Here is a 115343-nt window from a genome sequence, read left to right on the forward strand (position 1 = left end):
GGCCGCCAAGACAGGAAGGAGGAACGTACAGTATGCGTTTTTTTCATATATCCGATCTTCATATCGGGAAACACCTGCATTATTATGATCTGAAAGAAGACCAGAGATACATCCTCTCACGGATCGCTGACGCGGCGGAAGAACAGAGGCCGGATGCCATTGTCATTGCCGGGGACATCTATGACCGGTCTGTTCCCTCCGCTGAGGCAGTCTCCCTCTTTGACTGGTTCCTCACCAGACTGGCGGACATCCGGCCAGCCATCCCGGTGCTGGCCATTGCCGGGAACCATGACTCGGCGGAACGCCTGGACTATGCCAGTGCCATCCTTGGAAGGCAGCACATCCACGTGGCCGGCATGCCTCCTGCCAGGGAGGAAGAACGGATGAAAAAGGTGACGCTGCAGGATGTCTACGGAGAAGTGTGCTTCTACCTTCTCCCCTTCGTAAAGCCCGGTTATGTGCGCCCTGCCTTTCCCCAGGGCCAGGCGCCGGAGGACTACGACGGGGCGGTCCGGGGACTTGTGGAGAGGGAGCAGATCGACACTTCGGTGAGAAATGTCATTGTCACCCACCAGTTCTATATAGCGGCAGGGGTTCCTCCTCTGGCTGCCGGGTCGGAGAGTGTCCGTGTGGGAGGATTGGACAATGTGGATATCTCGGCTCTGGCGGACTTTGACTACTGCGCCCTGGGGCATATCCACAGAAGGCAGCAGGTGGGGGAAGGGCCTGCTTGGTACTGCGGGACGCCTCTGAAATACTCTGTGTCTGAGAGTAGAGATCAGAAGACGCTGACCATAGTGGAGCTGAAAGAGAAGGGCACGCCCCCTGTGCGCACAGAGATCCCACTCGAGCCCCTGCATGAGGTGCGGGAGATTAAGGGGACGCTTGAGGAGGTCCTTGCCGGCGCCGGGGAGGAGATCCGTCAGGACTATGTGAGCGTCACGCTGACAGATGAGAAGGCTCTCTATGAGCCGGCAGACCAGCTGGAGCGCATTTTTCCAAGGCTGCTCCAGGTGCGCCTGGAAAGTCTCCGGGCCCGGCTGAATGGGGAGGAAGGGACACAGGAGCCGGATTTAGACCTTGCGGATCCTCTGGAAGTGTTTGGACAGTTCTTTGAGGAGATGCAGGGCCGCCCTATGGACAGGGAGGAAGAATCGATTATGAGAGAGATGTTTAAGGAGGGGATAGAATGATTCCACGGCGGCTGGTTATGTCAGCCTTCGGCTCCTATGCGGGGAGAGAAGAGATTGACTTTTCACAGGCAGGGCCAGGTATCTTTCTTGTGACCGGGGACACGGGAGCCGGGAAGACCACCATTTTTGATGCCATCACCTACGCGCTCTACGACCAGGCAAGCGGAGGGCGAAGGGATGGACGGATGATGCGCAGCCAGTATGCGGCGGAGGACACCCCCACTTTTGTGGAATTTTCCTTTCAGTACAAGGGGCAGGACTATAGGATCATGCGGAGTCCGGAATACGAGAGGGCAAGCAAAAGAAGGGGGAAAGATGGAGAGAGAAAACGGACTCTGGAGCGGTCAGCGGTCACCCTTTTTCTGCCTGACGGCACGGAATATCCGGGGAAAAAGGCGGAGACCAACCGGAAGATTGTGGAGATCATCGGCCTGGACGCGGGACAGTTCACCCAGACAGTTATGATCGCCCAGGGAGAGTTCCTGAAACTTCTGTCTGCCCGCTCCGATGAGAGGAAGGAGATCTTCTCCAGGATCTTTCAGACAGATCTTTACGCCCGGATGCAGCAAAGGCTCCGTGAGGAGGCCGGCGCTCTCGGGGGACAGATGAAGGATATGGAGAGGCAGGAGGATCAGGAGATGGCCCGCCTCTTCTGCCCGGAAGAAGAGAGCCTGCTTGGCAGGCTGGAGAGCGCGGCCCTGCCGGAGGAGAGACTTGAGGCGGTCCGGCTGATCCTGCAATACGGGAAATCCCGGGAGGAGGCTGCCAAGAGGCAGATCGGTGAACTTGACAAGGAGCTGGAGAAGGTGAACCGGGACCTGGCGGTGGCTCAGGAGCTGAACAGACGGTTTGACTATCTGGAGGAAGCAAGAAAAGGGCGCGCCGCTCTTTTGGAAAATGCCTCTGCCGTGGAGGAGCGGCAGCGTCGGCTGGAGCGCAGCCGGGAGGCCCGCCTGGTCTGCGAGACTTTCAAAAAGAGGGAAGAGGCAGGCCGGCAGAAAGCACTGCTGGAAAAAGGGATCCGGGAGACGGCGGAGAAGATCCGCCAGGCAGGCCAGCAGAAAAAAGAGCTGGTAAAGAGCCAGGAGACAGCCCTTTTGGAAGAGCAGCGCTGCCGGAAGGAGTACCAGGTCCTGATCGGGCAGATCACTCAGGTGACAGACCAGGCGGCCCGGCTTGCCGGAAGCCGCGCTGCACTCCAGAAGTGGGAGAGCCAGGAAGAAGCGGCAAAAGACAGAAAGAAGAGTCTGGAGGAGCTGAGAAAAAGGCTGCCGCTCCTTCGGAAGGAGGAGACAAAAAGGGATATCTGCGCACAGGCTTTTGAGAAGAGCAGGAGGGACTACCAGCAGGCTGCCGACGCCTACCTGGCCTGCAACGACGCCTTCCTTCAGGCCCAGGCAGGTATTCTGGCAAAGGACCTGCGGGAGGGAGTTGCCTGCCCTGTGTGCGGCTCTTTCAACCATCCTGCCCCCGCTCCTCTGCCGGACCGTGCACCGGACCAGGCGGAGGTGAAGGCGGCCAGGAAGCGAAGGGACGAGGCGGAAAAGGAGAAAGACAGAAGACAGCAGCAGCTTCTGGAGGCGGGACAGCACTGCGCCGCCTGCCTGCAGGGGCTCCTCACAGAAGGGAAAAATGTGGTGGGGGAGGCGTTTTCATTTGAGGGAGAGGGGCCGGAGCCCATCCTGGACAGAGAAGAAACCATAAGAGAGAGGGAGCTGCAGGAATGCCGGAGGAAAAAGGAGGAGTCCAGGGAGCAGGTCAGACAGTGGGAGGAGCTGGAAAAGAAGAGGCAGTCCCTCACTGAAGAGCAGGCCGCCTGCTACGCCCGGCAGGAGGAGCAGCAAAAGAAAGCGGCCCTTGCCGGTGACAGGCTGCGCCTGCTGGAACAGACGGTCAGCCAGGCGGAAGGAGAAAAGAAAGCCCGGCAGGCGCAGAAGGAACAGGCGGAAGCACAGGAGGAAGCGCTTGCCCTGGAAGCGCAGAAGGCTCTGGCAGTCTCTTCCTTTGAGACGGAAGACCAGTGCCGGGGCAGTCTTCTTACGGAGGAAGAAAAGGAAGAGCTGGAGAAAAGTCAGGAGGCGTACCGGCAGAAATGCATAGAGGCCGATGCCCGGGTCAAGACCCTGGAAGAACAGCTGGAGGGGAAACAGCCTGTGGAGACCCAGGGACTGACAGAGCAAAAAGCTGGCCTGGATGAGAGAAGGCAGGCCGCAGAGCAGGAGCAGAGAAGATGGTACAGCAAAAATGAGAACAACAAGGATGTGCGGGAGCATCTGAAAAAAATCTACGAAAAGAACAGAAAGCTCAAAGAGCGCTGCGCAAGGCTGCGCCTCCTGGACCAGACCGCAGGGGGCTCCCTCCCCGGACGGCCCAAGATCGATTTCGAATCGTATGTACAGCGCCGCTATTTCCAGCAGATCATTACCTTTGCCAACCGGAGGCTGGAAGCCATGACAGGCGGGAACTTTATCCTGCGGTGCCGCTCCATGGAGCAGCTTGGCAACCGTGGCAGCGTGGGGCTGGATCTGGACGTGTACAGTTTGGACACAGGGAAGATCCGGGATGTGCGCACCCTCTCCGGAGGGGAGTCGTTTATGGCCGCGCTGGCCATGGCGCTTGGCATGGCGGACGTCATATCACGCAGCGCCGGGGGCATCCAGATGAAGGCCATGTTCGTGGACGAGGGCTTTGGCTCTCTGGATGATTATTCCAGGGAGCAGGCTATAGGCGTGCTCAGTGAGCTGGCAGGCTCAGACCGGATGATCGGCATTATCTCCCACGTGACAGAGCTGAAAGAGAGTATTGACAGGCAGCTTGTAGTCACCAAGACAAAAAAGGGCAGTCATGTGCGCTGGAAGCACTAAAATCTTTTGCTTATCCTCTCTGTGTGAAGTATAATAAAGACAGAAGATAAAGAAAGGAGCTGATCCATATGACAGATCATACCATCATAACCATTGGACGTCAGTTTGGAAGCGGCGGCCACGAGATCGGAAACAAGCTTGCCCAGCGGCTGGACATTCCTCTCTACGATAAAAATCTGATCCATATGGCGGCCCAGGAGATCGGCATCAGCAACGAGGCTGCGGAAAATATCAACGAGACATCTCTTGGAAAATTCCTGTCCTCCTATGTGACGAGTCTGGGAGACTACACCGCTTTTATGAGCGGGGAGAGTGTAGAACCTCTCAGTGACCAGATGTACCGGGTGCAGACAGAGCTTGTCAAGAAGCTGGCGGCCCGCAGTTCCTGTGTGATCGTGGGGAGATGTGCGGACTACATTCTGGGAGATTACAGCAACTGCATTCACGTGTTTATCCATGCCTTCAAGGAGGATCGGGTCCGCCGGATTTCCCGGATCTATAAGCTGAACGAAAAGCAGGCCTGGGATAAGATCAAACGAACGGACCGGGAGAGAAGGATGTACTATGAGACCCACGCCGGAAGGCCCTGGGGAAGCATTGAGTCCCACCAGATCCTCTTTAACGCCAGCCTTCTGGGAGTGGATGGGATCGTGGATGCGCTGGAGGCGATCTATCGGTCCAGGCAGAAGTAACACATAAAACGACAAAAGGAGACAGAACATCATGCTTTTTATTGAATATCCAAAATGCAGCACCTGCAAGCGGGCAAAGAAATATCTGGAGGACAGAGGGATCGCGTTCCAGGACCGGCACATTGTGGAGGAAAATCCCACGGAGGAGGAACTGACAAAGTGGATCGGGATGAGTGGCCTGCCAGTGAAAAAATTTTTCAACACAAGCGGCATGAAGTACAAGGAGCTGGGACTTAAGGATCGGCTTCCGGATATGAGCCAGGAGGAACAGATCCGTCTTCTGGCCAGTGACGGCATGCTGGTAAAGCGGCCCCTTCTCATAGACGGGGACCGGATCCTTGTGGGATTTAAGGAAAAAGACTGGACATTTTAGGAGAGGATATCCCATGAAAAGTATACTGCTTGTGGAGGACGACAAAAGCCTGAACCAGGGCATTGCACTGAAACTGAAAAAAGAAGGATACCGCGTTTCTTCTGCCTTCTCCCTGGGGGAGGCAGAAGAACTTTTTGACTCTGCGGCATGGGACCTTATCATCTGCGACGTGGGCCTGCCGGACGGCAGCGGCCTGGATTTCTGCCGGACGGTGCGCCAGGTCAGCGATGTGTTCATTCTGTTCCTGACAGCCCTGGACTCGGAGATCGACATGGTGACAGCCTACGACCTGGGGGCGGACGACTATATGACAAAGCCCTTCAGCCTCATGGTACTTGTCTCCAAGGTCCACGCTTTCATGCGGCGGGCAAAAGAGGCTCCTGCGGTCAGGATCCTCTCCGGTGACATCCTCTTTTCCCTCCGGGAGATGAAGGCTTTTCGGCAGAGACAGGAGGGGGGACCGGAGCCTATCCCTCTGAGCAAAAAAGAGCTGCAGCTTCTCCTGTGCCTGATGGAAAACGCCTGCCAGATCCTTACCAGGGAACAGATTCTGGAGCAGGTGTGGGGCATGGAGGGCCAGTTTGTGGATGACAACACAGTACCTGTCAATATCAGCCGCCTCAAAGGAAAGATCGGAGGCAGCTACATTCAGAATGTAAGGGGGATTGGCTATATATGGACAGAAGAAAGCTTCAGAGAGTAGCCCTGCTTGCAGGGCTGCTCTTTCTTATACTGCTGGCTATTGGCACGCTTCTTCACGCGGCGGGGGAAGCGGTGAAGGAGGAGGATCAGCAGAAGCTGGGGGCTCTTGTCAGGGAGCACCCGGAGTACGAGGACAGCTATGCCCGGATCATGGGCGGGGATGCCCCGAATGAGACGGCAGATCTGGGGGAACAGATCATGGAGAAATACGGCTATAACGCCCGGGACGGCGGAGCCTACAGGGCAGTCCGCCAGTATCTTTTCCTTGCCGGAGGCATTCTGGCAGGTGGGGTGGCGGCTGCTTCCCTGGCGGTGCTGCTGGCCCTGCGGGCCCAGAAGAAGGCGGAGGAAGAAAGGGAGCGTCTGGGGGAGAGCATAGAGGAGCTGAGACTCAGGGAGGAGGGCGCAAGGGAGCGACTTGTCCGGGAAGAACAGGAGACAAAATCCCTGGTGACAGATATTTCCCACCAGCTCAAGACACCTATTGCTGCCCTGCGGATGAGCCTGGAGATCAAAGAGACTACAGAGCTGACAGAGGAGGAGAAAAAGGAATGGTCCGGCAGAGAGCTGGAGGAGGTGGGAAAACTGGAAGAGCTTCTGAACAGTTTTACCCAGCTTTCCAAGCTGGAGGCGGATATGATACAGATCCGTCCCCGGATGGAGGAGATCAGAGGGACGCTGGCCGGAGCGGTGGGGGCTGTCTATATGAAGGCCTTTCGCCGGGGAATAGACCTGTCTCTGGAAGAATCTGAGGACCGCAGGATCCCCCATGATCCAAAATGGACGCGGGAGGCTTTTGCCAATATTCTGGACAATGCGGTGAAATACTCCCCGGAGAACACCTCTGTCACAGTGCGGGTTTCCTGGCTGGCCTCCGCTGTGATGATCGAATTTGAAGACCAGGGCATAGGCGTGCCCCAGGAGGAGGCCCACCGGATCTTTCAGAGATTTTACAGAGGAAATGCCCGGCAGGTCCAGGAGGGGGAAGGAGCCGGTGTGGGGCTCTATCTGGCCCGACGCATCCTGGAGGCCCAGGGAGGCACCATCTGTGTAAAGCGGGGCAGGAGGGGAGGCAGCGATTTTATCGTGACGCTTCCTTACAATTCTGTTATGCATTCTGTAAGCGTCCTGTAAACCGGGCATACTATACTGATACCAGAGTCGAGAAAAGGAGGCTGAACAGATATGAAACCAATATTAGAGACCATCGACCTGGTAAAGTATTACGGGTCCGGCAGCAGCGTGGTCAAAGCCATTGATCACACGGACCTTGCTATCTGGCGGGGCGAGTTTACCGCCATCGTGGGCAGGAGCGGTTCCGGAAAGAGTACTCTGCTCCACATGCTGGGAGGACTGGACCGGCCGGACAGCGGGAAAGTCCTCATAGAGGGAAAAGACATATTTAAACTGAAGGAAGAGCGGCTGGCCGTGTTCCGCAGGAGGAAAATAGGGTTTGTCTTCCAGAGCTACAATCTGGTCCCATCCCTGAATGTGTGGGAGAACATCGTCCTCCCCATCGGTCTGGACGGCCGGAAGGTGGACCGGGAGTTTGTCATGGGCATCATCCGGCGGATCGGCATGGAGGACAAGCTCCACGCCCTGCCCTCCACCCTGTCTGGAGGACAGCAGCAGCGGGCGGCCATCGCCAGGGCTCTGGCGGCGCGGCCGGCCATTATCCTGGCCGACGAGCCCACAGGCAATCTGGACTCCAAAAACGAGCTGGACGTGATCAGCCTTTTAAAGAGCTGCGTCAGCGAGTACGGGCAGACCCTTGTGATGATCACCCACGATGAGACCATCGCCCAGATGGCGGACCGGATGATCCTCATCGAGGACGGCAAGGTGGTGAGCGCATGAAGACAGTGACAAAGACAGCCCTTGCCAATCTGAAGCTGAATCGGGGGAGAAACCTTATCAGCGGTTTTGCCATTTTACTGACAACTCTTCTTATTTTTTTTACGATCACCATAGGGATGGCTGCCGGATCTGTGGAGCTGGCTGCCGTCAATGTCTACTATCCCACCTACCACGCCATGTTCCGGGGCGTGACGGAGGAGAATGTACAGAGGCTGGAAAGCCAGAATGAGATCGAGACCATGGGACTGAGGGAGGATTTTGCCTACGGCGTTGACGATGACGCAGACATTGGGTTTTATGCCATGGACGAGGAGGGGATTCGTCTCAGCAAGATCGAGCTGGAGGAGGGACATTTCCCCAGGGAGGGGAAGGAGATTGCCCTCTCCAGGGGGCTGCTTGCGGAGTACGGCCTGGAGGCCGGCATCGGAGACCAGGTGACTTTGCCCTTTCAGCTGGTGGAGGATGGAGGTCTGGGGTGGCAGCAGGAGGACACCTTCCGGATCACCGGTTTCCTTGAGACGGACACAGACCCGGAGAACAAAGCCTACGGTGTCATCTGCTCCCTGGACTATATGCGCACATCCGTCCCTGCGGAGGACAGGGCGTACCGTGTCCTGCTCAGGCTGAAGGACACCCAAGAGAAGGGGGATGGGATCGAGACTGTGGACGCCCTGGAGGAGAGGGCCTGCGAGATGGGAGAGGACTTTGGCGTTGACCGGGACAATGTAGTTGTCAACACCACCTATCTTCTTGCCAACTATACGGACCCGGGCCTTTACACCGGGATCGGGGCCATCATCCTGGTGGTGGTCGTGGCCGGCGTCCTCTGTATCTACAGCATCTACTATGTGTCCATGGTGCCCAAGATACAGGAGTACGGGCGGTTCAGGGCCATGGGAGCTACCAGGAGGCAGGTGCGGCAGGTCGTGTTCCGGGAAGGGCTGGCAGTGGCCTTTGCAGCCCTTCCCGCCGGTCTTCTTCTTGGCAGTATCCTGGCCAGGCCGGTGCTGCTCACTATCTATAAAATGGCGGACAATGTCGAGACCGCCTACACGGAGCCGGGCATGCACCAGCTCTGCGTCGAGCTGCTGGAAAAGGGACAGGTCCCCATCCTTCGCTGGTGGATTTACCTGCTGACCATCCTGGCGGTCCTTGCCACCGTCTGGCTGTCCCTCGTAAAGCCCATGCGCCTGGCAGCCAGGGTTTCCCCTGTGGAGGCCATGCGCTATCAGGGCGGCAGCAGCCGGAAAAAGGACAGGAGGGGATATGAGAGCCTGAATATCTCCAGGCTCACAAGAACCAACCTGGGGAGAAACAAGAGGCGGACCGTTCTCACAGTCCTCACCCTGGGCTCCATCGGCATTCTTTTTATGGCTGTGGCTACAGTCCTCTCCTGCGCATCGCCGAAGGAGATTGCCCGGCAGGAGTTTGAGGGGGATTACCAGATCTACGTGGACAGCTGGGAGGGGGACAAGATGAACCCGGACCGGGCCTGGGCAAGCATTATGCAGGACAATCCTCTTTCTTCTGCTTTTATAGAGGAGGTGCGCTCTGTCCCGGGCGTGGAGGGGGTGAAGGTCCGCTCCTGGCTGCAGGGCAGCCTCTCGGATCTGGACCCGGAGAGGCAGATCACAACGGCCAATCTGGAGGGCTATGAGGACTCTTATAAAGAAGTCATTCTGTCCGGCATTACAGAGGGGACAGCAGATTGGGATGAGCTGAAAAAGGGGGAGAAGATCATCATGAACCAGCGCCTTCAGCACTGGTTCCCGGATCTGACGGCAGGCAGTCAGGTGAAGCTCCTTCTTGAGACAGAGCAGGGACCGGTGGAGAGAACCTTTGAGATCGCTGCGGTGGGAGCATATCCATCGGGGATCTGCGGAGGTAACTTCCTTCTGCCTGCAGAGTCTCTTGTCCGGTTCACTTCGGCCAACCTGAGCCAGACTTTGGTCATCACGGTGGACAAAGAACAGAAAGAAGAGGCTTTCCAGGCGTTGGATGCTATGGCACAGATCAGCCCCTACCTGGCCACAGACACCTACGACACCCATCTTCAGACATGGGAGAGCGGCATGGGCATCATCGCCCTCCTCGGATATGCCTTCCTCATCGTCCTGGGAGCTATCGGTATCATGAACCTTGTGAACACCATGATCAACAGCATCTACACAAGGAAGAAGGAGCTGGGCATGATGCAGGCCATCGGTCTGTCAGAAAGGCAGCTCCTGGGCATGATGCAGATGGAGGGCCTGTTCTACACGGCGGGGACCCTGGCGGTGGCGCTGGGTATCGGCAGCCTTGCGGGCTACGGCGTTTTCCGGTACATGAAGGCGGAAAATATCATGAATGTGACCAGCTATCATTACCCGGCTCTTCCGGCTGTGCTCCTGGCTCTGGTTGTGGCGCTCACCCAGGTACTCCTCACCGGTGCTGTCTCCCGCAGCTTCCGGAAGATGAGCCTGATCGACCGCATACGGTACTCGGAATAAAAGAAGAGAGAAGAGGGAGCTTTTGGGCTGCGGCTGGACTTTGCCGGCCTGTTTTGATAAAATGGACTGCATATGCAGGACCCGAGAGAATCCTGCGGGCCTGCTGTAAGGAGGATGGTAGTTATGTATGAAGTGATGAGTGCTGACGAGGCGATCCGCCTGATCCGGGATGGAGACTGTATATGCGTCAATTCGTTTGTGGGGATAGAGAACCCGGTAGAGCTCCACGAGGCGCTGTACAGAAGATACCAGAGGATGCAGTCTCCCAGCCATCTGACGATGATCTCCAGCGCAGGCTTTGGCGTCTGGGACGAAAACAGGAATGCGGAGGGGTACATACGGGAGGGCGCGGTGGACCGCCTGATCTGCGGACATTTCGGAGCTATGTTAAGCACAAAGAAGCTGGTGCTTGAGGACCGCTTTGAGGCATATAACCTGCCCCTTGGATGTATCTCCCACGCCATCCGCGCGCAGGCGGGAGGACTGCCGGGGGCGCTCTCCAAGGTGGGGCTTGATATTTTTGTAGACCCGAGAAAGGAAGGACCTGGTATCAACCGGCTCTCGATCGACGACTCTCTTGTGAAATACGTGGAGGTGGACGGGGAGGAGTTCCTCTACTACAAGCTGCCGAAGATCACGGTGGCTCTCATAAAGGGTACTGCCGCGGACAGGAAGGGAAATATTTCCTTTGACGATATGTTCATGTCCGGCGACGCCCTGTCCATTTGTCAGGCGGTCAAGGCCAACCACGGCAGGGTGATCGTCCAGGTGGACCGGCTGGTGGACACACCCTCAAGGCCGAGGAATGCCATTATCCCGGGCTGCCTGGTTGACGCCATCGTGGTAGTGGAGCCGGAGGAGAGGAACGAGGCTTACACTGCGCTGACAGGAAGCTTTGAGATTCCCTATGCGCAGTGGAGCGCGTGGAATGAGAAGATAGACACAGTATCCGCAAAGACGCGGGGCAACAGCGCAGCCGGCAATATCATCGGCAGAAGGGCGGCCAAGGAGCTGCGGGTGGACGATATTGTCAATATCGGGATCGGGATCCCGGAGATGGTGTCCAGACACGCTCGAAAAAACGGCATGCTGGATATGGTGACTCTTACAGTTGAGTCCGGAGGCATCGGAGGCTTTCCTGTCTCGGGGGAGGCGTTCGGAGCTATGATAGGGGCGGCCTCCGTGTACGACATGGCAAACCAGTTCGATCTGTACGACAACGGAGGGCTGGACATATGCTTTATGGGAGCCCTGGAGGTGGACCGCCAGGGGAATGTCAATGCCCACCGTGGACCGGGAGCCTTTGCGGGAATTGGCGGATTTGCCAACATCACAGCCAAAACGCCCACGGTGGTGTTCTGCCTGACCTTTGATACCAAAGGACTGGAGGTCTCTCAGAAAAAGGGGACCGTGACCATTGAAAGAGAGGGGACTGTCCCCAAATTCGTGGAAAAGGTGAAGAGTGTCAGCTTCTCGGCGGAACGGGCCATTGCAAACGGACAGAAGGTCCTGTACGTGACGGAGAGATGCGTGTTCCGGCTGACGCCCAAGGGGCTGAAGCTTATTGAGACCTACCCGGGGGTAGACGTGCAGAGAGATATCCTGGACCGCCTTCCTTTTGAGGTGGAACTCTGAGTGTATCCTCCGGACAGGAGCGGGCACTTCACAAAAGAAAGGTTGATATTGACAGAACGAAGTGCCGGATAGTATCCTGAAATCAGAATACTTTATTCAGTGAGGAGGAAAAATTATGAGATATCAAATTCAGGGTGAGACGCTTCCGGTAGTTATCTGTGAACTGGAAGGCGGCGAGACGATGATCACGGAGGGCGGCGGCATGGCATGGATGTCTCCCAATATGAAGATGGAGACGTCCACCAATGGCGGCGTAGGAAAAGCTTTTGGCCGGATGTTTTCCGGAGAGGCAATGTTCCAGAATAACTATACGGCTGTAGGAGGAGCTGGAATGATCGCTTTTGCGTCCAGTTTTCCCGGGTCTATCCGTGCTTTCGAGATCAGTCCGGGCAATGAGATGGTCTTCCAGAAGAGTGCGTTCCTGGCAGGCGAGGCGGGAGTGGATGTGTCCATTTTCTTTAACAAGAAGGTCGGTGCCGGATTATTCGGCGGAGAGGGCTTTATCATGCAGAAATTCAGCGGGAACGGTACGGTCTTTGCGGAATTTGACGGACATGTAGTGGAGTACGAGCTCCAGGCAGGACAGCAGATCGTGGTTGATACGGGACATCTGGCCGGCATGACGGCCAGCTGCAAGATGGAGATCAGGACTGTCCCGGGTGTGAAAAATATGATCTTTGGAGGAGAGGGCTTCTTCAATACAGTCGTCACCGGACCGGGCAGGATCTGGCTTCAGACCATGCCGATCAGCAATGTGGCGGCAGTGCTCCGCAATTACATAACAACGGCCAAATAGGAAAAACGCAGGATTTTTATAGGCAGAAATGCTAAGAGCAAACAGACAATAATCTGAATATTGGGCAGTTTTCACAGCAGTAGTCAGGAGAGATTGCATTTTCTGGAGAGTGTGATATAATATTGACGACTTAAAACAGGAACGGCATAAAGAAAAAATATTGTAAGCAATAAGATCTAGGAGGAATTGAAATGGCTACAAAAAAAACAGCAGAAACAAAAGTTGATGAAAAGAAAGCAGTAAAGAAGACATCAACCAATGTTGGAACTGCTGCGACAGCTGCTGCAAAAGAGACTGTAAAAGAAGCGACAGAGAAAACATCTTCCGCACCGGTAAAGACCGCCGCTGTAAAGAAAGCCGATGAGCCGAAGACGGCAGAGAAGAAGACCGCACAGAAGAAAGCCCCGGCAAAGAAGCCTGCAGCTAAAAAAGAGATCAAGGTAAAGACCTATGTTCAGTACATGGGCAGGGAAGTGGAAGAAAAAGACATGATCGCCGCTGTTAAAAAGAGCTGGACAAAAGCATTTGGGAAAAAAGTGGCAGACATTAAGTCTATCGACCTCTATGTAAAGCCTGAAGAAGGCGCAGTTTACTATGTGGTGAACGGAACAGATACAGGTTCGGTTGCTTACTAAGAACATAACGAAGGAAGTCGGGGAGAAAACTCCGGCTTCCTTTTGGCAATAAGACAGGAATGTTGCGGATAAAAATCAGAATATTCTAATACAATAAGAAAATTAAAAGAAAATAAAAAATATTACGAACTATATATTGACAAATTGAAGGGATGGTGTTAATATTAAGTTACAAAATAATAAACGAGATAAAAAATAGAATATAAAAAGTTTTTTATAGGTTTATTATTTTAACTTTGAAAGACAGATGATTTCTATAAGTTTAAAGAGACTGAATCATTAACTTATTACAGTTGGATAATAAGAATTGATATCTCAGAGAAGATTTATAGACAGAAGCTGAATTTCAAAGTCAATAGTTTAAGAAAAGGAGGTACGGACCGCCAAAAAATTAAACTATCTATACTGATCATAATTAAGGAAATCCAAAAAGGCTGATATTTGAAAGCCAGAGTACTGAGAAAAGATTTTATTTCAGGATATGAAAATATCAGAGAAAAAGATTTTAGTATCAGGAAAATTATAGCAGACAGATAAAGGTCATACGATGAAATTAAAGAAGATCAGTATAAAAAAGAAATCATTTTTTACTACATGTGTAGAGAAAGGAAGAAAAATGATTGAACCAGGAAAGTAGGGACGGGTGTCAGTTTCGTATAAAATTGATGCCCGTCTTTACTGTTTACGTTGCGCTATATTGTGCGTAGGGTCTGTCGCACCGGAATGGAAAAATATGTACTTAACAGGCAAAGAAAAAGATGATATAATACTTCTGGATAATTAATAAAGGGACAAAGGAGAAAGTTATGGACGAATTAATGTCGATGATGTATCAACTGGCCGATGGGGAGACGGCGCAGGTCGTACAGAGCATACAGGAGACCATGCAGGTAAGCATAGTTCCGGCTGTTGTTGCTGCTGTTCTGGGACTTGTCATCTGTTTCTTTGGATTAAAGCTGATCCGTATACTGGCAGCCATAACAGGTGTCTGCCTTGGAGCTGGAGCGGGCCTGGCCCTGTCTTTTGCATTTGGACTGCAGGAAGCAGCAGTTCTGGCAGCAGCGGCCGTGGGGGCTGTATTGTTTGCCTGCCTTGGAGCAATCCTTCGGAGAGTGGGAGGGTTCCTTTTCATATGGGTTCTCACAGCAGGTGCGCTGGAATGGATCCTGATGCCGGGCACACTATCCTTCCATCTTATATGCTTGGGCGTGGGACTGGTACTTGCAGTGATCGCGGCTATACTGATGGATCCCATCATCATTGTATTTTCTTCCATTGGAGGCGGCATTATGTCCGGTGTGGCGGTGTCGGCCCTCACTGGACTTGACCTGAATATCCTCATTACATACGGGACATGTGCAGTTCTCGCCATACTGGGAATGGTTGTTCAGTTTATGATGAAGTCCAGAGAAGTTGGAAAGAAGGAAAAGCGTTTTTCTGAAGCCGTGAAAGAGGAAAAGTCAGTGGAGACGGAAGTTGAGAAGGCCAGGATGCTGCTTGACGATGATCTCACAGATCTTGATGACGGGGAAGAGACAGAAAATAACACGGAAGAAAAATAACGAGTCGTATTTATAGGACACCTCATCTGCTATGGTATACCCATAGGAAGAGAGGTGTTCTTTTATGTACAGAATAAGTCGGATTTTATTGATGACAGCAGGTTTTGTTTTGGCGGCAGGGGCATCACTGATATTTGGTTTCGGAAATTCGGGAATACATGGATCCGTGTATATGGCGGCCTGCCTCCTTGGACTGGCGATGATCTATTGCTCAAGCAGAGGACTGTCAGAGCAGCAGTAAATGGCCGTCTGGTTCCAGTAAGGAGCGGTGCATTGGTTTTTTTCCTTCTTTGTGCTATAATAAAATCATGTTAAAGGGACATATTAAAGTGCAAAGGAGGCTTACTGATGAAACTTGATATGCATTGTCATGTGAGAGAAGGTTCGCTTGACAGTAAAGTAAGCTTGGATGACTATATTACAAAGCTGAAAGAGAATGGCTTTGACGGGATGCTTATCACAGACCACGACACATACAAAGGGTACAGGCACTGGAAATATGAGCTGAAGGGAAAAGTGCACGAGGACTTTGTTGTGCTGAAAGGGATTGAGTACGATACCTGTGATGCGGGACATATTATCTGTATCATGCCTGAGGGAGTGAAGATGCGTCTTTTGGAGCTGAAGGGGATGCCTGTGCAGATGCTGATTGATTTTGTGCACCGGCACGGCGGTATACTGGGACCGGCTCATCCCTGCGGGGAGAAGTATCTGAGTTTTACAAACACGAAGAAATATTATAAATCTCCTGAGACGATCAAGCGGTTTGACTTTATCGAGGTGTTCAATTCCTGCGAGTCGGAGGAGTCCAACACCAGGGCGGCCAGGCTGGCACAGAAATACCAGAAAGTGGGGATTGGAGGCAGTGATTCACACAAGATTGAATGTGTGGGAAAAGGATACACGATCCTGCCCCAGATGGTGACATGTGAGACGGAGCTGATCACTTTGATAAGGGAGAAGGCCAATATAGAGGCGGGAGGCACTCTGTACGGTAAGACCACAAAGGAGAAGCTTGGGAAAATGAATAAGATCCTGCCCTATTCATTCTGGTTTTACAATAAGGGGGGAGCCCTCCTGAAAAAGTGGAAGAGAACGCAGAAGGGCAGGATCGAGAATCCGGTAGATCCCATTGATCCTATCGAAATCCCTTATCTGGACGGGATGAACAAAAAGTAGGGAACGTATCTGCGGGAGAATGAAAGGCCGAGAAGGGACAGGCTGTGTAAAGCCTGTCCCTGAACTGTGTTCCGGCCAGGCCGGACTTCAGAAAAGAGAAATGACAAAGGAGAAGAGAGAAGATGTATGTTTTATGGTGCAGACTTTTTCAGAAGGTGATGAAATTTTTTATGGATATTGTCCCTTTCTGGCGCAAGCCAAAGATGATCACAGGGAGGGACAGCCTGAAAAAACTCCCCGGCATGCTGCGGCACAAGGGGATTAAAAATGTGATGCTGGTGACAGACCCCGGGATCGCGGCGCTGGGTCTCCATCACCAGCTCCTGGAGTGGATCCGGGAGGAAGGGATCGAGTGCGTGGTGTACGACAAGACAACAGCCAACCCCACGATCGCCAATGTGGAGGAGGCCCTGGAGCTCTACAGGAAGCACAGCTGTCATGCACTGATCGCTTTCGGGGGAGGGTCTCCTATGGACTGTGCCAAAGGAGTGGGCGCCAGAGTGGCTCGGCCCCACAAGAAGATATCCTCTATGCGGGGGGAGCTGAAGATATTAAAACCCATCCCTCTGCTCATAGCTGTGCCCACGACAGCGGGAACAGGAAGTGAGACGACGCTGGCGGCAGTGCTGACAGACGAGAAGACCCACGAGAAATACGCACTCAACGATTTTGTGCTGATCCCCAAATATGCGGTCCTTGACCCGGTGCTGACCAGAGGGCTGCCGCCCTTTATCACAGCCACTACTGGAATGGATGCGCTGACGCATGCGGTGGAGGCATACATAGGAAAGAGCAATACGGCCCAGACCATAGAGGACAGTGTGACGGCTGTGAAACTGATCTTTAAGAATCTGGAGCGGGCTTACCGTGAGGGAACGGACATGGAGGCAAGAGAGAATATGCAGAAAGCCTCCTTCCTGGCAGGTGCCGCATTTACAAGGGCTTACGTGGGATATGTCCATGCCATTGCCCACAGCCTTGGAGGGGAGTACGGGATTCCCCACGGACTGGCAAACGCAGTGATCCTGCCCTATGTGTTGGAGGCCTACGGAAGTGCGGTACACATGTCTTTGGCCGAGCTGGCTGACATTGTGAAGATCGGACAGGATCTGGAGAGCGATCAGGAGAAGGCCAATGCGTTCATTGCCGAGATCAGGGCCATGAATAGGCGGATGGGCATTCCTGACAAGCTGGAGGGTATCAAAGAGGATGACATTGACATGCTGGCCAAGAGGGCGGCAAAGGAGGCTAATCCTTTGTATCCGGTTCCACGGATCATGAAGAAAGCCCAGCTGAAAGAAATCTATTATCAGATACGCGCTTAGGAGGAGAGAGAAGATGGCAGAGTACAGGGAAATGATGCAGAAGCAGAGAGAATATTTCCGCACCGGAGAGACAAAAAACGTGGCTTTCCGGATAAGGCAGCTTGAGCGGATGGAAAAGTGGATCATCCAGAATGAGGAGGACATCATGGAGGCTTTGAAGCAGGACCTCCATAAGTCCCCCTTTGAGGCCTACGCCACAGAGATAGGGATTGTCAAGGAGGAGATCCGGTACACCCTGAAACATCTCAGGAGCTGGACAAAGCCAAAGCGGGTGCCAACCCCCATCACACAGTTCCCCTCCAGATCCTTCATCTACCCGGAGCCCTACGGGGTGGTGCTGATCATGTCGCCCTGGAATTATCCCTTCCAGCTGACGATTGCTCCTTTAGTGGGAGCCATCTGCGCCGGTAACTGTGCGGTGGTGAAACCTTCCGCCTACTCCGCCGCCACTTCGGCCCTCATAGGCCGGATGATCCGGGAGCTGTTTCCGGCGAAGTATGTCCATGTGATCGAGGGAGGAAGAAAAGAAAACGAAGCCCTCTTGAATGAGAAGTTTGACTATATTTTCTTTACGGGAAGCGTGAATGTAGGGCGCTATGTGATGGAGAAAGCGTCCGCCTACCTGACGCCTGTCAGCCTGGAGCTGGGCGGAAAGAGCCCCTGCATTGTAGACGAGACAGCGGACATTGCTCTGGCAGCGAAGCGGATCGTCTGGGGAAAATTCCTGAACAGCGGTCAGACCTGCGTGGCGCCGGATTACCTTTTTGTCCACAAAAATGTAAAAGAGAAACTTCTGAAGCAGATGGCAAAGCAGATACGGAAAATGTATGGAAATGACCCCTGCAGAAATGAAGAATATCCGAAAATGATCAACCAAAAGCACTTTGACAGGGTGCTCGGCCTGATCCATGATACCCATGTGGTGTGCGGCGGGGGAAGCAGGCAGGACACCCTCCAGATCGAGCCCACCATCCTGGACCAGATCACGTGGGAGCATCCGGCTATGCAGGAGGAGATCTTTGGCCCGGTACTGCCGGTCCTGACCTTTTATGACCTGAAGGAAGCGGTGGAGCAGGTGAACGCAAGGCCAAGACCTCTGGCCCTCTACCTGTTTACAAAGAAAAAGGAGAGGGAGGCTTACGTGCTGAAGCATGTCTCCTACGGCGGTGGCTGCATCAATGACACGGTGGTGCATCTGGCCACCTCCTATATGCCTTTTGGGGGTGTGGGAGACAGCGGTATGGGCGGATATCACGGGAAGGCAAGCTTTGATACGTTTACCCACCAGAAGAGTATCATGAAGAAGTCCTGCCTTATCGATATACCTGTCAGATATGCTCCCTTTAAGAAAAAACTGGACCTCCTCAAGAAGATCCAGTAAAAGATGCTGAAAATGGGGATTACAGCAGCAGACCGATGTGGTAGACGAGAAAGCTCATCACCCAGGCCACGGCAAACTGAAAGCACACGAAGCAGGCGGTAAGACGCCTGCTTTCTGTTTCCCTGCGGATGGTGGCGATGGTGGCTGTGCAGGGTATGTAGAGCAGGCAGAAGACCATCAGGGCATAGGCGTTTGTCGCGCCAAATCCCATGCTCCCCAGCGTGGCTGCCATGGCGGTCATACCGTGGGATGTGGTAATGTTCTGAATGCCAAAAAGTACGCTGCAGCTTGAGACGACCACCTCTTTTGCGGCGATCCCGGCGATGAGTGCCACCACGATCTGCCAGTAGCCAAGTCCCAGAGGCGTAAATACCGGGACGATGGCTTTTCCGATCCAGGCGCCAAAGCTCGCGCCTATGTCTGTCACGTAGCCTGTGGGACCGAAATTGAGCAGCACCCACATGATGACAGATGCCACGAAGATGACAGTCCCTGCCTTTGTCAGGTAGTCTTTGATCTTCTCCCACACATAGATGGCAATGGTACGGGCGTTGGGAGATTTGTACTCCGGAAGCTCGATGAGAAGGGTCTGCTCTGCCTTGCTGCCGTCAAATTTTGAGATGACAAAAGCACAGACGATCGCCACCAGGATGCCCAGCAGGTACATAGAATAGCACACCAGCATGGCGTTCTTTCCAAAGAACATGGAAGAGAACAGCACGTAGATGGGAAGCCTGGCACTGCAGGACATAAAGGGAGTAATGAGGATCGTCTTCAGCCGGTCTTTGCGGTGCTCCAAAGCTCTCGAGGCCATGACTGCGGGAACGGAGCATCCAAACCCCAGAAGCAGGGGGATGAAGGCTCTGCCTGAAAGGCCCAGGTGGCTCATGATATCATCCATGACAAAGGCCACGCGGGACATGTAGCCGCTGTCCTCCAGAATGGCCAGAGCTAGGAACAGGATAAAGATGTTGGGAAGGAATGTCAGTATACCGCCCACGCCTGAGATGATTCCGTCCACGATCAGGGATGTGACCATGGACCCTGTGCCTGCGGCGGCAAGGCCGTTTGACACAAGGGAGGAGAAAGCATCCAGCCCAATCTCAAAATAGCCCTTCAGGAAATCGCCCACGGTGAAAGTAAGGAAAAATACAAAGGCCATGATGGCCAGAAAAATGGGAAGTCCCAGCCATCTGCTTGTGAGATACCTGTCGATGCGGTCTGTGCGTGCCTCGTTTTTAGACTTGTTGACAAGAACTTCCTGGATGATTTCCTCGATAAAATTGTATTTCTGGTTAATAATATCCTTCTCGTAGTCCCGGTCAATGAGATCGGACAGATCCAGAGGATACTGGTCGCTGACATTTTTGTCCTTTTCCAGGTATTTGATGGCATGCCATCTCTTGTTGCTCATATCCGGATAGGATCTGTTCAGACGGTCCATGACCTGGTCGATCTTGTCCTCTATGTAATCTTCATAAACCATGGCATATTCCTGATGATGGTCATGCTTGTGGGCAGAGTGCTCTCCGTGATGATGGTGGATAAAGGGACTCTGCTTTGCATGGTCCTTGTGATGAGCCACTGCGTGGAGCAGGATGGACAGCCCGGATTTTTTCCTGGCGGAGACAGGGATGGCCGGAATGCCCAGCATCTCCGGAAGACGGTGCAGGTCGATCTCCATGCCCCGCTCCTCCACGATATCCATCATGTTCAGCGCCAGCACAACGGGTTTTCCCAGCTCAATGAGCTGGAGAGTCAGGTACAGGTTTCTCTCCAGACAGGAGGCGTCCACCACATCCACGATGACATCCACCTCGTCGCTTAAGATACATTCCCTGGACACGGTCTCTTCCATTGTATAGGAAGTGAGACTGTAGATGCCGGGCAGATCGATGAGGCGAAAATCCTGCCCTTCGTAGCTGGCCCGCCCTTCTTTCTTTTCCACAGTGACCCCAGGCCAGTTGGCCACTTTCAGGTTGGCGCCCGTGAAGGCGTTGAAAAGAGTGGTCTTTCCGCAGTTGGGGTTGCCGATAAAAGCTACATTAATTGTTTCTGCCATCTTCCGGCACCTCCTTCACATCGATATTGTCAGCGATCTGCCTCCCCAGTGCAAAGCGGGTGCCCCTGAATTTGGCTGTCAGGGCGCCTTTCTTGTCGTTGTTTAAAATGGTGATCAGAGCGCCCTCCGTGAGACCCAGGGCCTCAAGACGGCGCTCCAGCTTTTTCTCGGTATGTATTTTGCACACCTGATATGTGTGGTTATTTTTCCCCTGTTTCAGTATCATTTGTAAGTCTCCTTTATTGAGAAAAATTATCTTCTGGGATACAATTATAGCATTATTTGACGAGGCTGACAATGTGAAGTATAATCATCCTGTTGCCCCCTTGTCCCGGGATGAGGGATGCTGCTAGGTTTTTAGAGTGCCGGGGAGGGGAAATGCGGGTGGCGAAAGGAGATTTCTATGCAGATATATGAATTGCTGCTTTATTTTTTTATATACAGTTTCCTGGGGTGGTGTACGGAGGTGGCTTTTGCCACAGTCAAGGAGAGGAGATTTGTCAACAGGGGTTTTCTCAATGGCCCCCTGTGTCCCATATACGGAGTGGGCGTGTCCTCTGTAGTCACGCTGCTGGCAGGCTTTCAGGATAATCTTTTGCTTCTGTATCTGTCCTCCCTTGTACTTGTGACGGTGATCGAGGGTGTGACCGGATATATCATGGACAGGATCTTTCACCATAAGTGGTGGGATTACACAGGCCTTCCGCTTAATATCGGCGGGTATGTGTGCCTGCCCTTTTCCATTGCCTGGGGAGCAGCCTGTGTGCTGATCGTAAAAGGGATCCATCCGCTCGTTGCAAAGCTGGTCAATGTCATTCCCGTTCCGGCTGGGATCACTCTGATCTGTGCTCTTCTGGCCGGGCTGGCCGCAGACCTGGCTGTGACCTCGGCAAGTATACTGAAGCTGAACCGGCGGCTGGATATGCTGGAGAAGATCGGCCTGGAGCTTCATGAGCTTTCGGATAAAATGGGAACAAATATCCACGAAAATGTCATGGATGCCATGGAAAAAGCGGAAATGCTGGGCGATGCTGCTCAGGAGAAGAAAGAGCAGCTGGATGCTCTCTCCGGGGAGGCTAAGGAGAGGCTGGATGTCCTGTCGGAAGAGGCGAAAGAGCGTGCTGAACAGCTTAGGGTGCATTATGATGAACTGAAGCAGCGCTACGCGGAATTGACAGGAGCTACCCTGCAGTCCAGCCGGCGTTTTGTGAAGGCGTTCCCGAGGATGGAGTCCAGAAAGCACAAAGAGCTCCTGGATGATATGAAGCGGAGATTGGAAGAGTTGAGTCGCAGAAAATAAGCGGGCGATCCCGGGTCTTGCAAAGGCCCGGGCGCCCGCTCTGTTATTTTTCTATTTATATATTACGGTGTGCTCAGATGTGAAAGAGTGCCTTCAGACCGCACAGGATCATGGCGCCATGGTCAAAAGCCAGCCCTTCACTGTTTCTGGCAGTGCAGGAATCCTCATCAAATACCGGGGGACAAAAGAGGGAGGAAGAAAGAACCGTGTCTCCATCTTCAAGACGGAGTTCGTACAGCAGATCTTTCTGGCAGCCTTCACCTTTCCGGTTCAGTGTGACGGTGAACCAGCGGGTCTCGCTGGCGTCATCCCCGGCTTCTGTGGGGATCTGGCCTGTATCCAGAACGGCAAGGTGAGCGCAGCTCATGACCCAGGTGCGGGGATCACGTCCCGGTTTTGAAAAGGTGTAGAGCTGCCGCAGAGGGATGCCTTTCACATGGGTTTCCTCCAGAAGCTCCCTTGCTGCCGCCTGCATGACCGTTTCGCCGGGACTTACAAAGCCGCCGGGCAGGGCATAGCAGCCAAGGCAGGGATGCCCGCCTCTTTTCACCATAAGAAGTTTAAGTGTGCCATCCGTCAGAAAATGTTCTGATGCGGGCGGAATTTTTCCGTCTGCGCCACAGGAAGAAGCAAGTCCCGGGGCAGCGAAGATAAGCATGTCCACTGTCACGGAGGGCCGGGGATAGTTGCCGGGCTGGTACCGTGACAGGAATTCTTCCTCTGTCAGACCGTTTTTGTCTCGAAACTTTTCTGGCATAAAGTACCTCCTGTCAGGACTGGAGCTGCCGGTAGGCAATCAGTTTGTCCAGATTATTCAGAAACAGAGCGTTCTGGCTGGTGATCTTTTTCTTTTCCAGCGCAGATTTGCACTGTTCCAGATAGCTGTCATACATGGAGTAGAGCAAAGGATAGGGAAGATCCCTGTTCTGACTCCACTGGAACAGAAGCCAGTTCATGGCGTGGGCAAACCAGTAGCGCCGCGGTATTTCCCCGTCTTTTAATACAAGGATGTGGGGCTGAGCTTCCTCGGCCATGGCGGCCAGTCTTTCGGCGTCCGGCTCCTGCCTGCTGAATTTTCTGGGCTTCAGAAGGACGGCGCTTTCACTGACCAGGCCGTTCAGTTTGTTGGCAGCTTCCCAGTAGGGGGCGAAATTCGGTGAGAGAGGACCGGTGCGCTTCATTTCCCGTTCCCTTTCCCGCTCAGCCCTGGTTTCTCTGCGGATAGGATTGCGTATCCTTCTGTCGTAGACCCTGCGGCTGTCCGGATCGCTTAGGATCCGGTAGGCGGTCAGTACATTCTGAATATAGGATGTAGTGTCAAAACTACTGTTTATATTTTCGTCCGGATGCATTTTTTTCACTAAAAAATTCTTGGCGTCTGCAATCTCTTTCTCATCTGCATCCATGGAAACGCCAAGAAGATCATAGTAAGTACAATCTTTCATATACATCTCCCCTTACAAATTCTGTTTATAAACTCCCACTTATTATAATACTTCAGCAGAACCGGGAAATCAACCGGAAATCCATCGGACAACTGTATTGGAATTTATCAGATATCTGCTTCAGAGAGGATATTGCATGATGTGTCCCTTTGCGGTATTCTTATGTCCGGAAGGAGTGAAATGGATCATGAAACGTGTGGAAAAGAAGAATTTGTCCCGGATCACTGACTGGTGCCAGGCGGTGATGGAGTCCCGTGCTCCCCGGGGAGGACTGTATATAGATGCCACCATGGGAAATGGCAACGATACGCTTTTTCTCTGTCAGATGGCAGGAAATGAAGGGCAGGTGCTTGCCTTTGATATTCAGAAAGAAGCCCTGGAGACGACAAGGGAACTGCTGGAAAAACATGGAGTACACAGCCGGGCCAGACTGATCCTGGACGGCCATCAGCATATGGAACGGTATGCCGGGCCGGAGAGCGCGGATGTGATCTGCTTTAATTTCGGATATCTTCCGGGAGGAGATCACCGCATTGCCACTAGCCCCGCGACCAGTGTGGAAGCTGTGGAGCAGGGGCTGCGTATTCTGAAAAAAGGCGGGATGATGAGCCTTTGTATCTATAGCGGGGGCGACACAGGTTTTGAAGAAAAAGAGGCGCTTCTTGCTTTTCTTGGAACTCTGCCGCCCCGCAGATATACCGTTATTGTGAACACTTATTATAACAGAGGAAATCATCCTCCTGTCCCGGTGTTTATCTTCAAGGAGTAGTTACCCGGGAGCCCGGGGAAGCCAGAGACTGCCGTCCGCCGGAGGCAAGCCAGTCTTTCCAGCTTTCTTCCACGGTCTGTGTTTTCCTGGGCTTCAGAAAATCATACATGTCCTGTATATCCGGTATTTCTTCCTCGAGACTGTCGGCAGTGGCTGAAAGACTGCAGCCTTTGGACAGTTTTTTGTAAATCTGGACAAACAATTTATGCTCTGCACCTTCCACACGGCCCTCGGCCACTCCTTCCTCCCGGGCCCGCCTCTGCTCGATGACCTTCTCTTCCCACTCCTGCATATATTTCACTCCAATCTCTTCGCTTGATTTGATCATGGCTATCCTGCGCTGCAGCTCCCGGATCTTTCCGCTCCTGCAGGAACTGCTGACCTCCTCTGTGGTGTGCTCTATGTACCGGAGCAGTTCGATCAGCTCCTCCGACACGCCCAACGGATCCTTTCCCCGGGTGTTCAGAAAGATCCGGGCCGCCCCGTCATCCAGGGCGATCCCCGGATCCTCGTCGCACCTCATGCGGAACGTGTACCGGTACAGGTCTTTCCCGAACAGATCAAAGGGCGCGATCATGCTCTGGTACAGACGGCTGCGCCTTGGAAGATTTTTCGTATCCTCCTTCTGCACTTCCGCGTCATAGACGGTGTCCTCCATGTCCATGGCCCACACATCCATGCGAATGAAGCGGAAGAGGGGCGAGCTGCGCTTTTCCTTCTCTGCCTGGGGAGGATATTTAAGAAGAATATCCTTTCCAAGGATGATCTCCAGGATAGTCTGCATGATAACAGGATCTTCCATTGCCTCCGCAAACAGAAAGCGGTCCAGCAGATTCAGGTCTTTCAGTGCTTTGTGAAACGCCATTCGTATTCTCCTTTCATTATAAACGGCAATGTACAAGTTGACAATAAAAACATGAAAAAGCAAAATTTTCCTGCCATACCTGTACGTCAGAAAGTGATGTGAGGGGTATTGACATGTCGGAAGACACTCCTCGAAATAAAAAGATTTTATAAGATAGTGTAAGAAAAAATCCCCGCCCGGAGATTTTTACATAATGAAGCATATAAAGATTAACATATGTCTCCTGGAAAGTCAATTGTGTAAAGTGACATTTTTGGTAATATAAAATGCAGATTGTTCCTGGATATGACAGCAGAGACTTGTTGTACAGGAGAAAGAGTGGTAAACTGGCCATAAATACGCAGCCTGGCTGTGGGAGGCCGGGACTGCCGGTTAAAGATTATGCAGAAGGGAAAGGAAGAGACGGATATGAGAAGGCCAAAGAGAAAGATGACAGATATGGGTGAGATTACCCGGATGATCGATGAATGCATGGTGTGCCGGATCGGCATGGGAAGCCAGGGGAAAATTTATGTAGTGCCCATGAATTTTGGATACAGCTGCCAGGAAGAGAAGCTTACATTCTATCTCCACAGTGCAAAGGTTGGTCGAAAGATCGAAGCGCTTAAGGAGGAACCGGAGGTGTGCGTAGAGCTGGACTGCCGCCACGGACTGATGGAAGCGGAGGAACCCTGCAGTCACAGCTATTACTACGCCAGTCTGATCGGCACCGGAAAGGTGCAGGTTTTAAAAACCTTCGAGGAAAAGCTGGATGGCTTGAAGAAAGTGATGCGCCACCAGACCGGAAAAGACTTTGATAATTTTGATGAAAAATGGGTCAATGCCGTGGAGGTACTGAAGGTGGAACTGGAAGAGTACACCTGCAAATACCACGACGGGACAAATTAGGAAGCGAAGAATGAAAAAGAGACAGAGGCATCCCTGCGGGGATGCCTTTTTGGCATCTGCCCGGTGGGAGATAAAAATAAAAAGATTGCGAATTCTATTAACTTTTTGGCGGTTTTATTGAAACGCCGGGAGAAATGTGCTAAGTAATCTTTGGAAAAACAACAGTGTTACGGCAGGGGAACGGCTGTCAGCGGAGGAGATCGGAGGCGTCTATGTTCGGATATATCGGATGTGTAAAAGAGAAACTGAGTGAGGAGGAACAGAAGAGATATCAGAGTATCTACTGCGGGCTGTGCAGAAATCTGAAGGAGAGGTACGGGCAGGTGGAGAGACTGTGCCTCTCCTACGATATGGCTTTTCTGATCCTGCTTCTGTCGTCCCTCTATGAACCGGAGGAAAAGAGCGGCAGATATGACCATCATTCTGTCCTACTATAAATGCCGGGACGACTGGAAGGATGAGGGAAAGCATCTGCAGCGCTGGTATGCGGGAATGCTGGAGAAAAAGTGCGGGGAGCTGAAAAAACAATATCCCAGGCAGTGGAGGGCTGTCGCCGAAGGGATCGCCGGACTGGAGGAAGTGGAGAAAAAGGCAGCCCGGGATTTTGACAGGGCCATCAACTGCTCGGGGAAAATGCTGTCAGAACTGTTTGTCTGTGAGGAAGATTTCTGGAGCGACAGTCTGCGTACACTTGGATACGAGATCGGCAGATTTATCTATCTGATGGATGCGGCCATGGACTATGAGAAAGACGGGAAGAAGGGCAGCTACAATCCTTTGTTTTACATGGGTAAGAAGCCGGAAGAGATGAAGGAGATCATGGAAATACCACTGGGAAATGCCATGCGGATCTTCGAGAAGCTGCCTCTTGTGCAGGATGTTTCCTTGATGCGGCATATCCTGTACGGAGGTGTGTGGCAACAGTATTACGCAAAGTTTCCGGGAAAGGAGCAGAAAAGATAATGGTGGACGATCCATACAAGGTGCTGGGCGTATCCCGGGACGCGACAAAAGAGGAGATTAAAAAGGCATACAGGGCCAGGGCCAAGGAGTATCACCCGGATCTTCACCCCGACGATCCCCAGGCTGCCGAGAAGATGAATGAGATAAATGAAGCCTATGATATGCTGAATAATCCGGAAAAATATAAGAAGAGAGCCCGGGAGGAACAGACGCGGGGAGACGCCGGAGGATGGCAGGAGTACGGAGATTTCCGGGGATTTGGAAGTTTTGATGACTTCTTCGGCTTCGGGGGAGCCGGCAGGGAACCGGAGCGTCCCCAGCCCCGCCCGGGAGACAGCGGCGATATCCGGCAGGCCATTGATTTTATCAATATGAGACAGTACCAGTATGCCAGCAACACTTTAAACAGCATCCTGAGTATGTACAGGGATGCCAGATGGTTCTATCTGAGCGCCCTTGCCAATTATGGTCTGAACAACCAGGTGCTGGCGGTGGAGCAGATCCAGAAAGCCATAGAGAAAGATCCGTCAGAACCTCTCTACAGGCGTACGCTTGACATTATGCGCCAGTCGGGTACGGAGTACAGGCAGAACAGTGAAGAATTTCAGAATTACGCGGAGAGTATGGGCAGGTTCTGCCAGGGAATGTGTCTGGCTCAGCTGTTCTGCATGTTCTGCAGGTGCTGACGGGACAGGATAAGATAGATGTATTATTTCTGTATGCGTACAGGTTGAAAGGAGATAGAAATTATGGGAAAAGTAATTGGGATTGATCTTGGGACCACAAACAGTTGTGTGTCTGTCGCGGAAAATGGGGAGCCTGTCATTATTCCGGGAGCCTCCGGCAGCATGACCACTCCCAGCGTGGTGGCTTTCACCAAAAAGGGAGAGAGACTGGTGGGGGAGGCTGCCAGACGCCAGGCGGCCACCAATCCGGAGAGGACCATCAGTTCCGTGAAACGGCATATGGGCACAGAGTGGAGCACCCGCATTGACGGGACAGACTATAAGGCGCAGACCATCAGCGCCATGGTGCTGATGCAGCTTAAGAAAGACGCGGAGGATTTCCTGGGGGCACCGGTGACAGAGGCGGTCATCACAGTGCCTGCCTACTTTAACAACATCCAGCGGCAGGCCACCAAGGATGCAGGGCGGATTGCGGGCCTTAACGTAAAGCGTATCATCAACGAGCCTACAAGCGCAGCCCTGTCTTACGGGCTGAACCACGGGGAACCCCAGAAGGTTATGGTGTACGATCTGGGCGGAGGCACCTTTGATGTCTCCATTATCGAGATCGGGGAGGGAGTCATTGAAGTTCTGGCCACCGCAGGGGACAATCACCTGGGCGGGGATGATTTTGACGAGCGGATCACCCAGTGGCTGGTACGCCGTTTTAAAGAGGAAAACGGAGCGGATCTCACCCGGGACTTCGCTGCCATGCAGCGGGTGAGGGAGGCGGCTGAGCAGGCCAAGAAGGAGCTGTCCGCATCTGAGAGCGCCCATATCATGCTGCCTTATCTGACTCAGCACAGGGGAGAGATGCTGCATATGGATCTGACCTTTACAAGAGGGCAGTTCCAGGATCTCATAGAGGATCTCATTGAGCGTACTGCCCAGCCGGTGCACAGTGCCCTCAGCGACGCGGGCATCGCCCCTGCGGAGCTTGGACGAGTGCTTCTTGTGGGAGGTTCTACCAGGATCCCGGCTGTCCAGGAGAAAGTGCGGGCGCTGACAGGTAAGGAGCCCTCCAGAAATATCAATCCGGACGAATGTGTGGCCAAGGGAGCGGCTATTCTTGGAAGTACGCTGGAAGGCAACAGCCTTGTGGCGGCAGGTACGGACAAGAACCTGCTCCTTCTGGATGTGACGCCGCTGAGTCTGTCCATTGAGACGGTGGGAGGTGTGGCCACCCGTCTCATTGAGCGCAACAGTACCCTTCCTACCCGGTATTCCAGGATTTTCTCCACGGCAGCCCCCTACCAGCGGTCTGTGGATATCCACGTGCTCCAGGGCGAACGCCCCATGGCCAGGGACAACAAGACCATCGGAAAATTTAAGCTGAAAGGCATCAAGGCGGCGCCGGCAGGGGTTCCCCAGATCGAGGTTACCTTTGATATAGACGCCAACGGCATTCTGAAGGTGTCTGCCCGGGATCTGGACACAGGAAAGCAGCAGTCCATCACCATTACTTCTAATGACAGTATGTCTGAGGATGAGATCCAGCAGGCCATCCGGGACGCGCAGGTTTACGCCGGACAGGACCAGACAAGGAAAGACGCGATGGAGGTGCTGGGAGACGCCCAGCGTCTGATGGCAGAGACAGAGCAGAAGCTGAAGGAGAAGAAAAAAGAGCTGGACAGAGGGACAAAGAAGCAGGTGAAGGCGGATGTGAACAGGCTGAACAAACTGACCATGAAGTGCCGCCTGGACAAAGTGACAGAAGCGCAGCTTGCGGAGATCAAGGAGGCCATGCGCCAGCTTGAGGAGAGTGCCCGGAGCCTGTAAGAAGAGCGGACAGGCGTTTCCTGAAAGATAAATTTTGAAATTTTTCGCAAATTAATGCTTTAACTTGCGAAAGTAATGTGCTATACTAAGGGAAGCACGACGCGAAAGCGTGAAAAAGGAGGAAAAGTCATGATCTGGTCGAAGGAAGAGACCCTGTCAAGGAGCGAAATAGAAGAGATTCAGCTTAAGAAACTGAAGGAGACCGTGCGATATATCTATGAGAAGGTTGCTCCTTACCGTCAGAAGATGGACGAGGCAGGGGTGAAGCCGGAGGACATTCAGTCGCTGAGGGATCTGACAAAGCTGCCCTTTACCTATAAAGCGGATTTCAGAGATAATTATCCCATGGGCCTGTTTGCCGTGGACAGAAAGGATCTGGTGCGGTTTCACGCCAGTTCGGGAACCACGGGAAAGCCTACAGTGGTGGGCTATACAAGGAACGACCTGGAGATGTGGCTGAACAATGTGGCCCGGGTTGCCTGCATGGGCGGCGCCACGGCTGACGATGTGGCCCAGATCTCCTTCGGATACGGTACATTTACCGGGGCGCTTGGCCTTCACGGAGGGCTGGAGAAGATCGGCGCTTCCGTGATCCCCATGTCGTCGGGAAACACGAAGAAGCAGATCATGTTCCTTAAGGATATGGGTGTGACCCTTCTGGTGGCGACACCCTCCTACGCTCTCCATCTGGGAGAGGAAATCCGGGCAAAAGGGATGGACCCGGAGAAAGACTTAAACGTACATATCGGCCTTTTCGGCGGCGAGGGCATGACAGAGCCCATGCGGGAGGAGATGCACAAAGTGTGGGGCGAGGGTTTCTTCTGCACCCAGAACTACGGCATGAGCGAGCTGTGCGGGCCTGGCGTGGCAGGAGAGTGCCAGGAACTTGCGGGCATGCATATCAATGAGGACTGGTTTATACCGGAGATCATTGACCCGGAGACGGAGGAAGTACTTCCGCCCGGCGAGAAGGGGGAACTGGTCATCACCTGTCTTGGAAAAGAAGCCCTTCCCCTTGTGCGCTACCGCACCGGGGATATCACAAGGCTGATGTATGAGCCCTGCAGGTGCGGCAGGACGACAGTGCGGATGGAGAATATCTCGGGGCGTGCCGACGACATGCTTGTCATCCGGGGCGTCAATGTGTTCCCCACCCAGATCGAGGAAGTGCTGCTGCAGATCCCGGAGATCGGTCCTCACTACGAGATCCTTGTGGAGAGGAAGAACCGCCTGGATGTTATGACTATTACAGTGGAACTGGTAGACGACAGGCTGCTTGACAGCTACTCCCAGCTCAGCGAGCTGGAGATGAAGATAAGGAAGGGACTGAAGTCCCAGCTCGGCCTTGCCACCCAGATCAGACTGGTGGCTCCCTACTCCCTGAAGCGGTTTGAGGGAAAGGCAAAGAGAGTGACAGATTTGAGAAAGGATGGACTGTAAAATGTCAGAGTCAAAGAGAGTGATCATGCTCGGCAATGAGGCCATTGCCAGAGGTGCCTACGAGGCGGGAGTGAAGGTGTCAGCCGCCTACCCGGGCACGCCGAGCACGGAGATAAGCGAATATCTTGTACAGTACAGAGACGACCTGTACTGCGAGTGGTCTCCCAACGAGAAGGTGGCCACAGAGGTGGCGATCGGCGCCTCCATAGCGGGGACGAGAGCTATGTCCTGTATGAAGCACGTGGGCTTTAACGTGGCGGCAGACCCGGCCTACACCGTCTCCTACATGGGAGTGAACGGGGGCCTTGTCATCGTGGTGGCCGACGATCCGGGACTTTACAGCTCCCAGAACGAGCAGGACACAAGGATGGTGGCAAGGGCGGCCCACCTGCCGGTGCTGGAGCCCTCCGACAGCGCGGAGGCAAAGGAGTTCATGAAGCTGGCCTTTGACCTGAGCGAGCAGTTTGACCGGCCCTTCGTGTACCGGACCACTACCCGGCTGGCCCACTCCCAGGGGCTGGTAGAGCTGTGTGAGAGAGAGGAAGTGCCGGATAAGCCCTACGAGAGAGACCCGGCCAAGAACGTCATGATGCCAGGCAACGCGAAGGGGCGCCATGTGGTCATCGAGAGGCGGATGGAGGAGCTGGCTGAGGCAGCCAACACACTTTCCATCAACAGGGTGGAGATGAACGATACGAAGATCGGCGTCATCACAAGCGGTATTCCCTACCAGTATGTAAAAGAAGTGCTGCCGGAGGCATCCGTGCTGAAACTTGGCATGGTCAATCCTCTGCCGAGAAAGCTGATCGAGGACTTTGCGTCAAAGGTGGAAACGCTCTATATCGTGGAGGAGCTGGATCCGGTGATCGAGGAGCAGGTGAAGTCCTGGGGCATTAAAGCCATCGGCAAGGAGATCTTTACCGTGCAGGGCGAGTACAGCGCCAATATGCTCAGGGAAGCCATCCTCCATGAGGACCTGCAGCTTGATGCGCCGGCCCAGGTGCCGGGACGCCCGCCTATCCTCTGCCCGGGATGTCCCCACCGCAGCGTCTACTATGTGCTGAACAAGCTGAAGATACACGGGGCAGGCGACATCGGATGCTATACGCTGGGAGCGGTAGCGCCGCTGAGCGTGGTGGACACCACCGTCTGTATGGGCGCCAGCATTTCCACTCTCCACGGAATGGAAAAGGCGAAGGGCAAAGACTATATTAAAAACTGGGTAGCCGTCATCGGCGACTCCACATTTTTACATACAGGTGTCAATTCCCTCATGAACATGATGTACAACAAGGCCACGGGAACGGTGATCATCCTGGACAATTCCACCACCGGAATGACAGGGCATCAGGACCACGCGGCCACGGGCAAGACGCTCCAGGGCGACCCCACCTACGCCATCGACATCCCGGGACTTTGCCGGGCACTGGGCGTGAAGCACGTGCAGGAGATCAATGCTCTGGACATTGACACTCTGGAGAAGGCCATCAGGGAAGAGGTGGCAAGGGACGAGGTGTCGGTTATCATCACAAAGACCCCCTGTGTGCTCCTGTCCAAGGAGAAGAAGCCTCTCTACACTGTACATGCGGACAAATGCAAGAAGTGCGGCATGTGCATGAAGCCGGGATGTCCGGCCATGACGAGAAACGAAGACGGAACCATCCATATTGACGATACGATGTGCACCGGATGCGGACTGTGCCAGTCGCTGTGCAAATTCGGGGCGATCGAACTGGTAAAGGAAGGTGACAGATAATGGCAGTAAAAAATATTATGATCGTAGGCGTGGGCGGGCAGGGAACACTGCTCACCAGCCGCGTGCTGGGAGGGCTTGCCATTGCCGGAGGCTATGATGTGAAGCTGTCGGAGGTACACGGCATGGCCCAGAGGGGCGGAAGCGTGGTTACCTTTGTGCGCTACGGAGACAAGGTGGCGGAGCCCATCGTGGAGGAAGGACAGGCGGACGTCATCATTGCCTTTGAGAGGCTGGAGGCCCTGCGGTATGCCCACTTCCTCAAAAAGGACGGCGTCCTTGTGGTCAACGACTGGCGCATTGATCCTATGCCTGTGGTGATCGGCAATGCGTCCTACCCGGAGGGCATTCTGGAGGATCTCAGAAAGGACCACAAAGTGTATGCGGTCAACGCCACGGAGGAGTCCAGAAAGCTGGGCAATCCGAAGGTGTTCAATCTGATCGTGCTGGGCGTGGCCGCGCAGCACATGGATTTCAGCAAAGAGGACTGGTACAGCGTCATTGAGAAGACTGTGCCGCCAAAGACAATAGAGATCAATAAGAAAGCATTTGACACAGGATATCACCTTACTGCAAGATGATATAGAAACAGGAACCAGAAAAAAGGAGGTGTCGCATGATCAAGCAGCTATCAGTTTTCGTGGAGAATAAGCCGGGCAGCCTGATGGAAGTTACGTCAAAACTTACAGAAGCGCATATCAACATCCGGGCCGTCGCGTCTTTTGATACTCCGGAGTTTGGTATCCTTCGTCTCGTAGTCGATAAGCCAGCAGAGGCGAAGGGTTATCTTACTGAGAAGGGATTTGTCGTACGGGTTACCGATGTCATCGGCGTGGAGCTTGAGGACAAAAAAGGCAATCTCAATCAGATGTTGGCAATACTCGCGCAGAACGGTATAAATGTGCGCTACATTTATTCATTTGTCATCCGCGAAGGACGCGCTCCGGTTCTGGTTTTCAGCACCGACGATTATGAGAAAGCAGCTTCCATTCTTAAGGATGCAGATGTGAAGATGGTAGATGAGTCAGACCTGTAGGCCTGGCTGTACCGGAAGAATTAAGAATAGGAGTATAGAAAAAATGGCAGGAGTATCATTAGAAAATTGGCAGGAAAGGATCAGAGATCCGAAGATCGAATGTATGAGCAGGGATGAGATGAGCGCCCTGCAGAGCGAGAAACTTGTAAAACAGGTAAAGAGAGTGTATGAGAACGTACCTTTCTACCGGAAGAAAATGCAGCAGAAGGGTGTGGAGCCCGGCGATATTAGAGGAATTGAGGATATCGGAAAGCTGCCTTTCACCACAAAGGAGGACCTGCGGGACAATTATCCCTTCGGTCTTCTGGCAGTGCCCCAGGAAAAGATCGCCCGGGTGCAGGGTACATCCGGCACAACAGGCAAGCTGACCCTGGCCTCCTACACAAAGTATGACGTGGAGGTGTGGGGCGAGTGCGTGGCCAGAGCCCTGACCATGGCCGGCATCACCAGTGAGGACCGCATTCATATCTGTTACGGGTACGGGCTGTTCACGGGAGGACTGGGGCTGGATTACGGCGCCATGCAGCTTGGAGCCATGGCAATTCCTATGTCCGCAGGCAATACCCAGAGACAGATGATGTGCATGGAGGATTTCGGCGCAACTGCTTTCGCGTGCACACCTTCCTACGCCCTTTACCTGGCGGAGTCCATCCAGGAGGCGGGACTTGTGGATCACATGCAGCTCAAAGCAGGTATCCACGGCGCAGAGCCCTGGACGGAGGAGATGAGAAAGAAGATTGAGAATATCCTCCATATCAACTGCTTTGATATTTACGGTCTCTGTGAGATCACAGGACCCGGCGTGGCCCTGGACTGTATCCATCACGAGGGACTTCACGTATATGAGGATCATTTCTATCCTGAGCTGATCAACCCTGCAACTTATGAGCCCTGCGCGGACGGCGAGACAGGCGAGCTGGTGTTCACAACTCTCTCCAAAGAAGGAATGCCGCTGATCCGCTACCGCACAAAGGACCTTACAAGCATTAACCACGGAAAGTGCAAATGTGGAAGAACGCTGGCAAGGATCAACAAGTTCACAGGCCGTACCGACGATATGAAAGTCATCCGAGGCGTCAACGTATTCCCAACCCAGGTAGAGTCAGCCCTTCTGTCCATGGGCGGCGGCGTGGCTCCGCACTATCTGATGATCGTGGACAGGGAGAACAACATGGATGTGCTCACGGTCATGGTGGAAGTGGACGAGAGATATTTCTCCGACGAGATCCGCAAGCTGGACGAACTGAAGAACAAAGTGGCAGCCGTGCTGAAGCAGGCCCTTGGCGTATCTGTCCGGGTGAAGTTGGTGGAGCCCAGGACGATCCAGAGAAGCGAAGGCAAAGCAAAACGCGTCATCGACAACAGGCAGATGTAAAAAGGAGGGGAATATCATGGGAATTAGTAATACAGTACAGCAGTTATCCGTATTTCTGGAGAACAGGGAAGGACGTCTGGACGAGGTGCTGGCAGCGCTGGCAGGGGGCGGCGTAAACATTGTGGCCCTCAGCCTGGCAGACACGTCCGAATATGGTATGCTCCGCATGATCGTCTCTGACCCCCACAAGGGAAGAATGGTCCTTAAGGAGGCGGGGATCACAGCCATGTTGACGGATGTGGTGGCTCTTCGTGTGCCCCACGCCACAGGCTCTCTCTCAAAGGCCATGCATCAGCTTGTGGAGGGCGAGGTCAACATTGAGTATATGTACGCCTTTGCCAACGGAAGCGATGCGGCGGCGGTGCTCAAAAGCGATGAGCCGGGAAGAGTCATTGATATTCTGAAAGGAAGCGGATTTGATGTGTACACCGCAGACGAGGCGTACCGCGCCAATGTATAGAGAACAGGCAGCCGTGTGAGGACGGTTGTCACAGAGACAGAAGGGGCAGGGAGAGGCTGATCCGGCACAGATCAAAGCGGTTTCTCCCTGCTTTTATCTGTCTGATCCGGATTATATGCCTGGGGAGCGTCTGCCGTGAAGGCAGGTGCAGGAACAACAGGAAAAGGAGGAAGAAAATGATGATGCTGGAGAGAAAGACAACAGAGTTCCTTGAGGAGCTCTCTTCTAAGGCTCCTGTGCCCGGAGGGGGAGGAGCCAGCGCTGCCGTGGGAGCTTTCGGGGCTGCTCTTGGCATGATGGTGGCAAATCTGACTGTGGGAAAGAAAAAATATGCGGAAGTGGAGGAGGAGATCCTGGATGCCAGAGAGGAGATGGAGAAGCTCCGTGACAGGCTGGTCCTGCTGACGGACCGGGATGCCCAGGCCTTCGAGCCCCTGTCGAAAGCATACGGACTTCCGAAAAATACAGAGGAGGAGAAGGCCGCCAGGGAGCAGGTCATGGAGTCCGCTCTCTATGAGGCCAGCGTGGTTCCTATGGAGATCATGGAGACTGTGCTTTCCTCCATGGATCTGCTGGAGGTCCTGGGGGAAAAAGGCAGCACCTTGGCCCGCAGCGATGTGGGAGTGGGGATCCTTTTTGCACAGGCTGCGCTGGAGGGTGCCTCCCTGAATGTATTTATCAATACCAGGCTTATGAAGGACCGGATCCGGGCAGAGGAACTGAATGCCCGGGCGGAGGAATTGATCCGGACAGGGAGAGAGAAAAAAGAGCGTATTTACAACAGTGTGCTTCAGAGTGTAAAATAGAGCGATAAGGAGCGGGTGGCTGCGGCGCCCGGATAACAGACAGAGACAGGCATACACAGGAGGGACATACAATGGGAACAGTCATGTTGGGAACAGAAGTAGCAAAGGCCATGAAGGAAAGGCTGATACAGAGGGCCGAAGCCATGAAGGAGAAAGGCGTCATGCCGAAGCTGGCGATCCTGCGGGTGGGAGCACGGCCGGATGATCTTTCTTATGAGAGAGGCGCAAAGAAGCGCATGGAGCTGACAGGGATGGCCAGCCAGGTGGTGGAGCTTCCGGAGGATGTCTCCCAGAAAAAGCTGGAGGAGACGCTGGAAGCGCTCAACAGGGATACTTCTGTACACGGCATTCTTGTGTTCAGACCTCTCCCCGGGCATCTGGACGAGGAACCTTTAAAACAGATGATCGACCCGGTGAAGGATGTGGACTGCATGAGTCCTGTCAATATGGCAAAGGTCTTTGCCGGAGATGACAGCGGCTACGCGCCCTGCACAGCGGAGGCGGTGATGGAGATGCTGGATCATTACGGCATTGACCCGGAAGGAAAGAAAGTGACGGTTGTAGGCCGGAGTATGGTGGTGGGGAAGCCCCTGGCCATGCTGCTTCTGAAGCGCCACGCCACAGTTACCACCTGCCACACCCGCACGGCGGATCTGGCAGGCACATGCCGGCAGGCCCAGATCCTGGTGGCGGCTGCGGGAAAGGCAAAGATGGTGACAGCGGATATGACAGGAGAGGGAGCGGTTGTCCTGGACGTGGGCATCAACGTGGACGAAGAGGGCAATCTGTGCGGCGATGTGGACTTCGAGGCAGTGGAACCGAAGGCTTCCTTTATCAGCCCGGTGCCCCGGGGCGTGGGCAGCGTCACAACTTCGGTGCTGGCGGGGCATGTGCTCCGCGCGGCGGAAAGTATAAGCGGTGTGAAATAGGCGGCGGCCCTGTCAGAGATTTGACAGGGCCGCCTTTTCCATGTATAATTACTAATAAAGTTAGCTATTTGACCAGACAGAAGAAAGGAGACGATTATTGAGCAGAAGTAACACATCCTATTCAGAAGAATTTCACAAAGCCGAAGTAAGAGAAAGGCTGAAAGAAAGACTGAACGAAAAACTGAAAGAGGCTGTCAATGCGGTGCTTCCCATCATCGTGATCGTGATGGTCCTCTGCTTTGCCATCGTTCCCATATCGCCGGACATCATGCTGGAATTTCTTGTCGGGGCAGTGATGCTGGTAATCGGAATGATGTTTTTTACCCTGGGGGCTGAGATGGCCATGAGTCCCATGGGGGAGCGGGTGGGAAGCAGTATAACCCGCTCAAAGAAATTGTGGGTGATGATTGTCCTTGGGTTCATCCTTGGATTTGTCATTACAGTATCAGAACCGGATCTGCAGGTACTGGCGGAGCAGGTTCCGGCTGTTCCTAATATGGTCATTATCCTTGCTGTGGCAACCGGAGTGGGGATCTTCCTTGTGGTGGCTTTTATGAGGATCCTGTTTGGTATTCCGCTTTCCCGCATGCTTGTATTTTTCTACATTATCGTGTTTGCCCTGGCGGCATTTACGCCAAAGGAGTTTCTTGCGGTGGCTTTTGACTCGGGCGGGGTGACCACCGGACCTATGACAGTTCCCTTTATCATGGCGCTGGGTATCGGTATATCTGCCATCCGAAGCGACCGGCATGCAGCAGATGACAGTTTCGGACTTGTGGCTCTTTGTTCCATAGGCCCCATCCTGGCGGTGCTGATCCTGGGCCTGATCTATGAGACGGACGGGGGAGCCTACAGTATGTCTTCCATCACGCAGATAGAGAACTCTGTGGAGCTTGGAAAATTATTTTTACACGCACTTCCGGAATATTTTGGAGAGATCGCAGTTTCACTTCTACCAATCGTTGTTTTTTTCGGATTGTTCCAGATTTTTTCACTGAAATTGAAAAAACGTCCTCTGATCAAAATACTGGTGGGACTTTTCTATACGTATATAGGTTTAGTGCTGTTCCTGACAGGAGTGAACGTGGGATTTATGCCTGCAGGAAATTATCTCGGACAGATGATCGCATCTCTGCCCTACAAGTGGATTATCATACCGATCGGAATGCTGATCGGCTACTTTATCGTTATCGCCGAGCCGGCAGTGTACGTGCTGACAAAGCAGGTAGAGGAGCTGACGGATGGAGCCATTGAAGGCGGCGTCATGAAGACGGGTCTGTCCATCAGTGTGGCTGTCTCAGTAGGTCTTGCCATGCTGCGTGTGCTGACAGGGATCTCCATTTTCTACCTTCTTGTACCGGGTTATCTGGTGGCCATCGTGCTGTCGTTTTTCGTGCCGAAGATCTTTACGGCTGTGGCTTTTGACTCGGGCGGAGTGGCCTCCGGCCCCATGACGGCCACCTTTCTTCTGCCTTTTGCCATAGGGGCATGTACCTCCGTGGGCGGGGATATCGTGGCGGACGCTTTCGGCGTGGTTGCCATGGTTGCCATGACACCGCTGATCACCATACAGGTGATCGGACTGATCTACAAACTGCAGGCAGGACACGCGGAAGCGGCAGCGGCTGAAGGCCAGGTTACATCCCTGGAAGCGTACGCGGATGACGCGATTATCGAATTGTAAAAGAGGGCTGAATTATGAGTGAAGTATATATGATGGTGACGATCACTGACTGGAAAGAGGCGGCCGTGGATTTTCTGGAGTTTTACCAGGCAAACCATGTGGACGCCAACATGGTCACTCTGGGAAGGGGAACGGCAAACAGTGAGATGCTGGATTACCTGGGGCTGGAGGAGTCGGAGAAGACAGTGATCCTGAGCGTTGTGACGGGAGAAGTGTGGAAGACGCTGAAAAAAGGGCTGCGCCAGCAGTTCAAGATCGATATCCCGGGGACAGGCATTGCCTTTACTGTGCCTGTCAGCAGTATCGGTGGGAAGAGAGAGCTTCTGTTTCTTCTGGATAACCAGAATTTTGAGAAAGGTGAGGAGACGGTATTGAAGGATACAGCACATGAACTTTTGATCGTAATTGCAAACCAGGGGTACAATGAGATGGTGATGGCCGCGGCCAGGAGCGCTGGGGCTGCGGGCGGCACTGTACTCCACGCCAGGGGAACCGGCATGAAGAGAGCGGAGAAATTCTTCGGGGTTTCCCTTGTCTCCGAGAAGGAGCTGATCCTGATCGTGACAAAGACGGAGAATAAGAACGCCATTATGCAGGCTGTCATGCAGCAGGCCGGTATGGATACCAAGGCAAAGGCCATTATATTCTCTCTGCCGGTGACAGACACGGCGGGACTGCGGCTTGTGGAAGAGGAAGAAGCAGACGAGTAGTCTGACAGAATAAAACGCTGCCCGGGGCAGACGGATGGAAATCCGAGCCCCGGGCAGCGTTCTTGTGTTTCACACAGTGTTTAATCGCATTCGCATGTATTGCTTTTAAATATCTAAATGAAATTGCCGTTTATATAAATAAAAGGTACATCTTATTCCGATTAATGTTTTTCAGTTACAGCTTGACAACATTGACAGCCTGCGGTCCCTTTGTACCTTCGGTCACATCAAATTCTACTGCCTGGCCTTCTTCGAGGGATTTGAAACCATCCATCAGAAGTCCGGAGTAGTGAACGAAGATATCATTCCCTTCTTCGTCTGAGATGAAGCCATAGCCTTTCTGGTTGTTGAACCACTTTACAGTACCTTTGTGCATATGCTACCTCCATACCAATTGAATAAAAAATAAAAGGTTCATAAATCTACAGAATTGTCTGTAAATTTACTCTGACAGCGTAGCATAAATCTTTGAAAAAGTCAATTGATATGACAGAAATATACAGAAAATTCCCATAAAACAAATATTCAGCTGTACAATTCGGCTTGTATCTAGGGGGCAAATCATTTATAATGAAAAAGTATCTATTGAAGGAACTGTATTGGATAAAAGAATGCTGAATAAAGGAGGAAAAGTACATGGGAGGACTTTTCGGTGTGGCGTCCAAGAAGGACTGTATACTGGAGTTGTTTTACGGGGTGGATTACCACTCTCATCTGGGAACAAGAAGGGGCGGCATGGCTGCTCACGGGAAGGAAGGATTCTGCAGGGCGATCCACAATATAGAGAATTCTCCGTTCCGCACGAAGTTTGAGAGAGATGTGGAGGAGATGAAAGGAAATCTGGGGATCGGATGCATTTCGGACTATGAGCCCCAGCCGCTTCTCATACAGTCCCATCTGGGCAGCTTTGCCATTGCTACAGTGGGTAAGATCAACAACCTGGACGATATCCTGGACAACGCATACAGAGAAGGACATTCCCACTTTCAGGAGATGAGCGGAGGAATGATCAATGCCACAGAGCTGGTGGCGTCCCTGATCTGCCGGAAGAGTTCTTTTGCGGAGGGGATTCGCTATGCCCAGGAGACCATCGACGGTTCTCTGACCATGCTGATCATGACAAAGGGCGGAATCTATGCGGCCAGGGATCTGATGGGGAGAACACCCCTTGTAGTGGGCAGAAAAGAGGGCGCTTACTGTATTTCCTTTGAGAGTTTTGCCTATATCAATCTGGGCTACAGCGATTACAGGGAGCTGGGGCCCGGGGAGATCGCCTATATTACGCCGGAGGGTGTGGAGACGGTGCTCCCGCCGGGAGAGAAGATGAAGATCTGCTCCTTCCTGTGGGTGTACTACGGCTATCCGACATCTTCCTACGAGGGAGTCAATGTGGAGGCCATGAGATACAGATGCGGAAGCATGCTGGCAAAGCGGGACTGCGGAACGGTGCATCCGGATATCGTGGCTGGTGTTCCTGACTCCGGAGTGGCCCACGCCATCGGATACTCCAACGAGTCCGGCATTCCCTATGCCCGGCCCTTTATCAAGTACACGCCTACTTGGCCCCGCTCATTCATGCCTCAGAACCAGAGCCAGAGAAATCTCATTGCCCGTATGAAGCTCATACCGGTGCGGGAGCTGATCGAGGATAAGAAGCTGCTCCTCATTGACGACTCCATTGTCAGAGGAACTCAGCTGCGGGAGACCACAGAGTTCCTGTACAAGAGTGGTGCAAAGGAAGTGCATGTGCGGCCCGCTTGCCCGCCTCTTGTGTACGGCTGCAAATACCTCAACTTTTCCCGGACAAAATCGGAGCTGGAACTGATCACCAGGCGGGTAATCCGGGAGAAAGAGGGGGAGAACTGTCCTAAGGAAGTGCTGGAGGAGTACACAGATCCAGATTCCTGCCGCTACGCGCAGATGATCGAAGCGATCCGCCAGGAGCAGAATTTTACAACTCTCAGATATCACCGGCTGGACGATCTCCTTGCCTCCATCGGCATAGAGCCGTGTAAAGTGTGTACGTACTGCTTTAACGGAAAAGAGTAGCCGCGGGGCAGAGCGTAAGATGAAGATATCGACAAAGGGCGTCTACGCCATGGAGATTGTGACAGACCTGGCTCTGCATGCAGGGGAAGAACAAAAGGAGAGCCTGGGAAATATTGCAAGGCGCAGAGGACTGTCAGAAAAGTACCTGGAGAGGATCATAAAGGCGCTGAAAGAGAATGGCATTGTGGAGAGCGTGCGGGGGGCCAGAGGCGGGTACCGCCTCCTGGTATCCCCGGAACAGCTGACGGCGAGAATGGTGCTGCAGGCTGTGGAAGGCCCGCTTGCTCCCGTGGGCTGCCTGACAGGGGAGACGGACTGTCAGATGGACTGCGATGCCTGCCCCACCAGACCTCTGTGGCAGGAGATGTGGGACTGCATTCTGGATGCGGCGGACCAGGTGACGGTTGGCAATATTCTTGAAGAGACAAAGCGGGAAGAAAAAAGAGGGATTGACAGGACAGCGCAGATATAGTATAACTAGACCCATATAATACTTATTGAATTGGTAGGAAATAAAAACAGATCATAAGGCGGTGCAGGAGATGAAAATATCTACAAAAGGGAGATATGGCCTCAGGGCTCTGGTGGATCTGGCGTCCAATGTCAGGGAACACCCGGTTCCTCTGACGGCGATTGCCGCAAGACAGAGAATGTCTGTGAATTATCTGGAGCAGGTGTTTGGTCAGCTCCGCCGGAGCGGCATACTCCAAAGTACAAAGGGGGCCGGGGGCGGCTACAGTCTTTCCCGGGACCCGTCCTGCATCACAGTCAGAGAAATACTGGAAGTGCTGGAGGGACCTTTTTGCATTACAAATGCGGATCAGGGCAGCAGGGATGACAAGATCAGCGGAGCAGTCCGCACCCTTCTGTGGGAAGAGATTGACCGCCAGATAGCCTGTCTTCTGGAGGAGAAGACACTGGCTGATCTGATCAGGAAGGGGGCTGATCCTGATAAGGAGGGAAAAGAGGCCCGTGTAGAGATAGATGGCTAGTGAGTCAATTTTCTTTTTAGAATAAATTCCTACTAAAACAATATATTATATTTTGAGAGGCAGTGTCCGGAATGGCAGCTGAAAGATGGCTGGCAAACAGGGCACAGAAACGTGCCAAGAGACAAGAAAGGAGAGAAACAGACAATGGGAAAGATATATAAAAGTGTAGAGGAACTGATCGGCAGGACTCCCCTCCTGGAGGTGGCAAACCTGGAGAGAGAACAAGAACTCAAAGCCAGAGTGCTTGTAAAGCTGGAGTCCTACAATCCGGCAGGGAGCGTAAAAGACAGGGCAGCCCTCTTTATGATCCGGGATGCGGAGGAGAGAGGACTGATCCGCCCGGGGGATACGCTCATTGAGCCAACCAGCGGAAACACAGGCATCGGGCTTGCCTCTGTGGCGGCATCCCGGGGCTATCGGGTGATTTTTACCATGCCGGAAACAATGAGCGTGGAGAGAAGGAAGCTGCTTAAGAGTTACGGAGCACAGATCGTACTGACAGAGGGGGCAAAAGGCATGTCAGGCGCCATCGCAAAGGCGGAGGAGCTGGCAGCGTCCATGGAGGGAGCTGTTGTCCTGGGACAGTTCGTAAATGCCGCCAATCCCAAAGCCCACAGGGAGACCACCGGACCAGAGATCTGGGAGGATACAGATGGGAAAGTAGATATCTTTGTGGCAGGCGTGGGAACCGGAGGCACGGTTACCGGGACAGGCGGATTTTTGAAGGAGAAAAATCCGGACATCCACATCGTTGCCGTGGAGCCTGAGGATTCCCCGGTGCTTTCAGGCGGCAGGCCGGGCCCCCACGGGATCCAGGGAATCGGCGCAGGATTTGTGCCGGAGATCCTGGACACGGAAGTTTACAGTGAAGTGATGAAAGTGAAGACACAGGAGGCCTTCGAGGCGGCCCGGCTGCTGGCTAAGCGTCAGGGTGTACTGGTGGGAATTTCATCCGGCGCAGCTCTCCACGCGGCACTTCAGCTTGCCGGCCAGGACCGGTTCCAGGGCAAGACCATTGTGGCGCTTCTGCCGGACACAGGTGAGCGATACCTGTCCACAGCACTCTTTGAAGAGTAAGGGGGCGTAAGGTGCGGCTGGCACTTGACTGGATCTGCCCCAGCGTGTAAAGTAAAAGACATACAGAACAAAAAAGGGGCAGGAAGTATCATATGATTACATTGACAGGGAAAAAGGTATCAGAAGGAATCGTAATCGGCCGGCTTGTGTTTTTTAACAGAGGGGAGCGGGAGATCCGCAAGATTTATGTGGAGGACGCTGAGAAAGAGCTGGTCAGATTTCAGAAGGCGAGAAAGAAGACAGCGGCGGAGATCCGTGAACTCTATGAAGAGTCGGCCAGTGAGCTGGGTGAGGCCAACGCCACAATCTTTGAGATGCAGCAGATGGTCCTGGACGACGAGGAGTTTGTCAACCGGGTGGTGCGCATCATCACAGATCAGAAGCTGAATGCGGAGTATGCGGTGAAGGAGTCTGTCGAGGATTTCCTGAAAGTTTTCTCCGCCAGACCGGAGAGTTATGTGCGGGGACATGAGGCGGATGTGCAGGATGTGGCGTCCCGCGTCCTGCGCATACTGTCCAGGAGCCGGAAAGACCGCATGTTTATGGATGAGCCGTTTATCATGGCGGCCAGAGATCTGTATCCCAGCGAGGCTGCCAGGCTGGACAAGACAAAAGTCCTGGGATTTGTCACAATGTATGGCTCCATCAACTCCCACACGGCGGTGCTCGCCAGGACAAAAGGCATTCCATCTGTGATCGGTATCGGTGAGGCTCTCAAGAGAGACTATGAGGGCAAAATGGTCATTATAGACGGGTTTGACGGAAAGCTGTATATTGAGCCGGACCAGACCACCATGGAGAAGATGAAGCAGAAAAAGCAGCAGAATCTCCAGAAAGTGGAGACGCTGGAGCGCCTGAAGGGAAAAGAGAATGTTACCCAGAGCGGCCAGAAAATTGACGTGTGTGCCAACATTGGGAGCCGCGAGGACATCGAGAGAGTGCTGCGCAATGACGCAAACGGTATCGGTCTTTTCCGCAGCGAATTTCTCTACATGGAGTCTCCCGGAAAGCTGCCCACGGAGGATCAGCAATTCCAGGTGTACAAGCTGGCGGCGGAGGCCATGGGGACAAAGAAGGTTGTTGTGCGCACCGCTGACTTAGGCGGCGATAAGCTGCCCGAAAATATGGAGATCGCGGGAGAAAACAATCCTATGATGGGATACCGGGGGATCCGGATCTCTCTGGATAAAGAGGAGATGTTCAAGACCCAGCTGCGAGCTATCCTGCGGGCGTCTGCTTTTGGAAATCTGCAGATCATGTTTCCTATGATCACCTCTGTCGAGGAGGTGGCAGGTGCGAAAAAAGTGCTGGAGAAGGCAAAGGCGGAACTGAAGGAAGAGAAGACGGCCTTTGATGAAAATATTAAAGTGGGAGTCATGATCGAGACACCGGCAGCGGTTATGATCAGCGGTGAGCTGGCAAGAGAAGTGGACTTTTTCAGCATTGGGACAAACGATCTGACCCAGTATACCCTGGCTATGGACCGCACCAATCGAAAACTGACAGGATACTACAACGCGTACCACCCGGCGCTTGTCAAAATGATACGCATTGTGACCAACAATGTCCACCTGGAGGGAAAACATATCAGTATCTGCGGCGATCTGGCAGCAGACACGAATATGACGGAGACATTTATACAAATGGGGATAGATGAGCTCTCGGTGGCGCCGGGAAAAGTGCTGCCGCTTCGGAAGAAGATCAGGGAGATACGCTGATCTTACAGGAAATTTGATGTCAGGAGCAGCCTATGAGATATATCAGACCGGTTTATTATGATGATTTCAGATGTGTGGCGGGGAAGTGCCCCGCCTCCTGCTGTGAGGGGTGGCAGATCGTCATCGATGAGGAGTCTCTCCAGAAGTACAGGAACTATTCCGGAGAGTTCGGCGTGCGGATGAAGCGGTCTGTCTCCTGGGATGACGGCACCTTCCGTCAGCATGAGGGGCGCTGCGCTATGCTCAACAAAGAGGGACTGTGTGATCTCTATATAGAAAAAGGGGAAGACGCGCTGTGCCATACATGTACGCAGTATCCCAGACATGTGGAGGAGTTTGAAAATGTGAGGGAGTTTTCCCTCTCCCTGTCCTGCCCGGAGGCAGCCAGGATCATGCTGGAAGCTGCGGATGACCTTTCTTTTGTGGCAGAGGACACAGATGAGGAGGAAACATTTGAGGAGGGCTTTGACTTTCTCTTGTATACCAAACTGGTGGATGCAAGGGAGGTTCTGTATGCACTGCTTGGAAAGCGGGAAGTGACTTTTGAGCAGAAGGAGCGTTTCTGTCTGGCCTTTGCAGGAGGGATACAGGACTTTCTGGAGGAAGGCGACTTTTCTGGTATGGAAGAATGGATACAGGCTGGTATGGAGGGAGAGCAGACGCCTCCATCCGGCGAAAGGTGGCTGCTGCACCGCGGGGCCCTGACCCGGCGCACCATGCTGCTGGAAGAACTGGAGATCCTGAAAGGGCTGGAGAGGCTGGATCCCTGCTGGGAAGAGCTGCTTGGAGAGGAGCAGACTTTTCTTCTTATGGCAGGAGATGAGGAATATGAGAAGATACGGGCCAGCTTCCGCGAGAGCCAGATCAGCTGCGGACCGGGAAAGGAAGAGTGGGACAGAAGTCTGGAAAGGCTGGCTCTGTTTTTTATCTACACCTATTTCTGCGGCGCGGTATACGATGACGCAGTCCATGCCAAGGTGTGCCTGGCGTTTTTCTCAGTTGAGTGGATACAGGAACTGCTGATGATGGAGTGGTATGTTCACGGAGCCAGTGCTGATATGGCGGCGCTGATACAGATGTCTTACCGCTATGCAAGGGAGATTGAGCATTCAGATGCAAATCTGAATGCTCTGGACGACTACTTTTGGAACAGAACGCATACATATAACCTATCAGAGCGCTGAGCCGGTCTATTGCTGTCCGGTCCAGCGCTCTTTTTGCATGTCTGAACACAGGTTTGAATGTGAAAATGCCCGGACTTGTCTGTGCCGGACTATGAGGGGGCTGCCCACTCTGCGGGAGGAGGCTGAGAGAGGCCGGGAAGCGGGAAGGAAATGGAGAGAAAAGTATTTTGAAGAAATATAGTCCCCTGTGTGTTACCTTGAAAAGAGCTTTCTAAGTATACAGCTTATGACGCCTGCAATGCACAGAGGGAGAAGCGTGGAGCTGAGGGATCCGTAGATTTCTACAGCTCCCCTAAGCCCCGTCAGGGGCGTAGGAGATCCGGGGATGAAGCCTGCCAGGATGTAGGCCAGGACAGAGCCGGCACCCATAAGAATGAAAGAGAACATGCCCCTCCCTGTATCACTCTGGAAGCTGCGGCGCCCGTCCCTGGCAACCCGGGGACCCGTCAGCGCCCACAGGAAGGAGATAAGTTCAAAGAGCAGCAGAAAAAGGGCGAATGCTGCATAGGCTCCCATGGTATAATTTCGCTCTGCCAGGGCTGTGGCCGGATTTCCGTAGGTGTAGAGCCCCTCCAGGAAGTGAGCTCCCATAATAAAGGTAATCACTGCGATCAGCACAAGGGATGCGATTTTACACACCATCTGTATGAGCCGCGCTGCGGCCTTAGCGCCTGTCTGCGCTGTCTTTTTTACGGGGGAGAGGATATTGTGTCTGCTTCTGGAACGGGACTTTTCCCGCCTGTCTTGCTGCCTGTCCCGGTCTCTTTTTTTGCTCTGTCTGGAGTCGCTCTCTTTTTTGCCCTGCTTTTTGCGGCGCCGGTCATCGTACTCATCGTCATCAGGATCCTCATCCTCAAGATCTTCATTCTCCAGGAGATCATAATCCTCCAGGCTGTCAGTGTCTGCCAGCTTGTTCGTGCGGGTGTCATTTATATTGATCTCGGGCAGATCTTCCTCATAGATTACCTCAAAGTCGTCATCGAAAAAGTCACTGTATGATTTGCCGTTCATATGTATACCTCCTTTATAACAGGACTATTCTATAATGTATGCCCGGGCGATGCAAGCAAAGACACAGAAGCTTTATAAAGTCATAAGGTTTTCTTCAGAAATCCGAAAAAATGGGCAGGGGCATCAAAAGATGCTGCCTGCCCGGCTGCCCTTGCGCTGCAGTGACACAGGCAGGACAGCGATATATATGATCAGCCTGCACAGCAGGATGGTCCACCAGGTTTTGAGACAGCCCCTTTCCGGGTAACATATCTATTTGGCTGCCTCCCGGGCAAATTCGGTTGTCACGAGATCTTCGTAGGGAGCCCTCTTTTCCAGTTCGCCTGCGTCTTCCAGAATATCCTGGAGCAGATCAAAACTGTCCTCTGAGAAGACCAGATTGTCAGCCCATGTATCCTGGTCGTAGTAGCGGGTTACGATCGTGGTGATCGTATCCAGATCCGTCTCCTCAAACTGCGGAGCTATGATGCCGGCGATCTCTTCCGGCGTATGGCTCTGTACATAGTCCATTCCCTTTTGAAGAGCATTGGTAAATCCCTGGATCACGTCCGGGTTCTCCTCTATATAGCTTTTCTTCGCAGAGAATGCGGTGTAGGGGACATAGCCGCTGTCTGTACCCAGGGACGCCACTACATAGCCTTTTCCCTCCTGCTCCAGGCTGGTGGCTCCCGGTTCGAATTCCACAGTAAAATCCCCCTGCCCCCCGGCAAACGCTGCGGCGGTGGAACCAAAGTCAATGCTCTGGTCTATGGACAGGTCTTTCTGCGGATCTATGCCGTTCTGGCGCAGGATATATTCGAATACCATCTCCGGCATACCGCCCTTGCGGCCGCCCAGAACAAGATGGCCTTTCAGATCTTCCCAGGAAAAGTCATTCATGGGTTCCCGGGCTACAAGGAAATTGCCTGCCCGCTGAGTCAGCTGGGCAAAATTGACAACATAGTCCTCTGCCCCCTCGTTGTAAGTGTAGATGGAGGCCTCGGATCCCATGAAACCAATGTCGGCCTCGCCGGAGAGGACAGCGGTCATCGTCTTGTCGGCGCCAAAACCATTCACCAGTTCGACCTGTACCCCCTCCTCTTCAAAGTAGCCCTCCTCTATGGCGACATACATAGGGGCGTAGAAAATAGAATGGGCTACCTCGTTCAGTACAACCTTTGTCAGTTCTTTGGAGTCGCCGTCAGTCTGGCCGCTGTCAGAACTGACTTCCTTCTCCTTGGCTGAGCAGCCGGCCAGGACAGATAAGGCCAGGACGGCTGCCAGCATTGCGCTAAATAGACGCTTTTTCATAATATCCTCCTTAAAAATTCTGGTGGTTTAGTATATGCGGAAGGAGGAAAAGTGCTAACATACCACAATAATACGCCTGGGCGTGGTCTGGGGCGGCAGGCTCATAGTGGTGGCGGAGTAGTAGACAATGAGAAGCCGTCCGCCCAGACTGCAGTTGAATCTCTGACCGTTGGAGGTCATGATCTGAGTAGAGGGAGCTACATTCAGTTTCAGTGACTGATCCACAGCCAGAAGGTTGTCGTCAAACCACCCGGCATAGATGGTTTCGTTAGAATTCTTGCGGCTGATGATCACAGCCTGATACTCTGGCGGATATACGAGGGGAATGGCCAGATTGCTGTCGTAGAAAGCTGTCACCAGCATACCGGCCCGCAGATGGATCTCCTGGACAACGTAGGTGGAGGGGCTGACGATAAAATTGGATACGCCGCTGTTGTTTACAATGGAGACCTGCAGGGAGCAGCAGTCCTGGGAAAGAGGCGTGATGCGCTGGATCACACCGCTTACCGGGACGAGTGTTTGATTTTCCATAGTGATACAGTCCTTTTTTCCTTACTATATGCCGGGAACAAGGAATGTGTTTCTCTATTTTTCCTTTGGGGGAAATTTGGGCGGGCGATATTGATAGGCATACAGGTCCTGGTAGGATTCTCGCTCTGCCTCGGAGACCGGGGCGGCGGGGATCAGACCGGTACAGTCGCCGGCTGACGCGGCGCCCGCCATGTAGTCATAGGAGTCGATGAGGGACTGGTTTTCTCTGTCTTTTTCTGAAGTGGATACAGTTTTGTTTTTCTCATTCTTCATAGAACTGAGGCCTCCTCTATTTGCTAAATAAAATAGTTTACGTTATAATAATTGCCGGACAGAGGAATTTTATACTTTATCAGAGTGAAGAAAATAGAGACAAGCGACAGCAAATGACAAGGAGGAAGAGATGGAAATTAAAATTGATACCCACACCCACACCATTGCCAGCGGACATGCCTACAATACAATCCGGGAAATGGCTTCTATGGCTGCGCGGAAAGGGCTTGAGGGACTTGCTATTACGGAGCATGCGCCGAAGATGCCCGGAAGCTGCGGACTCTACTATTTCCAAAATCTGAAGGTAGTCCCAAGACAGATGGAGAATCTGCGCCTTCTCTTTGGCGTAGAGCTGAATATCCTGGATGAAAACGGTACGGTGGACTTGCCGGAGAATACGATACGTTCTCTGGATATAGCAGTGGCAAGTATTCATCCTCCATGCTACGGAAGGACCAGTGGGAAGGAGGAGAACACGAGAGCCTATGTCAATGCTATGAAGAAGGAGGTTATCGACATTATCGGGCATCCTGATGACGGGCGGTACGGGCCGGATTACGATATTCTTGCCAGGACTGCCAGGGAGACGGGAACTCTGCTGGAGATCAACAATTCTTCTCTGCGGCCGGGAGGCTTCCGGGAAAATACTTATGAAAATGCGTTGGAAATGCTCCGCTGCTGTAAAAAGTATGGTACAATGGTCACCCTGGGCAGCGATGCACATGTGGATGTGGATATTGTGAACACAGAGTATTCACAGCGTCTGTTGTTGGAGGCGGATTTCCCGGAAGAGCTGGTGGCTAATACGTCTTTAGAGAAGCTGCTGTCTGTTCTGAAACGCAGGGCCTGGCGCTGAGAAACAGGGAATGCGGTATATGGGGCGCATGGAGGAAAATATTCTGCCCGCCTATGGACTTTATGAATTTAGTGTGCTAAAATATACGCATAATGAATTTCACTTCGGAGGAGAGAATAAATATGAGCAAAAAAATCAGGACAGAGGCGGTTGACTATCTCTTTAGCGCCATACTGAGTCTGAAAGATAAAGAAGAGTGTTATATATTTTTTGAAGATATCTGCACGATCAATGAGCTGCTTTCCCTGTCTCAGAGGTTTGAGGTGGCAAAGATGCTCAGAGAGCACAAGACCTATCTGGAAATTGCAGATAAAACCGGAGCATCCACTGCAACTATAAGCAGGGTGAACCGTTCTCTGAATTATGGAAATGACGGGTACGACATGGTATTTGAGAGGATTAATCCTAAAGAAGACTAAATGAAAAAGAAGATTGCGCTGTGCAATCTTCTTTTTTATGCTCTTTACTTTTTCCCTTCCGGATCAGGGAGCTGGTCGATCAGCTTTTCCATGAGAAGTTTTTTTACATAGACATCAAACGCAAGGCTGCAGATAAAAGAGAAAAGCTGCAGAGCCTCCCGGTCTTCTTCCGGAGCGTCCTGGAAGGTATCGGAAGCAGTGCTGTACATTTTAGCAATATCCTTAGCCAGCTGGTCGATCCTGGATTTCTCCAGGCTGCAGACTTCTTCATACACAGAAGTGATGTCAAAGTCCTTTCCGTTGTGGAAGTACTTCTCTGTGAGAGGCTTCAGCAGAGTCTCAATATCCCGGATAGAAAGGATATTTTTAAAGTAGTAGATAAAGATCAGGACCAGCACATGCTCTTTAGAATATTTCTTTTTCACCGGAGGGGGAAGAAGATTGTTCTTTGCATAGTTGTTGATCATGGTCTTTGTCAGGATCTTGTCCTCGTTGTACCGGCGGGTGGAGCCGAGCTGGCTCTCCATAAATGTTGTGACCTGGTCCATATAGAGATCAATATTTGGAATATCCTGAGGTTTCACGTAGTCAATCCGTGACAGACTCTGCAGAATACTGTTCAGCATATCTTTTGTATCAATTGTCATAGTTTCACCACCTCAATATCCCCATTATATAGTATTAAAAACCAGATGACAAGAGCGGCTTGGAAATGTTTTCTGAATATATTTTCCACATTTCTTTCCGCCTTTACTATATCCCGGCAGAAAATTCTGCTATAATAAATAAGAATGCCATATTCAGAACGGAAAACAACGGGGAGGTAACAGGCATGGAAGACAGATTTGCGCTGCTCATTGATGCGGACAATGTATCATCCAAATACATTGAGCCTATACTGGATGAGCTTTCAAAATATGGAAACGTAACGTATAAAAGAATTTACGGAGACTGGACAAGCACCAACAATGCGGGGTGGAAGGATGAGCTTCTCAACAATTCCATTACGCCGATCCAGCAGTTCAGCTACACACACGGAAAGAATGCAACGGACTCGGCCATGATCATTGACGCCATGGACATGCTGTACACAAGTGAGTTGGAGGGATTCTGCCTTGTGTCCAGCGACAGTGATTTCACAAAGCTGGCCAGCCGGCTCAGGGAGAGCGGAAAGACTGTCATTGGAATGGGGGAAAATAAGACGCCGGCGCCTTTCAGAAAGGCGTGTGACATTTTTACCGTGCTGGAGCTCCTTCTGGAGGACAGCATGAGCGAGAATGATGCGGTGGCCAGAAGCCAGATTGAAGAGGCTGTGATCCGGATTATTACCGAAAACCAGAATGATGACAGGGAGACCGGCCTGGGTGAGGTGGGAAGCCGCCTTGTGAAGATGTATCCGGATTTTGATGTGCGGCGGTATGGGTACAGCCTTCTGTCCAGATTCCTTGAGTCTTTCCCCAAGCTGAAACTGATACAGTCCGGATCCCAGATCACAGTGACGCTTTTTGAGGACAAGAGTAAAAAAGAGCGGATCGAGGAGTTTATCCTGAAGCAGATCCGGGACAGCGGAAAACATGGCATTTTCCTGAGTGTTCTGGGGAACAGGATCCGAAACAAGTTCGGGGACTTTAAAGTGAGAGATTACGGATACTCCCAGTTCAAACAGTATATCCAGAGTTTCCCCGGCGTGCATGTGCTGGATGACGGAGAGCATAACAGAGTCATTTACAGCAAAAGGGATGAGCATAAATGAAAATAGACGGACTTTTTGACCTCCAGGTTATGATGTTTTTACTCATGGCTGTGGGGGTCGTCTTAAGAAAAATGAACATTATTACAAAAGAGGGGAAGGGCATGCTGACGGATCTGGTCATTGATCTGATCCTACCCTGCAATATCATATCCGCCTTTTACATGCCTATGGACCACTCTGTGTTTGTGTCAGGAGTGGAGATCCTTATAATTTCTATCCTGATCCAGATTTTCTGCACTTTTATCAGCGGAATACTTTACAGGAAGGTGCCGAAGGAGAAAAGGATGGTCCTGCAGTACGCCACAGTCTGCTCCAATGCGGGTTTTCTTGGCAATCCGGTGGCGGAAGGGCTGTACGGCTCGGTTGGTCTTCTCTATGCCTCTGTGTATCTGATCCCCCAGAGGATCGTCATGTGGTCGGCAGGGGTATCCTATTTTACAGAGTGCCCCAGCAAAAAAGAAGTGGTAAAAAAGGTACTGAAGCATCCCTGCATCGTGGCAGTAGAGATCGGCATTGTACTGATGGTGACCCAGGTACAGCTTCCGGGATTTTTGAGCTCTGCCATAGAAAATGTGGGAGGGTGTACTACAGCCATCACCATGATGCTGATCGGAACGATCCTGACAGATGTGGATATGCGTCATATCCTGACCCGGACCACAGTGGCTTATTCTTTCATCCGCCTGGCCTTTATCCCTGCCGTTGTGTTTGCGGGATGCTGGCTGGCGAACATCGATTCTGTGGTGGCCGGCGTTTCTGTGACCCTGGCAGCCATGCCGGCTGGTACGACCACAGCGATCCTTGCCATGAAGTACCATGGAGATGAGGAATTTGCCACGCAGTGTGTGGTGCTCACCACCATGTTGTCCATGGCTGCGATCCCCATTTGGAGCCTGATCATACACAGCGCGCTGTGACAGTTATATCCATTATTTGACAAGGTCCGGCAGCTCCCGTATAGAAGATATGGATGCAAACGAATCTTCTTCGTTCACCTGTCCAAATCCATACGAGGCGAAGATAAAAGGAATGCCCGCGTAGGCTGCAGCCGTCTGATCCCCGGCAGTATCTCCCACATAGCAGGTACTGCCGGGGATATTTCTGTCTATGACAAGCCGGATGTTTTCGCCCTTTGTCTTTTTCGTATTTCCGAAGCATTCGATGTCGGTGATATATTTTTCCAGTCCGGTCTTGCGGAGAAAGAGTTCAATATAACCGCTCTGGCAGTTGCTGACAATGAAGAGCCGATGGCCTTTAGAAAGAGTGGCAATCGTTTCCTGGATACCCGGGTAGAGGGGCGGCACTTCCAGTTCTTCCAGAAATTCGTCTTCATATCTGCAGCAGGCTTCCATCAGTATATCTCTTTGATCCAGTGGAAGATGAGGAAAGAGATCCTGTGCGATCACGTCCATTGTCTTCCCGAATTCGTTTTTCAGCTGCTCTCCTGTGATGCCGGCGGGAGGATAACCAAGTACCTCCACCGCATAATTCCAGGAGTCGGCTACAGTTTTGGTGGTATCCCACAAAGTTCCGTCCACATCAAATATAATATTTTCAAATTTCATAATGGTTTCCTTTCCCGAAAGTAAAAATTCTTATTCCAGTCTAACATAACTTCCTGTGTTTTGGGAGAAATATTGTGCAGTTTTACAGGGAAACCAGCGTCAGTTTGGGGAGGAGAAATAAAAAAGTTGACAGTGAGGAAAGTTTATAGTAGAATAGCCGGCGTAACATTTTTGTAATATTCGTAATATGCACGAAATAAAATGCATATAAATATAAAATAAATGTAAGAATATTGCAGGAGATCAGGAGGAGTATATGAATTTAATGAGGACAAAAAGGCTGTTTTGTGCTGCGGCTGTTATGACAGCATGTACGCTTTATACAGCTGGATTTACCAGTTATGCTATGTCGCCGGACCAGGGGAGAGATGGAGGCATGCTCACTGGAGATGAAAGTGTGCTTACAGATGAGATCGCTCAGGCTATGACAGCATCTGCCAGACAGATCGCTGAGGAGAAGAAGATCCAGCGAAAAGAGGAGCTGAAAGCACAGGCGGAAGCCGAAAGGCAGGCGGAAGAGGCCAGAAAGGCGGCTGAGGAGGCGGCCCGGCAGGCCAGGGAGGCAGATCAGAGACTGCTGGCTGCCCTGATATTCTGCGAGGCTGGAAATCAGCCATATGAGGGGCAGGTAGCTGTAGGAGCGGTTGTCCTGAACAGGGTGAACAGCGGCGTTTATCCGGGTTCCATCCGGGAAGTGATCTACCAGTCCGGCCAGTTTGGCCCGGCCATGACAGGATGGCTGGACCAGGTTCTTGCAAACGGCAGCTACACCCAGACGGCTATGCAGGCTGCGGCGGACGCTATGGCAGGCAGCGATCCGGTAGAGGGCTGTCTTTCTTTTGGAAATGGAAACTATGGCATCCGCATAGGAGCGCACTATTTTCACTAGTAGAAAAGTAAATACAACATAAATGAGAGAAATTCTCAAATAAATGATTGGTAATCCATCTTTTTTCTGGTACGATACATATAGTTAGTTTTTGCTAACTGTGTGTGAATAAATCATGGATGACTCCTTTTGCTCTTTTCCTTGGCAGGCAGGGCAAAGGGAAGTCCCATGGGAAAGGACAGAAGGAACGATGGATTTTTTAGAAATTGAAAAGGTAAAAGGCCGGGAGATCATTGACTCAAGGGGAAATCCTACCGTGGAGGCCGAAGTACATCTGGCAGATGGCACGATCGCAAGGGGGGCCGCACCCAGCGGCGCGTCCACGGGAGAGTTTGAGGCACTGGAACTGAGGGATGGAGACAAGAGCAGGTTCGGAGGGAAAGGCGTCTCCAGGGCAGTAGCAAATATTAATACAGTGATTAACGATACATTAAAGGGGATGGATGCTTCCGATATCTATGCAGTGGACAGGGCCATGATAGAGGCTGACGGGACAAAAGACAAATCCAGCCTGGGAGCCAACGCTGTTCTGGCAGTTTCCATTGCGTGCGCCAGGGCGGCGTCCTGCGCTTTGGATCTGCCTCTGTATAAATTCCTGGGCGGGGCAGCAGGCAACCGTCTTCCGGTTCCCATGATGAATATTCTGAACGGCGGTGCCCATGCGGCCAACACGGTAGATGTTCAGGAATTTATGATCATGCCGGTGGGGGCACCCGGTTTTCGGGAAGGACTGCGCTGGTGTACGGAGGTGTTTCACGCGCTGGCTGCTCTTCTGAAGGAGAACGGACTGGCCACATCGGTGGGGGACGAGGGCGGATTCGCCCCGGATCTTGCAAGTGATGAGGAGGCTATTGAGTATATTCTGGAAGCAGTGCAAAAAGCCGGATATGAACCGGGCAGGGATTTTGTCCTTGCCATGGACGCGGCATCCAGCGAGTGGAAGAGTGGGACAAAGGGTGAGTATGTTCTTCCGAAATGCGGGAAGAGATTTACCTCAGCAGAGCTGGTGGAACACTGGAGAAATCTCTGTGACAAATATCCCATCTACTCCATCGAGGATGGGCTTGACGAGGAGGACTGGGAAGGCTGGCAGATGATGACAAGAGAGCTGGGCGACAGAGTACAGCTTGTGGGTGACGACCTTTTTGTAACAAACACAGAACGTCTGAAAAAGGGAATTGACCTTGGATGCGGAAATTCCATTCTCATCAAGCTGAACCAGATCGGATCCGTGTCCGAGACCCTTGAGGCTATCAAGATGGCTCACAAGGCAGGCTATACAGCCATCTCTTCCCACCGTTCCGGCGAGACGGAGGATACTACTATCGCAGATTTGGCCGTAGCTATGAATACATGCCAGATCAAGACGGGAGCTCCCAGCAGGAGTGAGCGTGTGGCCAAGTACAACCAGCTTCTGCGGATTGAGGAAGAACTGGGAGGGGCTGCGGTGTATCCGGGATTTGGCGCTTTCAATATCAAAAGATAGATCAGTGATAACATTTTCTCCTTTTGGGCAGGACTGTCTGCGGGGATTCCCGGACAGCCTGCCTTTTCTGCGTCCATTTTAGCAGTTGATTTTATGTATTGCGATTATAATTTAATGTTTATCATTAAAAATATGTTGAAATACATAAATGGAATGCTATAATAAAGATAACTACAAGGCAGAACTGAAAGGGAAGGAGGAATATCTTATGGATGAGAAGATCAGGATGGACTGTAGCAGGGAAACGAAGGTCAGCGGCAGGAGAAGGTTTCGTGTATTGCTTGTGTGCACGCTGCTCTATGTGGTAGTTTTGTCTGTTTCTGTATTTATGTACCTGCCAGATCTTTTTGACAGGAATGCGTGGAGTGAGATGGGGGTAAATATTTTTCTGTGGAGACTGACCGTGTCGCTGCTGGCATGGATCTGGTCGGCGGTACTGATCTGTATCCTTGTGCGGATGCATAAAGGCAGAGGACCTTTTGGAGGAGAGATAAGTCTGGGTATGTATATAACAGGAGCGGGACTCATGCTGGTGGCATTTCTTTTTCCGTTTATAAAGGGGTATACCATTGAGATGGGACTGTTTATACAATTTGGAGAGTATTTTACCATAGATGGTTTCCCGTTCGTTATAGGCCTCCTGTGTCTGATCCTTGGCTATGTCCTCCGGATCGGGGTGGGCTACCAGAAGGAAATGGAACAAACGATATAGATTCAGATAGGAGGTGGAAGAGATGGCTATTATACTTCGGCTTGACAGGGTCATGGCGGACCGGAAAATGTCTCTGAACGAACTGTCGGAAAGAGTGGGGATTTCCAATGTAAACCTGTCCAACTTAAAGACTGGAAAGGTGAAGGCGATCCGCTTTTCCACTCTGGATGCTATCTGTGATGTGCTGGACTGCCAGCCCGGCGATATACTGGAATACCAGCGGGAAGAGCCGCAGGGCAGATAAAGGAGAAAATGATCAGATTGTAAAGGGCGGGCTTCTGTTCCCGCCCTCCTGCATCTATATTATGCAATTATGGGGGTAACTAAGATATTTTGGTTTTCAGATATTCGACGTCAGTCTTTAAAGTAGAAACGACTTCCACCAGCAGATTGATGGTGCTTTGCTCTGACCTTACGACAACTTTGTTTTCCAGATTTCTGATGCGGGTACTCAGTTCAGTATAGTGTTCTTCTGCCCGTTCCTGGATCCGGTCTACCTCAGTGAGTATCATATTCTCTGACTCTCTAAGTTCATCTTTCGTCACCATTTTTTCCTCAAAGTTTTTAAAGCAGACAGCTACGCTGGTTTCAAGAGCCTTCAGTTCATCTTTGGTAGCCATTTTAGCCTCAAGAGCCTTCAGCTCATCTTTGGTAGTAACTTTGGCTTCAAGGGCTTTCAGCTCATCTTTGGTAGCCATTTTAGCCTCAAGGGTTTTCAGGTCATCCCTGGTAGTCATGTCCAGGATATCTTCTTTTGTCACCATATGTTGTGCTATATATCGGAGCAGTTCATCATTTGACATATGTATTCACCTCCTAAAGGGAAATGTTAGCAGGAAACTCAGAAGTTTACGTAAAAATCTGTGAAATAAGTATAGCATGAGCGAGGGAAAAATGCCAGAGATAACCTCTTAAAAATTCCATAATATTTTTTCTGCCTATGGATTTTCAGTTTCTATACGCTTTTTACAAACCCATAAGGAACGCGTCCGGGCTTTCATCTCTATGAGAAGAAGATTGGGAAAGAAAACAGAGACGAAATGATGCAGGCATATGTATTGACGTTGGGAAACACGCTCATTATAATTTACCTTAAGTCTATTTTTCTGGGGAGAGACGGTGATCTTTAGCGATAAGATCACCGTATAAATATTTACGGAAAAGAAGGAGACGGGATGATTCATGCTTCAGATCAAAGACATCTGTAAAGAATACAGGACCGGGAGTCTGGTGCAGAAAGCGCTGGACCATGTAAGCCTGAACTTAAGAGACAACGAATTTGTGGCTATCCTGGGACCGAGCGGATCAGGAAAGACTACGCTTCTGAATATTATTGGAGGTCTGGACCGATACGACAGCGGCGACCTGGTCATCGGATGCGTGTCAACCAAAAAATATAAGGACAGGGACTGGGATTCCTACCGCAATCACACTATCGGTTTTGTGTTCCAGAGTTACAACCTTATTGCGCACCAGACTATTCTGGCCAATGTAGAGCTGGCTCTCACCATATCCGGCATCGGCAAGGCAGAGCGGCGGCAGAGGGCAGCAGATGCCCTGGCTATGGTGGGGCTGGGAGAGCAGCTGCACAAAAAGCCGAACCAGTTGTCAGGAGGGCAGATGCAGCGGGTGGCCATTGCCAGGGCTCTGGTCAATAATCCGGATATTCTGCTGGCAGATGAGCCCACCGGCGCGCTGGACAGTGATACAAGCGTGCAGGTTATGGAACTGCTGCGGAAAGTGGCAAAGGACCGGCTTGTGGTCATGGTGACGCACAACCCGGAGCTGGCCCAGGAGTACGCGACCCGCATTGTGAGGCTCAGGGACGGAAAGATCCAGGAAGACTCAGACCCCTATGAGGTGGATGAGAGCAAAATGGAGGAGCCGGAGCACAGAAATCTGGGGAAGACATCCATGTCATTTCTCACGGCTCTGTCTCTCAGTTTCAACAATCTGCGGACGAAAAAGGCCCGCACCATCCTTACCTCTTTTGCGGGATCTATCGGCATCATCGGTATTGCTCTTATACTGGCCCTCTCTACTGGGGTCAATGATTATATCCAGAATATGGAGGAGGAGACGCTCTCGGAGTATCCGCTGGAGATCCAGAGCACGGGAGTTGACCTCTCTTCTATGGTGGACACGGGAGCTGGAGGTCAGGGAGAGTCCGGGGAGGTGAACGTCATCCAGATGGTGACAGATACGTTTTCCAGGATGGACTCCAATGACCTGGAGTCGCTGAAAGAGTATTTTGAGAGCGGTGAAAGCGGTATTGAGGACTACACAAACGCAGTGGAATACAGCTACAATGTGACGCCTCAGATCTATAAGATAAACGACAGCCAGGTGCGCCAGGTAAACCCGGACCACTCTTTTGACGCTCTCGGGTTTGGCTCGTCCTCCAGTTCCAGCAGTATGATGTCCTCCATGATGAGCACAGATGTGTTTTACGAGATGCCGGAAAACGCCTCCCTTTATGAGAGCCAGTATGACGTGAAGGCAGGGAGATGGCCGGAAAACTACAATGAGTGTGTGGTAGTCCTGACCCAGGGGGGCAGCATCAGCGATATGCTGCTCTACACGCTGGGGCTGCGGGATCCCCTGGAACTGGATGAGATGATCCAGCAGTTTCTGAATGAAGAAGATGTAGACACGCCGGAGAGTGTGGGAACCTACTCCTACGATGACATGATCGGAACAACCTTTAAACTGGTAAACAGTGCGGATTACTATGTCTATGACAGTCAGTATCAGGTGTGGACGGACCGGTCCGGTGATCAGTCGTATATCCGGGATCTGGCAGAAAACGGAGAGGACCTGACTGTGGTGGGCGTCGTGCAGCCTGCAGAGGACGGCAACGCCATGATGCTCCAGTCCGGTATCGGATACCCGGCTGCCCTGACAAAGCACCTGGTAGAGGAGGCCGAGGACAGCCAGATCGTCCAGCAGCAGCTCGCCAATCCGGATATCGATGTGTTCTCCGGCGAGCCCTTTGGAGAAGAGAGCAGCCAGGGGCTGGATCTGGAATCCATGTTCACTGTCAATGCAGAAGAACTGCAGAATGCCCTTTCCTTTGACGCTTCTGCCATGACGGAGGGGCTTTCCGGCTCTATGGGGCTGTCGGACAGTTTGAGCGGAGGAACGATGGACCTGTCCAAAATGATCGACCTGAGTGCCATAGAGGCGCAGCTGCCGGCCATGGATGGTTTCGACCTGTCAGAGCTGGGCGAGTCTATGGATTTTACTGTCACACCGGCACAGCTCAGCAGTCTGGCGGAAGGTCTGCTGAATGGGTATCAGGCCTATGCTTCCCAGAATCCTGCCACAGATTACACAAAGCTTGGAGAAGCTTTTGTCACCTATCTGAACACGGACGAGGCACGGGCCATTCTGGAGGAAAACATCCGGGAGATCATCCAGGCAGGCGGCGGGGCTACTGTCACGGCAGAGCAGCTGCAGGACCTGCTGACAAGGGTGCTGGAAGGATACAGGGCGTATGCCCAGGCAAACGGATGGACGGACAGTGAGCGCTTTGATGAATACCTGATGGTCTATCTGCAGACAGAAGAGGCGCGGGTGATCCTGGAGAGCTGGGCAGGGGAAGTGTTTTCATCTGGTATAGAGATTGACATTACCGAGGAACAGCTCCAGAAGCTTGCCAGCGAGCTGGCTGCAGGGTATCAGCTCTATGCGTCGCAAAATAACCTGCCGGATCCCTCAAAGATACAGGAGAGCTTCCTTGCTTATCTGGGGACAGAGCAGGCCCGGCAGCTGATGACAGCAGCGCTTGCCGGTATGCTGGACACGGAGGCTCTGGAGCAGCAGCTTACAGGCGCAGTCCGGAGTTATATGGCTTCTGTCATGGAGAGTGGGACCGCCCAGGCGCTGGAGGGACAGATCACGGCGGCTGTACAGACCATGATGGGACAGATCACATCCGGCATGGAGAGCGCTATGCGCACGGCGGCAGCGCAGATCGGTAATAATATACAGAATGCCCTCAGCGTTGATCCGGAGGCGTTCCAGAATGCTTTTGAGATGAATATGGATGAGACGGAGCTGGCGGAATTGCTCATGTCCTTCCAGTCCACAGAGACTGCCTCCTGCGATGGGAACCTGACTGCCCTGGGCTACGCGGATTTTGATGAGCCTGCAGGTATCAGCATCTATCCGAAGGATTTCGAGAGCAAGGATCAGGTGGTGAAGATCCTGGATGACTACAACAGCCGCATGGAGGAAGAAGGGAAGGAGGAGCAGGTCATCACCTACTCGGATATGATGGGAACGCTGATGAGCTCTGTGACAGATATTGTCAATGTGATCAGCTACGTGCTCATTGCCTTTGTGGCTATTTCCCTTATCGTATCTTCCATTATGATCGGTGTCATCACTTACATCAGTGTCCTTGAAAGGAAGAAGGAGATCGGTATCCTGCGGGCCATCGGTGCTTCCAAGCGGAACATCTCTCAGGTGTTCAATGCAGAGACCTTTATCATAGGAGGATGTGCGGGCCTGATCGGCATCGGTTTGAGCCTGCTGCTTCTGATCCCGGGCAACATGCTGATACACTATCTGGCCGGCACAGAGGATATCAGTGCTGTGCTGTCTCCTCTACCGGCATTTATCCTCATTGCGCTGAGTATCGTCCTCACTCTTCTTGGCGGACTGATCCCTTCCAGGAAAGCGGCCAAGAGCGATCCGGTGACAGCTCTTAGAGTAGAGTAGGAGCTATTTGAGCGAAAAAGGAAACGGACAATAGATAATAAAAAGGATATATCTGCTTTATGAGCAGTGCATATCCTTTTTTACGCCTTTTTAATCGTTCGTTCATTCTCTATTTGATATGTCGCTTGATGGCCTCAAAGCTCTCGGCGCTGATCACATGCTCCATGCGGCAGGCGTCCGCTACGGCTACATCCGGGGTTACACCCAGGCGGATCAGCCAGGAGGAGATAAGCTGGTGCCGTTCATAGATACAGTCCGCTATTTCGCGGCCAGATTCTGTCAATGTAATGTAGCCTTCCGGGGATACCTGGATGTGCCCGCTTTCCCGCAGTTTTTTCATGGCAACGCTGACGCTGGACTTTTTGAAATCCAGTTCCGTGGCAATATCTACAGAGCGGACAACAGGGTGCTTTTTGCTCAGGATCAGGATCGTCTCCAGATAATTTTCAGAAGATTCATTTGTGTTTATACTCATCAGTTTCACCTCAGTTTTTTTCCTTCTTGCCGACAGCCCGGAAGGAGGACCTATTTTTTACAGTATAACATAAAAAAGCGGCCGGAGTAAACCTGGAAATGATGGTTATAAAGTATGCTCCGGAGAAGATAATATTTTTCTTTTAGAAAAGAATTGACAAACAGAGCGAGTTAGTTTAAACTATCAAATGTTAGAAGTGACAAAAATAAGTTAGTCTTGTATACTATAAATAAAATTATTCATAGAGGAGGCAGGATAAGATGACTTTGCTGGAAGCCGAAGAGGGCAGGGAATATATCGTAAAGGGTATCGCGACGGAGGACGATGAGCTGGAAGCCTTTCTGTTTTCCCTCGGCTGCTACAGCGGCGAGCCCATCACTGTAGTCTCCCGGATGCGGGGAGGATGCGTGGTCTCCATCAAGGATGGCAGATACAATATCGATACTGATCTAGCGAAAGCTATTTCAATATAAATAAAAGGGGCGGCTGTTTTCGCACCGTCTCTGCACAAGAGTTAGTTAATTCTAATTGAATAAGAGATGAAGGAGGAGAAATGTGCTATGAGAATTGCTTTTGCAGGAAATCCTAACAGCGGAAAGACAACCATGTACAATGCGCTGACAGGCAGGAACGAGCGCGTTGGAAACTGGGCCGGTGTTACGGTGGAGCGAAAGGAGAGCCTTATCAGGAAGGCTTATTACGACGGAGCGGAGGAGCTGGTCGCGGTGGACCTGCCGGGGGCCTATTCCATGTCGCCGTTTACTTCGGAGGAGAGCATCACGAGCGGGTATGTGAAAAATGAACATCCCGATGCGATCATCAATATCGTGGATGCCACAAACCTGAGCCGGAGCCTGTTCTTCACCACGCAGCTGCTTGAGCTTGGCGTTCCGGTGGTGGTAGCGCTGAACAAGAGTGATCTCACCGAAAAGAAGGGAACAAAGATCGATGAAAAACTTTTGTCCGAGAAACTGGGTTGCCCGGTCATCAAGACTATATCCACCGCCTCGGGACATGAGGATCTGAAGGAAGTTTTGGCCCAGGCTGCGGCTCTTAAGGGGAAGGGACAGGATGCTCCCTATGTGCAGGCAGACATTGATCTGAAAGATAAAGCTGAGGTGGAGGCTGCGGACAGAAAGAGATTCGCGTTTGTGGGCGGCATCGTCAAGCAGGTAGAACAGAGGAAGGTCTTTACAAAAGATAAGAATTTCCAGGATAAGATTGACAGTGTGATCACCCACAAGATCATTGGTATCCCGATCTTTGCGGCTATCATTTTCCTTGTGTTTTACATATCACAGACAACTCTTGGCACATGGATCGCGGACTGGCTGGTGGCCTGGATCGAGACGTTCCAGGCGTGGGTCGGTGGACTGATGGAAAATGCCAATCCACTGCTGTACGCCATCCTGGTTGACGGCATTATCGGCGGTGTCGGCGCGGTAGTCGGCTTCCTGCCTCTTGTCATGGTCATGTATTTCCTCATCGCCCTTCTGGAGGACTGCGGCTATATGGCCCGGGCCACGGTCGTGCTGGACCCCATCTTCAAGAGAGTGGGGCTCTCCGGAAAATCGGTCATCCCTATGGTGATCGGTACCGGATGTGCCATCCCGGGCGTTATGGCTTCCAGAACGATCCGAAATGAGAGGGAGCGCAGGACAACAGCTATGCTCACGCCCTTCATGCCCTGCGGCGCCAAGATTCCCGTCATTGCCCTGTTCGCGGGAGCGTTCTTCGCAGACGCATGGTGGGTGTCAGCTACTATGTACCTGGTAGGGATCGTGCTGGTTCTGCTGGGAGCCCTGCTCGTAAAGAGGATCACCGGACAGAAATACCGTAAATCATTCTTTATCATCGAGCTTCCGGAGTATAAACTTCCCAGCTTAAAGAGAGCGTGCGTATCTATGCTTGAGCGCGGAAAAGCGTACATTATAAAAGCCGGAACCATTATACTGGTGTGCAATACGGTGGTACAGATCATGCAGAGCTTCAACTGGCAGTTCCAGCTTGTGGCAGAGGGCGCAGAAAGCACCTCAATCCTTGCCAGCATTGCGCATCCGATCTCTATCCTGTTTATCCCCCTGGGATTTGGTGTGTGGCAGCTTGCGGCCGCGGCCGTTACAGGATTTATCGCAAAAGAGAATGTGGTGGGAACGCTTGCTGTTGTGTACGGCGTTACCAACCTGATCGACACAGACGAGCTGGCTCTGGTGGGCAGCGGGAACGAAGTGGCCACCATCATGGGACTGACCAAGGTGGCAGCCCTGGCGTACCTGATGTTCAATCTCTACACACCGCCCTGCTTTGCGGCTCTCGGTGCTATGAACTCTGAGATGAAGAGTGGAAAATGGCTGTTTGGCGGCATCTGCCTTCAGCTGGCTACAGGCTACACGGTGGCTTTTGCCGTATACCAGATCGGCACACTCATTACAACCGGATCTCTTGGAACAGCCTTTGTTCCGGGAATGATCGCGGTCCTTGTGTTCGCGCTGATCATTATATGGAGAATTCGCAAATCTGACCAGGAGTTTGCGGCAGAATACAGCCTACACACCGCATGATCAGCTTGCGGATGACAAAAAAGGCAGTGGACAGAGTTGACTAGACTTTGTTCACTGCCTATATTAAGAACTGGAAGAAAGGATGGGGTGTGGAGTATTATGGCAGATATCATTGCTCTGATCGTCATTGCGGCGATCGTCGCAGCTGCGGTTGCATATATGGTAAAGGCGAAAAAGAGCGGCGCAAAATGCATTGGATGTCCCGCCGGAGGAAGCTGCCCAAGCGGCGGTAAAATGCCGAAGAAGCACCTGGATGGCCGTGTGATCGGCAGAAAGACTATGAGGATATCGGGCATGCACTGCCAGCACTGCGCAGTGGCTGTGACCCAGGCACTGAATCAGATCGATGGAGTCCGGGCAGAGGTTGACCCTGTAAAGGGGAGGGCAAATATTGCCTTTGACAGACAGATTGATGAAGACATTCTAAAGAGTGCAGTGGAAAAAGCCGGGTATCATGTGACAGGCATCTCTTAGTACTTACTTTGCTGTAGGAGGAGTCAGCGTGGACAAAGAAAAAGAACGTATTATTGCCAAATTGAAAGCCAACGGCTGCAGGATCACCAAGCAGCGCATGGAGCTTCTGGATATTATCATGGAGAATCGCTGCTCCAGCTGCAAGGAGATTTTTTACCGTGCGTCAAAGGAGGATGAGTCTATAGGGATTGCCACTGTATATCGCATGGTGAATGCCCTGGAAGAGATCGGCGTGCTCAGCAGAAGGATCGTCTATGAGCCGGAAGAGCCGGGAAAGTGATAAGTTTTATCGTTAATCCTACTTAGAATTGACTAACTGGCTGCCTGAAAACTATCATAATTTATATCAACTCAGTATATTAGCAAAGGTAAGGGAGTGATGAAGATGAAATCCCATAAATTCTGGGCATGGATGATGGCATTCTGCTGCGTCATGCTGTTCTATACTGGTTATAAACACAAATAAGGAGGCAGAAGAGATGTTTGAGATTTCTAAATGTTTAAAATGCGGCAAAGGCCTTGGGATTTTTGCGGGAGGTGTACTGTTTGGCACCGCTGGCGTAAAGATCCTTGCAAGCAAGGATGCGAAAAATGTATACACAAAGTGCACAGCGGCTGTTCTGCGAGCTAAGGAGAGCGTTATGACGACAGTGACTACTGTGCAGGAAAATGCGGAAGATATCCTGGCTGAGGCAAAACAGATCAATGAGGACCGCGAAAAGGAAGAGGCGGCCTGTGTGCAGGAGGATGCAGAAGCTGCATCTGAAGAAAACTAGAACATAAGACCGAGAAGTCTGAAATAGAGAGGAGAAGGCGGAGCCCCACCGACAGATGGCTCCGCCTTCTCCTTATGAAAAATGGAGGGATCAAAGTTGAAATACAGGATCAGACACGAGATAAGAGGGCGCATCCGCCTGCATATGGAGCAGAGACGGATGACCTGCAAAGAGGCGGATACACTTCTCTACTTTTTGGAGACGCTGCCCGGTGTGACCTCTGCCAGAGTCTATGAACAGACGGGGGATGCGGTGGTGTGCTATAGCGGGGAAAGAGAAGATATACTCCGGGCTCTGCGGTCTTTTCAGTATAGAAATGTACATGTGCCGGACAATGTGCTGGAAAATTCCGGGAGGGAGCTGAACAGGATCTACCGGGAGAAGCTGATCGGGAGGACGCTGTTCCATTTTGGCAAGAAATTTCTCCCCTTTCCGGTCCGGGCTGCCTACACAGGGTGCAGGTCTGTCAGGTATCTTGCAAAAGGACTGAAAAGTCTCTCGAGAGGGAAACTGGAGGTGGAAGTGCTGGATGCGGCGGCCATAGCAGTCTCCGTCCTGCGAGCAGATTTTGACACGGCGGGCTCTGTCATGTATCTGCTCGGAGTCGGGGAGATACTGGAAGAGTGGACGCACAAAAAGTCAGTGGGAGATCTGGCCAGGAGTATGTCGCTGCAGGTTAAAAAAGTGTGGCTGAAGACAAAAGAGCAGGAAGTGCTTGTCCCTGCCTCAGTTGTCAGGACCGGCGATGAAGTGGTGGTACATATGGGAAATGTCATTCCCTTTGACGGTATTGTGACTTCCGGGGAAGCCATGGTAAACCAGGCTTCCATGACCGGGGAGTCCATGCCTGTAAAAAAGGAGAAGGACAGCTATGTGTACGCGGGCACCGTGCTCGAGGAGGGGGAGATCACTGTGCAGGTGAAGCAGACGTCCGGCTCCACCAGATTTGAAAAGATCGTCACCATGATCGAGGAGTCTGAGAAGATGAAATCCGGCCTTGAGAGCAAGGCCGAAAGCCTGGCGGACCGCCTTGTACCCTATACACTTGCAGGCACCATCCTTACCTGGCTGACCACGAGAAATATGACCAAAGCTCTGGCGGTCCTTATGGTCGATTTCTCCTGCGCGCTGAAGCTGGCCATGCCTATCGCTGTTCTGTCTGCCATTCGGGAGGCGGGCGCTTTCGGGATCACGGTCAAAGGCGGACGATTTATGGAGGCAGTGGCAGAGGCCGATACCATTGTGTTTGATAAGACAGGCACGCTGACGAAGGCGAAGCCTACGGTGAAGGAAGTGGTGACTTTCAATGGGAGAACACCCCGGGAGATGCTGCGGATCGCCGCCTGCCTGGAGGAGCATTTCCCTCATTCCATGGCAAAGGCAGTGGTGACAGCTGCGAAGAAGCAGGGGCTTGACCACGAGGAGATGCATTCAAAGGTGAATTACATAGTGGCTCACGGCATTTCTTCCTATATAAAAGACAAAAAAGTGGTTATCGGCAGTTATCATTTTGTGTTTGAGGATGAAAAATGCCGGATACTTCCGGAATTTCAGGAAAAGTTCCAGCAGCTCTCAGAGGCGTATTCCCACCTCTATCTGGCTATAGACAATGTGCTGGCCGCGGTGATCTGCATAGAAGATCCCCTGCGGGAGGAAGCGCCGGAAGTGATCCGGGGACTGCGGAAAGCAGGATTTAAGAAGATCGTTATGATGACGGGGGACAGCGAGAAAACTGCCGCTGCCATTGCAAGGAGAGTGGGAGTGGACCAGTATTATGCAGAGGTTCTGCCGGAGGACAAAGCCAGGTTTGTGGAGGAGGAGAAAAGGAAAGGCCGCAAAGTGGTCATGACCGGGGACGGCATCAACGATTCACCGGCCCTCTCCGCAGCGGATGCCGGGATCGCCATCAGCGACGGGGCAGAGATCGCCAGGGAGATCGCAGATATTACCATCGAGGGCCATGATCTTTACGAGATCGTCACACTGAAACAGCTGAGCAGCCTGCTTATGGGACGGATCCAGAAGAATTACCGCTCCATCGTGGGAATCAATACAGCGCTCATCTGCCTGGGCGTGGCCGGCGTGATCCAGCCTACTACATCTGCTCTGCTGCACAATACATCCACACTTGTTATCAGCCTGAAAAGCATGCAGGACCTGATGAGGTAAAAGAATCTGGAAAGCTCATGGAAACTGTGGTATGATATCAGTTACGGATAAAACGAAACGGGAGTATCACCAAAGTTAAAGGAGAAAACATGAGCATATATGAGACATTAAATGAGCAGCAGCAGGAGGCTGTCTATCACACAGAAGGCCCCCTTCTCATTCTGGCCGGAGCGGGATCGGGGAAGACCCGGGTCCTGACCCACAGGATCGCCTATCTGATTGAAGAGAAGGGGATAAATCCCTGGAATATCCTGGCCATCACCTTCACCAACAAGGCGGCCGGGGAGATGCGCGAGAGGGTGGATAACATTGTGGGGTTTGGCTCAGAGAGCATCTGGGTCAGCACATTTCACTCCACCTGCGTGCGCATCCTGCGCAGGCACATAGACCGTCTGGGCTATGACACCAATTTTACGATCTACGACACAGATGACCAGAAGACGCTGATGAGAGACATCTGCAAATACCTGCAGATCGACACAAAGATCTACCGGGAGAGGAATCTGCTGGCCGCTATCTCCGCCGCCAAGAACGAGATGATCTCCCCAAAGGAGTTCCGGCTCCGGGCAGAAGGAGATTTCTCCAGGCAGAAGATCGCCACTGTATATGAGGAGTATGAAAAGCAGATGCAGGCCAACAACGCGCTTGATTTTGACGATCTCCTTGTAAAAGCCGTGCAGCTTCTGAAGACCCAGCCGGATGTGCTGGACTATTACCAGGAGCGCTTCCGCTATATCATGGTGGATGAGTATCAGGATACAAACAACGTCCAGTTCCAGTTTGTCAGCACCCTGGCGTCAAAGTATAGAAACCTCTGTGTGGTGGGAGATGACGATCAGTCCATCTACAAATTCCGGGGCGCGGACATCCGGAATATCCTCAATTTTGAGAATGTGTTTGAGGATGCCAGGGTCATCAAACTGGAGCAGAATTACCGGTCCACCAGCACGATCCTGGATGCGGCCAATGCAGTCATCCGCAACAACAGGGGACGGAAGGACAAGACCCTCTGGACAGACAACGGTCAGGGGGAGAAGATAGAATTCAGGCAGTTTGACACCGGGTATGATGAGGCGGAGTATATTGTGGGCGAGATCCGCGGCGGCGTGGACAGAGGGGACTGTACATACAGTGACAATGCTGTTCTCTACCGGACCAACGCCCAGTCCCGACTTTTTGAGGAGAAGCTTGTCTCAGCCAATATTCCCTACAAACTGGTAGGGGGCGTCAACTTCTACGCCAGAAAGGAGATCAAGGATCTTCTGGCCTATCTGAAAACCATAGACAATGCCAGAGATGATCTGGCTGTGCGCCGGATCATCAATGTTCCCAAGCGGGGGATCGGCCTGACCAGTGTGAATCGGGTACAGGAGTATGCCCTCCAAAGAGGGATCAGTTTTTATGAGGCCGTCCTGGCGGCGGATCTGATTCCCGGCATTGGCAGAGGCCTTGCAAAGATCGAGTCCTTTGCAGCTCTTATAGAGCATTTCAGACAGGAGGCAGATCAGAAGAGCCTTCTGGAGCTGCTGGAAGATGTGATCGAGATGACGGGATATATCGAAGAGCTGAAGACAGAGGGAGAGATCGAGGCGGAGGCCAGGATCGAAAACATCGACGAGCTGAAAAACAAGGCGGCGGACTATGAGGAGAGCTGCCGTGAGCGGGGCGAGGCACCTACTCTCGGGGGCTTTCTGGAGGAGGTTGCCCTTGTAGCGGACATTGACAGCCTGGATGAGGACAGTGACTATGTAGTCCTTATGACGCTGCACAGTGCCAAGGGGCTTGAATTTCCCCGTGTATACCTGGCGGGAATGGAAGACGGCCTATTCCCCAGCTATATGACCATTACCTCTGACAGCCCGGAGGAGCTGGAGGAGGAGAGGCGCCTCTGTTACGTGGGGATTACGAGGGCTATGAAGCAGCTTACTTTGACCTGTGCCAGAAGACGGATGGTGCGGGGAGAGACCCAGTACAACAAAATGTCCCGCTTTTTGAAGGAGATCCCCATGGACCTGCTCTCCACAGGCATGAAGTTTGACAAGGAAGAGAAGGAGGAGGAGACCTCCAGGCAGTCTTCCTGGCAGCAGGCAAGGCAGGCGTTTCACACAAAAGCATTTTCCTCCCCCAGACCTGTACAGCAGTTTAAAGTGGCAGGGGGGACCGGACCGGGCTATGATGTGGGAGACCGGGTGCGCCATGTGAAATTTGGCGAGGGACTTGTGACTGCTATCGTGGAGGGCGGCCGGGACTACGAAGTGACGGTGGAATTTGACAAAGCCGGAACAAAAAAGATGTTTGCGGCGTTTGCAAAATTGCAGAAAATATAACCTGTCCAGCACAATAAAAAATGATTTATCAGAAAATTTCCTACAAAAATAAGTAGTAATATGAACCGGAAGGTGTTATAATAATGCCAACGAATTATACTTGCAGGACAAACTGAAGAAAGGATGTGTGGGAAATATGAGCAAGGTAGAAGATATTATTGCAGCTTCAAAGCTGAACGAACTGATCCGTAAAAAAGATGAGGACGACAAGACATGCAGAACAGTGCTCTGGGTGCTGGCGATTGTTGGAGCTATCGCAGCAGTGGCAGCAATCGCATACGCAGTATATTGTTTCTTTACCCCGGATTATCTGGAGGATTTCGAAGAAGATTTTGACGATGATTTCGATGACGACTTCTTTAACGAAGATGATCAGGTATAAGATCGGGACAAAAAGAAAGAGACAGGACAGCGCAATGTTCTGTCTTTCTTTTTGCCCGGGGATGGGCAGGAAGCGAAGAAGAATAAGAGGAGTTTTGAGCAGATGAAAAAAGGACAGATACTGGAAGGAACTGTTGAAAAGATAGATTACCCCAATAAAGGGCGTGTAAAGGTGGAAGGTGCGGACCGTACTGTGACAGTCAAAAACGCCATTCCGGGGCAGGAGGTCAGGATTTCTGTTAATAAAATCCGAAAAGGCAGGGCGGAAGGAAGAGTGCTGGAAGTGCTGAAGCCATCTCCCCTTGAGATTCCATCCGTCTGTCCGCATTTTGGGCAGTGCGGCGGCTGTACCTACCAGACTCTTCCCTATGAGGAGCAGCTGAAGCTGAAGGAGTCCCAGGTCAGGGGGCTGCTGGATGAAGCCATCAAGAAATGCGGCGGCAGGGAGTACCAGTGGGACGGGATCAAGGCCAGCCCCCTGACAGAGGCCTACCGGAACAAGATGGAGTTTACATTCGGGGATGAATACAAGGATGGACCTATGTCCCTCGGCATGCATAAAAGAGGGAGCTTTCATGATATTGTGAATGTCAGCGAGTGCCAGATCGTGGACGAGGATTTCCGTACAGTCCTGTCGGCTACCCTTGTCTTTGCCCGGGAGACAGGCCTTTCCTATTATCACCGCATGCGCCATGAGGGCTTTTTCCGCCATCTCCTGGTGCGCAAGGCGGCAAAGACCGGCGAGATCCTCATCGACCTTGTGACAACCACACAGAACAGCCTGGATCTTGTCCCCTGGGCGGACAGGCTGCTGGATCTTGAAAAGAAGGGGCAGATCAAAGGGCACATTGCAGGCATACTCCACACCTCCAATGACAGCCTGGCTGATGTGGTGAAAGATGAGGGAACCAAGGTTCTCTACGGTCAGGACTATTTTTACGAGGAACTTCTGGGCCTTCGGTTTAAGATCACCCCGTTTTCCTTCTTCCAGACCAATTCCCTGGGGGCGGAAGTGCTGTATGAGGCTGCCAGAAGTTATATCGGAGATACAAAAGACAAGGTCATCTTTGATCTCTACAGCGGCACCGGAACCATTGCCCAGATCCTGGCGCCTGTGGCCAGAAAGGTTACAGGCGTGGAGATCGTAGAGGAAGCTGTGGAGGCAGCCCGGGAAAATGCCCGCCTGAACGGTCTTGAAAACTGTACTTTCTGGGCTGGGGATGTGCTGAAAGTCATTGACGAGCTGGGGGAAGTGCCGGATCTCATTGTCCTGGATCCGCCCCGGGACGGCGTACACCCGAAAGCCCTGGAGAAGATCATTGGCTTTGGCGTGGAGAAGATGGTCTATATTGCCTGCAAGCCCACCAGCCTGGCCAGAGACCTGGAGACACTGCAGGGCAGAGGGTACCAGGTGGAGCGGGCCGGGTGCATCGATCTCTTCCCGGGAACTGTACATGTAGAGGCGGTGGCTCTGCTTTCGAAAAAAGATAAATAGGTGCCGGAAAGCAGTGCGTTTCCATCCCGGATATCCATCTCGATTTTCTTTACAAAAGCCCTTTTTGACCCGCAATATGATACAATCGGTTTAAACAATTAAACGAAGGGAAGATTTAAGATGGATATTATTAAAATGATGGAAGAGCGTCACAGTGTACGCCAGTATGAGGAGAAGAAGATCGAACCGGAGAAGAGAGAAGCTTTGCAGAAAGAAATTGACGCGATCAATAAAGAAAGCGGCCTTCATATACAGATCCTTTTTGACGAGCCGAAGTGCTTTGATTCCATGATGGCGCACTACGGCAAGTTTACAGGGGTGCAGAACTACATTGCCCTTGTCGGACCTAAGGGAGCAGCCCTGGATGAAACATGCGGTTACTATGGAGAAAGACTGGTCCTTCTCGCCCAGTCGCTGGGGTTAAATACCTGCTGGGTGGCGATGACCCACGGCAAAAGTGCTGCCAAAATCACAGCCGGAGAGAAGCAGGCGTGTCTGATCGCCCTGGGATATGGGAAAAATCAGGGCGTCCCGCATAAAAGTAAACCGATTGCAGATGTGACAAAGACAGGCGGAACTATGCCCGACTGGTTCAAAAAAGGAATGGACGCTGTCATGCTTGCTCCGACGGCCATGAACCAGCAGAAATTTGTTTTTGAGCTTAACGGGGACAATGTATCTGTAAAAGTGTCTGGTTTTGGTTTCTATGCAAAGATGGATCTTGGGATCGTCAGATACCACTTTGAAGCAGCGACCGGAAAGAGGGTAGGTTAATGAAAGGTGAAAGAGAGATAAAAAAGCTGGCGGAAGAATTCGTGGCCTGCAAGGATATTATCATGGCTGTTGGCGATGAGAACCGCCTGCATCTGATGATCGAGATGATGCAGATGGGAAACTGCAGCGGCGTGCGTGTGGGGGACATTACGGAAAAGACACATCTGTCAAGACCGGCGGTGTCCCATCATCTCCAGATCCTGAAGGCCGCCGGTATCCTGAGCGTGCGCAAGGAAGGAACAAAAAATTACTACTATTTTAACTCGGATCTTACATCCATGAAGCGGCTCATCAGAGCGCTTCAGATGGCAGTAGACATTGCTTCAGAGCTTCCGGACAGAAGTGAAATGCAGGGACAAAATGCTGAGTTTGCAGCGGCGATTGAATGAAGAATTCAGAAAACTATTGACGGGCATACATGCATGAGGTAAGATGTTGGTTGCATTTTGTACTAAGTATATAGAGTTATAGGCAGTTTTTTACTATGAATAGGTAGGAACAGAAATGTTTCTGCCTTTTTTATTTTACAGGAAAGTCTGGAGGACTAAATAGAATGCAGAAAAAGATGTGGAGGCACTTTGTGGCTGCCGGGGGGAAGATCGAATGTACTGTAGAGCATACCGGCTATACGTGGACGGGAGAAGGAGACGGCCTTTAAGATGGAGTTTTCCATGAGAGAAGAGTCCGGGAAAGTATAGATAAAAACAGATTGTGCGGCCGAATGTGTCAGTACGCCACTTTCTCTTCTTTTCTTTGCCCTTTATAATTTTATTAGAAAAAAGAGAATGAGGTGCAGAAGATATGGATGAGATGATCAGATTATACGGATACATGTGGAATGTAGAGGGGGTAGCGGAAAAGCTGTGCAAAGTAGTGGTAATTCTTTTGTTTGGAGTCTGGCTGTGTGCAGCAGCAGGAAGTCTGGAGGACTCCGGTGCAGATGCATTTGGATACAGCGTGTCTGGCGGTTTTGCGCAGAGCCGGACTGAAGCAGGAGGAGAGCTGGGAGTGGCTTTGCCGGAAGTTTCCAAAGGCATTTTTCCTGCTGTCCCTGCGCCCACCCCGGCTCCTGCCGCGGACATGGGAACACGGGAGGGGACGGCAGACATAGTGTCCACGGCTATACCGGTGATTGCCCCGGCAGAAAGCAGTGCCATCGCATCTGTGATCCCTGGTGGGGTGGATCTGGCGGAAGAGCAGGAAGAGGCCGGAGCCCTGCCGGCTATGCTGACCATTCACCTGTATGGAAATGGAGGCAGTCCGGCTGCGGTGACTGTCACAGAGCAGGCGAATGCCTTTTCAGCTGAGAACTGGAGTATTCCCCAGAGGCCTGGAAAGGTGTTTGACGGCTGGTATCTGGATGCGGCGTGTACCAGGCCTTTTGAAGGAGTGGAAGAGGGGACAGACGTTCTGGAACTGTACGCAGGCTGGAGAGAGTTGGAAGGATTTGTGTCTGATGATGCAGGACATATTCTTTCCTGCGCGCCAGATCTGGCCATAGTGGATGGGACTTTGGTTTTGCCCAGCAATTCTGCCTGTACGGGAATCGAGGCGGGAGCCCTTGCGGATGTGGCTGACCAGGTGGTGGAGATCTATATTCCTGCCAATATCCGGTATATTGCTCCGGGAGCTTTTGACGGTCTGCCGAATCTGATGTACATTGAAGCAGAGGCCGGAAATCTCAATTACTACAGTGCAAACGGAATTCTGTATACATCGGAAGGGGAGATTGCTGCCTGCCCGGCGTGGTATATGGAGGAGTAAACTGATGAGAAACAGAAAAAGGATGGATTCGGCCATCCTTTTTTCTGTGAAAGGGAAGAATAAGTATAAGTTATTGAAACCCGAATGTTTGTTCTGTACTTTGCTTTCGCATTCTGCTATAATAGCGGGAGAGAGAAAAAATGTCCACTATTATATAGGTATATTAGCCAAAGTGGGGAAAATAGAAGAAGATAAATTGTATAAAATAGAAGTTTGTCGTATTATAGCATCAGAAAATGATATCATTAAGCCAGAGATGGAGCAGGCAGTGTGGAATACAGTGATAACAGGAGAGAAAAGAAAGTGTTTTAAATAAATTGAATCATTTTTGCGATAAAGAAACAGCGAGATTATTGGAAGAAAACAATGGGCGTCCTGTTTACCCGCTTAAGGGAGTACCTGCAGACAAAATAGATTTTTACCAGAAAAGTATTTTGGCAAAATGTAAATTGATAAGACCGGCATATATGCCAATAGCGGAAGTGGTGGATTATGAAAATAAAAAGTTTATAGTTCTGTGGTGTCCGGGAGGAGACAGTAGACCATATTCCTCACCTAAGACAATGGTGAAAGATAACAAAGAGCGTATTCATTATATCCGAAAAATGTCGAATACAGTGGAGCCGTCAGATGATGAAGAAAAAGACTTATTTAATCTTGCTAACAGGATACCTTTCGATGATCGTGTAAATCATCAGGCAGATATTTCTGATTTGAACATTACACTTATCCAAAACTATTTAAAAGAAGTAAAAAGTTCTTTGTACGAAAAGTCAAAGACAGGGGACTTTGTTGAAGTGTGTAATGATATGAACATAATCTGTAATCTTCCGGAATATGCGAAACCTAAAAATGTAGGGCTGATGTTTTTTAGTATGGAGCCGGATAAGTTTTTCCCTTACACGCAGATAGATGTTGTTCAATTTCCTGAAGGGCTAGGAGGAGATAATATTATAGAACAGACATTTAAAGGCCCCATTCATCAGCAACTTAGGGAAGCATTGCGGTATATCATCGAGCTTATGATGAGCGTGAACCAATAGAAGTGAGAGTGGGAAATGATAAAATAGAAATTGTGAGTTTTCCCGGACCTGACCGATCTGTAACATTGGAAGGACTGAAGTCATACCATGTATCCAACCGGCGGTACAGAAATCGGAGAATTGGTGATTTCCTGAAAGAGCTTCATTTGACAGAGGGAAGAAATACCGGATTTAAGAAAATATTGTATGCGTTAGAAGCGAATGGTTCGCCTAAACCTGAATTTGAGACAGATGAGGCGAGAAGTTATTTTATTTCCAGATTCTATATCCACGAGGGATTCCAGGAGGTGCCCCAAAAAGAGCCGAAAAGGAGCCGAAAAGGAGCTGAAAAAGGGTGCTGGAAGAAAACGGGCAATACTAAAACTTTTGTCAGAGAATCCAACAATGACCCAAACAGAGCTTACAGAAGAATTAGAATTAACCAGAAAGCAGATTCAAACGGACATTAAGGAATTGAAGAATGAAGGTACTCTAGTACGGAAAGGTTCTAATAGAAATGGCTATTGGATTGTAAATAGAGTGGATTAATCATTTATAAATAGAGGTTATTTTTATCATGGATCATTTCGAATTAATATCAGAATACAAACCCACCGGCGACCAGCCCCAGGCGATCGCCGACCTAGTCAGAGGTTTTAAGGAAGGCAACCAGTGCCAGACTCTTCTGGGTGTCACTGGTTCAGGAAAAACCTTTACGATGGCAAATGTCATCCAGCAACTAAATAAACCTACACTGATCATCGCGCACAATAAGACCCTGGCGGCACAGCTCTATGGCGAGTTCAAGGAATTTTTCCCGAACAACGCCGTAGAATATTTCGTCTCCTAGTGTGCCGGAGGCGGAAAATGAGGTGTGTTTAGTGTCTTTTCGTGCTGTTTAGTCCAGATTTTGTGGACAGAATGATACTAAACGGACTGGGTGATACCAGGCGGATAAAATGATTTTGTGACTTTTTGCAGGAAAAATTCGTAATGAGATTGCAGTAGCATAGAACTGCTAATTGCGTAATATAATACAAGTACATAGTATAGCGATTGAAATACAAAAAAGTCTGATTTACTTTTTTGAGTTTTTGCGGTACTATGTATAGCAGTAAATGCTTGCCGTCTGTTATACGACGGGGTACAAGAAGTATAACAAGTTTTTTGCCACTTGCCGATGGTGTGGGATATAAATGATTCGGTATGTAAACAAGTATGGACTGCTGCTTGACATTTTTATTAGACGCTGTGTATAATAAAGATACAAAGAAGAGTGGTCCTGCTTAGTGGACGATTCAAAAAGGTGTTTCCCTACCAAGTGGGGTATAATAGTCGGAACGGCGACTTTAAATCCGTTTCCATCGGTCGGGATGAAGACCTAAAACTCATTCCCATTACAGAGTAAACTGCTAAAAATCAGAAAAAGGATGGCTGCGGTCATCCTTTTTTCTTTGAAAGGAAAGTACAATGTCTGAAAAAAGCTTTAAAGAACGTGTTCGAGAGGAAATGATAAATGCTGCTATACAATATAAACAGGTTTATGTGGATTATGAATACTTAATTTGCTCAGAAGCATTTGTTGAACAGGATTTTTATATCGTGGCAGGGAGAGAAGATAACTTTCAACATTTAACAGGGGTTAATTCAACTCTTAGTCCTAAAGAATTTTATTTTAAATGCCTACAAGGAGTTCTGGAGGAATCTGATTTTGACTTTGCCAAAAGCGGACAAGATGAGAAAATGGTAAAAGGTACTGTGAGAAGGAAAATACAAATTCTTCCGAATATGATGGAGCTCTTTAAAGCAGGAGTAAAAACGGAAGAAAAATTCAAAAAGAACAAAGTCTCCTGTTCGTTTGCAACTGCTGATGGGATGTGTACGTTAGGATTTTCAGAATCTAAAAAAGCAAGACCGAAAACATTATTAAAGGGAAATGAGTTAAACAATCCCAAACCCGTAGAACTGATTTTGAGGAAAAAAGCAGGAACGAAATTATTTGATGAGATTGTCCTGGGAAATGTGGAGACCATTCAAAAATATAGAGAAAAAATACAACAACTACTGAGTGAAGAATTGTTAAAGGATTAGAATGGTGTAACGGATCCGAGAAATAGGGTATCCGGGACATAGAGAACCTAGAATATCAGACGCTTTTGGAGCTTCGAAATCTGTGCTTTTATTCCTGGAAGAAGATCGCCATGGAAATGGATTATGAACTGCGGTATATGCACAAGCTGCACCGGAAGGCTTTGGAGCAGTGTACGGCTTTTATACTGGCAGGGGAAGAATAGGGGAAAAGCGCATTTCCGGGGCGGAGATGCGCCTTTAAAGACATTTTTTAAATTTCTTCGATGTACTCTCTAAAAATATCCATAATAAAATCTGCACTTGCAGGTGTATAGTTTGGTGATTGGGCTAATAAGGCAAAGTCAAAATCCCCAGAAAACTGTACGTCTTTCACTGTTGGGATAATTGTCATCGGAACCTCGGGCTCTTTTATTCCGGCATCCAGATATTTTTTCTTGTCATCAACAGAGTCATTGTAGCTAGGAAAGTCCATATTAGGGTTATAGACAAGTTGAATGGGATTTTTTACAGGATCATCCCAGATGCCATTTTCATGTAAATCTTTTAAAATATCCCATAGGTAATCATTTTTATCGCCATTAGGATTGGCACAATATGTGAGCTTAGAAATCCAACGGTATGCAATAGCAAAGAGCAGATAATCTCCGATACCTTCTTGACTCATTTTCCCGAAACGATCTATATATTGATTATGTTGTGGTCGGTCTTCAACAGGATATTGTAATAAGGTATTTAAAATATACTTCCAAGAGGAGTAGCCTAATCCTAAATCAGCATGGGAATCTATATGGACAACTTCAAAAGGAGTAATCAATTTTCCTTTTTTTATTAGTTCTTTCCAGAAGGTAATGGCCTCATTATGACCTACAATAATTCGTCCATTTATTTTATTGCTTTTGGATAATCCGAGGTTCTTTTCAAAAAAATAACGGATTCGTTTATTATCCCATACTTCATGTGCATAGTCTTGTTCAGGAAGGCGATATATTTGCGATTCTCCAATACCAGAAGGAACACATTCTAAGAAATAATCCATATCTAAATCTAAAACTCTCATTGCGTATCCTCATTATATGTGTAATAGTTGCGAATTTCTTCTAAAGACAATTCCTCAAATAAAAGATGTTTTAAGTGCTTTTCCTGGGTTGACAGATACTGTTCGCGTTCTTTTATGAAATCGTCTCTTAGTTTCCCTAATGTGGCAAGTATTACGGTTGCTTCTTCCTTGCTACTATAACTAATCCCCATTTGCCGTAAATTTACAATACTTTTTTTGGCATAACGATATAAAGCAACATACGCTAATTTTAAAGGATGCTTGTCATTATGTTTAAGTCTATTATCGATTCTGAATAATCTTGCTAACTCAAAAAATGAGGCATCTATTTGCTTTTCAAGTTCAGTTAAATCTATAACAAAAGCAGGGGGATTTTCTACATTCTTCCCAATTATCAAACCAAATGTTTGAGGATCACAGGATGTGGTAAATGCATCCATTGTTGTTTGAAGCTTGGATAGCCTATTGGATTCATATTCAATGATTTTGTTTACAATATTTAATTCGTTTGCCCGTAGACTGATTTTTTCTAATCGATCCTGAGCAATATCATTTTCTTCTTTTTGTTTTGCCATATCGCAAGAAATCCAAGAGTAACGGTGCTTGCATAAGCAAGAAGATCTCCTGCATCCCACTTTGCCGTTAAAAAGTCATTTGGAGCTTGAAAGGAAAATAAAAAGTGGATGATGAGGGTAAATAGTACGCTTGCAGATATCCAACAACCGATCCAGTGTTTGGAAATAAAATTTTTAAAGTTTTTCATAACTTACAATCTATCCTTTGCTATATTTTTAATACAAATAGTAAAAAGACCTCTTATACTCATTTTTATCATATCGCAAAATGTTTTTATTGTACACGACATTTATTTGAAAAGAGGACACTAAAAGACATAGAAAGACACTATGGAAAGATGAAGCTTTAGTCTGATTAGCAGATCAGTTGATTTTTATGTCCGAAAAATATATTTTTCGTGTAACAGAAAGCGGGAAAAAATAATACGGAACAACCTATAAAAGCAGAATTGACACCAGATATAATATAAGATAGAATAATGGGGAACATTTGTTCTCAAAACAACGTTAATGGTTTTGCGACAAAATACGTGCTCGTTGAGATGTACTTATATTTTAGTGGTTGCTTACACGAAAAATTCGTGTAAATAACGCTTAAAAACTCAGAATATAATCAGGAGAACAAGTTATGAGTGAAGAAAAAATATTTAAATTGGAGGCCCCGTATCAGCCTACCGGCGACCAGCCGCAGGCGATCGAGGCGCTTGTAAAAGGGTTCCGGGAAGGCAATCAATGCCAGACTTTACTGGGGGTTACGGGTTCCGGGAAGACTTTCACCATGGCCAACGTAATCCAGGCATTGAACAAGCCGACGCTGGTCATCGCCCACAATAAAACACTGGCCGCTCAGTTGTACGGAGAATTCAAGGAGATGTTCCCTGATAACGCAGTGGAGTATTTTGTCTCCTACTACGACTACTACCAGCCGGAGGCCTACGTCCCCTCATCGGACACCTACATCGCCAAGGACTCCTCCATCAACGAGGAGATCGATAAGCTGCGGCTGTCGGCCACCGCTTCCCTGGTGGAGAGAAAAGACGTGATCGTGGTGGCCAGCGTGTCCTGTATCTACGGCCTGGGCGAGCCTCAGAACTTTGAGAAGATGATGGTTTCCCTGCGGCCGGGAATGGAGAAGGATCGGGATGAGGTGCTGCGGCAGCTCATTGATATCCAATACGAGAGGAATGAGATGGATTTCAAGAGAGGTACGTTCCGGGTGCGGGGCGACGTGCTGGAGATCATTCCGGCCAACGAGGCGGATACAGCTGTGAGGGTGGAATTCTTTGGAGATGAGATTGACCGCATCACTCAGATCGACGTGCTCACAGGAGAGATCAAAGGGGAGCTGGAGCATGTGGCCATCTTTCCGGCGTCCCACTATGTAGTGCCGGCGGAGCAGATCCGGCGGGCTGCGGATGCCATTGAAAAAGAGCTGGAAGAACGAGTTCAGTATTTTAAGAGCGAGGACAAGCTGCTGGAGGCTCAGAGGATCGCGGAGAGGACCAATTTTGATGTGGAGATGCTCAAGGAGACAGGATTTTGCTCCGGTATCGAGAACTATTCCAGGCATCTGTCCGGGCTGGCACCGGGACAGCCGCCCTACACACTGATGGATTTCTTTAAAGATGATTTCCTGATCATCATCGACGAGTCCCACAAGACCATTCCCCAGATCGGGGCCATGTATCACGGCGATCAGTCCAGGAAGCGGACCCTTGTGGAGTACGGGTTCCGTCTTCCTTCAGCGCTGGACAACAGGCCTTTAAGTTTTAATGAGTTTGAGGAGCGGATCGACCAGATCATGTTCGTGTCTGCCACACCGGGAGAGTACGAGGCAGACCATGAGCTTCTGCGGGCGGAACAGGTGATCCGTCCTACCGGGCTGCTGGATCCTGAGGTGGAAGTGCGCCCTGTGGAAGGCCAGATTGATGACCTGGTGGCTGAGGTTAAGAAAGAAATTGAGAAAAAGAACAAGATCCTGATCACCACGCTGACTAAACGGATGGCGGAGGATCTGACGGACTATATGAAAGAGCTGGGGATACGGGTGCGGTATCTCCATTCAGATATTGACACGCTGGAGAGAACAGAGATTGTTCGGGATATGCGTCTGGATGTCTTTGACGTGCTTGTGGGCATCAATCTTCTGAGAGAAGGACTGGACATACCGGAGATCACACTGGTTGCAATCCTGGATGCGGACAAAGAAGGCTTCCTTCGATCCGAGACATCTCTCATTCAGACCATCGGGCGGGCTGCCAGAAATGCGCAGGGCCATGTGATCATGTATGCAGACACGATCACAGACTCGATGCGCCAGGCCATGGATGAGACCCAGAGAAGGCGCCAGATCCAGATGGCTTACAACGAAGAACACGGCATTACGCCTACTACCATCCAGAAATCAGTTCGGGATCTGATCAGCATCTCAAAGAAGGTAGCGGCAGAGGAGATGCGCATGGAGAAAGATCCGGAGTCCATGAGCAGGAAAGAACTGGAGAAGCTGATCAAAGAGCTGGAAAAGCAGATGCGCAGGGCAGCCGCGGATCTGAATTTCGAGGCGGCAGCAGAGCTGCGTGACAAGATGACTGAGCTGAAAAAGCAGCTTCAGGATATGGACGATGAATAAAAGTATGTATAAAATATCGCCTGTGAGCAGAGCATAAGATAAGGAGAAACAATATGGCAGCAAAAAGCGGCACAAAGTATATTAAGATCAGAGGTGCCAATGAGCACAATCTGAAAAATATAAATCTGGATATCCCCAGAGATGAGCTGGTGGTGCTGACAGGACTTTCCGGGTCGGGTAAATCTTCTCTGGCCTTTGACACCATCTACGCAGAGGGGCAGAGAAGGTACATGGAATCGTTGTCTTCCTATGCGAGACAATTCCTGGGGCAGATGGAAAAGCCGAATGTGGAGAGTATAGAAGGACTTCCCCCGGCTATTTCCATTGACCAGAAGTCCACAAACAGGAATCCCAGATCTACGGTAGGGACAGTGACAGAAATCTATGACTATTTCCGCCTTCTCTATGCCAGAGTGGGCATTCCCCACTGTCCTAAGTGCGGCAGGGAGATCCGGAAACAGACAGTGGACCAGATGGTGGACCAGATCATGGAATTGCCGGAGCGGACAAAGATCCAGCTCCTGGCGCCGGTGGTGCGAGGCCGCAAGGGAACTCATGCAAAACTCTTTGAGAGGGCCAAGAAAAGCGGCTATGTGCGCGTCCGGGTGGACGGTAATATGTACGAACTATCGGAAGACATTGTCCTGGATAAGAATATCAAGCACAATATAGAAATTATTGTGGACAGGCTGGTGGTCAAACCGGGGATCGAGAAGCGCCTCACAGACTCTGTGGAGAGCGTGCTGCACCTGGCAGAAGGACTTCTCGTGGTGGACGTGATCGGCGGGGAACCTATGAATTTCAGCCAGAGCTTTTCCTGCCCGGACTGCGGGATCAGCATTGACGAGATCGAGCCCCGCAGCTTTTCCTTCAACAACCCATTCGGCGCCTGCCCGGAGTGCTATGGCCTGGGCTACAAGATGGAATTTGACGAGGATCTGATGATCCCGGATAAGTCGCTGAGCATTGACCAGGGGGCTATTGCGGTGCTGGGGTGGCAGTCCTGCACGGACAAAGGAAGCTATACACGGGCCATTCTGGAAGCCCTGGCCAAAGAGTACAAATTCTCATTGAGTACGCCCTTTAAAGATTATCCCAAGAAAATACATGATATCCTCATCTACGGAACCAATGGAAAAGAAGTGAAAGTGCACTACAGGGGACAGAGAGGGGAAGGGATTTATGATGTGGCTTTTGAGGGACTGGTCAAAAGCGTGGAGCGCCGGTACAGAGAGACAGGGTCCGAGGTGACCAAGGCAGAGTATGAGACATTTATGCGCATCACTCCCTGTCACGAGTGCGGCGGCCAGAGACTGAAGAAGTCATCGCTGGCAGTGACAGTGGGAGGAATGAATATTGCGGAGATTACAGCCCTCTCTGTGGAAAAGCTGCAGGAATTCCTGCAAAACCTGGAGCTTACAAAGCAGCAGATGCTGATCGGCGGACAGATTTTGAAGGAAATCCGTGCAAGGATCCAGTTTCTCATGGACGTGGGACTGGATTATCTGACTCTGGCGAGGGCCACGGGCTCTCTCTCCGGCGGGGAGGCCCAGCGGATCCGCCTGGCCACCCAGATCGGTTCCGGTTTGGTGGGTGTGGCCTATATCCTGGACGAGCCCAGCATCGGGCTTCACCAGAGGGACAACGACAAGCTGCTGGCCACATTGAAGCACTTGCGGGATCTGGGAAATTCCGTGATCGTGGTGGAACACGATGAGGACACCATGATGGAGGCGGACTATATCGTGGACATCGGTCCCGGTGCAGGGGAGCACGGCGGCCAGGTGGTAGCCCAGGGTACGGCCCAGGAGATCATGAAGAATAAAAAATCTATTACCGGCGCATATTTAAGTGGTAGAACGAAAATCCCTGTTCCCACAGAGAGAAAGAAACCGACAGGGTGGATCAAAGTATTGGGCGCCCAGGAGAATAACCTGAAGAATATAGATGTGGATATTCCGCTTGGCGTTATGACCTGCGTGACAGGAGTGTCCGGTTCCGGCAAAAGTTCCCTTGTCAATGAGATCGTGTACAAGCGGCTGGCCAGAGAGCTGAACCGTGCCAGGACGATCCCCGGGAAGCACAAGGACATCCTTGGGATGGAGCAGCTGGACAAGGTGATCGATATTGACCAGTCACCCATCGGGCGGACACCCAGGTCCAATCCGGCCACCTACACGGGTGTGTTTGATCTGATAAGGGATCTCTTTGCAGCCACGCCGGATGCAAAGGCGCGGGGATATAAGAAGGGAAGATTCAGTTTCAATGTGAAAGGCGGACGGTGCGAGGCCTGCAGCGGGGACGGTATTTTAAAGATAGAGATGCATTTCCTTCCAGATGTATATGTGCCCTGCGAGGTCTGCGGCGGAAAGCGGTACAACAGGGAGACGCTGGAAGTGCTCTACAAGGGAAAGAGCATCTACGACGTGCTGAATATGACGGTGGAGGAGGCTCTGGAGTTCTTTGAGCCGGTGCCCAGCATCCGAAGAAAAATGGAGACCCTCTACGATGTGGGGCTTTCCTACATTCGTCTGGGACAGCCCTCCACCACTCTCTCCGGCGGGGAGGCCCAGCGGATCAAGCTGGCCACGGAGCTGAGCAAGAGAAGTACGGGAAAGACCATCTACATTCTGGATGAGCCGACCACCGGACTTCATTTTGCCGACGTGCACAAGCTGACAGAGATCCTGCGCCGACTTGCGTCGGATGGAAATACAGTCCTTGTCATTGAACATAACCTGGACGTGATCAAAACGGCAGACTATATTATCGATATCGGACCTGAGGGAGGAGATCGGGGCGGTACTGTGGTGGCCTGCGGGACTCCGGAGGAGATCGCGGCGAATCCTGCATCTTATACAGGAAAGTATATTGACATGATGCTGAAGCGATAGCCGGCCGGAAAAGGGAAAGAAAGACATAAGAAAGTTTTAAGAAAAAATACTTTCCATTTTCAGGAAAGTTTATTATAATGTTATGTGCATGCAGGAGCATGTGTAATCCGCGAAAACACGGTGAATCTGACGAAAGATGACAAATAATATAAATGACATAAACAGCTCGTGTGAAAGGAGACATTGCGCATGTCAGTAGATATCGGAATTGATTTGGGTACAGCAAGCGTCCTTGTGTACATTAAGGGAAAGGGCGTTATATTAAAAGAACCTTCTGTGGTGGCCTTTGACAGGGATACTAATGCTATCAAGGCCATCGGCGAGGAGGCAAGACTCATGCTGGGAAGGACCCCGGGCAATATTGTGGCAGTGCGTCCTCTGCGCCAGGGGGTTATTTCTGACTATACAGTGACAGAAAAGATGATCAAATATTTTGTGCAGAAAGCGATGGGGCGCCGCACATTTAAAAAACCCAGGATCAGCATCTGCGTTCCAAGCGGTGTAACGGAGGTCGAGAGAAAAGCCGTGGAGGAGGCTACTTATGCGGCCGGCGCGCGGGAGGTTCTGCTCATTGAGGAGCCGGTGGCGGCAGCCATCGGGGCGGGCATCGACATCTCCAAGCCCTGCGGAAACATGATCGTGGACATTGGCGGCGGCACATCCGACATAGCGGTGATCTCCCTTGGAGGTACAGTTGTCAATACATCCATCAAGATTGCGGGAGATGACTTTGATGAGGCCATTGTCCGCTATATGAGGAAAAAGCATAATCTGCTCATCGGAGAGCGGACGGCGGAAGATATCAAGATCAAGATCGGGACGACCTATCCTCTTGTGGAGGAGGAGTCCATGGAAGTGCGCGGGCGCAATCTTGTGACCGGCCTTCCCAAGACAGTCACTGTCACATCCTCTGAGACGGAGGAGGCTCTCCGGGAGACAACCAGTCAGATCGTGGAAGCTGTGATCGGTGTGCTTGAGAGAACACCGCCGGAGCTCTCTGCGGACATCCTGGACCGGGGGATCGTGCTTACCGGCGGCGGCGCTATGTTGCGAGGGCTGGAGGAGCTGATCGAGGAGCGGACAGGTATCAATACAATGACAGCCGAAGATCCCATGAAAGTGGTTGCCATTGGAACGGGACAGTTTGTAGAGTTTATGAGCAATCGGAAAGAGATTTAGAGACAGTCTGCCGCCGGAATGATTTCCGGCGGCAATTTTCATTACAAAGAGGATCTATATTTACATGGAAGAAGTAAAAGGATATGTGGAGCACATTATCTTTCGCAACGAAGATAATGGATATACTGTGTTTAATCTGAATAACGAGGACGGGGAGCTGACCTGCGTGGGTACGTTCCACTACATCAGCGAGGGAGAGCTGCTGAAACTGACAGGAGAATATGTGACCCACTCCCTGTACGGGGTCCAGCTCCATGTGCAGACTTCAGAGGTGTGCGAGCCGGAGGATCTGGTCTCCATAGAAAGATATCTGGGATCAGGGGTAGTCAAAGGGCTGGGAGCAGCTCTGGCAGGCCGTATTGTCCGCCGGTTTAAGGAGGATACGTTCCGGATCATCGAGGAGGAGCCGGAGCGCCTGGCAGAGGTCAAGGGGATCAGCGAGCGGAAAGCCCGTGAGATAGCGGAGCAGATCGAAGAGAAGAAGGATATGAGAAGAGCCATGATCTACCTGCAGAAATATGGGATCAGCACCACGCTGGCTGCAAAGATCTATGACTATTACGGAAACAGGATGTACCAGGTCATGGAAGAAAATCCTTACCAGATGGCAGATGACATCAGCGGGGTCGGCTTTAAGACAGCGGATGAGATCGCAAGAAAGATCGGCATCCACGCCGACTCTGACTATCGGATACGCAGCGGCATTTTTTACACGCTCCTCCAGAGCGTGGGCGAAGGACATATTTATCTTCTGGAGGGACCGCTCCTTCAGAAGGCAGGAGAGCTTCTGGGAGTGGAGATCCAGCATATTGAAAAATATCTCATGGATCTTGCCATGGAGAGAAAAGTAGTCCTCAAAGAGGGGGGCGACGGAAAGCGGGTCTATGCGTCCAACTATTATTATTTGGAGCTGAACACAGCAAAAATGCTCCATGACCTGAATCTTGCCGCGAAAGCAGACAGAGAGGATGTGGCAAAAAGGCTGGCATCCATCGAGAAACAGATGGATATGCCTCTGGATGAAAGACAGCGCCAGGCAGTGGCAGAGGCGGTGGGAAGAGGCGTGATGATCCTGACCGGAGGCCCGGGAACCGGAAAGACCACCACCATCAATGCTATGATCCAGTATTTTGACAGCCAGGACATGGATATACGGCTGGCTGCGCCCACCGGGCGGGCGGCAAAGAGGATGACAGAGGCTACAGGATGGGAGGCCCAGACGATCCACCGGCTGCTGGAAGTAAGTGGCAACCCGGAGGAAGAGGGGGCCGGGACAGGATTTCAGAGAAATATGGAAAATCCGCTGGAGGCCGACGTTATTATCATCGATGAAATGTCCATGGTGGACCTGCCTTTGATGCATGCGCTCCTGTGCGCCGTGTGCCCGGGAACGCGGCTGATCCTGGTGGGGGATGTGAACCAGCTGCCCTCCGTGGGACCGGGGAGCGTGCTGAAAGACATGATCGCCTCGAAAGCCTTTGCCGTGGTGGAGCTGACCAGGATCTTCCGACAGGCCGGGGAGAGCGATATCGTGGTAAATGCCCACAAGATCAACCGGGGAGAGCAGGTGGTGTTAGACAACAAGAGCCGGGATTTCTTTTTCCTCAAGCGGCAGGACGCCAATACCATCATCAGCGTGACTCTCACGCTGATCCAGAAAAAGCTCCCCAAATATGTGGGTGCCTCCACATATGATATCCAGGTGCTGACGCCCATGAGAAAAGGACTGCTTGGGGTGGAGAGGCTGAATAAGATCCTGCAGGAATACTTAAATCCGCCGGATCCGTCCAAGGCAGAGAAGGAGTATGGAGAAAAGAAATTCCGGGTGGGCGACAAGGTGATGCAGATCAAAAACAATTACCAGCTGGAGTGGGAGATCTCTACCAGGTACGGTATGACCATTGACAAGGGCGTGGGGGTTTTCAACGGGGATATGGGGATCGTGAAGGCTATCAACAGCTACGAGGAGACACTGGCCGTTGAGTATGATGAGCACAGAGTGGTGACATATCCTTTCCAGATGCTGGATGAGCTGGAACTGGCCTACGCCATCACGATACATAAATCCCAGGGAAGCGAATATCCGGCTGCGGTCATCCCTCTTCTTTCCGGCCCCAGGCAGCTGTACAACAGGAACCTGCTTTACACGGCGGTGACAAGGGCCAGGAAGTGTGTGACCATTGTGGGGAGTGAGACGGTATTCCAGAGCATGATACAAAACGACAGTGAACAGGACCGGAATACCAGCCTGGATGAGAGAATACGGGAGTTTTGCCAAGATATATGTTAAATGAATCAGCTTATCAGGAAGGCAGGAGAGGCTGCGCTTCGTCTCCTGTACCCAAACACCTGCCCCTTATGCGGGCGGGTGACAGAGCGGGAAGTCTGCCCGGACTGTGCCCGGGAAGTGCGTCCCCTCCGGGAGCCACTCTGCAAAAAGTGTGGGAAACCTATTGGCAGTGACCAGGAGGAATTCTGCAGGGACTGTAGCTGTACGCGCCACTATTTTGATGAAGGGCGTGCTCTCTGGCTGCACCGGAAGCAGGCGGCCTGGTCTATCTACCAGTTTAAATTTCACAATCGGCGGATTTACGCAGGGTTCTATGCCTCTGAGATGGCTCGGATCTATGAAGGCTATATCAGAAAAAGAGACATTTCCCTGATCGTTCCGATCCCGCTTGGGCGAAAGAAACGAAGGAGCCGGGGATTTAACCAGGCAGAGATCCTTGCGGAGAAACTGTCAGGGAAACTGCAGATTCCTCTGGACGCAGACCATCTGGTAAGATGGCGGGATACAAGGCCGCAGAAGAGCCTGGATCCGACGGTCAGAAGAGAGAATGTGCGGGGGATTTTCCAGTGGACAGGACGTTCCCTTGCGGGGCAGAAGGTCCTCCTTATAGATGACATATATACCACCGGGAGTACCCTGGATAGTGCGTCCCGGACACTGAAAAAAGCGGGGGCTGAAAAAGTTTACTTTTTAACTATAAGTATTGGACAAGGATACTGATATTTGTTATACTGAAAATAATGATTAAAACCAGAAAATTTACACTTTGAGGTGCATTATGTTAGATAAACGAAAAATCAGGCTGATGACCAAACTTGCCCTCTACGAGCAGAACGAGGGCAGGGAGGATATGAAGATCAGCGCCTACTATAAAAAAGATTATGTGAGCATGAAAATGATTGCCACATTTATCTGGACGACGATCGGATACGGCTGTGCCATGCTCCTGGTCCTTGGCTGGGGAATGACAGGCTGGATGGAGAAACTGACGCTGGCTCTGATCATTATGCTTGTGGCGGTGATCCTCCTCGGCTATCTTGCCCTCCTGATCATTACATTTATCATCACCAGCAGGATATCCAACAGGAAACACAGAGATGCGAGAATGCGGATGAAAAGATATAACCACGGTTTACTACAGCTGATGAAAATGTACGAAAAGGAGAATAAATAGCGATGGATAATTTATATGTCATAAAGGGCCAGATCCAGCAGGTATATGCAAAATATTCAAAGTTTATAGACAAAGGTGTCCAGTTCATACTGGCTCTGGCTGTATTTTACATGATCAACCACGACCTTGGCTTTATGAGCCTTCTGTCCAATCCACTGATCACGGTGGGGCTGGCGGTCATCTGTGCGTTCCTTCCCATGATCGTCACAGTGCTTGCGGCGGCTGTTTTGATCCTTGTGCAGATGGCGGCTGTGTCTTTAGGAATCATGGCTGTCACGGCAGTGGTGTTCGTTATTATGTTTGTATTCTATGTCCGGTTCAGCCCGAAGACTGCGGTCGTGATCCTTCTGATGCCTCTGGCATTCATGTTCCACATTCCTTATGTGATCCCTGTGGCGTTTGGCCTGGTGGGAACACCGGCCAGTGTGGTGCCTGTCATCTGCGGTACGGTCGTGTACTATATGATCGATTATGTGAAGACCTCCGCATCTGCCCTTGAGAGCGGCGGTGCGGAAGGCATGATCAGCCAGGTGATGACGTATCTGCAGCAGGTGTTCCAGAACAGGGAGATGATCGTCATGATCCTTGCCTTTGTCATTGTTCTCTTCCTGGTGTACCAGATTCGCAGGATGTCTGTCAGCCATGCATGGAAGAGCGCATCGGCAGCCGGGGCTGTCGCGGGCATCGTTATCGTAGCTGCGGGCAGTGCTGTGCTGGATGTAAAAGTCTCCTATCCGGAACTGATCCTTGGAAATGTGGCGGCAGTGATCGTGGGACTGATCCTTGAACTTTTGTTCTTTGCTGTGGACTATTCTCGGACGGAGAGTGTCCAGTATGAAGATGATGAATATTATTACTACGTGAAAGCGGTGCCGAAGATCGTGGTCGCCGCACCGGAGAAGACGGTGAAGCGCATCAACCGGCGCGCGGAGAACCAGGAGACGGAGATCATCAATACAGATGAGATCCGCAGAAAGAGCGCTGAGAGCGCCGGGGCAAAAGAGGAAGGCGAAAAGAAGCCTAATAAAACCGGCTCATCCGTCAGATCCCGTTCTCCCCGGAAAAAAGAAAGCCGGATCACCGGTAATATGGATCAGCTCCTTCTCACAAGAAGCCTGCAGAAGGAACTTCATCTGGACGAAGAGGAGCGGAATGATTAAAGACGGGAAGTGAACGCATGGAAGCAAGAATTACGCAATTCTTTGAAAGATATATAAGAAACGCCTACTTTCCGGAAATGCATCTGACAGATATCGTCGAGATACTGATCATTGCATTTCTGGTATATCAGCTTATGATATGGATCAAGAACACAAAGGCCTGGATGCTGCTCAAGGGTATCCTGGTTCTTGGTGTGTTCATTTTCCTGGCGTATCTTTTTCAGATGCACACTATACTGTGGATCGTGCGAAACTCTCTGACAGTTCTTGCCACGGCTCTGATTGTTGTGTTCCAGCCTGAGCTGCGGCGCGCCCTGGAGAAGTTGGGAGAGAGAAAATATATCAGTGTGGTGATGCCTTTTGACAGCACAAAGGACAAAGGACGCTTCAGCGAGGACACTGTTGACGGTATCATTGATGCTTCCTATATTATGGGTAAGGCCAAAACAGGGGCTCTGATCGTTGTAGAGCAGGCGATCAGGCTGACAGAGTATGAGAGCACGGGTATTCAGCTGGACTGTATCGTGTCCAGCCAGGTGCTTATCAACATTTTTGAGCACAACACACCTCTGCACGACGGCGCAATTATTATTCGGAATGACAGGATCGTCTCTGCCACATGTTATCTTCCTCTGTCCGATAACATGGGGCTTAGCAAGGAGCTGGGAACAAGACACAGAGCGGCAGTGGGGCTCAGCGAAGTCAGCGACGCCCTTGTCATCGTCGTGTCTGAGGAGACAGGATATGTATCTGTGGCGCAGGGCGGCGTTCTGGACCGGAATATTTCCCGGGAAAAGCTCAGAGAATATCTGGAAGACATCCAGAACAAGCGCAGAGACTCACACGGCATATTAGCAAAATGGAAAGGAAGGCTGAGTCATGAAAAAAAGTCTGACAAATAATATTGGCCTGAAGCTCCTTGCGTTTTTATTCGCTTTTATGCTGTGGCTGCTTGTGGTGAACATAGATGATCCGGTGGACACGAAGACTTTCGATAGTATCCCCGTCACCATTGAACATGCGGAAGTGGTGACTCAGGATCAGAGATCCTATCAGGTGCTGGATGGAACAGACACAGTCAGCGTGACTGTGTCTGCCACAAGGTCTGTATTGGAGAAGATCAGCGCGGAGAATATCGTGGCTACCGCTGACATGCGGGAATTGTATCTGGAGTCCCAGATCCCCATAGAGATCACGATACCTGGCTATGAATTTGAAAGTGCAACTGCAAACCCAAGAAATGTCCAGGTGAAGATCGAGCAGAATAAGAGTGATACCTTCCCCATTACGGTGACAACAACAGGAACTGTGCGGGACGGATATGTCCTCGGTAATGTGCAGGCAGATCCGGAGCGCGTCACAGTCAACGGACCGGAGTCTGTGATCGACAGGATCAGCAAAGTGGTGGCGCAGGTCAATGTATCCGGCCTCTCGGAAGACTCCTCTATAGATGCTGTGCTGACCTATTATGATTCGGATAACAACGAGATCAGTGCAGAGCAGCTGGCCAACAATCTGGGAACAACAGGTGTGAAAGTCAATGTGACGCTGTATCACACAGCCCGGATACCGGTGACTGTAGATACATCAGGCGTCACAGCGGCGGACGGATACTCTATTTCTGAAGTGACATGGACTCCAGAGGAGATCCAGCTGGCAGGCGAGGAGGAGGTGCTGGATGCACTGGAAAGCATCCGCATACCTGCCGATGCCGTAGACATCACGTCTATCTCCCAAAGGACAGAGCAGACTGTGGACATTACACCTTATCTGCCGGAGGGTACAAGACTGGTAGATGAGAACGGCAACAACATACTGGTGACAGCCCGGGTCGCACGGGAAGGCACGAAAAGCTTTGACATTCCGGTGGGCTCTATAACTGTCGACAATCTGAGCGATAGCCTGACTGTTTCCGGGTATGGGAGCGGGGACGACCTGGAGGTTCACATAGGAGGCCCCCAGGAGCAGCTGAACAGTCTGCAGCTCAGTGATCTGGCCGTTAGTATAGATCTGAAAGACTGCACAAAGGCGGGGGATTATGAAGTGCCTGTGACGATCACTCTTCCGTCGGATGCTGCTGACTGCACAGTGGAAACATCCGTGACAGTGACAGTCACTCTTCAGGAGAGAACAACAGCGGCAGACAATACTGCCGAAGAAGATACGGACAATGAATCATCAGGAGGTTAAAGTATTATGGTAAGTAAAAAGGTGGTCATTAACAATCCAACGGGGCTGCATCTTCGCCCGGCTGGGATCTTCTGCAACACGGCGGTACAATTCGATTCCAAGGTTACATTTCAGCATGATACGACTACTTCCAACGCCAAGAGTGTACTCAGCGTGCTTGGCGCCTGCATCAAGAAGGGCGATGAGATCGAGCTCATCTGCGAAGGGCCTGATGAGGAGGAAGCTCTGGCTGCTATGGTGAAAGCGATTGAGGACGGGCTGGGAGAGTAAGGGAATATGAAAAAGAAACAGGAAATACTGTATTGTCTTCCTTTTGTTCTGCTGCTTCTGGCAGAATTGATAATTCATTGGAAAATAGATCTGAATGTAATAGGGGGAGATGATACAGTATTTCTCGCCTATTCACAGGAAGAAGGATTTTCACTTTTGCCCTGGCTTGCGGAAAGATACATGACCTGGTCATCACGCACGGCGGTAGAGGCAGTGCTGATGGTAATGGTGACTCTTCCGGCAGTTGTCTGGCGCATTGCGGATTCTTTTGTGGTAGTTATTGGAGCGGCGGCGCTGACCAGACTCCTGGAGAAGAGAGAGTACAGAGAATATTACAGCTTTTTTATTTCGTTGATGTTTCTGGCCTTGCCATACAGCTATATGTCACTGGCGGGATGGATTGCCACTTCTATGAATTACATGTGGCCGCTGGCATTTGGTCTGGTGGCTGTCTACCCCATCAGGAAATCCATTGATGGGGGAAAGATTCGGATCATAGAGGGGATCGTCTATACAGTCTGTCTGATTTTTGCGGGAAGTTCAGAGCAAATGGTATTTGTGGTGGCAGCATCCTATGGATGTTATGGACTTTACCTGATATGGAATGGGAAAGGTCGGCTGATCCTGAAAGAGTACCGGTATATTCTGATGCAGTTCCTTCTCTCGGTGCTGTGCCTTTTATATATTTTACTGAGCCCGGGCAATGGAATCAGAAGTGCGTCTGAAACAGCAAAATGGCTTCCTGAATTTGCGTCATACTCCATTCTGAAAAAAATAGAACTTGGAGTTTCGGTGACAATTAAGTCGATCTTTGTTCAGGAAAATACAGGCTTTCTTGTTATGACATTCTTGCTGGCTGTACTGATCTGGCAGACTCACAAAAAGTGGACATACCGTGTGCTGGCAGTTATTCCTGCCTGCGTGATGCTGATCTTTACTGAAGTGAGAAGGCTTCTTGGAAGTGATCATCCTTTTTTGAATCTGAGCACTGTGGAAGGCCTGGGGCTGATCCTTGTGTGTGGCATAGTCCTTCTCTGCTTTTTGATTCTGTTTGGAAAAGATATACGGTTCCTGCTTGTGTCGGGGATTTATCTGGCGGCACTGGCGACGAAGGCTGTCATCGGTTTTTCGCCGACTATTCATACATCAGGAGAACGTACGTCGTGGGTGATGGATGTGCTCTTCCTGGGATGTGTGGCGGTGCTTTTGTCCAAATGGAACTTTAAGAACAAACAGGCAACGGTGCTGTTAGTCCTGGCTTTGATCTATCTGTGCTCTGCGGGGATCATACTGAATTATAATTCATTATTATAAAAAAGAGGGTTGAGGAATGGAAATTCCTTAACCCTTTTTAACTGCTTCGACATTCGTTTCCTGAACAATATAGATGGGTCTGCGCTTGACTTCCAGGTAGGCTTTTGACAAGTACTGGCCAAGAATACCGATACTGAAAAGCTGAAGACCGCCTATGAAAAACATAACACACATTGTGGAAGGGTATCCGGCCACCGGTTCACCAAACACAAGCGTTTTCCATATGATGATCAGGATTAAAACAAATGCAATGAATAAGAACAGCATTCCAAAAGCTGAGGCAATGGAGAGGGGAGTGGTGGAAAAAGCTGCGATCCCGTCCAGAGAGTACAGAAACAGCTTCCAGAATGACCACTTTGTGGAGCCGGCAACTCGCTCTACATTTTCGTATTCCAGCCATTTTGTTCGAAAGCCGACCCAGCCAAAGATCCCCTTTGAGAAACGGTTGTACTCACGCAGGGAGAGGATGGAGTCCGCCATCTGGCGCGTCATGAGACGGAAATCTCGGGCTCCATCTACGACATCAATGTTGGATATTTTGTTTATAATGCGGTAAAAACAGCGGGCAAAGAAAGAGCGGATGGGAGGTTCACCCTTCCGGGTCACCCTCCTCGTACCGATGCAGTCATATTCTCCGCTCTGGATCAGCTCGTACATCTGCAGGAGCAAGGCGGGCGGATCCTGCAGGTCGGCATCGATGAGTGATATGTAATCGCCGGAAGCATTTTCCAGACCGGCATAGATGGCGCTCTCCTTGCCGAAATTACGTGAAAAAGAGATATATTTTACCCTTGGATCTCTGGAAGCCATCTCTCTGAGGATGTCAAGGGTATGATCTTTTGAACCATCGTTGACAAATAAAAATTCGAAATCTACGTTGTATTGTTCCTTCATTTCTGCGGCTACTTTGCAGATCTCTTTATTAAAAAAAGGAAGTGCCTCCTGCTCGTTGTAGCAGGGGACAATAAGAGAAAGAAGCTCTGACATATCCTGCGTTCCTTTCTGTAGAGTTCTGGTTGATTATAAATAGTATCATACTATGTTTCCGATAAGATGACAAGATGCTTGAACTTGAGTTTCCGCAGAATTATCCCCCTAAGATAAATCTGCTGAGTTTTGTTATCCACAACTTTCAAAAAATGGCCAAAATATAAGGAATCCTGTTCCTTTTTGATGTAAAATTAAGCTGTCAAACAAAAACCTTACTAAACAAAAAGAAAGGGGATTCCTTATGGCTAATTCTACATCAATTACTTACCGTTTGAAAAGAAAAATTTTGACTTTTACAAATAAAATCTCCCGCAGACTTTCGAAACCAGACCGGAAGTTCACAACAGATATGGTTTATGGCATTCTGGCATCCAGAAGCTGCCTGCTCACTGATATTTCCGACCAGCTTCATGAAACGACACAGAAGGCGAATACTGTAAAACGGCTTTCCAATCATCTTTCAGAAGGAACGCCGGCTTCTGCGGCTGCTTCTTATCTCCACACCGTAAAGAGACTCGTTCCCTCTGAACCAGTGGTCCTCATTGATGAAAGTGATATCGTAAAACCAGATGGAAAACAGTTTGAAGCTCTTGGTATCGTTCGCGATGGTTCTGAAAGTACACAGACGAAAAGTGTTTATAAAAAAGGATACCATGTAACAGAGGCCTGTGCCCTGACTGCCAGCAAGCATCCTGTCAGTGTTTTTTCCATGATCCATTCTTCTGCTGAGAAGGACTATAAATCTGTAAATACCATCACGTTTGATGCGATCAAACAAGCGGCTGCTCTTTTCGGAAAGGCAACCTTTGTTATGGACCGCGGTTATGATGACAATAAGATATTTCTCATCCTCGACCGTCTGAAGCAGGATTACGTGATCCGCCTGAAAGCCAACCGGAAACTTCTTTATCACAACAAATGGACAAAGGCAACCGAACTGCGGAATCGGAGGAAAGGAAAAGTAAAAGCAAATGTTTTCTATAAGGGAAAAGAGCATACCGCATATCTTTCCCACGTAAAAGTTCAGATCACTGCCTCCCGGAAGAATATTTATCTGGTCCTGGTCTATGGGATCACGGAACATCCCATGATGCTGGCTACAAACAAAGAGATCCGTTCAAAGGATGATGTGATCCGTATTGCCAGAACCTACTTTTCCAGATGGCGGATCGAGGAATATTTTCGTTGTAAAAAGCAGACCTATCAGTTTGAAAACTTCCGTGTAAGAAAACTGGAAGCCATTAATGCGCTTAACTTTTATATTACTTTAGCTATGGCATTTTTAGCTCAGGAAGAATTAAGTCCTGAGACAAACGCCCTGAAAGTTTCAATCATACAGGAAGCAGATCCAATCAAGGATAAAGTCAGTTTCTGCTATTATCGGCTGGCAAAAGGCATCTCCGGCATACTGTCATATGCCAAAGAGGGCATCCGGCTCTGGTACCGGACAAAGCGTCCGGCGTACCGTCAACTCTGCCTTAAGCTAACCGCTTGAATAGATAAAAGAATATGCCTCCCCAAGCCCGGTTCCGGCGGGGCTTATAAAAGTGCCTCTATTCTCGGTGCTGCCATTCTGAATTTTTCAAAAAGCGGCAGATTGGTACTTGGAGAAGACATATCTATTTTTTCAATGTAATTTGTGGAAACTCAAGGCTTGAAAAATCTTGCATCCCACTGGCGAAGCAGATATAATAATAAACAGAATTACATTTTATGACATATTACGGGCAGACATCTGAAGGACTTGAAAAAGTCCTTTATTTTATGCGCGGCAGGGGGAATTATGGTAAATAGTGGAAGAGAAAGAACGATGAAATGGAAGGCGCTGATATGCCTTCCGCTCAGTCTGATACTGGCGCTTATCATTTATCTTACGTGGAATATGGGATATACACTTCGATATTCAGGAAAAGTACCTGTTGCAGAGCGGATCCCGATGATCTTAAACATGAATGTTGCGACAGCGGCAGTTCTGGCTGTGGTCTGTTACGTGGGACTATTGGCGGCAGTAAAATTTGGCAGACGTGCGTTGGGATTTGCCTGCAGATACCGCTATGTGATAGGATTGATTGTTTTTATGCTCTGTATCCTGTTCGAGATCAGCGGATCGTCTATATCAATGTATGGTGATTATCTTGGACTGGATGTCAATTCCAGAGGACTCCTTTTTGGTACCGGGAGAGGAATACGCATGGATGAGTGGGCTACAAATACGCCCATGGCTCTGTCCCAGTATGCAAATGATTTCGGATATTTTACGGACGTTATACGAGGGACTTCTACAGATGCATTTATTGTGTATGGACAGCCGGTTGCTGATCTGGCTGTTATATTCCGACCATTTCATTGGGGATATTTGTTCCTTGATCCTGCAAAAGGATTGTCGTTTTTCTGGTGTGGAAGATTGATCGCTCTGTTTCTTGTCTCCTTCGAAATGGGGATGCTTGTCAGCAGAAAAAATAAATTCTGGTCTTTTCTTTATTCTATGCTCCTTTGCTTCTCGCCTGTTGTACAGTGGTGGTTTGCAATCAATGGACTTGTGGAGATGCTTGTGTTTGGCCAGCTTTTTATACTGATGCTTTTTGCCTTCTTGGTGACCGATAAGTGGTATATCAAGCTGATAGCATCTGTCGTAGCTGCGATATGCGGCGGCGGGTATGTGCTTGTGTTTTATCCCGCATGGCAGGTGCCGCTTGGATATATGTTTCTGGGACTGTTTATCTGGATCATACTGGAATACAGGAAAAAGTGGAAACCAAAATGGAAAATAGACGGGGCCTGTATCGCTATTTTCTTCCTGATACTGGCAGGCGGACTTTTGTATATCTTTCTGAAATCGCAGGACGCTGTCCTGGCAGTTCTGAATACTGTTTACCCGGGGTCTCGTGTGGAAACAGGGGGCGGATGTCTCCTGCAGCCACTCCAGTATGGCGGAAATATCTTCTTCTCGCTTATTTCGGATAATCTGCCAGGGATCCTGTGTGAAATGACAGAGTTTTTTGACTTTTCGCCGCTGGGGATCCTGGCAGCTGTCTGGGTGATTTTTGGTGAGAAATGCAGAGATAAGTTTCTTATTGTTATGACCGTTATATGTGCGGGACTTTGGTGTTATGCCGCAGTGCCGGTGCCGGAGTTTGTGGCAAAGATCACGCTTCTTAGTTTTTCTCAGGCAGGAAGAACTGCCCAGGTGATCGGTTTTGTAAATCTTCTTCTACTTGTCCGGGCTGCGACGCTGATGCAAAGAAATGCAGGACGCCTTCTGGCTGCTCTTTTCGCTGCTGTGCTTACAGGGGGACTACTGGTGGTCAATCACAAAATATATGGTGCCTATCTTCCGCTTCTCATGCTTGCAGCGGTCGGCATCACACTTTTTGTCGGAATTTACCTGGTACTTAGATGGAGAGCGCCCTATGCCAAAATCCTTCTTGGACTATTTGTCTGCGGCATGCTGTTTTATTCAGGGGGGCTGGCTAATCCTGTGCAGAAAGGGCTGTACGTTGTTTACGAGACAGAGCTGATGGGCGAAATACAAAAGATTACGGAAGATGACCCAGAAGGAAAATGGATCTGTGATATGGTGGGATACCCGATGAACAATTACACGATTATGGGAGGAGCTCCTACAATCGATTCCATCAATGTGTATCCGGACATGGAAAGATGGGGCATGTTTGATCAGGACGGCACACAGAAAGATGTATATAACAGGTATGCCCATATTGATGTTGAGATCGTGGATGGCAGCACAAGTTTTCAGTCAGGTGCCATGGCGGACAGTTTCAAGGTGTTTTTGGATAAACATGATCTGGATAAGCTGGAGGTTTCCTATATATTGACCAACAGAGAATTGGAAGGATTCTCGGGCAATGGTGTTACCTTTGAGCGGGTGGCAGAGGAAAATGGATATAAGATCTATCATTATGAGAAGGAAAGAGAGAAGATAAATGGATGAAATATATAAAGAATTAGGTTGGGAGAGCGCTTTGGATAAAAATGGCAGATAATAAAGTGTTATCCACATTTTAGAAAAATATGCATACATTGAAAAATTAAGGTGGTATTAATTATATATAGCTATAAAAGGGGGAAAATGAGTAACATTACAATAAAGAAAGATTCTTCTACTGAATTTTTGCGTTTGATAGCATGTCTTATTGTTATAGGTGTACACGTTAAACTGGGAAATATTATCAATGGGAGAATAATTTTTAGTCATATATATCGTGTCTTTTGTCAGATGGAGTTGCTGTTTTTTGGCTGATAACAGGATTTTTTTGTTCAATAGAAATAGTTATTCAAAAGTTATCATGAAGACGGTGAAAAAAACGGTTGTTTCTTTGCTTGTGATTTCTGTCTTTATGTTTTATTTGGGGCGTTTATTATTGATGTATTGATGGGGTATCACTTGTTGAAAGCGTCTCACACTCTTTAAAGGAATATGAATATTTTTTCAAGACTATATTCAAAATGCGTAATCCGATAGGCAGTCTTATACATCTGTGGTATTTGTATATTTATATTTTGGTAATGCTAACATTTTCTGTCCTTCAATCTTTTGTGGATTATATCGATGAGAATATAGATAGGCAAAAGCTATTTATGGTGATTTCGATCATTATGTTTGTCTGGAATGATATAACTAAAAATGAATTGTTTTGCTTTTCACACGAAGGTATTGGAGGGATGATTCCGGCAACAATTGAAATAATTTGGGGACATTTGCTGTTTATACATAAAGATAGATTGCTAGAGGGAAAAGTATTCAAGAAGCCATTTATATGGGTAAGTGGTTTTCTAGGACTGAATCTTTTTAGAAGTGCTGTTCAGTTATATGAGTATAAGACAAGCGGTTCGGAATTTGTTTTATTTTGGTATACGGCCATTGGATTACTTTGTTCGATGTGCCTTATGTTTTTTGCGTTTTCTTTCATGAGATGTGTCAAAAATAAGAAATTTAACAACGCTATCAGAAAATTAGGTTCTTATACTTTCCTTGTTTATTTGGTGCATTTTCCGTTGTCCGCTTTTATTGGGCGAATCGGTTTGAGAGAAATTATCACAAATTGTATAGGAAGGATATCTACAGGCGTAGTATTTGACATGCTGTATACATTAATTATGATGACAATGGTATTTGTGCTTTCTCTACTCGTGGTTTGTTTTATAAAGTTTATCGTTAGAAGAACTCAAATTTTGTATGGAAGTAAGCTAAAATAGATTAGATGGAGAAATGTTATTAGGTTATTCCATTTAAAAAATATTCTTTATTTAAATGATAATATGTGTAATGGATCTGTTAAGGGCAAAGATGGCAGAAACTCAAATCGGCAATGCCTTGAAAAGATAGAGATATTGCGTTATAATACAACAGATTAAATGGATGATTGTTAAAAGTATAATATTCTGGGTATGGATAGGCCTCACCTATAGGAGAAAGTGTGTTGGGGGTCAAAATCATTTTTGGGGATTTGACATGGTATATCAGAATCAAAAGATTTTTTTACTTTATAATGGTGCTGTAATCTGCGCTTGATGGCGTCTATATTGCTCTTAAAGAGCCTCCGATAGATGTTTTGTCTTCGTACGGAAAATAGGTTTCTTTCTCATTAGTATTTTAGGATAGGCTTTTTAGCGTTAATCCACAAGACTCCTGTAGGAAAAAATTGGTGATTCCTACAATGGTTTCTGAGTCCTTTAGTCAAAGAGAAATAGAGAGTTCTGTGACTAAGATCTGTAACGTATGGTTCTATACTGAATGTGGTAAAGGAAAAGATAAGAGTGTAAAAAATATCTGTTAATGTGATTTGACGAAATTTATACAAATGAGTTAGGAAAACTAAATAAAATCAATAACGCGATTTACTTATCACTTAAACAAACGAATGAAAAGGAGAGTAATAACAATGGGAAAAGCGACACTGGTTATTATGGCAGCTGGAATAGGAAGTCGTTTTGGGGGAGGAATTAAGCAACTGGAGCCAGTTGGACCAAACGGCGAGATTATTATGGATTATTCTATATATGATGCTTTGGAAGCTGGTTTTGATAAAATAGTATTTGTAATTCGAAAAGATATTGAAAAAGATTTTAAAGAAGTAATCGGGAATCGGTTGGAAAAGCAGATAGATGTTGCATATGCATTTCAAGAAATTGACGATATTCCGGAAGTATATAAAAAGAAGTTTACGAATCGTAAAAAACCATGGGGGACAGGCCAAGCTATTCTGTGCTGTAAGGAACTGGTGAAAGAGCCTTTCCTTGTAATTAATGCGGACGATTATTATGGAAAAGAAGCGTACCGGGAGGCTTTTTCATATCTAACAAGAATGAATAGAAATAGTGAGATAACAAAACTACCGGTATGTATGGTTGGGTTTGTTTTAAAAAACACATTAAGTGAAAATGGTGGGGTTACAAGAGGAATTTGTAACGTGGATAATGACCATATGCTTACGAGTATTATTGAAACACACAATATTATAAAAACAGAAAATGGTGCGGCTGTTGTAACGGAAGGCACTAGAGAGGAAATTAACATAGAGTCAGAAGTGTCTATGAATATGTGGGGGCTTGTACCAGAATTTTTTGATATTCTTGAGAGGGGATTTTCTGAGTTTTTGGAAGATTTAGATAGTGGCGATTTAAAAGCTGAATATTTGCTCCCCACAATTATAGGTGATTTTCTTAAAAATGGGAAAGTAGCTGTCAAGGTACTTCAATCTAAAGATAAATGGTTCGGAGTAACATATAAAGAAGACAAAGAGACAGTGGTAAGTTCTATAAAAGAACTCATTGCGCAAGGGCATTATCAAAAAAAGAGTGGTATGAAATAATGAAGAGGTTATTTGAGCAGATTATCAAATTTGGACTAGTAGGTTTTTTGTGCTTTTTTATAGATTACGGAATTATGGTATTTTTGACAGAGGTTTTCAATGTTAATTACTTGATTTCATCTGGCATATCCTTTACTATTTCTGTGATTGTAAATTATATACTAAGTCTTACTTTTGTTTTTGATACGAAAAAAGGAAATAAAGCTAAGGAATTTGTGATTTTTATTGTTTTGAGTGTAGTGGGGCTAGGTATTAACCAGGTATTGATGTGGTTCTGCGTGGATGTGTTGGGAATATTCTACATGATTTCCAAGATTGGCGCTACGGCGATTGTGATGGTATATAATTTTATTACACGGAAGTTGATATTAGAGCGAAAGTAAAATGATTAATAATTAATCGAAGTGGAGGAAATGAACGTGAAAAGAGGAAGAAGAAGAATTGCATGCCTGCTTTCTATCGCAATGGCCATTAGTGTGCTGTTTGGCGGTAATGTCTATGCGGCGGACAGTACGGGTGTAGAAACATTACAGAATGGCACAGATATAGAAACAGAGCAGAGCCCTGATATAGATGAAACTGCTTCGAGTAATGCAGAATTAAATGACGAAATGCAAAGTGTTTCTGAAGAGGGACAGACAGTGGAAGAAGAGAGTGATGAGGAAGTTACAGATGATGCGGCTCTTACTTCTCAGGGATTGATTAATTATGTGAGTGTGGATTGTCCATATCTGGAAACACCAGCTGATCAGAATATTGTCATTTCATATGGCGATGGGAGCGAAAATGTAAGTGGTGCCAGAATTGTTATACGCAAAGATGATGGCGGTACCTTAGAAATGGAACTTTCTAAAAAAGAAGGTGAATTATTCCTTTTCACATACAGCTTTGATGAGACTGCATCTGGTGTTTATGAGTTGGTGGATTTTATCTATACTCAAGATGGAGTCGAGCAGACAATACACCTTGCTGATATAGGTGTAGAGTCTATGTTTGGGGTAAATGAGGAATATCCAGGTTATGGCGCTACATCTGAAGGGAATTCTGAGCAGATTACAACTCAGGAACTGGAAATGTCAGTTGTTGATGTAGAGACAGGTGAAGTGGAAGCAGCTACGGCAGATGTAGAAGAAGCGATAGAAGCAGCGGAAGAGCAGGTTGAAACTGTACAGGGAAGCAGAACTAGCCGTGCGGCAGATGCAAGTAGCAGGTCGGAAGATCTGGTGGTAGTTCTGGATCCGGGACATGGCGGCCGTGATGGAGGTGCTTCTGCCAATGGTCTGGTTGAAAAGGAACTTAATTTAAAAATTGCACAGTATTGTAAGGCTGAACTTGAACAATACAATGGCGTAACTGTGTATATGACTCGTACAGATGATACGTACCTAGACATTGATGAGCGTGTTTATAAAGCGAGAGACATGGCGGCTGATGTTCTTGTAAGTATACATATAAATTCTGCAGGAGCGGCAGCGAGCGGGGCTGAAGTATATTATCCTAATGACCATTATAATCCATCTGTTCACGAACCAGGGAAAAATCTTGCACAGCAGATCCAAAACCAGTTAGTATCTTTGGGATTGGCAGACAGAGGAATAAAGGTCAGAAATACAGTTAATGATATTTATCCTGACGGCTCTAAGCAGGACTATTATGGAATCATTCGTTATAGTAAACTGTGTGGATTTCCAGGAATTATTGTAGAGCATGCTTTTATTTCTAATCCAAGTGATGCGGCAAAGCTGGCCCAGGAGAGTTTTCTCCAACAGTTGGGTATCGCGGATGCTACAGGGATAGCGAATTCATATGGACTTTCTAAGGGACCCAATATTGATATAGAAAATAAAAATGATTTTGAAGGGACTGCGAAGATTAATGTGTCCGGATTGGGAAGTAATGGAACTGTCAAGGTGTGGAATGAGGAGACAGGTGCATCTAAGGAATATGTTCTGGCATCGGGCAAGCAGACAATAGAGTTCAATGTTGCTGATTATAATGGCGATCGTGGTACATATTATGTAGAAGCATTTAATTCGTCTGGTCAATCTTTGATGAAGGAAACTTTTTATGTTTCAAAGGATACAAGCAGTACAATTACAATAAATCCTAATGAGACTGAAACAGAATATGTGGTTAATATCCAATTTGCAGATATGCCTTCGGAAGTCACTGCTGTACAGGTACCAGTATGGACGAAAGACGATCAGAGTGATTTGAAGTGGTTGAATGCAACACAGGTTTCATCTGGAAATTGGCAGGCGATTATTAAGGTTAGAGATTTTAAAGTGAGCGGGACATATAATGTACATGTATATGCAACGCTGAAGTGTGGCACTCAGCTTGGACTTGCAGGTACTTCAATGGAAGTTTCCAAGCCGTCTTTTGATGGGGAAATTCAGAATTATAATGCGGAGGAAGGAACATTTGAAGTTGTAATTAGTGCCATTAATTCTTTATCTGGAGTTGATACCATACAGGTACCCGTATGGTGTGCAGATGATCAGAGTGATTTGGTTTGGTATAATGCGGATAAACAGGATGATGGTAGCTATAAAGCCAAAATAAGCATAGCAAATCATAATTATTCTATAGGGACATATAAAATACATGTATATTTGACAGCCGGTAACGGTATTTGTGTTTTTAAAAATTTGGGTACACAGGAAGTTAGTCTTCCGAATACCCAAATTTCGGCAGAAAGTATTGATGGAAAAGAAATGCGTTATCTGTTGAAAGTGTCTAATATAGGGCTACTTGGTAACGTACGTGGGGTTTCCTTTGCAACTTGGAGTGAGAAGGGTGGCCAGGATGATCTGGTATGGTATGCTGGACACAAAAACGCAGATGGGAACTGGGAGACGACAATAGATATCCAGGATCATAAGACGACCGGGACTTATGAAGTGGATGTATACTATACATTGGCGAATGGAGTGATGAAAGGCCTTGGTTCTACATTCTTTGAAGTATCTGTGCCAAGTATGACAACAAGCATAGAAAATTACAATGAAGAAAAGGGAACATTTGAAGTAGTAGTCAGAGATATTGGATCCCCGTCTGGAATAGATCGGGTACAGGTACCTGTATGGTGCGCATCTGATCAGAGTGATATCAGATGGTATGATGCGGAAAAGCAGAGTGATGGAAGTTACAAGGCAAAGGTCAGCATAGCAAATCATAATTTTGCGATAGGAACGTATCAGGTTCATGTTTATGTTACAGCAAAAAATGGAGTGACACAGGGGACGATAGCAGGGACACAGGAGGTGTCACTGCCTCATATGGAAATCATTGCTGAGGACACTACAGGAAAAGAAATGACATATAAAGTACAAGCGACTAATATAGGATTGCTTGGTGTACTGAAGAATGTCATGTTTGCAACCTGGAGTGAGAAGGGTGGCCAGGATGATCTGGTATGGTATGCTGGACATAAAAACGCAGATGGGAACTGGGAGACGACAATAGATATCCAGGATCATAAGACAGCTGGAAGCTATGAAGTGGATGTATACTATACATTGGCGAATGGAGTGATAAAAGGCCTCGGTTCTACATTCTTTGAAGTATCTGTGCCAAGTATGACAACAAGCATAGAAAATTACAATGAAGAAAAGGGAACATTTGAAGTAGTAGTCGGAGATATTGGATCACCGTCGGGAGTAGATCGGGTACAAGTACCTGTATGGTGCGCATCTGATCAGAGTGATATCAGATGGTATGATGCAGAAAAGCAGAGTGATGGAAGTTACAAGGCAAAGGTCAGCATAGCAAATCATAATTTTGCGATAGGAACATATCAGGTTCATGTCTATGTTACAGCAAAAAATGGAGTGACACAGGGGACGATAGCAGGAACACATGAGGTGTCACTGCCTGATATGGAAATCATTGCTGAGGACACTACAGGAAAAGAAATGACATATAAAGTACAAGCGACTAATATAGGATTGCTTGGTGTACTGAAGAATGTCATGTTTGCAACCTGGAGTGAGAAGGGTGGCCAGGATGATCTGGTATGGTATACTGGACATAAAAACGCAGATGGGAACTGGGAGACGACGATAGATATTCGGGATCATAAGACGGCCGGGATTTATCAGGTGGATGTGTACTATACATTGGCGAATGGAGTGATGAAAGGACTTGGGTCTACGTTTTTTGAAGTTACTGGAGCGTCTTTAACTTCTGAAATATCGATAAAAGATTATGATGATACAACAGGAAGTTTTACAGTGGTAGTTCCGGAACCTCAATCAGCATCCGGTGTCTCTTCAGTGCTTGTACCAGTATGTTGCTCGGAAGATCAAAGTGATATATGCTGGTACGGTGCAAAACGTCAGCCTGATGGAACATATACGGTATCTGTAGATCCGATGTATCATAAATATAATTCCGGATTATATAAGATCCATGTATATGTGGTTTCGAATAATGGGATACAGCAAAATGTAGGATCCGCTTCCCAGATGGTTAGTGCAACGCAGTATTATACTATTATGGGGGATACTACAGTTACCATTGATCAGATGGTGAGGTATTTTGAATCCAGTGGACATGCTTACCCTTCAGCAGCTCTGGGAGTGGGAGGAGCACCTACCTTAGAACAGTTTTGCCTCTTATATATAGAAGAAGCACAGGTGGAGGGAGTACGTGCGGAAGTTGCGTTTGCACAGGCTATGAAAGAAACTGGATGGCTTCAATTCGGAGGAATTGTAAAGATAGAACAGTTTAATTTTGCAGGAATAGGAGCGCTTGATGGTAATTCTTCTGGCGATTGTGCTTCATTTCCGGATGTAAGAACTGGCGTCAGAGCGCAAATTCAGCATTTAAAAGCGTATGGTTCAACTGATCCATTGGTAAATAGTCAAGTTGATCCAAGATTTCATTTAGTTAAAAGAGGTTCGGCCCAATATGTAGAGTGGCTGGGGCAGAAAGAGAATCCTTCGGGAGCTGGATGGGCTACAAGTGTAAATTATGGGTATTCTATTGTGTCAATGATAAAGGTACTCAAAAATATATAAAAATGTAGGAGATTAATTTGTTGGAAATCTGTCAAATGAATAAAAGAAAAAAGATAGAAAAAAAAGACATTTTTGAGGCGTTAATAATTGGATTTCTTTTTTCTGTTTTAGTACTTTTTGTCTATAAAATAGGAAGAAATACTGATTTTTTCTTTTATAATAATGAAGAAGGTATTACCTTAAAAAAGACAATAGAATTATTTCGTCAATATACAAAAATAAGCTTTTTTGTTGGCCTAATTGGGAGCTGGGCTTTTTTCACGTTTGCATACATTTTCTTGAATAATATTAATAAAAAATATTTTGATATTATATACAAATATCGTTATGCTATTGCTTTGTTGCTTTTGGGAATAGGAGTTTTTTTTGAAATAAGTGGTTCTTCAATAAGTAGCTTATGTGGTGCATTAGGTGTTGATGTTGAGCAAAGTGGACTTATGTTTCGTGTGGCTAACCCATACAGAAGTGACGAATTCGGTTTAAATACAATCTTTGCAATCGCCCAGGAAAAGAATTTGGATGATAGTTATCCATATATAAGTAATATTGTTCGTGGAACAAGTACAGATATGTATATTGTATATGGACAGCCTGTAAAGGATATAGGAATTTTGTTTCGTCCGTTTCATTGGGGATATTTGTTGTTTGGAAGTGAGAAAGGACTAGCTTTTTTTTGGTGCGGACGTCTTATATTCTTATTTATGGTAAGTTTTGAATTTGGCAGATTATTTTTGAAAAACAGAAAAAAATTAGCAGTAGTTTATGCTGTTTTTATTGCTATGTCTCCGGTTCTTCAATGGTGGTTTGCTATTAATGGGCTGGCGGAAATGTTAATATTTGGTCAGTTATGCTCAATAATGTTATATTTGTTTATGAGAACAGCCAGTGTTTGGAAAGGAATGATATATTCTTTTGTTTTTTTCTGGTCTGGATGTGTATATATATTATTGTTTTATCCTGCATGGCAAGTTGTCTTTGGATATGCCTATTTAGGAGTGTTTGTTTGGATTATTATAGAAAATCGGAAACAGTTTATATGGAAAGGAAAGGCAGATATCATATCCATTCTGATCCCCGCTCTTTGTTGCGGTGGGATATTACTTTTTTTAATTTACAGATCTTGGGATACAATCCAATCTGTTATGAATACAGTTTATCCCGGAAATAGAATTGATACAAACAAACTAGAGATATGGAAGATTCTTTGTGGTACATATAATATGTATTTACCATTGACAGATTCCCAAATGGTTATACCATGGGGGTTTATCGATCTATTTCCATTAAATATTATTCTGGCAGGATATGTTTTATTTAAAAAGCGTAAAAAAGATGGAATGCTAATAATAATGTTAGCTATAGATTTGATTTTAATCGTTTTTTTTACGCTTCCAGTTCCAGAGATATTGATGAAAGTAACTTTGCTCTCCTTGACAACTTGCGATCGTGCATTGATTGGAATTCAATTTCTTAATATTATCGTTTTGTTTAGGTCAGTAAGCCTTTTGGATGATGGAATTAAGTCTGGAAGGGTTATAGTAGCAGCAATAATATATGCATTTGCAGTAGTAATGATTTTTTCAGAAACAGTGGATAGTATTCCGCTTTCGCTAATAATGAAGGTCGGAATGTTTTTGGCTATGTGTATCTTCTCGTTTCTGCTCTGCAACAGTCACAAAGAAAAAGAATCCAGAATATTGATTTCGTTTACTATTATGGTGTTTTTGGTTGCAGGAGGGCTTGTTAATCCAATTCAAAAGGGATTGTCAATGGTGGAAAGAAGCAATATCCTTGGAGAAATCACAGAAATAGTAGAGGAAGACAATGAGGCAAAGTGGATTTCGGTTGATCTCCCTTATCCGGAAACAAACATTTCCCTGCTTGCCGGGGCAAGTACAATAAATAGTACAAATGTTTATCCGACTCTAGAAAGATGGGAGATGTTAGATCCGGATGGGGTATATACAGATGTATATAATAGATATGCGCACATTACGATTAACCTTAAAGTAGATGAAAAGACTGAATTTGAGCTGGTTGCACCGGATCATTTTCTTATCAATCTTAATGTTAATGACTTGGAAAAGTTAGAGGTGAAATATATTTTAAGTAGAGAGGATCTTACATCATACTCTAATGATAATGTGCTTATAGAAAATATAAAAAAAGTAGATGGATATTTTATTTATGAGATAAATTATCTATAATAGGTACTTGGATTAAGAATAAAGGAGGTAGAATACGAAATGGATAAAATTGCTGTACTAATTCCTTGTTACAATGAAAGTCAAACTATTGAGAAAGTTGTTAATGATTTTAAAAGAGTCTTACCTGATGCGGTTATATATGTATATGATAATAACTCAACAGACGGAACAGACGAAATAGCGAAAAAGGCAGGGGCTGTTGTCAGATATGAGTATCAGCAGGGAAAGGGAAATGTTATAAGAAGAATGTTTCGTGATATTGATGCGGAATGTTATATTATGACAGATGGAGATGATACTTATCCGGCAGAATTTGCGCCAGAAATGGCCAAAAGGGTTCTTGAGAGGCAGGTTGATATGGTGGTTGGAGACCGCTTGTCTTCAACTTATTTTGTGGAAAATAAAAGACCGTTTCATAATTGGGGTAATTCAATTGTAAGAAAAAGTATTAACTTGTTATTTAAGACAGATATTAAAGATATTATGACAGGTTACCGTGCTTTTAGTTATCAGTTTGTGAAAAGCTTTCCGGTATTATCAAAAGGATTTGAAATAGAGACGGAAATGAGTATCCATGCCGCTGATAAAAATATGTACGTAGATAACGTGGTGATTGAATACAGAGATAGACCGGAAGGAAGTGAATCTAAATTAAACACATATTCTGATGGGATTAAAGTGTTGGCTACAATTGTTAGGCTGTATAAAAATTACAAACCGATGGGCTTTTTTGGGATCTTATCACTAATATTGGTTATATTAGCAGCGGTGATGTTTATTCCGATTTTGATAACATATATGCAGACGGGGATTGTTCCGAGATTTCCAACTTTAATTGTTAGTGGATTTGTTATGTTGGCAGCTATACAATCTTTTTTCGCAGGAATGATTTTGCAAACAATTGCTCAAAAGAGTCGTCAAGATTTCGAAATACAACTGCATCATATAAAATAAATCACGTTTAAAAAGTATGGAGGATTTCATGTCTACTTATATACAGAATTTTATCAAATTCAGACCATTATTAAATGAGTTGATTTCGAGAGATATAAAAATAAAATACAGAAAGTCTGTTTTGGGAGTTTTATGGACATTGTTAAATCCACTTTTAATGATGATTGTGTTGTCCGTGGTTTTTTCAAATCTGTTTCGGTTTGATATTGAAAATTTTCCGCTGTATTTACTTAGTGGTCAGATTATCTTTAATTTCTACAATGATGCGACATCGACAGCTATGTCAGCTATTGTGGGGAATGCAGCACTGATTAAGAAAGTTTATGTGCCTAAATACTTATTTGTGATTTCCAGAGTATTTTCAAGTTTCATAAATCTCATGGCATCTTTTACAGCGCTAATGCTTGTTATGGTCGCGACAAGGGCAGAACTTCATTGGAGTGTGTTGCTTTCTGTTGTGCCGTTAGCTCTTTTGATGCTGCTGTCTTTAGGAATTGGACTGATTCTGGCAGCACTTACTGTGAAATTCAGAGATATCATGCACCTATATTCAGTGTTTACAACAGTGCTTTTATATCTTACGCCTGTTATTTATCCAATGTCCATTCTGCCTGAATGGTTGGAGAAGGTCGTGTTGTTAAATCCCTTGACAAATATCTTGACGATGTTTAGGGATGTTATGATAAATGGGTTAATATTTGACGTGTGGTCACTTATTATTGCAGTTGCTGAGACGGCTTTTTTCCTGGCATTAGGACTGTATGTCTTCTATAAGAACCAGGATCAGTTCATCTTAAATATTTAGATAGTGGAGGCAAACAATGGAGAACGATATTATTATAAAAGTCGATCATGTGTCTATGAAGTTTAATCTGGCATCAGAGCGTTTTGACGGCTTTAAGGAATATGTAATAAGGAGTCTCAAAAAGCAGATAAAATATAATGAATTTTGGGCTTTAAAAGATGTTTCTTTTGACGTATATCGTGGCGATTCACTTGGACTTATTGGCCTGAATGGAAGTGGGAAAAGCACAATGCTTAAGACAATTGCGGGAGTCCTTAAGCCTACCAAAGGAACAGTGTCTGTTCGGGGAAATGTAGCTCCTTTGATCGAACTGGGAGCAGGGTTTGACTTTGAATTGACTGCAAAAGAAAATATTTATCTGAACGGAGCCTTGCTGGGACATTCCAGAGAAGTTATGCAGGAACATTATGAGGATATTGTGGAATTTTCGGAATTGAGAGAGTTTATGGATGTTCCCGTGAAGAACTTTTCTTCAGGTATGGTTTCCCGACTTGCATTTGCTATTGCGACTATAGGTATTCCGGATATTTTGATCGTAGATGAAGTATTATCGGTTGGTGATTTTAGGTTTCAGCAGAAATGCGAACAAAGAATACGGAATATGATGGAACAAGGGGCAACAATCCTTTTCGTGTCACACAGCATTCAGCAGGTTAAGGATATATGTAATAAAGTCGTCTGGCTTGAACATGGCGTTATGAAGCGTTTTGGCGACGCATTGGAAATTTGTGAAGAGTACAGCCAAATATAGCAGATGAACCAGATGATTGAGAGGAAAACAATGAAGAGAATTAAAACGATTATAGGCATAGTTGTGGTAATTGTTATAGCATTTTTATATGCTCATATAGGGAAGGTAAATCCTCTATACGATAAGACTCTGGATAACAGTGAATATATAGGGACTGGTGTTTTTGAAGAAAAAATAGAGCAGACATTTATTTCTTCTGAAGAAACACTAGATGGAATTACTGCAAAATGTCAGCTGCAGGGAGACGCGGCAGGAACGTCTATCATGTTGACTTTGATAGACGAAGAAACAGAAGAAATCGTAGCAGAGTCTGAACTAAAAGCAGAAGATATAGAAAATAGTAAGTTTAACCAGTTCTCTTTTGAAACAGTACAAGGATGTAAAGGAAAGACGTACAGAGTAGTTTTTGAAAGTGTAAATGAGGATGTGGAGAATACCAGAGGTATTGGACTGTTATATGAACCTAAGACAGAAGAAAACACCAGCCTTCAGATAAATGGAGTGGATACCGATGGTACGATGATAATAAAAACAGTCACGGAAAGATTTGACTTAGAGACATTTTGCGTATTTTTGATTTTTATTATATACATTGTATTTTTCTTAAAGTTCCTCTATAAATTATTCAGATAGGAGAAGAGAAATGGGAATCAAATATTATATTGACGAAAAGAAGTACCGCATTAAACCGAAAGAAAAGTATATACGAGTTAATGGTTGGGCATTTGATACTTTGGGAAAAGAAGTGCACTATAAGGCCTTAATGAATGGAAAACCAGTGGACAACCTTAGGGTAAAGGGTATAAATAGAAAAGATGTAGAGAAGAAGTATAAAAAGTATACAGTACCATGTGACAGTGGTTTTCATATAAAAAACTATGTAAACATTGCTGATGTTCCACAGACTTTTGAATTATATGCTTCAAATGGAGAAGAAACCAAGTGCCTTATAAAATTGAATAAAAAACAGATACTTAAAATTAGGGATGACAGTACAATATCATATAATATAGATTTGATTTATGTACGAGAGACTAAGGTGGAAATTTCTGGCTGGGCTTCTTCTGTCGATGGCGCAGATGCTGTAGGTTTTGCCCTCAAGGACTCGGAAGGAAAAGAAGTTGAATTTAAATTAAAAAGATCAAAAAGGGAAGACTTGATAGATGCTGGCCTAATTGAGAGTAAAGATGTTCTTTGCGGTTTCCAGGTGGAATTTTTTTATGATGAGCAAAGCGATTTCTGCTTATCTATATCAGATGGAAATAAAACAAAATATTTATCCTTTAATCTGGATCATATTCGTAAAAAGCAGTCTGTGCGTGAAAAAGTGGGGTTTGTCAGAGCGGCTTATAAATATGCTACACCTGAATATGCTAAAAAGACTATAAAATATGTGAAAAAAAATGGCTTTTCGAATTTAAAACAACATATATTCATGAAGGTAATGCATTCTGGTAAAGATTATGAAGAGTGGTTCGAAGAAAATCGGCCTTCAAATGAGGAACTTGATAAAGAGAGGCAAACGGAATTTGATAAAAAACCGTTGATTAGTATTATTGTTCCGACTTATAAGACTCCAATTAAGTATCTGCGTGAAATGATTGATTCTGTTATAAACCAGACTTATCAGAACTGGGAATTATGTATTGCAGATGGCAGTGAAGGAGATGAAGCAGTAGAGGCAGAACTGGAAAGATATAGCAAGCTGGATCCCAGGATAAAATATAAACTGCTGGAAAAAAATCTCGGCATTTCGGGAAATACGAATGGTGCATTAGCACTTGCGATAGGAGAATATATAGGTCTATTTGATCATGATGATATATTAGCGCCTAATGCCTTGTATGAAGTTGTTAAGTGCCTTCAGGAAAAGGATTATGATATTCTGTACACAGACGAAGATAAGGTGGATGGTGATGGGAAAGAACACATGGATCCCAACTTTAAGCCGGATTTTAGTATAGACCTTTTTAGGAGCCACAATTATATTACGCATTTCTTTGTTGCAAAGAAAAGTATTATCGATGAAATAGGAGGTTTTCGCCCAGAATTTGATGGATCTCAGGACTATGATCTTATGTTCCGATGTATTGAAAAGGCGGAGAGTATTAAACATATTCCTATGATTTTATATCACTGGAGAGTGCATATGAATTCGGTTGCAGGAGATCCTTCAAGCAAAATGTATGCATATGAGGCGGGAAAAAGAGCTATAGAGGAGCATTTGAAAAGAGTGGGACTTGAGGCAACAGTGGAGCATGTCGGTCTGTGGGGGATGTACCATGTAAAATATAAAGTACATGGAAATCCGCTGGTTTCCATTGTTATTCCAAATAAAGATCATATTAGTGATCTGAAAAAGTGTGTTGAGTCTTTATATGCGGTGAATCGATATAAGAATTTTGAAATAGTCATTGTGGAAAACAACAGTGAGGAGAAAGAAACTTTTGCGTATTATGAAAAACTGCAGAAGGATCACGACAATATACGTGTCATTGAGTGGAAAGAAGGATTTAATTATTCGGCAATTAATAAT

Annotated in this window: 103 protein-coding genes and 2 pseudogenes (1 of these 105 only partly in view); 87 read left to right on the plus strand and 18 right to left on the minus strand. The window is 48.9% G+C overall.

Features of this window, described 5'->3' with window-relative positions:
* Positions 1-32: 32 nt before the first annotated feature.
* From INF30_RS06180 to INF30_RS06250, 15 genes are all read left to right on the plus strand, one after another.
* The gene (locus INF30_RS06180) at positions 33-1193 is read left to right on the plus strand and encodes an exonuclease SbcCD subunit D (protein WP_226394573.1); all 1161 of its coding nucleotides are present in this window, start codon (positions 33-35) and stop codon (positions 1191-1193) included.
* Positions 1190-4057 carry an SbcC/MukB-like Walker B domain-containing protein gene (locus INF30_RS06185; RefSeq protein WP_226394574.1) on the plus strand — a complete coding sequence of 956 codons (2868 nt, stop codon included), beginning with the start codon at positions 1190-1192 and terminating at the stop codon, positions 4055-4057. Before INF30_RS06180 ends, INF30_RS06185 begins: the two co-directional genes overlap by 4 nt.
* A gap of 68 nt (positions 4058-4125) precedes the next feature.
* Complete coding sequence (locus INF30_RS06190; protein ID WP_076776719.1) at positions 4126-4749, plus strand: cytidylate kinase-like family protein; 624 nt, start codon at positions 4126-4128, stop codon at positions 4747-4749.
* 31 nt (positions 4750-4780) lie between these two features.
* Entirely contained in the window at positions 4781-5122 is a 342-nt protein-coding gene (locus tag INF30_RS06195) for an arsenate reductase family protein (RefSeq protein WP_226394575.1), read from the plus strand.
* 13 nt (positions 5123-5135) lie between these two features.
* Positions 5136-5825, plus strand: coding sequence for a response regulator transcription factor (locus tag INF30_RS06200; protein WP_226394576.1), 690 nt, complete (start codon positions 5136-5138; stop codon positions 5823-5825).
* The gene (locus INF30_RS06205; RefSeq protein ID WP_226394577.1) at positions 5798-6958 is read left to right on the plus strand and encodes a sensor histidine kinase; all 1161 of its coding nucleotides are present in this window, start codon (positions 5798-5800) and stop codon (positions 6956-6958) included. Before INF30_RS06200 ends, INF30_RS06205 begins: the two co-directional genes overlap by 28 nt.
* A gap of 51 nt (positions 6959-7009) precedes the next feature.
* Entirely contained in the window at positions 7010-7681 is a 672-nt protein-coding gene (locus tag INF30_RS06210; protein WP_226394578.1) for an ABC transporter ATP-binding protein, read from the plus strand.
* Complete coding sequence (locus INF30_RS06215) at positions 7678-10170, plus strand: ABC transporter permease (RefSeq protein WP_226394579.1); 2493 nt, start codon at positions 7678-7680, stop codon at positions 10168-10170. The genes INF30_RS06210 and INF30_RS06215 overlap by 4 nt, the downstream gene beginning before the upstream one ends.
* 123 nt (positions 10171-10293) lie before the next feature.
* On the plus strand, positions 10294-11805 hold the full coding sequence (locus INF30_RS06220) for a CoA-transferase (protein ID WP_226394580.1): 1512 nt from the start codon (positions 10294-10296) through the stop codon (positions 11803-11805).
* A 115-nt stretch (positions 11806-11920) separates the two neighbouring features.
* Positions 11921-12601, plus strand: a complete 681-nt coding sequence (locus tag INF30_RS06225) for a TIGR00266 family protein (RefSeq protein ID WP_076776733.1) — start codon at positions 11921-11923, stop codon at positions 12599-12601.
* Positions 12602-12792: 191 nt separating this feature from the next.
* Complete coding sequence (locus INF30_RS06230; protein ID WP_076776735.1) at positions 12793-13236, plus strand: DUF6465 family protein; 444 nt, start codon at positions 12793-12795, stop codon at positions 13234-13236.
* 806 nt (positions 13237-14042) lie between these two features.
* On the plus strand, positions 14043-14798 hold the full coding sequence (locus INF30_RS06235; RefSeq protein WP_226394581.1) for a hypothetical protein: 756 nt from the start codon (positions 14043-14045) through the stop codon (positions 14796-14798).
* A 348-nt stretch (positions 14799-15146) separates the two neighbouring features.
* Positions 15147-15977, plus strand: coding sequence for a PHP domain-containing protein (locus tag INF30_RS06240; protein ID WP_076776739.1), 831 nt, complete (start codon positions 15147-15149; stop codon positions 15975-15977).
* Between the two features lie 122 nt (positions 15978-16099).
* Complete coding sequence (locus tag INF30_RS06245) at positions 16100-17302, plus strand: iron-containing alcohol dehydrogenase (protein ID WP_226394582.1); 1203 nt, start codon at positions 16100-16102, stop codon at positions 17300-17302.
* 13 nt (positions 17303-17315) lie between these two features.
* Complete coding sequence (locus tag INF30_RS06250) at positions 17316-18683, plus strand: aldehyde dehydrogenase (protein ID WP_226394583.1); 1368 nt, start codon at positions 17316-17318, stop codon at positions 18681-18683.
* A 19-nt stretch (positions 18684-18702) separates the two neighbouring features.
* Here INF30_RS06250 and feoB (INF30_RS06255) read toward each other — a convergent pair whose 3' ends face one another.
* The gene (gene feoB / locus INF30_RS06255) at positions 18703-20745 is read right to left on the minus strand and encodes a ferrous iron transport protein B (protein WP_226394584.1); all 2043 of its coding nucleotides are present in this window, start codon (positions 20743-20745) and stop codon (positions 18703-18705) included.
* Positions 20729-20971: a FeoA family protein gene (locus INF30_RS06260; protein WP_226394585.1), complete on the minus strand. Its 243-nt coding sequence runs from the start codon at positions 20969-20971 to the stop codon at positions 20729-20731. Before INF30_RS06260 ends, feoB (INF30_RS06255) begins: the two co-directional genes overlap by 17 nt.
* Before the next feature lie 177 nt (positions 20972-21148).
* Between INF30_RS06260 and INF30_RS06265 the strand changes: the two genes are divergently transcribed.
* Positions 21149-22045, plus strand: coding sequence for a putative ABC transporter permease (locus INF30_RS06265; protein ID WP_226394586.1), 897 nt, complete (start codon positions 21149-21151; stop codon positions 22043-22045).
* A gap of 73 nt (positions 22046-22118) precedes the next feature.
* Here the strand turns inward: INF30_RS06265 and INF30_RS06270 are convergent, their stop codons facing one another.
* Both INF30_RS06270 and INF30_RS06275 read right to left on the minus strand, forming a co-directional pair.
* Positions 22119-22802, minus strand: coding sequence for an NUDIX domain-containing protein (locus INF30_RS06270; protein ID WP_226394587.1), 684 nt, complete (start codon positions 22800-22802; stop codon positions 22119-22121).
* 13 nt (positions 22803-22815) lie between these two features.
* Positions 22816-23490, minus strand: a complete 675-nt coding sequence (locus tag INF30_RS06275; RefSeq protein ID WP_226394588.1) for a J domain-containing protein — start codon at positions 23488-23490, stop codon at positions 22816-22818.
* 187 nt (positions 23491-23677) lie between these two features.
* Between INF30_RS06275 and INF30_RS06280 the strand changes: the two genes are divergently transcribed.
* A complete protein-coding gene (locus INF30_RS06280; protein ID WP_264176866.1) occupies positions 23678-24259 on the plus strand; it encodes a tRNA (mnm(5)s(2)U34)-methyltransferase in 582 nt (193 codons plus the stop codon).
* Here INF30_RS06280 and INF30_RS06285 read toward each other — a convergent pair.
* Entirely contained in the window at positions 24249-25124 is an 876-nt protein-coding gene (locus INF30_RS06285; protein ID WP_226394589.1) for a hypothetical protein, read from the minus strand. The genes INF30_RS06280 and INF30_RS06285 overlap by 11 nt on opposite strands.
* A 408-nt stretch (positions 25125-25532) precedes the next feature.
* On the opposite strand from INF30_RS06285, the gene INF30_RS06290 reads away from it, so the two are divergent.
* From INF30_RS06290 to INF30_RS06360, 14 genes and pseudogenes are all read left to right on the plus strand, one after another.
* The gene (locus tag INF30_RS06290) at positions 25533-26012 is read left to right on the plus strand and encodes a pyridoxamine 5'-phosphate oxidase family protein (protein ID WP_226394590.1); all 480 of its coding nucleotides are present in this window, start codon (positions 25533-25535) and stop codon (positions 26010-26012) included.
* 212 nt (positions 26013-26224) lie between these two features.
* Positions 26225-26975 (plus strand): annotated as a pseudogene (locus tag INF30_RS06300) (DUF5685 family protein).
* Complete coding sequence (locus tag INF30_RS06305; RefSeq protein WP_226394593.1) at positions 26975-27661, plus strand: J domain-containing protein; 687 nt, start codon at positions 26975-26977, stop codon at positions 27659-27661. Before INF30_RS06300 ends, INF30_RS06305 begins: the two are co-directional and overlap by 1 nt.
* Positions 27662-27724: 63 nt before the next feature.
* A complete protein-coding gene (dnaK, locus tag INF30_RS06310; protein ID WP_226394594.1) occupies positions 27725-29479 on the plus strand; it encodes a molecular chaperone DnaK in 1755 nt (584 codons plus the stop codon).
* A gap of 129 nt (positions 29480-29608) precedes the next feature.
* Positions 29609-30919 carry a phenylacetate--CoA ligase family protein gene (locus tag INF30_RS06315; RefSeq protein ID WP_226394595.1) on the plus strand — a complete coding sequence of 437 codons (1311 nt, stop codon included), beginning with the start codon at positions 29609-29611 and terminating at the stop codon, positions 30917-30919.
* Position 30920: 1 nt separating this feature from the next.
* Positions 30921-32675 carry an indolepyruvate ferredoxin oxidoreductase subunit alpha gene (iorA, locus tag INF30_RS06320; RefSeq protein WP_226394596.1) on the plus strand — a complete coding sequence of 585 codons (1755 nt, stop codon included), beginning with the start codon at positions 30921-30923 and terminating at the stop codon, positions 32673-32675.
* Positions 32675-33253: an indolepyruvate oxidoreductase subunit beta gene (locus INF30_RS06325; RefSeq protein ID WP_076776768.1), complete on the plus strand. Its 579-nt coding sequence runs from the start codon at positions 32675-32677 to the stop codon at positions 33251-33253. Before iorA ends, INF30_RS06325 begins: the two co-directional genes overlap by 1 nt.
* Before the next feature lie 35 nt (positions 33254-33288).
* Positions 33289-33708: an ACT domain-containing protein gene (locus INF30_RS06330; protein ID WP_076776770.1), complete on the plus strand. Its 420-nt coding sequence runs from the start codon at positions 33289-33291 to the stop codon at positions 33706-33708.
* Positions 33709-33751: 43 nt separating this feature from the next.
* Complete coding sequence (locus tag INF30_RS06335) at positions 33752-35083, plus strand: phenylacetate--CoA ligase family protein (protein WP_226394597.1); 1332 nt, start codon at positions 33752-33754, stop codon at positions 35081-35083.
* A 16-nt stretch (positions 35084-35099) separates the two neighbouring features.
* Positions 35100-35543: an amino acid-binding protein gene (locus INF30_RS06340; RefSeq protein WP_076776775.1), complete on the plus strand. Its 444-nt coding sequence runs from the start codon at positions 35100-35102 to the stop codon at positions 35541-35543.
* A gap of 182 nt (positions 35544-35725) precedes the next feature.
* The gene (locus INF30_RS06345) at positions 35726-36349 is read left to right on the plus strand and encodes a cyclodeaminase/cyclohydrolase family protein (RefSeq protein ID WP_076780751.1); all 624 of its coding nucleotides are present in this window, start codon (positions 35726-35728) and stop codon (positions 36347-36349) included.
* Positions 36350-36420: 71 nt separating this feature from the next.
* Positions 36421-37278, plus strand: a complete 858-nt coding sequence (locus INF30_RS06350) for a bifunctional 5,10-methylenetetrahydrofolate dehydrogenase/5,10-methenyltetrahydrofolate cyclohydrolase (protein ID WP_076776777.1) — start codon at positions 36421-36423, stop codon at positions 37276-37278.
* 157 nt (positions 37279-37435) lie between these two features.
* Positions 37436-38962 (plus strand): DUF1538 domain-containing protein, encoded by a 1527-nt coding sequence (locus INF30_RS06355; protein ID WP_226394683.1) that lies wholly within the window; start codon positions 37436-37438, stop codon positions 38960-38962.
* A gap of 14 nt (positions 38963-38976) precedes the next feature.
* A complete protein-coding gene (locus tag INF30_RS06360) occupies positions 38977-39672 on the plus strand; it encodes a P-II family nitrogen regulator (protein WP_226394598.1) in 696 nt (231 codons plus the stop codon).
* Positions 39673-39847: 175 nt separating this feature from the next.
* Here INF30_RS06360 and INF30_RS06365 read toward each other — a convergent pair whose 3' ends face one another.
* Positions 39848-40048 carry a cold-shock protein gene (locus tag INF30_RS06365; RefSeq protein WP_076776781.1) on the minus strand — a complete coding sequence of 67 codons (201 nt, stop codon included), beginning with the start codon at positions 40046-40048 and terminating at the stop codon, positions 39848-39850.
* Positions 40049-40308: 260 nt separating this feature from the next.
* Here INF30_RS06365 and INF30_RS06370 point away from each other — a divergent pair, with 260 nt between their 5' ends.
* The 6 genes from INF30_RS06370 (at position 40309) to fliB (ending at position 46692) form a co-directional block, all read left to right on the plus strand.
* Positions 40309-41721 carry an amidophosphoribosyltransferase gene (locus INF30_RS06370; RefSeq protein WP_076776783.1) on the plus strand — a complete coding sequence of 471 codons (1413 nt, stop codon included), beginning with the start codon at positions 40309-40311 and terminating at the stop codon, positions 41719-41721.
* Between the two features lie 19 nt (positions 41722-41740).
* Entirely contained in the window at positions 41741-42193 is a 453-nt protein-coding gene (locus tag INF30_RS06375; RefSeq protein WP_076776786.1) for an RrF2 family transcriptional regulator, read from the plus strand.
* A 70-nt stretch (positions 42194-42263) separates the two neighbouring features.
* A complete protein-coding gene (locus INF30_RS06380; RefSeq protein ID WP_076776788.1) occupies positions 42264-42713 on the plus strand; it encodes an RrF2 family transcriptional regulator in 450 nt (149 codons plus the stop codon).
* A gap of 144 nt (positions 42714-42857) precedes the next feature.
* A complete protein-coding gene (cysK, locus tag INF30_RS06385) occupies positions 42858-43790 on the plus strand; it encodes a cysteine synthase A (RefSeq protein ID WP_226394599.1) in 933 nt (310 codons plus the stop codon).
* 92 nt (positions 43791-43882) lie between these two features.
* The gene (gene ptsP / locus INF30_RS06390) at positions 43883-45508 is read left to right on the plus strand and encodes a phosphoenolpyruvate--protein phosphotransferase (protein WP_226394600.1); all 1626 of its coding nucleotides are present in this window, start codon (positions 43883-43885) and stop codon (positions 45506-45508) included.
* 32 nt (positions 45509-45540) lie between these two features.
* Complete coding sequence (gene fliB, locus INF30_RS06395; protein ID WP_226394601.1) at positions 45541-46692, plus strand: flagellin lysine-N-methylase; 1152 nt, start codon at positions 45541-45543, stop codon at positions 46690-46692.
* 192 nt (positions 46693-46884) lie between these two features.
* Here fliB and INF30_RS06400 read toward each other — a convergent pair whose 3' ends face one another.
* From INF30_RS06400 to INF30_RS06415, 4 genes are all read right to left on the minus strand, one after another.
* Positions 46885-47703, minus strand: a complete 819-nt coding sequence (locus INF30_RS06400; protein WP_226394602.1) for a hypothetical protein — start codon at positions 47701-47703, stop codon at positions 46885-46887.
* 252 nt (positions 47704-47955) lie between these two features.
* Positions 47956-48993 carry an ABC transporter substrate-binding protein gene (locus INF30_RS06405; RefSeq protein WP_226394603.1) on the minus strand — a complete coding sequence of 346 codons (1038 nt, stop codon included), beginning with the start codon at positions 48991-48993 and terminating at the stop codon, positions 47956-47958.
* 54 nt (positions 48994-49047) lie between these two features.
* Positions 49048-49524: a hypothetical protein gene (locus INF30_RS06410; RefSeq protein ID WP_226394604.1), complete on the minus strand. Its 477-nt coding sequence runs from the start codon at positions 49522-49524 to the stop codon at positions 49048-49050.
* 54 nt (positions 49525-49578) lie between these two features.
* The gene (locus tag INF30_RS06415; protein WP_076776817.1) at positions 49579-49797 is read right to left on the minus strand and encodes a hypothetical protein; all 219 of its coding nucleotides are present in this window, start codon (positions 49795-49797) and stop codon (positions 49579-49581) included.
* Between the two features lie 130 nt (positions 49798-49927).
* On the opposite strand from INF30_RS06415, the gene INF30_RS06420 reads away from it, so the two are divergent.
* Positions 49928-50653 carry a phosphatase gene (locus tag INF30_RS06420; protein ID WP_226394605.1) on the plus strand — a complete coding sequence of 242 codons (726 nt, stop codon included), beginning with the start codon at positions 49928-49930 and terminating at the stop codon, positions 50651-50653.
* 122 nt (positions 50654-50775) lie between these two features.
* Positions 50776-51072, plus strand: a complete 297-nt coding sequence (locus tag INF30_RS06425; protein ID WP_076776821.1) for a YerC/YecD family TrpR-related protein — start codon at positions 50776-50778, stop codon at positions 51070-51072.
* A gap of 44 nt (positions 51073-51116) precedes the next feature.
* Here the strand turns inward: INF30_RS06425 and INF30_RS06430 are convergent, their stop codons facing one another.
* A complete protein-coding gene (locus INF30_RS06430; RefSeq protein ID WP_076776825.1) occupies positions 51117-51719 on the minus strand; it encodes a DUF1836 domain-containing protein in 603 nt (200 codons plus the stop codon).
* Positions 51720-51904: 185 nt separating this feature from the next.
* Between INF30_RS06430 and INF30_RS06435 the strand changes: the two genes are divergently transcribed.
* Positions 51905-52825, plus strand: coding sequence for an NYN domain-containing protein (locus INF30_RS06435; RefSeq protein ID WP_076780759.1), 921 nt, complete (start codon positions 51905-51907; stop codon positions 52823-52825).
* The gene (locus INF30_RS06440) at positions 52822-53742 is read left to right on the plus strand and encodes an AEC family transporter (protein ID WP_226394606.1); all 921 of its coding nucleotides are present in this window, start codon (positions 52822-52824) and stop codon (positions 53740-53742) included. The genes INF30_RS06435 and INF30_RS06440 overlap by 4 nt, the downstream gene beginning before the upstream one ends.
* Before the next feature lie 12 nt (positions 53743-53754).
* Here the strand turns inward: INF30_RS06440 and INF30_RS06445 are convergent, their stop codons facing one another.
* The gene (locus INF30_RS06445) at positions 53755-54390 is read right to left on the minus strand and encodes an HAD family hydrolase (protein WP_226394607.1); all 636 of its coding nucleotides are present in this window, start codon (positions 54388-54390) and stop codon (positions 53755-53757) included.
* Positions 54391-54646: 256 nt separating this feature from the next.
* On the opposite strand from INF30_RS06445, the gene INF30_RS06450 reads away from it, so the two are divergent.
* The 4 genes from INF30_RS06450 (at position 54647) to INF30_RS06465 (ending at position 57721) form a co-directional block, all read left to right on the plus strand.
* Positions 54647-55279: a cell wall hydrolase gene (locus INF30_RS06450; RefSeq protein WP_226394608.1), complete on the plus strand. Its 633-nt coding sequence runs from the start codon at positions 54647-54649 to the stop codon at positions 55277-55279.
* Positions 55280-55469: 190 nt separating this feature from the next.
* Positions 55470-56765 (plus strand): phosphopyruvate hydratase, encoded by a 1296-nt coding sequence (gene eno / locus INF30_RS06455; protein ID WP_226394609.1) that lies wholly within the window; start codon positions 55470-55472, stop codon positions 56763-56765.
* 208 nt (positions 56766-56973) lie between these two features.
* Positions 56974-57477 (plus strand): hypothetical protein, encoded by a 504-nt coding sequence (locus tag INF30_RS06460; RefSeq protein WP_226394610.1) that lies wholly within the window; start codon positions 56974-56976, stop codon positions 57475-57477.
* Positions 57478-57499: 22 nt separating this feature from the next.
* The gene (locus INF30_RS06465) at positions 57500-57721 is read left to right on the plus strand and encodes a helix-turn-helix domain-containing protein (RefSeq protein ID WP_076776840.1); all 222 of its coding nucleotides are present in this window, start codon (positions 57500-57502) and stop codon (positions 57719-57721) included.
* 79 nt (positions 57722-57800) lie between these two features.
* Here INF30_RS06465 and INF30_RS06470 read toward each other — a convergent pair whose 3' ends face one another.
* Positions 57801-58280 (minus strand): hypothetical protein, encoded by a 480-nt coding sequence (locus INF30_RS06470; RefSeq protein WP_226394611.1) that lies wholly within the window; start codon positions 58278-58280, stop codon positions 57801-57803.
* A 379-nt stretch (positions 58281-58659) separates the two neighbouring features.
* Between INF30_RS06470 and INF30_RS06475 the strand changes: the two genes are divergently transcribed.
* Positions 58660-62202 (plus strand): ABC transporter ATP-binding protein/permease, encoded by a 3543-nt coding sequence (locus INF30_RS06475; protein WP_226394612.1) that lies wholly within the window; start codon positions 58660-58662, stop codon positions 62200-62202.
* A 109-nt stretch (positions 62203-62311) separates the two neighbouring features.
* Here INF30_RS06475 and INF30_RS06480 read toward each other — a convergent pair whose 3' ends face one another.
* Positions 62312-62671, minus strand: a complete 360-nt coding sequence (locus INF30_RS06480; RefSeq protein ID WP_076780762.1) for a metal-dependent transcriptional regulator — start codon at positions 62669-62671, stop codon at positions 62312-62314.
* A gap of 266 nt (positions 62672-62937) precedes the next feature.
* On the opposite strand from INF30_RS06480, the gene INF30_RS06485 reads away from it, so the two are divergent.
* From INF30_RS06485 to INF30_RS06570, 18 genes and pseudogenes are all read left to right on the plus strand, one after another.
* Positions 62938-63150, plus strand: a complete 213-nt coding sequence (locus tag INF30_RS06485; protein ID WP_087174131.1) for a FeoA family protein — start codon at positions 62938-62940, stop codon at positions 63148-63150.
* 87 nt (positions 63151-63237) lie between these two features.
* Positions 63238-65238 (plus strand): ferrous iron transport protein B, encoded by a 2001-nt coding sequence (gene feoB / locus INF30_RS06490; RefSeq protein WP_226394613.1) that lies wholly within the window; start codon positions 63238-63240, stop codon positions 65236-65238.
* A gap of 99 nt (positions 65239-65337) precedes the next feature.
* The gene (locus INF30_RS06495; protein ID WP_226394614.1) at positions 65338-65712 is read left to right on the plus strand and encodes a heavy-metal-associated domain-containing protein; all 375 of its coding nucleotides are present in this window, start codon (positions 65338-65340) and stop codon (positions 65710-65712) included.
* A gap of 28 nt (positions 65713-65740) precedes the next feature.
* Positions 65741-65992, plus strand: a complete 252-nt coding sequence (locus INF30_RS06500; RefSeq protein ID WP_076776853.1) for a Fur family transcriptional regulator — start codon at positions 65741-65743, stop codon at positions 65990-65992.
* A gap of 199 nt (positions 65993-66191) precedes the next feature.
* On the plus strand, positions 66192-66488 hold the full coding sequence (locus INF30_RS06505; RefSeq protein ID WP_226394615.1) for a DUF6110 family protein: 297 nt from the start codon (positions 66192-66194) through the stop codon (positions 66486-66488).
* 96 nt (positions 66489-66584) lie between these two features.
* Entirely contained in the window at positions 66585-68657 is a 2073-nt protein-coding gene (locus INF30_RS06510) for a heavy metal translocating P-type ATPase (RefSeq protein WP_226394616.1), read from the plus strand.
* 89 nt (positions 68658-68746) lie between these two features.
* The gene (gene pcrA / locus INF30_RS06515; protein ID WP_226394617.1) at positions 68747-70984 is read left to right on the plus strand and encodes a DNA helicase PcrA; all 2238 of its coding nucleotides are present in this window, start codon (positions 68747-68749) and stop codon (positions 70982-70984) included.
* Between the two features lie 136 nt (positions 70985-71120).
* Positions 71121-71366: a hypothetical protein gene (locus INF30_RS06520; RefSeq protein ID WP_033126807.1), complete on the plus strand. Its 246-nt coding sequence runs from the start codon at positions 71121-71123 to the stop codon at positions 71364-71366.
* Positions 71367-71468: 102 nt separating this feature from the next.
* Positions 71469-72860, plus strand: coding sequence for a 23S rRNA (uracil(1939)-C(5))-methyltransferase RlmD (gene rlmD / locus INF30_RS06525; RefSeq protein WP_226394618.1), 1392 nt, complete (start codon positions 71469-71471; stop codon positions 72858-72860).
* Positions 72861-72980: 120 nt separating this feature from the next.
* Positions 72981-73634, plus strand: coding sequence for a nitroreductase family protein (locus tag INF30_RS06530; protein ID WP_226394619.1), 654 nt, complete (start codon positions 72981-72983; stop codon positions 73632-73634).
* Positions 73634-74023 carry an ArsR/SmtB family transcription factor gene (locus tag INF30_RS06535; RefSeq protein ID WP_226394620.1) on the plus strand — a complete coding sequence of 130 codons (390 nt, stop codon included), beginning with the start codon at positions 73634-73636 and terminating at the stop codon, positions 74021-74023. Before INF30_RS06530 ends, INF30_RS06535 begins: the two co-directional genes overlap by 1 nt.
* 412 nt (positions 74024-74435) lie before the next feature.
* Positions 74436-75398 (plus strand): InlB B-repeat-containing protein, encoded by a 963-nt coding sequence (locus INF30_RS06540; protein WP_226394621.1) that lies wholly within the window; start codon positions 74436-74438, stop codon positions 75396-75398.
* A gap of 4 nt (positions 75399-75402) precedes the next feature.
* The gene (locus INF30_RS06545) at positions 75403-75714 is read left to right on the plus strand and encodes a hypothetical protein (RefSeq protein ID WP_226394622.1); all 312 of its coding nucleotides are present in this window, start codon (positions 75403-75405) and stop codon (positions 75712-75714) included.
* Positions 75715-75751: 37 nt separating this feature from the next.
* A complete protein-coding gene (locus INF30_RS06550) occupies positions 75752-76441 on the plus strand; it encodes an AlbA family DNA-binding domain-containing protein (protein WP_226394623.1) in 690 nt (229 codons plus the stop codon).
* 8 nt (positions 76442-76449) lie between these two features.
* Positions 76450-76890, plus strand: a complete 441-nt coding sequence (locus INF30_RS06555) for an ATP-binding protein (protein WP_226394624.1) — start codon at positions 76450-76452, stop codon at positions 76888-76890.
* Positions 76826-76969, plus strand: a complete 144-nt coding sequence (locus tag INF30_RS14900; protein WP_083582479.1) for an HTH domain-containing protein — start codon at positions 76826-76828, stop codon at positions 76967-76969. The genes INF30_RS06555 and INF30_RS14900 overlap by 65 nt, the downstream gene beginning before the upstream one ends.
* A gap of 28 nt (positions 76970-76997) precedes the next feature.
* A pseudogene (locus INF30_RS06565) lies at positions 76998-77267 on the plus strand (DEAD/DEAH box helicase family protein); the annotation flags it as partial.
* Between the two features lie 623 nt (positions 77268-77890).
* The gene (locus INF30_RS06570) at positions 77891-78511 is read left to right on the plus strand and encodes a PBECR4 domain-containing protein (protein WP_226394625.1); all 621 of its coding nucleotides are present in this window, start codon (positions 77891-77893) and stop codon (positions 78509-78511) included.
* A 250-nt stretch (positions 78512-78761) separates the two neighbouring features.
* On the opposite strand, the gene INF30_RS06575 is transcribed toward INF30_RS06570, so the two are convergent.
* The 3 genes from INF30_RS06575 to INF30_RS06585 are packed head-to-tail and all read right to left on the minus strand — an operon-like array spanning position 78762 to position 80331.
* On the minus strand, positions 78762-79568 hold the full coding sequence (locus INF30_RS06575; RefSeq protein ID WP_226394626.1) for a peptide arginase family protein: 807 nt from the start codon (positions 79566-79568) through the stop codon (positions 78762-78764).
* A complete protein-coding gene (locus INF30_RS06580) occupies positions 79565-80143 on the minus strand; it encodes a hypothetical protein (RefSeq protein ID WP_226394627.1) in 579 nt (192 codons plus the stop codon). The genes INF30_RS06575 and INF30_RS06580 overlap by 4 nt, the downstream gene beginning before the upstream one ends.
* Positions 80098-80331, minus strand: a complete 234-nt coding sequence (locus INF30_RS06585; RefSeq protein WP_226394628.1) for a hypothetical protein — start codon at positions 80329-80331, stop codon at positions 80098-80100. Before INF30_RS06585 ends, INF30_RS06580 begins: the two co-directional genes overlap by 46 nt.
* A gap of 440 nt (positions 80332-80771) precedes the next feature.
* On the opposite strand from INF30_RS06585, the gene uvrB reads away from it, so the two are divergent.
* The 11 genes from uvrB (at position 80772) to INF30_RS06640 (ending at position 95243) form a co-directional block, all read left to right on the plus strand.
* Positions 80772-82772, plus strand: a complete 2001-nt coding sequence (gene uvrB, locus INF30_RS06590) for an excinuclease ABC subunit UvrB (RefSeq protein WP_226394629.1) — start codon at positions 80772-80774, stop codon at positions 82770-82772.
* Between the two features lie 53 nt (positions 82773-82825).
* Entirely contained in the window at positions 82826-85666 is a 2841-nt protein-coding gene (gene uvrA / locus INF30_RS06595; RefSeq protein WP_226394630.1) for an excinuclease ABC subunit UvrA, read from the plus strand.
* A 189-nt stretch (positions 85667-85855) separates the two neighbouring features.
* On the plus strand, positions 85856-86845 hold the full coding sequence (gene mreB, locus INF30_RS06600; protein WP_076776924.1) for a rod shape-determining protein: 990 nt from the start codon (positions 85856-85858) through the stop codon (positions 86843-86845).
* Positions 86846-86909: 64 nt separating this feature from the next.
* Positions 86910-89135, plus strand: coding sequence for an SF1B family DNA helicase RecD2 (recD2, locus tag INF30_RS06605; protein WP_226394631.1), 2226 nt, complete (start codon positions 86910-86912; stop codon positions 89133-89135).
* Positions 89136-89855, plus strand: coding sequence for a ComF family protein (locus INF30_RS06610; protein WP_226394632.1), 720 nt, complete (start codon positions 89136-89138; stop codon positions 89853-89855).
* Between the two features lie 58 nt (positions 89856-89913).
* Positions 89914-90309 carry a hypothetical protein gene (locus tag INF30_RS06615; RefSeq protein WP_226394633.1) on the plus strand — a complete coding sequence of 132 codons (396 nt, stop codon included), beginning with the start codon at positions 89914-89916 and terminating at the stop codon, positions 90307-90309.
* Between the two features lie 2 nt (positions 90310-90311).
* Entirely contained in the window at positions 90312-91469 is a 1158-nt protein-coding gene (locus tag INF30_RS06620) for a hypothetical protein (RefSeq protein ID WP_226394634.1), read from the plus strand.
* Between the two features lie 17 nt (positions 91470-91486).
* Positions 91487-92371, plus strand: coding sequence for a diadenylate cyclase CdaA (cdaA, locus tag INF30_RS06625; protein WP_076776932.1), 885 nt, complete (start codon positions 91487-91489; stop codon positions 92369-92371).
* Positions 92349-93659 carry a CdaR family protein gene (locus tag INF30_RS06630; RefSeq protein WP_226394635.1) on the plus strand — a complete coding sequence of 437 codons (1311 nt, stop codon included), beginning with the start codon at positions 92349-92351 and terminating at the stop codon, positions 93657-93659. Before cdaA ends, INF30_RS06630 begins: the two co-directional genes overlap by 23 nt.
* A gap of 6 nt (positions 93660-93665) precedes the next feature.
* Complete coding sequence (locus tag INF30_RS06635) at positions 93666-93929, plus strand: HPr family phosphocarrier protein (protein WP_226394636.1); 264 nt, start codon at positions 93666-93668, stop codon at positions 93927-93929.
* A 180-nt stretch (positions 93930-94109) separates the two neighbouring features.
* Positions 94110-95243: a DUF6056 family protein gene (locus INF30_RS06640; RefSeq protein WP_226394637.1), complete on the plus strand. Its 1134-nt coding sequence runs from the start codon at positions 94110-94112 to the stop codon at positions 95241-95243.
* Between the two features lie 27 nt (positions 95244-95270).
* Here the strand turns inward: INF30_RS06640 and INF30_RS06645 are convergent, their stop codons facing one another.
* Positions 95271-96230: a glycosyltransferase family 2 protein gene (locus tag INF30_RS06645; protein ID WP_226394638.1), complete on the minus strand. Its 960-nt coding sequence runs from the start codon at positions 96228-96230 to the stop codon at positions 95271-95273.
* A gap of 352 nt (positions 96231-96582) precedes the next feature.
* Here INF30_RS06645 and INF30_RS06650 point away from each other — a divergent pair, with 352 nt between their 5' ends.
* The 12 genes from INF30_RS06650 to INF30_RS06710 all read left to right on the plus strand — a co-directional run.
* Positions 96583-97728: a transposase gene (locus tag INF30_RS06650; protein WP_226394639.1), complete on the plus strand. Its 1146-nt coding sequence runs from the start codon at positions 96583-96585 to the stop codon at positions 97726-97728.
* Positions 97729-98043: 315 nt separating this feature from the next.
* Entirely contained in the window at positions 98044-100185 is a 2142-nt protein-coding gene (locus tag INF30_RS06655; protein WP_226394640.1) for a DUF7657 domain-containing protein, read from the plus strand.
* 515 nt (positions 100186-100700) lie between these two features.
* Positions 100701-101450: an acyltransferase family protein gene (locus INF30_RS06660; RefSeq protein WP_226394641.1), complete on the plus strand. Its 750-nt coding sequence runs from the start codon at positions 100701-100703 to the stop codon at positions 101448-101450.
* Positions 101451-102136: 686 nt separating this feature from the next.
* A complete protein-coding gene (locus tag INF30_RS06665; protein WP_226394642.1) occupies positions 102137-103066 on the plus strand; it encodes a sugar phosphate nucleotidyltransferase in 930 nt (309 codons plus the stop codon).
* Positions 103066-103449: a GtrA family protein gene (locus INF30_RS14845; protein ID WP_226394643.1), complete on the plus strand. Its 384-nt coding sequence runs from the start codon at positions 103066-103068 to the stop codon at positions 103447-103449. Before INF30_RS06665 ends, INF30_RS14845 begins: the two co-directional genes overlap by 1 nt.
* Before the next feature lie 36 nt (positions 103450-103485).
* On the plus strand, positions 103486-108090 hold the full coding sequence (locus tag INF30_RS06675) for a GBS Bsp-like repeat-containing protein (protein WP_311136008.1): 4605 nt from the start codon (positions 103486-103488) through the stop codon (positions 108088-108090).
* Between the two features lie 35 nt (positions 108091-108125).
* The gene (locus INF30_RS06685) at positions 108126-110297 is read left to right on the plus strand and encodes a DUF7657 domain-containing protein (RefSeq protein ID WP_226394644.1); all 2172 of its coding nucleotides are present in this window, start codon (positions 108126-108128) and stop codon (positions 110295-110297) included.
* Between the two features lie 39 nt (positions 110298-110336).
* Entirely contained in the window at positions 110337-111251 is a 915-nt protein-coding gene (locus INF30_RS06690; protein ID WP_226394645.1) for a glycosyltransferase family 2 protein, read from the plus strand.
* 28 nt (positions 111252-111279) lie between these two features.
* A complete protein-coding gene (locus INF30_RS06695) occupies positions 111280-112056 on the plus strand; it encodes an ABC transporter permease (RefSeq protein WP_226394646.1) in 777 nt (258 codons plus the stop codon).
* A 16-nt stretch (positions 112057-112072) separates the two neighbouring features.
* The gene (locus INF30_RS06700; protein ID WP_226394647.1) at positions 112073-112807 is read left to right on the plus strand and encodes an ABC transporter ATP-binding protein; all 735 of its coding nucleotides are present in this window, start codon (positions 112073-112075) and stop codon (positions 112805-112807) included.
* A 12-nt stretch (positions 112808-112819) separates the two neighbouring features.
* Positions 112820-113440, plus strand: coding sequence for a hypothetical protein (locus INF30_RS06705; protein WP_226394648.1), 621 nt, complete (start codon positions 112820-112822; stop codon positions 113438-113440).
* Between the two features lie 10 nt (positions 113441-113450).
* Positions 113451-115343 carry the 5' portion of a glycosyltransferase family 2 protein gene (locus INF30_RS06710; RefSeq protein WP_226394649.1) on the plus strand. It continues 597 nt past the right edge of the window, so the window shows 1893 of its 2490 coding nt (coding positions 1-1893); the start codon lies at positions 113451-113453; its stop codon lies off the right edge, out of view.

The organism is Claveliimonas monacensis, assembly GCF_014982975.1.
GTDB classification, from domain to species: Bacteria; Bacillota; Clostridia; order Lachnospirales; family Lachnospiraceae; genus Claveliimonas; species Claveliimonas monacensis.

Bases quoted from the DNA above. Each gene is read 5' to 3' on its own strand.
- INF30_RS06640 (WP_226394637.1), top strand. From the start codon at position 94,110: ATGACCTGGTCATCACGCACGGCGGTAGAGGCAGTGCTGATGGTAATG.
- INF30_RS06185 (WP_226394574.1), top strand. From the start codon at position 1,190: ATGATTCCACGGCGGCTGGTTATGTCAGCCTTCGGCTCCTATGCGGGG.
- INF30_RS06650 (WP_226394639.1), top strand. From the start codon at position 96,583: ATGGTTTATGGCATTCTGGCATCCAGAAGCTGCCTGCTCACTGATATT.
- INF30_RS06585 (WP_226394628.1), bottom strand. From the start codon at position 80,331: ATGAAAAACTTTAAAAATTTTATTTCCAAACACTGGATCGGTTGTTGG.
- INF30_RS06530 (WP_226394619.1), top strand. From the start codon at position 72,981: ATGGATATTATTAAAATGATGGAAGAGCGTCACAGTGTACGCCAGTAT.
- INF30_RS06215 (WP_226394579.1), top strand. From the start codon at position 7,678: ATGAAGACAGTGACAAAGACAGCCCTTGCCAATCTGAAGCTGAATCGG.
- INF30_RS06365 (WP_076776781.1), bottom strand. From the start codon at position 40,048: ATGCACAAAGGTACTGTAAAGTGGTTCAACAACCAGAAAGGCTATGGC.
- INF30_RS06425 (WP_076776821.1), top strand. From the start codon at position 50,776: ATGAGCAAAAAAATCAGGACAGAGGCGGTTGACTATCTCTTTAGCGCC.
- INF30_RS06610 (WP_226394632.1), top strand. From the start codon at position 89,136: ATGAATCAGCTTATCAGGAAGGCAGGAGAGGCTGCGCTTCGTCTCCTG.
- INF30_RS06285 (WP_226394589.1), bottom strand. From the start codon at position 25,124: ATGGCGTTTCACAAAGCACTGAAAGACCTGAATCTGCTGGACCGCTTT.
- INF30_RS06230 (WP_076776735.1), top strand. From the start codon at position 12,793: ATGGCTACAAAAAAAACAGCAGAAACAAAAGTTGATGAAAAGAAAGCA.
- uvrB (WP_226394629.1), top strand. From the start codon at position 80,772: ATGAGTGAAGAAAAAATATTTAAATTGGAGGCCCCGTATCAGCCTACC.
- INF30_RS06435 (WP_076780759.1), top strand. From the start codon at position 51,905: ATGGAAGACAGATTTGCGCTGCTCATTGATGCGGACAATGTATCATCC.
- INF30_RS06665 (WP_226394642.1), top strand. From the start codon at position 102,137: ATGGGAAAAGCGACACTGGTTATTATGGCAGCTGGAATAGGAAGTCGT.
- INF30_RS06460 (WP_226394610.1), top strand. From the start codon at position 56,974: ATGGATGAGAAGATCAGGATGGACTGTAGCAGGGAAACGAAGGTCAGC.
- INF30_RS06330 (WP_076776770.1), top strand. From the start codon at position 33,289: ATGATCAAGCAGCTATCAGTTTTCGTGGAGAATAAGCCGGGCAGCCTG.
- INF30_RS06305 (WP_226394593.1), top strand. From the start codon at position 26,975: ATGGTGGACGATCCATACAAGGTGCTGGGCGTATCCCGGGACGCGACA.
- INF30_RS06695 (WP_226394646.1), top strand. From the start codon at position 111,280: ATGTCTACTTATATACAGAATTTTATCAAATTCAGACCATTATTAAAT.
- INF30_RS06315 (WP_226394595.1), top strand. From the start codon at position 29,609: ATGATCTGGTCGAAGGAAGAGACCCTGTCAAGGAGCGAAATAGAAGAG.
- INF30_RS06260 (WP_226394585.1), bottom strand. From the start codon at position 20,971: ATGATACTGAAACAGGGGAAAAATAACCACACATATCAGGTGTGCAAA.
- INF30_RS06350 (WP_076776777.1), top strand. From the start codon at position 36,421: ATGGGAACAGTCATGTTGGGAACAGAAGTAGCAAAGGCCATGAAGGAA.
- INF30_RS14900 (WP_083582479.1), top strand. From the start codon at position 76,826: ATGACCCAAACAGAGCTTACAGAAGAATTAGAATTAACCAGAAAGCAG.
- INF30_RS06450 (WP_226394608.1), top strand. From the start codon at position 54,647: ATGAATTTAATGAGGACAAAAAGGCTGTTTTGTGCTGCGGCTGTTATG.
- INF30_RS06520 (WP_033126807.1), top strand. From the start codon at position 71,121: ATGAGCAAGGTAGAAGATATTATTGCAGCTTCAAAGCTGAACGAACTG.
- INF30_RS06690 (WP_226394645.1), top strand. From the start codon at position 110,337: ATGGATAAAATTGCTGTACTAATTCCTTGTTACAATGAAAGTCAAACT.
- INF30_RS06235 (WP_226394581.1), top strand. From the start codon at position 14,043: ATGGACGAATTAATGTCGATGATGTATCAACTGGCCGATGGGGAGACG.
- INF30_RS06290 (WP_226394590.1), top strand. From the start codon at position 25,533: ATGAGAAGGCCAAAGAGAAAGATGACAGATATGGGTGAGATTACCCGG.
- INF30_RS06380 (WP_076776788.1), top strand. From the start codon at position 42,264: ATGAAAATATCTACAAAAGGGAGATATGGCCTCAGGGCTCTGGTGGAT.
- rlmD (WP_226394618.1), top strand. From the start codon at position 71,469: ATGAAAAAAGGACAGATACTGGAAGGAACTGTTGAAAAGATAGATTAC.
- INF30_RS06470 (WP_226394611.1), bottom strand. From the start codon at position 58,280: ATGTCAAATGATGAACTGCTCCGATATATAGCACAACATATGGTGACA.
- INF30_RS06445 (WP_226394607.1), bottom strand. From the start codon at position 54,390: ATGAAATTTGAAAATATTATATTTGATGTGGACGGAACTTTGTGGGAT.
- INF30_RS06630 (WP_226394635.1), top strand. From the start codon at position 92,349: ATGAAAAAAAGTCTGACAAATAATATTGGCCTGAAGCTCCTTGCGTTT.
- pcrA (WP_226394617.1), top strand. From the start codon at position 68,747: ATGAGCATATATGAGACATTAAATGAGCAGCAGCAGGAGGCTGTCTAT.
- INF30_RS06570 (WP_226394625.1), top strand. From the start codon at position 77,891: ATGTCTGAAAAAAGCTTTAAAGAACGTGTTCGAGAGGAAATGATAAAT.
- INF30_RS06415 (WP_076776817.1), bottom strand. From the start codon at position 49,797: ATGAAGAATGAGAAAAACAAAACTGTATCCACTTCAGAAAAAGACAGA.
- INF30_RS06440 (WP_226394606.1), top strand. From the start codon at position 52,822: ATGAAAATAGACGGACTTTTTGACCTCCAGGTTATGATGTTTTTACTC.
- cysK (WP_226394599.1), top strand. From the start codon at position 42,858: ATGGGAAAGATATATAAAAGTGTAGAGGAACTGATCGGCAGGACTCCC.
- fliB (WP_226394601.1), top strand. From the start codon at position 45,541: ATGAGATATATCAGACCGGTTTATTATGATGATTTCAGATGTGTGGCG.
- feoB (WP_226394584.1), bottom strand. From the start codon at position 20,745: ATGGCAGAAACAATTAATGTAGCTTTTATCGGCAACCCCAACTGCGGA.
- uvrA (WP_226394630.1), top strand. From the start codon at position 82,826: ATGGCAGCAAAAAGCGGCACAAAGTATATTAAGATCAGAGGTGCCAAT.
- INF30_RS06430 (WP_076776825.1), bottom strand. From the start codon at position 51,719: ATGACAATTGATACAAAAGATATGCTGAACAGTATTCTGCAGAGTCTG.
- INF30_RS06190 (WP_076776719.1), top strand. From the start codon at position 4,126: ATGACAGATCATACCATCATAACCATTGGACGTCAGTTTGGAAGCGGC.
- ptsP (WP_226394600.1), top strand. From the start codon at position 43,883: ATGATTACATTGACAGGGAAAAAGGTATCAGAAGGAATCGTAATCGGC.
- eno (WP_226394609.1), top strand. From the start codon at position 55,470: ATGGATTTTTTAGAAATTGAAAAGGTAAAAGGCCGGGAGATCATTGAC.
- INF30_RS06275 (WP_226394588.1), bottom strand. From the start codon at position 23,490: ATGAAAGATTGTACTTACTATGATCTTCTTGGCGTTTCCATGGATGCA.
- INF30_RS06645 (WP_226394638.1), bottom strand. From the start codon at position 96,230: ATGTCAGAGCTTCTTTCTCTTATTGTCCCCTGCTACAACGAGCAGGAG.
- INF30_RS06240 (WP_076776739.1), top strand. From the start codon at position 15,147: ATGAAACTTGATATGCATTGTCATGTGAGAGAAGGTTCGCTTGACAGT.
- dnaK (WP_226394594.1), top strand. From the start codon at position 27,725: ATGGGAAAAGTAATTGGGATTGATCTTGGGACCACAAACAGTTGTGTG.
- INF30_RS06205 (WP_226394577.1), top strand. From the start codon at position 5,798: ATGGACAGAAGAAAGCTTCAGAGAGTAGCCCTGCTTGCAGGGCTGCTC.
- INF30_RS06655 (WP_226394640.1), top strand. From the start codon at position 98,044: ATGAAATGGAAGGCGCTGATATGCCTTCCGCTCAGTCTGATACTGGCG.
- INF30_RS14845 (WP_226394643.1), top strand. From the start codon at position 103,066: ATGAAGAGGTTATTTGAGCAGATTATCAAATTTGGACTAGTAGGTTTT.
- cdaA (WP_076776932.1), top strand. From the start codon at position 91,487: ATGGAAGCAAGAATTACGCAATTCTTTGAAAGATATATAAGAAACGCC.
- INF30_RS06420 (WP_226394605.1), top strand. From the start codon at position 49,928: ATGGAAATTAAAATTGATACCCACACCCACACCATTGCCAGCGGACAT.
- INF30_RS06620 (WP_226394634.1), top strand. From the start codon at position 90,312: ATGGATAATTTATATGTCATAAAGGGCCAGATCCAGCAGGTATATGCA.
- INF30_RS06335 (WP_226394597.1), top strand. From the start codon at position 33,752: ATGGCAGGAGTATCATTAGAAAATTGGCAGGAAAGGATCAGAGATCCG.
- INF30_RS06580 (WP_226394627.1), bottom strand. From the start codon at position 80,143: ATGGCAAAACAAAAAGAAGAAAATGATATTGCTCAGGATCGATTAGAA.
- INF30_RS06225 (WP_076776733.1), top strand. From the start codon at position 11,921: ATGAGATATCAAATTCAGGGTGAGACGCTTCCGGTAGTTATCTGTGAA.
- INF30_RS06635 (WP_226394636.1), top strand. From the start codon at position 93,666: ATGGTAAGTAAAAAGGTGGTCATTAACAATCCAACGGGGCTGCATCTT.
- INF30_RS06705 (WP_226394648.1), top strand. From the start codon at position 112,820: ATGATTGAGAGGAAAACAATGAAGAGAATTAAAACGATTATAGGCATA.
- INF30_RS06700 (WP_226394647.1), top strand. From the start codon at position 112,073: ATGGAGAACGATATTATTATAAAAGTCGATCATGTGTCTATGAAGTTT.
- INF30_RS06685 (WP_226394644.1), top strand. From the start codon at position 108,126: ATGAATAAAAGAAAAAAGATAGAAAAAAAAGACATTTTTGAGGCGTTA.
- INF30_RS06465 (WP_076776840.1), top strand. From the start codon at position 57,500: ATGGCTATTATACTTCGGCTTGACAGGGTCATGGCGGACCGGAAAATG.
- INF30_RS06210 (WP_226394578.1), top strand. From the start codon at position 7,010: ATGAAACCAATATTAGAGACCATCGACCTGGTAAAGTATTACGGGTCC.
- INF30_RS06545 (WP_226394622.1), top strand. From the start codon at position 75,403: ATGAGAAACAGAAAAAGGATGGATTCGGCCATCCTTTTTTCTGTGAAA.
- INF30_RS06265 (WP_226394586.1), top strand. From the start codon at position 21,149: ATGCAGATATATGAATTGCTGCTTTATTTTTTTATATACAGTTTCCTG.
- INF30_RS06540 (WP_226394621.1), top strand. From the start codon at position 74,436: ATGGATGAGATGATCAGATTATACGGATACATGTGGAATGTAGAGGGG.
- INF30_RS06340 (WP_076776775.1), top strand. From the start codon at position 35,100: ATGGGAATTAGTAATACAGTACAGCAGTTATCCGTATTTCTGGAGAAC.
- INF30_RS06495 (WP_226394614.1), top strand. From the start codon at position 65,338: ATGGCAGATATCATTGCTCTGATCGTCATTGCGGCGATCGTCGCAGCT.
- INF30_RS06400 (WP_226394602.1), bottom strand. From the start codon at position 47,703: ATGAACGGCAAATCATACAGTGACTTTTTCGATGACGACTTTGAGGTA.
- INF30_RS06615 (WP_226394633.1), top strand. From the start codon at position 89,914: ATGTTAGATAAACGAAAAATCAGGCTGATGACCAAACTTGCCCTCTAC.
- INF30_RS06375 (WP_076776786.1), top strand. From the start codon at position 41,741: ATGAAGATATCGACAAAGGGCGTCTACGCCATGGAGATTGTGACAGAC.
- INF30_RS06270 (WP_226394587.1), bottom strand. From the start codon at position 22,802: ATGCCAGAAAAGTTTCGAGACAAAAACGGTCTGACAGAGGAAGAATTC.
- INF30_RS06575 (WP_226394626.1), bottom strand. From the start codon at position 79,568: ATGAGAGTTTTAGATTTAGATATGGATTATTTCTTAGAATGTGTTCCT.
- INF30_RS06200 (WP_226394576.1), top strand. From the start codon at position 5,136: ATGAAAAGTATACTGCTTGTGGAGGACGACAAAAGCCTGAACCAGGGC.
- INF30_RS06195 (WP_226394575.1), top strand. From the start codon at position 4,781: ATGCTTTTTATTGAATATCCAAAATGCAGCACCTGCAAGCGGGCAAAG.
- INF30_RS06280 (WP_264176866.1), top strand. From the start codon at position 23,678: ATGAAACGTGTGGAAAAGAAGAATTTGTCCCGGATCACTGACTGGTGC.
- INF30_RS06660 (WP_226394641.1), top strand. From the start codon at position 100,701: ATGCGTAATCCGATAGGCAGTCTTATACATCTGTGGTATTTGTATATT.
- recD2 (WP_226394631.1), top strand. From the start codon at position 86,910: ATGGAAGAAGTAAAAGGATATGTGGAGCACATTATCTTTCGCAACGAA.
- INF30_RS06410 (WP_226394604.1), bottom strand. From the start codon at position 49,524: ATGGAAAATCAAACACTCGTCCCGGTAAGCGGTGTGATCCAGCGCATC.
- INF30_RS06535 (WP_226394620.1), top strand. From the start codon at position 73,634: ATGAAAGGTGAAAGAGAGATAAAAAAGCTGGCGGAAGAATTCGTGGCC.
- feoB (WP_226394613.1), top strand. From the start codon at position 63,238: ATGAGAATTGCTTTTGCAGGAAATCCTAACAGCGGAAAGACAACCATG.
- INF30_RS06180 (WP_226394573.1), top strand. From the start codon at position 33: ATGCGTTTTTTTCATATATCCGATCTTCATATCGGGAAACACCTGCAT.
- iorA (WP_226394596.1), top strand. From the start codon at position 30,921: ATGTCAGAGTCAAAGAGAGTGATCATGCTCGGCAATGAGGCCATTGCC.
- INF30_RS06345 (WP_076780751.1), top strand. From the start codon at position 35,726: ATGCTGGAGAGAAAGACAACAGAGTTCCTTGAGGAGCTCTCTTCTAAG.
- INF30_RS06250 (WP_226394583.1), top strand. From the start codon at position 17,316: ATGGCAGAGTACAGGGAAATGATGCAGAAGCAGAGAGAATATTTCCGC.
- INF30_RS06505 (WP_226394615.1), top strand. From the start codon at position 66,192: ATGTTTGAGATTTCTAAATGTTTAAAATGCGGCAAAGGCCTTGGGATT.
- INF30_RS06325 (WP_076776768.1), top strand. From the start codon at position 32,675: ATGGCAGTAAAAAATATTATGATCGTAGGCGTGGGCGGGCAGGGAACA.
- INF30_RS06245 (WP_226394582.1), top strand. From the start codon at position 16,100: ATGTATGTTTTATGGTGCAGACTTTTTCAGAAGGTGATGAAATTTTTT.
- mreB (WP_076776924.1), top strand. From the start codon at position 85,856: ATGTCAGTAGATATCGGAATTGATTTGGGTACAGCAAGCGTCCTTGTG.
- INF30_RS06405 (WP_226394603.1), bottom strand. From the start codon at position 48,993: ATGAAAAAGCGTCTATTTAGCGCAATGCTGGCAGCCGTCCTGGCCTTA.
- INF30_RS06475 (WP_226394612.1), top strand. From the start codon at position 58,660: ATGCTTCAGATCAAAGACATCTGTAAAGAATACAGGACCGGGAGTCTG.
- INF30_RS06220 (WP_226394580.1), top strand. From the start codon at position 10,294: ATGTATGAAGTGATGAGTGCTGACGAGGCGATCCGCCTGATCCGGGAT.
- INF30_RS06485 (WP_087174131.1), top strand. From the start codon at position 62,938: ATGACTTTGCTGGAAGCCGAAGAGGGCAGGGAATATATCGTAAAGGGT.
- INF30_RS06360 (WP_226394598.1), top strand. From the start codon at position 38,977: ATGAGTGAAGTATATATGATGGTGACGATCACTGACTGGAAAGAGGCG.
- INF30_RS06370 (WP_076776783.1), top strand. From the start codon at position 40,309: ATGGGAGGACTTTTCGGTGTGGCGTCCAAGAAGGACTGTATACTGGAG.